This is a genomic window from Providencia sp. PROV201 (assembly GCF_028479545.1).
GTDB classification, from domain to species: Bacteria; Pseudomonadota; Gammaproteobacteria; order Enterobacterales; family Enterobacteriaceae; genus Providencia; species Providencia huaxiensis.
The window spans coordinates 57672-173014 of record NZ_JAMPNW010000009.1 but is presented as its reverse complement, the minus strand read 5'-3'; the positions used below and the strand labels follow the sequence as shown (position 1 = coordinate 173014).

Sequence of the window (115343 nt, the reverse complement as noted above, 5' to 3'; positions counted from 1 at the left end):
TCATTGGAAATGGCGCGTTTTGGTGCAAAACATTCGGCTTCAACTTTGGTTGTTGCTGGCGTGAAATTTATGGGGGAAACTGCAAAGATCCTCAGCCCAGAAAAGCAAGTTTTAATGCCAACATTAGAAGCCCAATGTTCTCTGGATATAGGCTGCCCTGAAGAGGCGTTTATCCGTTTTTGTGATGAGCACCCTGATAGGACTGTTGTGGTATATGCGAATACATCAGCAGCAGTAAAAGCGCGGGCTGATTGGGTGGTGACATCCAGTATTGCTGTCGAGTTAATCGAACACCTTGACAGCTTGGGTGAGAAAATTATTTGGGCTCCTGACCGCCATCTCGGACGCTATGTTCAACAGCAAACAGGCGCTGATATTCTTTGTTGGGAAGGGGCTTGTATTGTTCATGATGAATTTAAAACCCAATCATTAGAAAAAATGAAAGCGTTGTACCCCGAGGCAGCGGTATTGGTTCACCCCGAGTCACCACAAGCGATTGTCGACCTTGCAGATGCGGTGGGTTCTACAAGCCAGTTAATTAAAGCGGCACAAAATTTACCTAACCCATCGATGATAGTGGCGACGGATAAAGGTATTTTTTACAAAATGCAGCAAGCTTGCCCGGATAAGACGCTTTACATTGCTCCTACAGCGGGTGAGGGCGCTACATGCCGCACTTGTGCACATTGCCCTTGGATGGCAATGAATGGCTTAAAAGCGATTGCTGATGCTTTAGAAGGGAGTACCCAAGGCCATCAAATTCAAGTTAGTGAAATATTACGAGAAAAAGCATTACGACCATTAAATAAGATGCTAGATTTTGCAGAGAGTCTAAAATAATAAAATACAATTTGAATGAAGTACTGAGCAATACAACATTAACGATCACTTATAAAGGATTTTGGGATGGATTTCTTTAGTACAGCCAATACGTTAGTGCAGATCCCACTCTGGGGTTCAGTTTATGATTTATCTTACATTGAAGCTGTGGGGACGATTGCCGGCTTACTTTGCATTTTGCTTGCTAGCCTAGAAAAAACGATTAATTACCTGTTTGGGTTAATTAATGTTTCTCTATTCGCGGTTATTTTCTTTCAAATTCAGCTATATGCAAATTTATTGCTACAGATATTTTTCTTTGTTGCTAATATCTATGGCTGGTACGCATGGAGCCGAGTGACTAGTTCACAGCAAGCAGAACTAAAAATTCGTTGGTTGAGCTTACCAAAAGCCGCTATCACACTCGTTATTTCAATCATCGCTATTATTTATCTGACATTTAATATTGATGCGGTATTTGGTGTGCTTGCGAGATGGGCTGTCGAGTTATTAAACCTATTTGGTGCCAACCTTGCGATGCCTACGATAGAACCTGACGCATTCCCATTCTGGGATTCAGCAATGACCATTCTTTCTGTTGTCGCAATGATTTTAATGACGCGTAAGTATGTTGAAAACTGGTTATTGTGGGTTATTATTAACGTCATCAGTATTGTGATTTTCTTTATTCAAGGCGTTTATGCCATGTCATTAGAATACTTAATTTTATTAGGTATCGCCCTAAATGGCTCTAGACTTTGGATAAAATCAGCAAAAGAAAACGGCTCTTTGCCTATTTCCCGCACTTAGAGAGAAAAAATCGACTAAAACAGCGAAAGTGACATTATCGTCATTTAGCTGTTTTAGCTATTATTTGCTCTGTAAAATGCTATTTTCGCTGACTTATTGTGCTAAATTTCAACATTTCACCTCATTTTATAATTGGCGGCTAATAAAGTCCTAGTTTTATCGTGCGCTTGCCTGTTTACAGATGTCTGTTGAACGGTTAGATTAAAATTTAGATGCTAATTCTCTTTTATCCTTTGGGTACAGCGAGGAAATTCAGCTGTCTACTCTGCGCTTTGTTCGAGCGAAACTAACGTGGATAAATTTGGCATGTAAATCAACTACAGTAAAAAATAATAAACATTGGATATACGGGTATGAATTATCAGAACGATGACGTCAGAATAAAACAAATTAAAGAATTATTACCACCAATTGCTCTGCTCGAAAAATTTCCAGCAACCGACAAAGCTGCGTTTACCGTTCATGAAGCACGCCTGGCAATCCACAATATTTTAGCCGGTAAAGATGACCGTTTAGTGGTCGTCATTGGCCCTTGCTCAATTCATGATACTAAAGCGGCTTTAGAGTACGCTGAGCGCTTGGGTAAATTACGTGAGGAATTAAAAGGCTCATTGGAAATCGTGATGCGTGTGTATTTTGAAAAGCCGCGCACAACAGTAGGCTGGAAAGGGCTAATTAATGACCCTAAAATGGATTGTAGCTTTGATATTAATGAAGGTTTACGTATTGCACGTGAATTGCTGTTAACAATCAATAACCAAGGCTTACCGACTGCGGGTGAATTCTTAGATGTCATCAGCCCACAGTATGTGGCAGACTTGATGAGTTGGGGGGCAATCGGTGCTCGTACCACTGAATCACAAATTCACCGTGAGTTAGCGTCAGGCTTATCTTGCCCTGTCGGCTTTAAAAATGGTACTGATGGTACGATTAAAATTGCAATTGATGCAATTAATTCAGCACGTTCAGCTCATTGTTTCTTATCGGTAACTAAGTGGGGACATTCTGCTATTGTGAACACTAGCGGAAACCCAGATTGCCATATTATTTTACGTGGTGGTAAAGAGCCGAATTACAGTGCTAAGCATGTGCAAGAAGTACGTGAAGGGCTAGAGAAAGCAGGGCTTGTGCCGAGTATCATGATTGATTTTAGCCATGCAAACAGCTGTAAAAAATTCGAAAAACAGATGGAAGTGGCAACAGATGTTAGCGAGCAAATCAGCCAAGGTGACCGCTCAATTACAGGAATTATGATTGAAAGTAATCTTGTGGAAGGTAACCAAAATCTCGAATCTGATGAGCCACTAGTTTACGGTAAAAGTGTGACAGATGCGTGTATCGGTTGGAGTGATACTGAAAAAGTGTTACGTCAATTATCGGATGCAGTGATTGCCCGTCGCAATCGATAAAACTTAGTTATAAAAAGCCAGTGATAGCGATGAAAGAACATCGTTAACTGGCTTTTTTATGGTATTTTATTTTTGAATTCTATTTAATAATTCTTCCAGCTTAGCTTGCTCTTCCGGTGTTGCATTCGCTGGCGTTGCCGTTAATTGCAGTACTTCATTATCGACTTGAACATCAAAGTGTACTTTGCCTTTCTCGCCTTTAACATATTTCACCTCTTTTAATGGAATACGATAGCAGTAGGCGAAAATATTTGGGCGAATATAGAAATATGAATCTTTAATCGCTAAATAGATACTGTCACTCGCTTTTTTGCCAAAGTAACCAAGGAAAATTGTGAAAACAAATAGAAACATCCCCAAGCTTTGGCTCAATATAATAAAAGTGACACTAATTAAACCAAGTGCAACAACTAAAATACGGTTATTGCGTTTGTTGAACTCAACGCGCTGGTCAAATTGAACATTTAATGAGGTATCAAATTGGTTTAGTTGATGGTAACGCCAACGGATCGCAGAGAAAATCATTCCCATGGTAAACACAATGGTGATTGGCATTAATGCGAGGCTACTTAATACCGCAAGAACAATGGATAACCGAGGTTTATAAGTCATCACCATCATACTAATAATTTGTACTGGAAAGCTGACACAAGCAATGATCATTAAGGTTTTCATCAGTTCGGCATTAGCTGCACCATTTGAACCATCAACGACTAATTCACCGCCTTGGATCATATACAGCAGAGAACCTAAAATACTGGCGCTAAGTACAAGACCAACCCAAACATACATATTAAATTTGTTCATTTTATTGTTTTATCAACCTTTCAATCTGTTTTCCCTATGATAGTCGGTTATTGTGATTTCTTACACCTTGAGTTAATGAATTTTGCGGAAAAGAAAGATAATTATGACAAAAAAAGGGCTAAGCTTTCGCTTAACCCTCTATCGATAGCAATCGTAAATGCTTACTTCGCTTTACCTTGGTTTGCTACTGCAGCTTGTTTAGCTGCGATTTCATCTTGGTTACCTAAATAGTAACGTTTGATTGGCTTCATGTTTTCATCGAATTCATAAACCATTGGGACCGCAGTTGGGATATTCAGGTTCAGAATTTCATCTTCACCCATGTTATCCAAGTATTTAACTAAGGCACGTAAAGAGTTACCGTGAGCCGCAATGATGACTTTTTCACCGCTAGCAACGCGAGGCTTAATCACTTCTTCCCAATAAGGGACAACACGCTCGATAGTGGTTGCTAAGCTTTCAGTGACAGGCAGTTCTTTTTCTGACAGTTTCGCATAGCGAGGGTCATGGCCAGGGAAACGCTCATCATCTTTAGTCAGATCTGGAGGAGTGATGGCAAAACCACGACGCCATAATTTAACTTGTTCGTCACCGTATTTTGCAGCGGTTTCTGATTTGTCCAAACCTTGCAGTGCACCGTAATGGCGTTCGTTCAGTTTCCAGCTTTTTTCAACAGGTAACCATTGCTGTTCAACTTGATCAAGGATATTCCATAAAGTATGGATAGCGCGTTTCAGAACGGAAGTGTAAGCAAAATCAAAAACAAAACCTTCGTCTTTTAGCAGTTGGCCTGCAATTTTTGCTTCTTCGCGGCCTTTATCAGACAGTTCTACGTCAGTCCAACCTGTGAAGCGGTTCTCTTTGTTCCACTCACTTTCACCGTGTCTTACTAAAACCAGTTTAGTTACAGCCATAGCTAAAACTCCTATCAGTACACTCAAATTAAAAATGAATTATTGCTGACCTACATTATAGGGATAGTCAACTCGAACGCCAGTAGCAACTTACGTTTTATCTAAACCAAATCAAAAAAGTCACGATCAAAGAAATTTTCATGTGAAACTTAGTTTAAAATTCGTTGCCTTGCCTTTTTATTGACTCACCACCATTTTTACAGGATAAGTAAAAAATAACAGATGTCCCAAATTTAACCCGAAGTGAATCGATACAGCAAGCCATAATTTACCACTCCACATCCAAGCTAGGCCATAAATCAAACCCGCTAACGTAGCAAAGAGAATTAACAGTGGTCCACCAGCAAAATGTACAGCACCAAATAACAGCGAAGCAATCACTAATGCGAGGTATGGGGATTTTAACCAAAGGGTTAAACGTTGCTGTAAATATCCTCGAAATAGCGCTTCTTCCGCTAAGGAAACAAAAAATAGATTACAGAGCACAAAGGCCGGTAGCCAACTAGGGAAATGCGATTCAAAGGCTAATCCACCGGCGGCAGTAGCGATTAACAATAAAAGTGGGACAGAAATAACCAGCAGTGCCCATTGAACTTTAGTTGCATGTTTGGCTGGCCGGCAGACAAATAACGTTGGTAAGCAGGCAAATAAAATAAAAGGGACGAGTGCCTTATCAAAATTAAAATACATTGTGAAAGGGGCGCTATGCGCGCCTACGGAAACTTTATCGAGATATTTTAGGTTATTAAACCCAGGAAATAAGTGAATAAAGAGGCCAACTGCACAAACGAGTAAGGTGGTTTCACTGATAATTTTTATGGATAAATAGTGTTGGAAACGCAAACGAATAATGACAATTATTGTAATACCAACCAATAGCAGAACTGCTTGCCAATCAATAACCTGTGTAAGTGCTGCGGTAATAATTGTGCAAGCGAGTAAAAAAAGTGCAATTAAACGATGTGTTGCAAGCGCTGTAAGTGAAGAGGCTAACATTAACCAAGCCATAAAGAATATCCATTAAGATGTCTAAATTATTAGAAGGGGCGCAGTGTAATGGTTTTGTGTGAATTTTCTAATTTAAAATAATCAACAAAATAATAAGTTAAGTAAAATCAATAGATTGTGTTCGTGTGATTTCGTCACTATTTATTAAACAGTAGATTAAATTTGCCAATAGTTTTATCGCATCTATTGGCAAATAAGTTAAAAATTAAAGCTCTTCAATATCGTAACGGTATTTACCCTTGTCAGGGACAAAAGTGAGCCGATGTGTAATACAAGCAGGGGCATCTTCTTGATGATGGCTGACAAACAAGAGCTGTGTGTTACCTTGGCTTAGCATGACATCAATAAACCGCAGAACTAACAACCTATTAAGACCATCTAGACCTTGCAATGGCTCATCTAAGATCAGCATAGCAGGGTGTTTAACTAGCGCGCGAGCAATTAAAACTAAGCGTTGTTGCCCCCATGAAAGACTATGGAAAGGTTGTTGAGCTATTTGCGTTGAAAAACCTAACAAAGCTAACCATTCATACGCTAATTGTATTTGGCGGTCGGAAGGGGTTTGGTACAAGCCAATAGAATCATGAAAACCGGAAATGATGACATTGAGTACACTGGTGGCGACACGGTATTCTTGGTGAATGCTATTGCTGACGTAACCAATATGGCGCTTAATATCCCATATGGTTTCTCCTGTTCCACGACGGTGACCAAATAACGTTAGGTCATTACTGTATCCCTGAGGGTGATCCCCTGTGATCAGGCTCAGTAACGTTGATTTTCCAGCCCCATTTTCACCGATAATTTGCCAGTGTTCGTTTGGGTTTACCTGCCAATTTAACCCGTGCAATATCGGTTCGTCATTGTAGCTAACGATACCATTTCTCAAAATAATACGGGGTGTCGTGTCATCCAGTTTTTCGTCTGTGGTGGGGTCCTCTGTTTCAGGGATGGAAAGCTGCTTAATTTTCTCGCTGTGTTGTAATTGCGTTATTAGCGTGTTAGCGAGTACTGACTCTCTATCTCCTGCCATCGTTAACTTGCAGTCAGCGACGACACCGATGTTTTCAATAAAGTCTGGGAGCTCATCGAAGCGGTTTAGCACTAATACTAAAGTTAAGCCTTTTTCAGACAAACTTGATAGCAGCTCGCTAAGATGACTTCTGGAATAGACATCTAGGCCATCAAATGGCTCATCAAGGATTAGCAGGTCGGGATTACCCATTAATGTTTGGCATAACAGTACCTTGCGAGTTTCTCCTGTGGAAAGGTACTTAAACCGACGAGACAGCAGGTCACTGATACCGAAGCGAGCGGCAAGCTCAAGGCAATATTCATTGTCTTTATGGTTAAATTGGATGATTTCAGCGGCTGTATACCCTGTGTCATCTTCATCATCACTGAGCATATCTGTGTTATTGCGCTGCCATTCTTCATTGATAATTTTTTGTAATTGTTCAAATGATAGACGAACTGGAGAGGTGAATGTATTTTTTACAACGCCAGAAAGTGGGGGAAGTTCATTAGAAAGTACCCGAGCAAGTGAAGATTTACCGCTACCATTGGCACCAATAAAAGCCCAATTATCCCCTTTTTCGATATTAAGTTGTTGAATGTCTAAAGTTTGTATTTCGCTGAGCTTAAAGTTGCCATGTTGTATTGTTATTGTGCCCATCAAGCTTCCTTATCATGATTATTTACCTTGTCATCTATCACAAATAATCAGGATTGAAGATAAAGTCAACAGCTGAACAGCATGGTAAGAGAAAAAAGGTGAATGCTTACTCACTTATGATAGCAAGTAAGCTTAGTTAGCACACTAACAGAGGGTGGCGATAATCACTTGGTCCGCATTGAATAATGCGGTAACGCTATTATTCACTTTCAATGATTGACTATCAATTTCACTGTTTGGCATGGTTGAACATAACGTTTCACCGCCTGTAAGTGTCACAATGACTTCACTGTTCTCATTACCTCGCTCTAACGTGGTAATTTTCCCTTCAAGATGGTTATCAAAGCCAGTTGGGGCGGGTTGTTTAGTAATTTTTACCCAAGGTGCTTTAATCAATGCGAGTACTTCTTTACCTTCAGTTAACCCTAAACGGTTAGCACTTTGCTCTGTTAGTGCGGCATTAATCACAGTACTGTTATCTGATAAGCGAATTTGCACATGTTGCTGAACTTGCATGTGGTCACGGGAAATTAAAGTACCAAAAAATTGGTTACGAGCACTGGTTTGCAATGAAAACCGTGAAATAGCTGCTAATAAGCTGTCTAAAGGGAGATTGTCTTCTTTTAGAACATCAAAGGCTTTTTGTTGGATTTGTGCTAGTAAATCATACAGTTGAAGTAATCTTTCACCGTAATGTGTGAGTGTTGTACCGCCACCGCCTTTACCCCCTGTTGCTCTATCAACAAGGATATCATCAGTGAGTTGATTCATTTCATTGATGGCATCCCAAGCACTTTTATAGCTGATCCCAGCAAGTTTAGCCCCTTGGCTGATAGAGCCTGTCGCTTTAATTTGTTTGAGTAGCGCGATACGGCGAGGATCAGCAAATAAACTGCCCTGTAGTTTCAGTGTGAGTAAAATTTCGGCCTGCATAAATTCCTCCCTTCCGGTGTGGCTGGTGATGACAGACGTAAAAAGCACGTTTAGTATGTCGTTAGTATAATATTTTGTCTAAAATAGTCTCCATTATAACGTAATTGTGCGTTATTATTTTGATTTGATTTATACTCAATGTATTGAGAGTCAAGTTTTCCCTCGTCAGCGTATCTTGTAGGCTGGTGGGTACAGTATCACTGAAGAGGTTTTTTCCTATGTTAGAACTAATTAAAAGTCTGGGTTTTGCCCTGATGATGGTTCCAGTTGTTATGTTTTTGATCATGGGTTTGATCTATGGTTTGGGCGCGTTCTTTAACTTACTGTCTAAAGCACACGTACCTCATCATCATAATACTGAGAATAAGTAACGCTTAGCGAATACTATTCGAATTAATTATAGACCCCTTGATGGTAAATGCTGTCAGGGGGTTTTTCTTTTTGGTTTTAGGCTATCTAGGTAGCTAGAATATAATTGCCTGCGCTTTTGAATATTAAATTGTTGTTGTTCTTCACTGGTTTTCTCTGAAAAAGAGGATTGGAACTGCATTAGGGCTTCAATGGGGTCCGTTGGTGTCTGTTCTGTAAGTTCTTTGATTGCTTGATGAACAAAAAGCCCACATCCATTAGGGACATATTGTTGAATATTCTTTTCAATATAATGAATTTTTTTTGCTCCAGCTAATTCAGCTGCTTGCGCAATTTTCTGTTTAGCTTCCGAGTCGAGCTCGTAAAAAGAATTAAAAACCATCCCCTTTATCTCATTTTTTACCTCATCTTGGTAAAGCACAAATAAGACCCAATGGTTATTATTAATATTGACAGGAAATAGTTCCAGTTGGCTAAGAGGTTGTTGGCTTATAATTTTCTGAGAAACTATGTCATATAGTAGGTTCTCATTATTTTGCATGAGGCCAATAGGGCTATTAACCGTTAACATTGTCGAGGATCCCGTTTCTCTCTTATCGGTAGAGCCAATTTCATCGCTTGTTATCATCCGGTTATTACCCCAGAGATCTGATTCATGACCTAACACTGGTGGTAGGTTTTGCGCAAATAAATGGGTTAATTCGATTTTATCGTCGAGTTTTTCTAGGGTTGAGCCAATGATATACAACAGTTTAGAAGGGTGTTTAAAAGCCTCTCTATGGTGTTTGGATTGATACAGAACCTGACTGGTTTTTTGTATTTCTTTATCGATTCCTTTTACCGCGGAACGTTTTCCACTAAATAAATCAAATAGGATGTTTTCTGCATTTTTTCCTGCAGAGTCTTGCCTAAGAGCAATGTTATGCAATAAATCAATACTCTCTAAGTTTCCATCACTCGCCGATTTTGCTAAAGAATCTAAGGTTTCAGGTGCTATTTCTTTATCAAATAACCCATTAAATTGTTCAATTGTTAACTCAGCCATAAGGTGAGTCGTTAGTTTTGTCGAAAACGTCCCCATATAATTACCTTTGCTATGTCGTTTGTAAAAGTAGAATGAAATACTGAAATATGCACAATTTGTGCCGATAAAATTACAAAGGAAATAAATTGTTCTCTACATAAAAACGATTTTACAGTTGGGGGATTTTTCATCGCTCGTGGAGTTTTAGGGAAAACATGCAACAAAATTGCATCATTTCTTGAGCCAGCACACTTTTATACGTAGTTTGACTTTAAGTTATCGCTGTGTCCTGTTATATATAGCGTGTTGATTAATACTATGGTGAATTAAAATGAAAAAAGGTTTGGTATCACTTCTTGCTGGCGCAACATTGACATTAACTCTGGCTAGCAATAGCTTTGCAGCTGATAAAATTACGGTTTTTGCAGCGGCTTCTTTGACGAATGCATTGAATGAAATTTCAGAGCAGTATAAAAAAGACACGAAAGTTGAAGTTGTTGCTTCTTATGCGTCTTCTTCAACTTTGGCTCGTCAAATTGAGCAAGGCGCACCCGCTAACTTGTTCATTTCTGCTGATCAACAATGGATGGATTACGCCATCGATAAAAAGTTGATGGTGGAAGATACGCGCTATACATTATTAGGTAATGAATTGGTGTTAATCGCACCGAAAGATGCAAAAATCAATAAAGTTGAAATTAATAAACAAACTGATTGGAAAAAACTGTTAGACGGTGGCCGTTTAGCCGTTGGTGACCCTGATCATGTTCCTGTTGGTATCTATGCGAAAGAGGCATTAAGCAACTTAGGTGCATGGGAAACGGTTGACCCGCTGTTAGCACGTACGAATAACGTGCGTAGCGGTATGGCATTAGTTGAACGCCAAGAAGCCCCTTTAGGGATTGTTTATGGTTCTGATGCTGTCGCTAGCCAAAAAGTGAAAGTCGTTGGTGTTTTCCCAGCAGATACCCATAAACCTGTTGAATACCCAATGGCGATTGTTAAAGATCAAGATAACCAAACAACGCGTGATTATTATGAATACTTAAAAACCCCAGCGGCTTCAGAAGTATTCAAACGTTACGGTTTTGAACCTCGTACTCAATAAACGTTAAGAGAGCATTTTTTTGCAGATGTTAAGTCCTTATGAATGGGAAGCGATTTACCTAAGCCTAAAAGTATCCAGTGTGGCTGTCATTTTCAGTTTACCGTTAGGTATTTTAGTGGCATGGGTGCTAGTTCGCTGTAATTTTCCTGGAAAAACACTGCTCGATAGTATTATCCATCTCCCACTGGTGCTGCCGCCAGTGGTAGTGGGTTATTTACTGTTGATCAGTATGGGAAAACGCGGTTTTATTGGTGAATGGTTATATAACTGGTTTGGTTTTAGTTTTACCTTTAGTTGGCGAGGGGCTGCGCTTGCGTCTGCCGTGGTCGCATTTCCACTGATGGTGCGTGCAATTCGTTTAGCGCTTGAGGCGGTTGACCAAAAATTGGAATTAGCCGCGAGGACATTAGGTGCAACACCGTTGCGTGTTTTTTTCACGATAACCATTCCGCTTTCTCTTCCCGGCATTATTGTCGGAACAGTATTAGCATTTGCACGTTCGCTTGGTGAATTTGGCGCCACAATTACATTTGTTTCGAATATACCCGGTGAAACACAAACCATCCCATTAGCGATGTACACCTTAATTGAAACGCCGGGAGCGGAGGTAGACGCTGCGCGTTTATGTGTCATTGCGATTATTTTAGCCTTGATTTCATTATTGATCTCAGAGTGGCTCACCCGTTGGGGTAAAAAGCGTTTGGGGGTGGCTTAGCATGTTAGAACTCGATTTTTCTCAAAGACTAGGGGACTTACAGCTTGAAGTCACAACACAACTGCCAACGGAAAGCATTACTGCGGTTTTTGGGCTTTCAGGCGCAGGTAAAACCTCGCTTATCAATGTGATAGGTGGGTTAACGAAACCCAATACAGGGCGAGTTGTGCTAAATGGCCGTACATTGGTGGATATGGAAAAAGGTATTTGCTTACCACCGGAACAACGCCATATCGGTTATGTGTTTCAAGATGCACGGTTATTTCCTCATTATCGGGTGAAAAGCAATTTGCGTTATGGCATGTCACCTATAATGAAAGACCGCTTTGATGATATTGTCGGCTTGCTTGGTATAGAAAAACTGCTAAATCGTTATCCAATTACACTATCTGGCGGTGAAAAACAGCGTGTAGCTATTGGTAGAGCCTTGCTCACAGCACCTGAAATCTTACTGATGGATGAGCCGCTAGCCTCTTTGGATTTGCCCAGAAAGCGCGAACTCTTACCGTATTTAGAAAAACTGTCCCAAGACGTTAAAATTCCAATTTTATATGTCAGCCATAGTTTGGATGAAATTTTACGCCTTGCGGATAAAGTCATTGTGATGGCGCAAGGAAAAGTAAAAGCGTTTGGCCCTTTGGAAGACGTTTGGGCAAGTAGTGCTTTGCGCCCTTGGCTACAGCAAGAAACGTTAAGCAGTGTGGTAAGTGCAACGGTGCATAGCCAACACCCTGATTATGAAATGACAGCGGTGATTGTAGGTAGCCAAAAACTGTGGATCCCACGCGTTGAGGCACAGCAGGGGGCTGATGTACGGATACGTATTGACGCCGCTGATGTTTCTTTGGTACTCGAAAAGCCACAAGTGAGTAGTATTCGCAATATTTTAGCCGCAGAAGTCGTTGAATGGATTGAAGATGGCGAACAAGTGGATGTGAAGCTAGATTTAGGCGAAGAACATTATTTATGGGCGCGGATCACTCGCTGGGCAAGGGATGAGCTTTCTATTCGTAAGGGTCGCAAGGTGTATGCGCAAGTGAAGGCGGTATCATTATCACGTCATCTATAATTACTCGTCGTCCTTGTCGGTGTGGCGTTGTTGGCTACATTCAGCTACCCAAGTCACATACTTCTGTACGCTCCTTGGGATAGCTTCATTTGCCGCCTAGCCACAACACCAATGACTTAGAGTAAAAGGTATCGTTCTTGTCGGTGTGGCAATAGAAAATAGAAAAAGGAAAGCGGGGCTTTCCTTTGAATTGAGAATTCACGAGAAGATTACAGAACGTATTTACGGATTACTTCAGCAATACCGGGTTCGGTATTAATGCGAGTGACTAATTTGGCCTGCTGCTTAATTTCATCAACCGCATTGCCCATGGCAACACCTAAACCTGCGGTGGTCAGCATACTTAAGTCATTGAAGTTATCGCCGAAAGCCACAACATCATTCATCGTCATCCCTTGGGATTCGACCCACTCTTTTAAGCGTTGGCCTTTGCTATTGCCTTTGCGACCGACGTCCACTTGATCCATCCAAGACCATTCACAATCTAAACCAAAGTCATTTTCAATTTCACTAACGATTTGATGGAGTTGTTCCGTATTTGGCGAGCTAACAGCAAATTTCCAAATAGAATCATAGTGATGCATTACATCAGCATAGTCTTCAACAAATTCAATGGTTGGGCGCTGTGCAACAGGTAAGGATTCGGCCCAATTAAGTGTACGCTGGATGCCCTCTGTTTTTGCGTTGTATAACATAGCGTTATCAACATACATTAAATGCTGAATATCCGTTCCACGCAGCTTGTCTATCATTTGTGTAACGGAATCGAGGGTCATTGGATTAGATTTTAGGACTTTTTTGCCTAAATAATCGTATAGATAAGTTCCGTTGCAACAGATCGCTGGCGTATCAAGGTCTAAGGTTTGGTAAAACGGATGAATAGCGACATGATGACGACCTGTCACAATGATCACTTTAACGCCTTGGCGGCGAGCTTCTTGTAAAGCAGCTAACGATTCTGGCAGGATTTTTTTCTGGTGATCAAGCAGTGTTCCATCAAGATCGAGCGCAATAACGCGGTATGACATAAACGGCTCCACGTGATTTAGTTGTTACCTATCTTACTAAAGGGCTAGAGATAGGGAGATGATGAATTTAACGAATAACGAGAAATTATTGCTATAAAAACAGTCAACTTGGTATGTTTTATCATCATAACGTTAACTGAACCGTTTTAGTATCATTATTATTTGTTCTTTGTGCGATACATATAGTGGTTTTGGTGTCATTTTTTACAATTAAAGCGAAATTAAACTAATAGCTGCGATAAACAGAAACCTACAGAATCTTTGCTCACATTAATTCTAAAATTTACGCTCATATCAATAACTCCACTTGTGTATACTACGTTATCAGTTAATAACTAAGTGCTCGGATGCCATCCAGTATTAGAGAAAGTAAAATCAGGGGATAATATACAGCTCAATGTTAAATATTATGTAGTTCAACATCCTCACTGATTTAAGATCTTGGAGATAGCTAATCATCCAAAACCTCAAGATACAAGTAGCCAATAAAATTTTGATATGAAATTAAAAAATAAAATTGAAATAATATACTTCGCTATTTATTAAAAATGGATAAGCATAATATGAAAGCTTGATGAGTCTAAATTTTCAATTGGTCTGCATGAATTCGTAGAGAAACTAAACCAAGCTGGTGCACTTGAAGCTGATATACCTGGCTCAACGTGCCCTATGAATGAATATTTTCTCTTTCATTCACCAAATAAAATCTCTCGTGACTATGATGAGAAAATTCGAGTTAATAAAGCTCATTTCGAAAATGCTATAAAATTTCACAATAGCATGTTTAAGTTGGATATTTGGTATGGAGAAGAGCGTTTCAATTTTATTGATAATTATTTATCAATCATTTTATCTGTTGCAGAGAAGTATCGAAGATGATAGAGAAATATATTCCTCATTCAGTAATATCCAAACTTAAAAACTATGATCGTGTTGTTGTAGGCGGTTTAATCAAAGCTGGACATGATTCAAAAATTCTGTTTTTGAAGCGTTCAGAAGGCGAGTTCATGCCAAATGTATGGGAAATTCCTTCTGGTGGCATGGAGTATGATGAAGATATGCAGACAGCGCTTAGTCGTGAAATTGCAGAAGAAACCGGAATGATAGTTATTGAAATTTCTGGTTTTGGCGGTGCGGTTGAGTACCAAGCAATTGGCCAAAGTTGTATTCAATTAAACTTCAATGTTTTATGCTCTGGTCATGTTTGTTTAAGTTCTGAGCACTCAGATTTTGCATGGTCTACTATTGAGTCATTCAAGGGTAATCTTGATGGTTTTATGTTGAGAACGTTCGGATTGCAATGAGTGACAAAAAAACTAGTCAAGGAGTTCTACAGTGTTAAATATTGCTTTAGAAGCCGCTAATACTGCTAGTAAATATTCACTAAAAGGCTTTTACGAAGCTGGTACATTTACAAGAAAAATAGATAACACCATTGTTACCGCTACAGATCTTAAAGTAGAAAATGTGATAAGAGAAGTACTTCAGGTGAAAACCCCACATATTTCTATTTTAGGGGAGGAGCTCGGAACAAATATTGAAGGTGAATTTTCTACCGGATGGATAATAGATCCTATTGATGGAACACGCGCATTTTTGTATGGCGTTCCATTATTTAGTACTTTGATTGCTTATGTTGAACGTGGCATCCCCCTTGTCGGTGTTATATCATTTCCCGCCATTGATACTATGTATTATGCATCGTTAGGAAACGGGTGTTGGTCTAAAAAAGGTGATCTTGCACCAAAACGGATATGTACTCAGATAAAAAAAACGAAAAAATTAAGTGAAGCTGTTGTTTCGATATCAGGAATTCACAGTACTAATTTTGATAGTAGAGAAGGTAACAAAGCTTACAATCTATCAAATGTCGTTAATTCTGCTCAAGATATGGTTTTTATAAATGATTGTTATCAGCATTCAATGGTAGCAACAGGAAGGATCGATTGTGCTATTGATACGTTAATGAAACCATGGGATATCGCTGCTATTTTACCTTGCCTTACTGAAGCTGGAGTTTATTATGCAAATATTAATGGTAATAAAACAAACGTGATCAATGGGGGAAGTTTGGTGTCAGCATCCTCCTCTGAGTTATTGGATGAAGTGATTGTAGCTTTAAACTTATGATACTGAACCTTGGCGCTATTTACTCAGCGTAATTTGCATAATATAGGGTATAGTGAAGCCAATGTAGTAGGCTATAGATACGGTTTTGTATTTTTATCATGAATTAAGGAGTCAGGATGAATCAGGTTGTTTATATTGCGAGCCCCGAGAGTCAGCAAATTCACGTGTGGTCGATGAATGAGGTTGGTGAACTTACTCTTTTACAAACGGTAAAAACACCGGGCCAAGTGCAACCTATGGTACTAAGCCATGATAAAAAACACCTTTATATTGGCGTGCGCCCGAATTTTCGCGTCGTAACCTATGAAATTGAAGAGAAAGGGTTACTGCGTTTAAAAGCAGAAACATCCGTTCCGGGAACGCCAGTTCACTTATCATTGGATAACACGGGCAAATATCTATTTGTTCCTTCATACCATCAACACAACCTATCGGTGCTGGCCATCAATGGCGAGGGTGTGCCAAATCAAGTCGTCCAAGTTATTGAAGGCTTGCGTAATCCACACTCTTCTCATGTTGATGTTGATAACCAACAGCTTTGGGTTCCTTGCTTGGGCGAAGACCATATCCGTTTATTCGATTTACATGAAAATGGTTATTTAACCGAAGCAACTGCGGATCAAATTACTACAGCAGCGAAATCAGGCCCTCGTCATCTGGCCTTCCATCCAAGTGAAAAAGTCATTTATTGCGTGAATGAGTTAGACTCAACGGTAGGCGTGTATCGTAAATTTACTCGCTATCGTAATATGCAAACTTTGGCAAATTATCCATTAGGTAACGAAAGTCAGCGCTGGGCTGCCGATATCCATATTACGCCAGATGGTCGCCATTTGTATGTTAGTGAGCGCTCAGAAAGCTACCTCAGCCACTATCTGGTTTCTGATGACGGTTGCGAGCTAACATTAGAAGCACGTTACCCAACAGAGATGCACCCAAGGGGCTTTAATATTGATGCGACAGGCCGTTTTTTAATTTCGAGCGGGCAAAAGTCAGACCATATTTCAGTCTCTGAAATTGACCCAATTACGGGGAAATTGACGCAAATAGGAAGGTATAGGGTCGGGAAAGGCCCTATGTGGGTCATTTCAGTCATCCTTTGAGCCGTAACTGTGTTGGCTACGTTTACTAACCCTAGTCACATACTGGTGTATGCTCCTAGGGCTTAGTTTCACTTGCCGCCTTGTTACAGCTCAAATGATTTATGAAATACTCTAGATTAAAAATTCAGTTAGAATCACTTCGATTATCATTGAGTTTATCGTGCTATCCCAACACTTTTGCCATTGCATTTGTCACTTTACTGAGTTGCTCGGGGGTGATGATATACGGTGGCATCACATAAATCAGCTTGCCGAATGGGCGAACCCAAACGCCATTTTCTACAAATACTTTTTGTAAAGCGGCTGTGTTTACGGGCTGCTTCATTTCAATCACGCCAATTGCACCAAGAATGCGCACATCTGCAACACTAGGGTGGGATATTAAAGGCATCAATTCAGCCTTAAGTTGTTGTTCGATATCGGCAACTGTTTCCTGCCAAGGGCTATTGAGTAATAAGGTCAAACTGGCATCCGCTACAGCACAGGCGAGAGGGTTACCCATAAAGGTTGGCCCATGCATAAAACAACCTGCTTCACCATTGCTAATGGTTTCTGCCACATGGCGAGTTGTGAGGGTGGCTGAAAGTGTCATATAACCACCTGTTAGTGCCTTACCTAAACACATAATATCGGGTGATATATCAGCATGCTGGCAAGCAAACAATTTCCCTGTACGACCAAAACCAGTCGCAATTTCGTCAGCAATCAATAGCAAACCATACTGATCGCACAAATGGCGGACTCCCTTTAAATATTCAGGGTGATAGATGCGCATACCACCGGCACCTTGGACGATCGGCTCAAGGATGATCGCTGCAATTTCATCACTATTTTCGGCAAGTTGTACTTCAAGAGGATGCAAATCGGTGCTGTCCCATTCGTCGTAAAAACCGCATTGAGGCGCTTCCACAAAAATATGCGGAGGTAAATACCCCTTATACAGGCCATGCATTGAATTATCAGGGTCACAAACGGCCATCGCACCGAAGGTATCTCCATGATATCCATGACGTAATGTGAGGATCCGCTGGCGCTTTTCCCCTTTGGCTTGCCAATATTGCAATGCCATTTTTAGAGCAACTTCAACCGCCACGGAGCCGGAATCGGCAAGAAATACACATTCCAGCGGCTCTGGTGTGATGGCAACCAATTGCTTACATAGGTTCACTGCGGGTGGGTGGGTGATCCCGCCAAACATCACATGGGACATTTTCGCTAATTGCGTTGTTACCGCTTGGTTTAATACAGGATGATTGTAACCATGAATAGCAGCCCACCATGAAGACATACCATCAATTAATTTTTTTCCATCGGCCATGATTAGCTCAGCGCCATGGGCTTCAACTATCGGATAAGCCGGAATTGGTTGGCTCATCGAGGTATAAGGGTGCCAAATATGTTTGGCATCAAACTGAATATCTACATTATCCATTTGCTATCATCGTCAACTTTTTTAGATCATTTTAGTTGACATGATAGTCGCAATATTTAAACTGGCAACAACTTTTTCAACTGGAGAGTTTCCGTGAGCCAATTAAAACAATGGACAATAAAACAAGCTAATGAACTGTTTTCAATGCCTTTTTTTGAATTATTATTTCAGGCACAGCAAATTCATCGCCAACATTTCGACCCGCAGCAAGTGCAAGTGAGTACGTTGTTATCGATTAAAACCGGGGCTTGCCCTGAAGATTGCAAATATTGTGCGCAAAGTGCGCGCTATAAAACAGGGCTAGAAACTGAAAAGTTAATGGAAGTTCAGCAAGTGCTGGAATCCGCGAAAAAAGCGAAGCAAGCAGGCTCAACCCGCTTTTGTATGGGGGCTGCGTGGCGGAATCCGAAAGAACGCGATATGCCTTATCTTGAGATGATGGTAAAAGAAGTGAAGTCATTAGGGATGGAAACCTGTATGACATTAGGGATGATTGATAATTCCCAAGCTCAACGCTTAGCAGAAGCCGGGTTAGATTATTATAACCATAACCTTGATACCTCTCCTGAATACTACGGCAATATTATTACGACTCGCAGTTATCAAGACCGCTTGAATACACTCGAAAATGTCCGAGATGCAGGGATCAAAGTCTGCTCTGGTGGGATTTTAGGCTTAGGTGAGAAAGTCAGTGACCGAGCGGCATTATTAGTGCAATTGGCAAATTTACCGAAGCCACCAGAAAGTGTGCCGATCAACATGTTGATGAAAGTTGAAGGAACCCCAATGGCCGATAACGAAGATGTCGATGCATTTGATTTTATTCGCACTATTGCCGTTGCACGTATCATGATGCCAACGTCATACGTTAGGCTATCGGCAGGTCGTGAATATATGAATGAGCAAACTCAGGCATTATGTTTTATGGCCGGTGCGAACTCCGTATTCTATGGGTGTAAATTATTAACGACGCCAAACCCCGATGAAAACAAAGATTTAGCACTATTTAGAAAACTGAATATTAACCCTGAGCGAATTGAAACTGACGAAGGGGATAACCATCAAGCTGCTAAGTTAGCCGAAACGCTGTTAACCGCTGATAACCATCAATTTTATAACGCAGCAGTATAATGACTTGGCAATCATTTATACAAAACCAGATAGAGCAGCGTAAACAGGCTTCTATCTGGCGTCAACGGCGCTGTATTGATAGTGCTAATGGTCGTTCACTTTTTCTAGCTGGAAAAGAATTTCTTAATTTTTCATCCAATGATTATTTGGGGCTATCTCACCATCCTCAAGTAATTGCCGCGTGGCAACGCGGTGCTGATGAATATGGTGTGGGAAGTGGGGGATCGGGGCATATTACCGGGTTCACCAAAGCACATGATAAATTAGAGCAAGCGCTCGCTGATTGGCTAGGCTACCCGAAAGCCTTATTGTTTATTTCAGGTTTTGCTGCGAACCATGCGGTGATCACGGCATTAATGACGACAAATGATCGTATTTTAGCGGATAAACTTAGCCATGCATCGATTATGGAGGCCTCGATTCATTCAGGGGCTCAATTAAGGCGCTTTCAGCATAATAATCCTCTATCACTTAATAAGTTAATTCAAAAAACCGTTTCAGGAAAAACGCTTGTCGTTACGGAAGGGGTTTTTAGTATGGATGGTGATAGTGCTCCCCTTCAACAATTACAGGAAATAGCTAGAAATCAGCAAGCTTGGTTGATGGTTGATGATGCTCATGGGGTTGGCGTTATCGGAGAGCAAGGCCGTGGCAGCTGTTTTGCGAGTGGAATTAAACCTGAAATTTTAGTCGTGACATTTGGCAAAGCATTTGGTTTAAGTGGCGCAGCGGTGCTGTGTGATGAGCCAACGGCTGACTATTTTGTACAGTCCGCACGCCATTTAATTTATAGCACGTCAATGCCACCCGCTCAGGCTGTCGCACTGCTAGCAGCCGTTGAGCAAATTAAGCTCGCAGATCACGCAAGAGAAAAGCTTAACCAACATATTAAATATTTTAGACATAATGCTGACTTTGATGGTATGCAGCTAACTGATTCAACCACGGCCATTCAGCCACTAATTGTTGGTGAAAACCAAGCGAGCCAACAGTTAGCCAATTTTTTACGCAAAAAAAACATTTGGGTGCAAGCGATCCGACCGCCAACAGTTCCACCAGGGAGTGCTAGGTTACGGATCACGTTAAGTGCTGCACACCAACGTCAAGATATCGATCAATTATTGGAGGCTTTACATGACTTTATCGCTCAGTCGTGAAAAGCATAAAATTGCGGCGGCATTTGGCCGTGCGGCTAAAAGTTATGACGCAGTGGCAAGTTATCAACGATCAACAGGAACACAACTGCTTGGTCAACTGGCTTCAGCCTTAAATCACTCACAATCAGCGGTGCCATTGCATATCTTAGATGCAGGGTGCGGTACGGGGTATTTCAGCCATAAACTGAAAAATCAAGGGCATCGCGTCACCGCATTAGATCTTTCTGTGGGAATGCTCGAAATGGCGCAAACGAAAGCCGTTGCCGATCATTATTTATGTGCGGATATAGAATCCATTCCATTGGATCCACAACTCTTTGACGTGGTTTTTTCCAATTTGTCGGTCCAATGGTGCCAAGATCTGAGCAAAGCATTAAGCGAGTTATATCGAGTGACAAAACCGGGGGGAGTAGTGGTGTTCACCACACTTGCAGAGCATTCTCTGACAGAATTATCCTCAGCTTGGCATTCACTTGACGGCTATTCACATGTGAATGCCTTTCTCAGTGTTCAGCAGATACGAAATAGTTGTCAGTCATGGAGACATGAACTTATTTTTCAGAAGGATACACTCTATTTTCCTGAGTTAATAGCGCTGCTTCATTCACTGAAAGGGATTGGCGCGACACACTTGACCACGAAGCGTAAAGCGGGGCTAATGACCCGCCAGCATTTGCAGCAACTTGCTTTGCTCTATCCAATGACAGAACAAGGCTTACCTTTAACTTATCATACGGTGTTTGGAGTGCTTTACCGTGACTAAAACGTACTTTGTAACCGGAACGGATACTGAGGTCGGAAAAACTGTGGCGAGCTGTGCTTTGTTGCAAGCCGCGGGAAAACAAGGCTGGAAAACAGTGGGTTATAAACCAGTCGCTTCAGGAAGTGAGATGACTGAGCATGGCCTGCGAAATAGTGATGCATTATTATTACAAGCCAATAGCCAGGTTAAATTACCCTATGAGGCGATTAACCCGATTGTATTTGAGGCGCCAACTTCACCGCATATTATCAGTGAAGAACTAAATCAACCCATTGAATTTTCAGTGATAAATAAAGGCTTGGCTTATTTGAAGTCCCAAGCTGATTGGCTATTAGTGGAAGGTGCTGGTGGCTGGTATACCCCGCTATCCAGAGAAAAAACGTATGCAGATTGGGTGATTGAACAGCAGCTACCCGTTATTTTAGTCGTTGGGGTTAAGTTAGGTTGTATAAATCATGCACTGTTAACCATGGAGTCTATCAAAGCTTCAGGTTTATCTGTGGTAGGCTGGGTGGCCAATGAAATAGAACCCGCAGGTGTTTTCCAAGCGCAATATTTGTCGACACTTAATCGAATGATTAAAGCACCTTGTTTAGGCGTGATCCCGCACCAAAAAACACTTAGCGGCAAATTAGGACGCTATTTGGATCTTTCTTTATTAACTATTTGATTATATAAAAATAGACATGTTTTCCCCAAGCAGCGCTAATGGCTTGGGGTTGATCGATTGTTAAATAAGGATCCGATCTTTTTTAACGTTCTCAACTTAAATACTGTCAAGTTTTTCAGTAAAAATACCACTCAGATCTTAATAAAAAAGATAAAATCTGTTTTTCATCGCGGTTACTACGTAAAAATTTTTTCATTAAACTGCCATCTTTTTGTCATTTAGCCTTCATTGAACAAATTTTCAAGATCTCGTGAATCCATGAGCCGAAAGGGCTTCAAGAGTTATCCACCATTTCTGTGGATAACCTTGTGTATTAACGTTATAAAACAAGTTCTACGCTAGGTGGCAAGCGGCTTTGACTTTATTTGATGTGATTCTGGACTTTAAATTAATCTATAATAAATACAAATGGTTAAATAAAATCAAGACTTCAATTTGTATTTGAGATACGGCATAAAAATGCAATAGCATAAAATATAAAGTTTCAAAAAGGTCAAGTACTTTTTTGGGGATAACATTTTTATAAACATATTAGAACGGAGAATAACAGAAAATTTAGCTTCAATACTTGAAGCTGGTTTTTTATCCAGTATCATAATGGGAGAAACTAGTTAAGGGGCGTTAATATGAGTAAGGATTTTAAGCTGTATTCTGATTTTCAGCCGGGAGGGGACCAGCCCGAAGCTATCCATAAGTTAAGGGAAGGGCTACAAGATGGACTTGCTCATCAAACTCTATTAGGCGTAACGGGGTCCGGTAAGACGTTCACAATTGCCAATGTTATTGCGCAAGAGAACCGGCCTACCATGTTAATGGCACATAATAAAACCTTAGCTGCACAGCTTTATAGCGAAATGAAAGCCTTCTTTCCAGATAACGCGGTGGAATATTTCGTCTCTTACTATGACTATTATCAGCCAGAAGCATACGTTCCAAGCTCAGATACTTTTATTGAAAAAGACGCCTCTGTAAACGAACACATTGAGCAAATGCGTCTATCTGCAACCAAAGCCTTACTCGAACGCCGAGATGTGATTGTGGTGGCTTCTGTGTCCGCTATTTACGGTTTGGGTGACCCGGATAGCTACTTAAAAATGATGTTGCACCTCACCGATGGCATGATCATCGACCAGCGCTCAATTTTAAGGCGTTTAGCGGACTTGCAATATTCGCGTAATGACCAAGCTTTTACACGAGGGACTTTCCGAGTCCGTGGTGAGGTTATCGATATTTTTCCTGCGGAATCAGACGAATATGCCTTACGTGTAGAGCTATTTGATGACGAAGTTGAACGGTTGTCATTATTTGACCCATTGACAGGGCAAATACAGCATCGTGTTCCCCGTTTTACCGTTTATCCAAAAACGCACTATGTCACACCAAGAGAACGTATTCTTGAGGCCATGGAACAGATTAAGGTTGAATTGGCAGACAGGCGAAAAGTATTACTGGAAAACAATAAATTACTTGAAGAACAACGCATTGCTCAACGAACACAATTTGACTTAGAAATGATGAATGAGCTCGGTTATTGTTCAGGTATTGAAAACTATTCACGCTACTTATCGGGTCGTGCTCCTGGCGAGCCACCACCGACATTATTTGATTATTTACCTGCTGATGGCTTACTGGTGGTGGATGAGTCTCACGTTACTATTCCGCAAATAGGTGCGATGTACAAAGGGGACCGTTCAAGAAAAGAAACTTTAGTGGAATACGGTTTTCGTCTCCCTTCTGCATTAGATAACCGCCCTATGCGCTTTGAAGAATTCGAGGCTTTAGCGCCGCAAACTATTTATGTGTCGGCAACACCGGGTAACTATGAGCTCGATAAATCAGGCAATGAAGTGATTGAGCAGGTTGTTAGGCCAACAGGTCTACTTGATCCGATTATTGAAGTTCGCCCAGTTTCTACGCAAGTGGATGATTTACTATCTGAAATTCGTATTCGTGTGCAAAAAAGTGAACGTGTGTTAGTGACCACTTTAACAAAGCGCATGGCAGAGGATTTAACGGAATATCTTGAAGAGCACGGGGAGCGAGTGCGTTATCTTCACTCCGATATCGATACAGTGGAGCGCGTGGAAATTATTCGTGACCTGCGACTTGGCGAGTTTGATGTACTAGTTGGGATCAACTTATTAAGAGAAGGTTTAGACATGCCAGAGGTATCTCTGGTGGCTATTTTAGACGCGGACAAAGAAGGTTTCTTGCGTTCGGAACGTTCGCTGATTCAAACCATAGGGCGTGCGGCCCGTAACTTAAATGGTAAGGCAATCCTCTATGGAGACAGGATCACCAACTCCATGCAAAAAGCGATCACAGAAACAGAGCGTCGCCGTGCTAAACAAATGGCGTTCAATGAAGAACATGGCATTGTTCCGCAAGGTTTGAATAAGAAAATCGGTGATATCCTGCAAATTGGTCACAAAGTAGGCGGTAAAGGAAAAAGCCGTACGAAAGACAATGGTAAAAATAATAATTCGGTTGATATTCAATCACTGTCGACAAAAGAGTTGGAGCAACGGATTTCACAGCTTGAAGCGCAAATGTATAAGCATGCTCAAGACCTTGAATTTGAAGCGGCTGCGCGAGTCCGAGACGAATTGCAGGAGATACGCTCTCAGTTTATCGCTAATTCCTAATTTTCCTCATACTTCACGCTGTGGGGGTGTTGGCTACGTTTAGTCACTCGGGTCACTATGCTCCTCGAGCTGCCTTCACTTGCCGCCTACCCACAACGCAAAGTATTTTGAAAATAGATTTAGTGGAAATACGGGAAACATAGGGCTAATTTTAGGGAAAGTTTTCCGCTGCGAGTATTTAGCAGCGGAATGGCAGGTGGGGGGTTATAACAAGTTGATGGTTTCTTCGATGGCTTGTAGTAACAGCTTTCTATCATGACGATATGGGATATCGTCTGCTTCGAGTACTCGTTGGATTATTTTGCGTTCTGGGCTGATATTGCTTGTTTGTGTCCGTGGGCCAAGGATTAACGCATCAATTTTTTGGCAGCCAATATAATGTTCCATCATTTTTAGTTTGTCAGGCAAAGACAGGTTGGCTGCAGGGGAGCTAATTTCTTTCGCTAAATTGCCAATATAAATCATCGGAGCTTTACATTCGCGCAGTGCAGCCGCAATTTCATCCAAAAGCAGTAATGGCATTAAACTGGTAAAAAAACTGCCTGGGCCGATAATAATTAAATCTGCTTGGTGAATGGCTTGTAAGGCTTCTTTCGTCGCCTTGACGGTCGGGTACAAACGTAACTCTTGTGGGATTTCATGTAAGGCATCAACATTCACCTCACCGTATACTTCATTGCCCATTTCATCGATAGCCATTAAATCAACAGGGGATTCCGACATTGGGATCAACTGCGCATCAACTTTTAGCATATTACGGATAAGATTTATGGCCTCTAGCGGGCGCACACTTAGGTGGTCTAATGATTTTAACATTAAATTACCTAAATTATGGCCTGAAAGCTCGCCATTACCGCTGAAACGGTATTCAAACATCGCTGAAGCAATAGACGGCTCAGTAATTAGCTGATTTAAACAGTTACGCATGTCTCCCCAAGCGATCCCGCCTTCGGAACGACGAATACGACCTGTCGAGCCTCCATTATCGGTTGTGGTAACAATACCCGTTAAACGAGAACCTAAAGAAGAAAGTGAAGACATCACGCGACCAAGTCCATGCCCGCCACCTAGAGCGACAACATGTCTGAGATCCGCCAGACTGCAATTCGGCATAGTGTTCCTATATCAGTTAATTTCCAGTACTTATAAAAGCAAGTAAACCAGCGAGTTACGAATGCGGTTTTTTACGCTAAAGCCCGTTTTATGACGACTAAAATAAATTGGGCATTAATCTACCATAAAACATCATTCTTAGCTTAAGTACTGTGACAAAAAACAATAAAAGAGATGATTCTGTATTGATGTGGGCCTTAGACGGAAAAATGCGCGAGAGAGTTTTCATTTCAAATTATTATCTATATTATGTAAATAATTCTCATTTTCATTGTTTATTTTATGGATCAATATGTCTGATTCAGAATTACAGCGCCTGTTTGCTCGCCATTCGTCGTCGTTATGTCGTTATCTGAACATCTACCTTAAAGACCATAGTTTAAGTATGGATATTACGCAGGAAAGCTTTGCTCGGTTGGCCGAGTTGATGAAAAACCCTGCCATTCAAGATTTTGATGCTTATTTGTATCGAATTGCGAAAAACCTGATGGTCGACCATTTCCGCCTACAGAAAAAACAACGATTAATGGCTATCAGTGACCAACAGTGGGAAGAGATCCCATCGCGGGTGAAAGGCCTAGAAGCCACTGTCATTCATGATCAACAACTAGAACAAATTCAAAAAATTATCCAAACTTTGCCATTCAGGACTCAGGAGATATTTCGCTTGCATCGAGAAGAAGGACTAACCCAAACGGAAGTGGCGCAGCATTTAAATATTTCATTAAGTACAGTCGAAAAACATTTAGCCAGTGCATTGGCAATGCTAATTCATAAATGGAGAGACTAGTCATGAAGCCATCTGATAGTCCATCTGAAATTGAAAACAAAGCCGCAATGTGGGTTGTGAAAACAACGCATCGCGAGTTGACATCACAAGAGAATGCAGCGTTCCAGTCTTGGCTTAATGCGTCAGAACAACATGCATCAGCTTACTTCCGTGCTCGGCAATTATGGGCACTAACGGCGAATAAACCACGACAACAAACAGCAGAAAATCAACAGGGAATGAAAAAAAAGAGACGCCCTCGCTATGTTGGTTTATCGATCGCCGCGGCTGTGCTAGTGAGTGTGTTATCCATGTCAATTTGGTATTTTCAATATACACAGCAAGTGGATTACTATGCGAAAACCGGTGAAATACAGCATATCACCCTACCGGATGGTAGCCGTGTAGATCTCGACAGTGGCGCACAGTTGCAATTAGCGTTTAATTCGCAGTACCGGCAAGTCAATTTATTACGGGGACGCGCTTACTTCACCGTCGCACCAAAAACGGATACGGAACCAAGGCCTTTTCAGGTTATGGCGAAAAATGGCATAACTCAGGCGCTTGGTACTGAATTTTCAATTGATAATGAAAATAGCGAAGTGGTGGTCAGTGTTTATCAACACAGCGTAAAGGTGTCGCTATTATCAGGGCAGGAAATGCTTATTCCAGCAGGAAACTTCACACAATATCAATCAGAGATAACACCTATGGCTTCCATGGTTAATTCGCATTCTACAGTATGGCGCGAAGGGCAAATTATTTTTCAACAGCAAATATTTCCAGAAGTTATTGCTGAAATAAATCGTTACCGTGACAAGCAAATTATTTTATTGGCTGAGGAGCCAGTAGGGCACATTAGTGGTGTATTACAGATTAACGCACTCGATAGTGGGCTGACGCATCTGGTGTCATCGTACGGTTTATCCGTTTATGAAATCCCATTTTTTACTTTAATCTATTGATTATGAATAAGTAGTATAGATATTAAGTGATACCGAATTATTTTATAAAAATTTATTTACGGGTTTTCCTAATTTTCGCGTCTTAACCTAAGTGATTATGATTTTTATTACCATTATAATTTTAGGGATGGGAAATGACTCAAAAAAAGCACCACTATAAAAAAGCGACACTTTGTGTTCACCTTGCATTATTTACGTTACCTGCATTTTCATTTTTTAGTCTAGCACAGGCAAACTCAGCGGTAGCGCCTGCACAACAGGAAATCATATTTTCTGTTGCTGCGGGTTCGCTTGAAAACAGCTTGCTGCAATTCGCCCAGCAAGCAAAGGTAGAAATTATCATTCAGAGCCGAGAAGTGAATGGTTTACAAACTCAAGGCTTGAAGGGGAGTTTTACGCTACAGGAGGGGTTACGTCGATTAATTGCTTCAAACCCTGTGCAATATCAGTTGCAAAATAACCGGATAACCATTGAGCGTATCGCGCCTGCTACCAGTGATTCAGTGATCAAATTGGATAATATTACTGTCACAGCAAGCCAGCTCCAACAAGGGGATTGGGTATATAGCAGTCCATCATCCGTCAGTGTGATTAGTAAAAAACAAATTGATGACCGCCCACCAAAGCACATAGCCGATGTGTTAGAACTCACGACAGGCGTCTATTCGAGTGTTAGCCAGCAAGACCCTTCTTTGTCTGTGAATATCCGTGGGATACAGGATTATGGTCGCGTGAATATGAATATCGATGGCATGCGGCAAAACTTTCAAAAAAGCGGACACGGCCAGCGCAATGGTTCTATGTATATCGACTCAGAACTGCTTTCTGGAGTGGAAATACAGAAGGGCAATACGAGTGGGATGGGGAGTGGTGGAACCTTAGGTGGGGTGGCGACCTTCAATACTGTCAACGCGTCTGATTTTTTATCGAAAGATAAAACCTTTGGTGGGAAATTGCATGCGAGTACAGGGTCAAATAATACGCACTTTATTGGTAGTAGTGTGCTGGCATTAGGGAATGAAAAAGCGGATTTACTGTTTGCGGCAAGCGAACGGCGCCTTGGGGATTATAAACCGGGAACTCACGGTAATATTGGTAATATACGAGTCAACAATGGGGCCGGACATTACGATGAACTTGCACACCAATTAAAACACACTCGCATTAATGACAGTAATTACCGAATGACCTCTTATTTAGCAAAAGCTGGTTGGAATATAAGTGATGAGCAGCGTTTGCAATTTAATTACTTAGAAACCAAAGTGGCAACGCCAAATGCAGGAACATTAACGAACTTAGGTGGTACATGGCCCTACAAGTTAGGGTGGAAAAGTAGCGGTTTCAGTGATGTAACCGCCAAAAATTATTCTCTTGATTACACTCAATTTAGCGATAACCCATGGAGCACTGAGTTAAAGGGAAAAGTGTATTTTGTTGATACTAAAGACAATACAGACACCTATTCCACGAGCCAAATTTATAATAATGGCTACCAGATGGATACTCGAGTCAAAACGGTAGGGGTACAGCTTGAAAATCATTCAGAAATTGAATTTAACCATAACAATGTATTAAAAGCGCATTATGGTTTGGAAACCTTCCAAGACAAAGCGAGTAGTAGTTCAACACGTGAAGCAGCTAGTGGCGTGACACCGGACGGAAAACGTTCATTGAGCTCATTATTTACTAATTTGGCTTATGAATACGATGATTGGTTAACATTAGAAGGGGGAGTGCGTTATGACTACTATTCTCTCAAAGGCCAAACCAGTATGCGTTATGGCGTACTTCCTTATACCAAAGACAACCCATGTACAGGCAGAAGGTTACGTGATTGCAAAGTTGTTATGACGACTGAGAATTGGGATGTTGATAACTCAGAAGGGGCATTTTCACCCCACATTCGCTTAGCGGTACGTCCTAATCTTGAGTGGATGGAATTATTTACCAGCTATGGGCGGTCATGGCGCCCGCCAGCCATTACAGAAACGTTAACCACAGGTAGTGCTCACAGTAGTTCGACCCAATTCCCGAATCCGTATTTAAAACCTGAGCGTTCAAATGCTTGGGAAGTGGGAATGAACATCAATTATCCGCAATTATTTATCGAAGAGGACCGATTTGTGGCGAAAATCGCCTATTTTGATACTCGAGTAGATAACTACATTAATTTAGCGATTGACCGTAAAAAACCCGGAATGGTTAGCCCTAATATTGGTAATGCCGCATACAGCAATAACTTGGTTGCAACCCGTTTTAGAGGGTTTGAATACCAACTGAATTATGATGCAGGCTTTGTGTATGCAGACCTGACCTTTACCCACATGATCGGCAAAAATAAATTCTGTTCACGGCCCGCATGGTTAGGTGGCGTATTGAAGTATGGCGAAGATGTTGGTCCCGGTAACTGGTATGTTGAGCCAAATGAGGCATCAAATAACCATGTGGATTGTGATAGCAGCGCCATTTTTAGTAGTGCCGCAAACTTACCTGGAGATCGCGGTTCCTTTACATTAGGTGGGCGAGCGTTTGACAGAAAACTCGATGGGGGAATGGTCATTCGCTTTACACCTGGTTTTCAAGACTATTCAACGGGCTCTAATTCCCCTTACTTAGCCGATTGGCCTAAATATACACTGATTGATTTATATGCAAGTTATGCATTAACCGACAATTTAACTATTCGTGGAAATGTTGAGAACTTAGCCAATCGAGCGTATGTGGTTAGTTATGGGGAAAGTTTGGCTAATACATTAGGTCGAGGTCGAACAGTGTCGGGAGGGATAGAGTATCGTTTCTAAATATACGTCATACTTTACGTTGTGGCGTTTTGGTTAATAAATTTTGTGCCTTACTATTTATTTTTAATTGATATGCCAATTATTTAATTTGAAATACCGGTTTTGATAAGCGTTAAGTGCTGTTATTTACAACGTAAACAATTAGATGGGGAGCTTGCTCCCCGTTTTAGATCTATATCAATAAATGTTTAATTAAATAGTTAGAGATGTTAATCAATTAACATGAAATTATGCGGTTTAAAGCGTGTTAAAACAGAAAATTGTCAGTGATAATAATAGCTTCGGTGATCCAACTATGTTTTTCGTAAGTCGTTGTATATAATAGTATATATCGAATTGTAATTCGCTTTTTCAATTTCTATCGGCTAGAATCCTTACATAAATTAAGTGAACAGAGTGGCGTATTTTATAGTTTAAAATCAGTAACTCGGTTCCAAATAAAACTCCTAGCCTTTGCGTCTAAGTTTGAACGACTGAATATGATGCACTGGCCGTGGCCTAGAGCCACCAGGGTGCAAGATAGAAATGTCTGCATCTCCCGTACTTGGAAAGGTGTGATTATGCAGCAACTTGTCGATCAATTTGACCGGAAATTTTACTATCTTCGGCTTTCTATAACAGATGTTTGCAACTTTCGTTGCACATACTGCCTACCCGATGGCTACAAGCCAAGCGGTCGTCATGAATTCTTAACACTCGATGAAATTCGTCGTATTAGCACAGCATTCGCAGAATTAGGCACAGAAAAAGTGCGTATTACGGGCGGTGAGCCGACTATGCGCAAGGATTTCAGTGATATTATTGCTGCCATCAATGAAAATGAATCAATCAAAAAAATAGCCGTGACAACTAACGGCTATCGTATGGCGCGAGACGTGCAAGAATGGAAAGCCGCAGGGTTGAACGCGATTAATGTGAGCGTTGACAGCTTAGATCCACGCCAATTCGCGGCCATCACAGGGCAAGACAAATTCTTTCAGGTGATGAAAGGCATTGATGCTGCTTTTGAAGCAGGCTTCGAAAAAGTAAAAGTTAATGCCGTGCTCATGAAAAATGTCAATGACATTGCGTTGAAGTCATTCCTAAATTGGATCAAGCACCGTCCAATTCAATTACGTTTTATTGAACTCATGGAAACCGGTGATGGTAGTGATATCTTCCAACGTTTTCATATTTCAGGTGAAACTATTCGCGAACGTTTAATCGAAGAAGGCTGGTATATGCTTCCTCGTTCTCGTAGTGATGGGCCAGCGCAAGTCTTTAGTCATCCAGATTACCAAGGCGAAATCGGGCTTATCATGCCGTACGAAAAAGATTTTTGCCAAAGTTGTAACCGTTTACGCGTTTCCTCATTAGGAAATCTGCATTTATGTTTATTTGGTGAAAATGGCATTCCGCTTCGTGATTTATTGGGCGCAGATGACCAAAACGAAGCGTTGAAAGCCCGTATTCAGCGAGGCTTACACCATAAACGAGAAACCCATTTTCTGCATATGGGTGATAGCGGAATTACACCAAATTTATCCGTAATTGGCGGTTAATCCTTTTTTGATTTCAGGAGAAAATATGTCCCAACTGACTCACCTTAATGCGTCGGGCGAGGCGCATATGGTTGATGTTTCAGCCAAAGCTGAAACTGTCCGTGAAGCTCGCGCAGAAGCTTATGTCACTATGAACCCAGCAACCTTAATGATGATTGTTGATGGTAGCCATCATAAAGGGGATGTGTTCGCTACAGCGCGTATTGCGGGTATTCAAGCGGCAAAAAATACCTGGCAGCTTATCCCATTATGTCACCCACTATTGTTAACTAAAGTTGAGGTAACCCTGAAAGCGGAACCTGAACATAACCGTGTCCGTATTGAAACTTGTTGCCGGTTAACAGGGAAAACAGGGGTAGAAATGGAAGCGTTAACTGCTGCATCTGTTGCTGCTTTGACGATTTATGACATGTGCAAGGCAGTGCAAAAAGATATGGTGATTGGCCCTGTTCGTTTGTTAGAAAAGACAGGCGGTAAGTCTGGACATTTTAAGGTGGAATAATGATCACAGTATTATTTTTTGCTCAAGTTCGTGAGCTAGTTGGAACGGATCGCTTAGAACTTACAGAGACTTACCAAAAAGTGGAAGACTTACGCCAAGCCCTTTCACAAAAAGGCGATCGCTGGGCGTTGGCACTTGAAGATGGCAAATTACTTGCCGCTGTTAATCAATCATTTGTTTCACTAGACCACCCACTCTCAGAAGGGGATGAAGTGGCCTTTTTCCCACCAGTCACTGGGGGGTAATATGGAAAACACTCATATTGCAGTACAAACAGAAAATTTTAGTGTTGGTGAACAATATCAATGGCTTGCGCAGTGTGATAGTGATGGCGCTGTTGTGACTTTCACAGGGAAAGTGCGTAACCATAATTTAGGTGATAGTGTGGCGGCATTAACGCTCGAGCACTACCCAGGAATGACCGAAAAAGCGTTAGCAAATATAGTTGTAGAAGCAAAAGAACGTTGGCCATTGCAGCGAGTTAGTGTGATCCACCGCATTGGTACCTTACAACCAGGTGAAGAAATTGTTTTTGTTGGGGTCACGAGCGCCCACCGTAACGCTGCATTTCAAGCCGCTGAATTTATTATGGATTACTTAAAGACCAAAGCCCCATTTTGGAAAAAAGAAACCTTACCTGAAAATGAACGTTGGGTGGAAGCGAAAGAAACTGACGAAGCGTCTGCAAACCGCTGGTAATCGCATTTTTTCCGCTAAAAAATACGAATTTGCTGAATGGTATTGTCAAAAGAATGTGTTAGACTTTGGTTAATTTCTCCGATTGCAGTATTTTTACTGGGTCGATTTTTCTTTTAGCGAAAGGGTAACCATCATGGGTCAGTTTGATCAACGTAATGATTCTCTTGTCCAGGGTGCCAATACTGGCGTTCAGGCATTTATGTCGCAAGTATACGGCTGGATGACAGTCGGTCTACTGCTGACAGCTTTTGTGGCATGGTATTCAGTTAGCAGTGGTTTGTACTACACCATTGCAACCAATAAAATCCTCTTTTTCGGAATGATTATTGCTGAACTTGGTTTAGTGATGGGCATTTCATTTCTGCTACAAAAAATTAGTGGCATGGCAGCAACGGGCATGTTTATGCTCTATTCATTGCTCACAGGCTTAACAATTTCAGTTATTCTTGCCGCGTATACTGGTGAGTCCGTTGCGGGCACATTTGTTATTACCGCAGTGATGTTTGGTGCATTAAGCTTCTACGGCTATACCACTAAACGTAGCTTAACAGGTATGGGTAACTTCCTGTTTATGGCGCTGATCGGTATTGTTGTCGCTTCTTTGGTTAACATCTGGCTGCAAAGCACCATGATGTATTGGGTGATCACCTACGGTGGTGTTTTACTGTTTGCTGCTTTAACCGCTTATGACACTCAAAAACTGAAAGAAATGGGTTCACAAATTGATGAAGACGACAGGGAAACAATGCGTAAGTACTCTATTATGGGTGCACTGTCTCTGTATTTAGACTTCATTAACCTGTTCTTAATGTTACTGCGTATCTTCGGTGACCGCCGCTAAATTCAGTAGCTCTCCTCATAGTGCTATGAAATGAGGAGATAGAAGTCGTTAAAATTGAAAACCCTTGTTACTTCGGTAACAAGGGTTTTTTGATTTAAATACTATCGTAAAATATGATTTGGATATTATTAGCTTGCTTGTTATTCAAAGCGTTAATGGTAGTTCCAATGCTTTAAATTGTGCTTCCAAAGCGTAATGTGATTTCTTTATGATCACGCTATTTTCTTCCTAAATAAATAATAAGCCACTGAGCTGGTGATTATCGCAATGATAAATAGTGGCCATAAGCTGTGAAAGATAACTGAAAAATCAGCATTTTTTAGGTATATCTGTTTGGTGATTTCAGTGAAATGGCGAATAGGGTTAATCCACGTGATTTGTTGCAGCCAAATTGGCATGTTCTCGACTGGGGAAATGTACCCCGATAACAGCACTGCTGGCATCATAAATACAAATACCCCAATGAATGCTTGTTGCTGAGTTGAACACAGTGCTGAAATGAGTAAACCGAACCCTACCAATGACAACCCGTAAAATAACATGGTGGCATAAAAGAGGAGCAGGGAGCCAGCAAAAGGAATTTGATAGCAAAAGATCCCAATAACTAGGACCAAACTTGCTTGTGCTGTCGCTACTATCAATGCAGGCACCGCCTTACCAATAAATATTTGCCAAGTAGTCAGGGGGGATACTAGCAATTGGTCAAGGGTACCTTGCTCCCTTTCCCTCGCGATAGAAAGAGATGTCACAATCAACACCCCAATTGTGGTTATCAACGCTACCAATGAGGGCACAATAAACCACTTATAATCTAAATTTGGGTTGTACCAATTGCGAACAATTAATTCACTGTTGTTTGGCAGAGCCTGTGCTTGCGTTAGCTCATGTTGGTATTGAGTGACAATTTGTGCAACATAGTTTGCTGCAATTTGCGCGCTATTTGAATTACGCCCATCAAGGAGTAACAGCATGTTAGCGCTATGGCGACTTGCAACATCGGCACTAAAGTTTTGCCCAAAACGGACAACCAGCAGCGCTTTGCGGTTATCAAGCGTTTCACGAATTTCGTGTTCATTCTTCAATAATAAAACCTGAGAAAACGCACTGGCTTTGGCGAGACGTTGAGTCAGCTCGATAGAATGTTCACCATTGTCTTGGTCAAAAATAGCAATAGTTGTGTTAGTCACTTCAAGCGTGGCTGCTAGGGGAAATAAAATCATCTGAAATATCACGGGTAAAATCAAAATAACCCGTGTTTGTGGTTCTTGAAGTAATGATTGAAGCTCTTTCATAATTAAGGTGTATAGGCGATAAAACATAACTTCACCTCAATCCAAACGACGGCGAGTTTTTAGCGCCGTCAGTCCAATAAATAGTATTGCAGAAGCGATTAGTAGCAGGAAATCTATCAATAAAACAATATAGATATCACCGGCAAGAAAGAGTGTTTGTAAGCTACTGACAAAATACCGAGCAGGGATAAAATAAGTCACAGCCTGAATAATGGCTGGCATGCTATCAATTTCAAAAATAAACCCAGATAACATAATGGCAGGTAAGAAGGCGGCATTCAGAGCGACCATCGCTGCGTTAAATTGGTTACGAGTAATTGTTGAAATCAATAACCCCATTCCCAGTGCGGTTGCCAAATAAAGACTGGTAATGACAAATAAGACCAATAGAGAACCGCGATAGGGTACCCCTAAGATAAATGTGGTGACAAACATGCATAACACCATCACAAAAGTACCGAGAACTTGGTAAGGCAATAATTTTGAAAGCAATAATTCAGTTTTAGTAATTTGGGTTGAAAGCAATGCTTCCATCGTGCCACGTTCCCATTCTCTTGCGATAACTAAAGAGGTCAAAATGGCACCAACTACGGTAATAATGATACTAATTGCTCCTGGAATAATAAAATGCTGACTAATTGCAGCTTCATTAAACCAATAGCGCATATTGAGCTCTATTAATGGGTCTGTTGGGTAGCCTTGATTTTCCCCTTGCTGTGCCAACCATGTTTGCCAAACACCTTGGGTATAAGCTTGCACAAAGTTAGCTGTATTTGGTTCGCTACCATCAGTAATAACCTGAATAGCTGCATGGCCTTGTTTTTGCAACAATTGAGCTGAAAAATTGACAGGAATGACGATAATGCCGCGAATTTCACCCGCTTGCATTTTGTCGATTAATAAATGGCGGTTATGACTAATAGTCGCATCGATAAATGGCGAACCCGTGAAGGTATCAACCAATTCACGTGCTTGAGAGCTTTGTTGATCAAGTAAAATACCAACGCGTAATTTACTTGAGTCTAAATTGATGCCGTAACCAAAAATAAATAATAACATCAATGGAATAAGTACAGCGATAAGGGCACTGCTGGGGTCACGAGTAATTTGTTTACTTTCTTTCCAGCATAGTGCTTTAAGCCTACGCCACGAAAAATGAGAAGCGGAATGCGTCATTTTGCCTCCTGTTGCTTATCATAATCCATAATCAAGCCAATAAATGCATCTTCCATCGATGGGTCGGGATTATCGGTAGTCGTCACTTGCTGTTTGAGCTCGTCAGGCGTGCCAGCTGCAATAATTTTTCCATGGTAAACCAGCCCTATACGGTCACAATATTCTGCCTCATCCATAAAGTGAGTCGTGACCATTACGGTGACGCCTTTATCTACCATTCCATTGATATGTAGCCAAAATTCCCGACGTGTGAGTGGGTCAACGCCTGAGGTTGGCTCATCTAAAAATAAGATATCAGGCTCATGCATCAATGAGCAGGCGAGGGCTAAACGTTGTTTATAACCCAGAGGGAGGGATTCAGTAACCTGATTGATAATCGGTTTGAAATTAAAAGCCTCAACCATTTCGTGGATTTTTTTGGCTTGTTGCTGATGGTGTAACCCATAAACACCTGAAAAGAATTTCAGGTTTTGTCCCACTTTCAGGTTGCCGTACAGCGAGAACTTTTGTGCCATATAGCCAAGTTGTTGCCTGACTTTGTTTGAACTCGTTTTTAAATCCATTCCAAGAACGAGTGCTTGCCCACTTGTGGGTTTCATTAACGCACACATCATTTTAAAGGTCGTTGATTTCCCTGCACCATTTGGCCCCAATAAACCAAAAATTCCCCCGCGTTTCACTTGGAAATTTACGCGATCAGTTGCGGCAAATTGGCCAAATTTTTTGGTTAAATTACGCGCTTCTATGACGGTTTCTTCAGGAGCAGGTGGAATTTGCGGCACGATAGCGGCTAATTCCGAACGATGAGATGGGCCTCCACCTAATAAGTCAATAAATGCATCTTCGAAACGAGGCTGCGCTTCAATGAGTTTCCCATCTGCCATATTTAATGCGGTTAATAAATTCGTTTGGGATGCATTCGGCTTCAAAATTAAGCGAATATAGCGGCCTTGGATCACGCCATCGGTAGTTTCTGGTAATACGAGTGCATTTTGCAATACTGTGCGTTTTTGTGTGGCAGGTACATCGAGTAAAAAGGAACGTCCCGCCATTTTTTCAGTCAATAATTCAGGTTTACCTGCATAAAGCTGTTTGCCTTTATTTAATAGCAGTACATTTTTACACTGTTGTGCTTCATCTAAATAGGAAGTACTCCAAAGGATCAGCATTCCATCATCAGCAAGGGTATGAACCATTTGCCATAGTTCCCGCCGAGCGATGGGGTCAACACCAACACCGGGTTCGTCGAGTAAAAGAACCTTGGGTTTTCCTAGTAATGTACAGGCTAACCCGAGTTTTTGTTTCATCCCCCCTGATAATTTACCCGCCAGCCTACTGGTAAAAGGAGCTAAGCTAGTGAAAGAAAGCAGCTGCTGATAGGTTTTTTGCCGCTCTTCGCCGAGTACTCCACGCAAATCTGCGTACAAATTTAAATTTTCCTGTACAGTCAGGTCTTCATATAAACCAAATTTTTGGGGCATATAGCCTAGGTCTGCTCGCATAGCAATGCTGTCGTCGATGGGGTCGAGCCCCATCACGCTAATTTTCCCAGCATCTGGTTTTAATAGCCCTGCAATCATGCGCATTAAGGTTGTTTTTCCTGCACCATCAGGGCCGACAAGGCCAGTTACAGAGCCCCCATGAATATCGATTGTTAAGCTTTCAACGGCAGGTGCACCTAAGCCAGCAAAAGTTTTCTCGACGTTGGATAGGCGAATACTGTAATCATCACTCATAGCAAACTCTTACTGTTTATTATCAGCAAACTGAATAGTCACAGGCATTCCTTGGCGTAAAGCATCGTCAGCATCATTGACAACGATACGCAGTCGATAGACTAAATCGGTTCTTAAATCAGGGGTTTGTACGCTTTTAGGCGTAAACTCAGCGGTAGGGGAAACAAACCCGATGGAACCATGATAAGGCTGATTCGGGCGGCTATCGGTATACAGCAAGACCTCTCTACCAGGGATGGCATCTCCGAGGTGTGGTTCGCTAACATAGGCTCGAACCCAAACGGGGTTTGTTAATGTGACGCTAAATACGGTATTACCTGCACTGATGATTGTGCCCGGTTCTATTGCTCGGGTTAAAATAGTCCCAGATGAAGGTGCAGTTAAAATGGTGTCTTTCAAGTCGAGTTCAGCTTGGGCAACAGCCGCTTCAGCTTGTAACCATTCACCTCGTGCAGCGGCTATTTCTTCTTGGCGAAAGCCACTTTGGTATTGATTCAGCTTGTCTTGTGCTGCTTGAAGAGCGGCAAATGCTTGGTTTCGGTTGTTTTTCGCGTTGTCTAAATCATTAGCTGAAATAACGCGAGATGCTGCAAGCCCTTGCTGACGTTTATAAAAGTTATCGGCATATTGCCAAGCTGCTTGTTTTTGAGCCAACTCCGCTTCAACTTGTGCGATTTCTTGGGTGCGGTAACCACTTTCTTTCAAAGCGAGTTGGGCTTTGGCGCTGTCGCGCACCCCTTTGGCTTTATTTAACGCGTTAATGTAGGGAGCGTCATCCAGTTGACCAAGCTGCTGGCCTGCAATAATTTTTGCACCTTCATCAACGCTTAGGGATGCAAGCTTGCCCGGGACACGAAAACCGAGATTTACCGTGCGGACATCAACATTGCCGTAGAGTGTTAATATCTTGTCTTGCTGTGATTGATAGTAGTAATAACCGCCAATTGCAGCGCCGATTAATATGAGAATAATGAAAACAACAACAGAACGGTTTTTATTGCTCATAGCTAACCTTACTTAAAGAATCCACGATATGAAAACAAATTTGTTGTTAGAGGCCGCTGTTTTTAGTGGAAAAATGTGGCATAAATTACAATAAAATCATCAGCCTCTAGTTATTATCAATGTGAATAAATCACTTTAATATTTTTATCATATCACTTTTCATATTGTTTGCGATGGCGTAAGCCTGCTAATAATATATTTGTATGCTCAATAAGAACTTGATTAATAATTTTAAATTCATTTTCATTAATATGCTTCCAACCGGTTTGACGTAATAACGTCTCTCTAGCAATACGAAATGACAGCGTTTCGCCAAGGATAGCGTGAGTGTGAATTAGCGTTGTTAAATGATTGGGATCAGCACCAATGTAAATGGCAATCAAACGGTTTAGACGCGAATGTATTGGGCCTAAAGCCTGTTCGTGGATGATTGTATAGGCTTCGGTTGGGTTGAGTTGTTCACGTGCTAATATGCGAGAAAAACTTAAATTTTTCTTTTCCAACTGAAAGTGATTATAGGCAATGACTGTTTTTTGTAGTAAACCAAGCGCATCATCAGTGACTTGAACTGATAAAGGTTGATTTAGAAAGTTGTCAATTTCTTGAAAGACATCATGGAAATCGTCCCGGATTGTTTGTGTGATAAGCTGAGCAACAGCTAAGTAAAGTCCTTCTTTTGAGCCAAAATAATAAGAAATTGCGGCGATGTTTTGCCCTGATGCCTGTGCGATTTTGCGTGTGGTAGCGCCATCGAGCCCTTGTTCTCCATATACATCAGCAGCAGTGAGAAGCAATTGCATTTTCGCATTTTCTCCTCGCAATGTTGACGATGAATTTGTATTCATAACCATTCCTTTAAAAATTCAGAATTAAATAATATCTAATTAGCTCTTGGTGGCTTTTCATTTTTATAAAAATCAAAAAACGACATCTCATAGTACCATGTAAGTATATATACTATACGAATGAGATTTTATATTAATTTATTAACCAAACTAAATTAATATATTTATCATCAGCAAATGATGTTAGAATTTTACACAGTGTCGCACGGCAGTTTGCGCTTTTCTTCTGACTCACTTCCCCATAACTGCCACATTCAATTTGAAGCGGTGAAGCCCGGAGTAATTAATTTGACTACTTTTTCAGACCTCGCGTTAAACGAGGAAATTTTGCTTGCCATTAATGAATTAGGCTATGAAAGTCCTACGCCTATTCAACAACAAGCTATCCCAGCCGTGCTTGCAGGAAATGACCTTTTAGCTAGCGCCCAAACAGGTACAGGTAAAACGGCTGGTTTTACATTGCCAATTTTACAAAAGCTTATTACAACTCCTCGAGCAGGGAAGGATCGCAAGCCTATTCGTGCGTTAATTTTGACGCCAACAAGGGAGCTTGCAGCACAAGTAGCTGAAAATGTAAAAGAATATAGCCGTCATTTACGTATTCGTTCTTTTGTGGTCTTTGGTGGGGTAAGCATTAACCCACAAATGATGAAGTTACGTGGCGGGGTTGATGTCTTAATTGCAACTCCGGGGCGCTTATTAGATTTAGCGCACCAAAATGCGGTAGATCTTTCTCAAGTCGAAGTTTTCGTACTTGATGAAGCTGACCGTATGTTAGATATGGGGTTCATTCATGATATTCGTAGGGTGATTAATAAGTTACCTAAAAAGCGCCAAAACTTATTATTCTCAGCAACGTTTTCTGACGAAATCAAACAACTGGCGAATAAATTACTCAATAATCCAGTGACTATTGAAGTTGCTCCACGAAACTCAGCTTCGGAGCAAATTACCCAGTATGTGCATCTGGTTGATAAAAAAAGAAAAGCAGAGCTGCTTTCGTTTATGATTGGCCGTGAAAATTGGCAACAAGTCCTCGTCTTTACACGTACAAAACATGGCGCAAACCGTCTTGCTGAGCATTTAAATAAAGATGGCGTTAAAGCTGCGGCTATTCATGGCAACAAGAGCCAAGGAGCGCGTACACGTGCATTAGCTGACTTTAAATCTGGAGATATTCGTGTTTTAGTGGCAACGGATATCGCAGCTCGTGGTCTTGATATTGAACAGCTTCCTTATGTGGTGAATTTTGAGCTACCTAATGTTGCAGAAGATTATGTTCACCGTATTGGCCGTACAGGCCGTGCAGAATCAACTGGAATGGCTGTTTCCTTAGTCTGTATTGATGAGGCTAAGTTACTCAAGGATATCGAGAAATTATTGAAAAAATCGATTCCATTGATGGCGATTGAAGGCTATGAGCCCGACCCATCCATCAAAGCGGAGCCTATTCAAAAAACACCACAACGGAATGAACGTCGTTCAGGCGGTTCAGGTGATAGGAATCAGAGTAAAGCACCACGTCGTAGCAATGCACCATCGTCAAAGCCGAGTTCAGGAAAGGGGGCGGGTTCCCCATGGAAAAACGCACAGAAAAAAGTCAAACAAGGGCGTAGTGATAGTTAACCTCCCGTAATCTTGTAGCTCTTTTTAATGTTAATAGCATTGACTAGAGCTATTTGAAAAACCATTTCAAGCCAGTCTCTGGCCACTCCTGTCTTAGAATTTTTCCTGCTTATCAATTAAATAAACGGTATGATAAGCAGGAATTATTACGTTTTTTGTGAGTCACTTATGCGCGTTTTATTAGCTCCTATGGAAGGGGTTTTAGATCCTCTAGTTCGTTGTTTATTAAGTGAAGTTAATGACTATGACCTGTGCATAACAGAGTTTGTTCGTGTGGTTGATACCCTTTTACCCGCAAAAACATTTTACCGTTTATGCCCTGAGCTAAAGCATGAAAGTCGTACCCTTTCAGGGACACTTGTCCGTGTACAGCTGTTAGGGCAGCATCCTCAGTGGTTAGCAGAAAATGCAAACCGAGCGGTCGAGTTAGGATCTTGGGGGGTTGATTTAAATTGCGGGTGTCCATCAAAAACAGTCAATGGCCATGGCGGTGGTGCGACATTATTGAAACAACCTGATTTAATTTATCGAGCTGCTAAATCAATGCGAGAAGCGGTTCCAAAAGAATTACCTATTTCGGTTAAAGTCCGTTTAGGGTGGGATAGCTCTGAATTTGCTTATGAAATTGCAGATGCGGTTCAACAGGCAGGGGCCACAGAGCTCACTGTTCACGGTAGAACGAAAGAAGACGGTTATAAAGCAGAGAGTATTAATTGGTCTGCTATTGGAGAGATCCGCCGTAAATTATCGATCCCAGTGATTGCTAATGGTGAAATTTGGGATTATGCGAGCGCACAGCGCTGCCTTGAAATCACAGGTTGTGATGCCGTGATGATTGGTCGTGGAGCACTAAACACCCCAAACCTTAGCCGGGTGGTTAAATTTAATGAATCTAAAATGCCTTGGGAGCAGGTTGGCAGGTTGTTATTAAAGTATACGGAGCTTGAAAAACAAGGAGATACAGGCCATTACCATGCTGCTCGAATCAAGCAGTGGCTAGGTTATTTACGTAAAGAATACCATCAGGCAGATGAACTGTTTTCTCAGGTTAGATCGTTAAAAAATGCCCAACAGATTGCGCAAGTGATAACTGAAATTGTGAGTAATTAGTTATGAATAATGTTAATTAGCAAAATTTTATAGTTGCGAAATTAACTCATAGGGTCTTTACTTAATTGGTAGGAGAGCGATTTAATTTATTTAAAGCTCACACTGTTGCCTGAGAATATTTTGATGTATGTCGTGAAATTACCTAGTCTGGGAGGCGTAAGATGGGTGTAATAGCTTGGATTATTTTTGGTCTAATTGCTGGTGTTTTAGCTAAGTGGCTGATGCCGGGTACTTACCACATGGGGTTCATTATGACCACCGTGTTGGGGATTGTTGGTGCTGTTGTGGGTGGTTACATCAGCACTTTCTTTGGTAAAGGAAAAGTTGATGGCTTCAACTTTGGTAGCTTTGTTGTCGCGGTTATCGGAGCGATAGTCGTGCTGTTCTTAGCTGGGATATTTGCCAAATAGCTATTTTCTCTACTTGATAAATCTTTATTCTATAAGCCACTTGAATATTAAGTGGCTTATATTTTTATGGCGGTGGGGAGGCTACGACTCAATTGGCAGGCCGTTATCTTGCCCCCATTGGGCCCATGAACCATCATACAAACGTACGTTTTGGTTACCTAATAATGTTAATGCCATTAATATCACCGCAGCGGTCATTCCTGAACCACAGGTCGTCACAGAAGGTGCATGGATATCCACACCTTGTTTAGTAAAGATAGCTTTAAGTTGCTCTGGTGATTTGAATTCACCCTTTTCAACGAGAAGATCCCATGGGACGTTTTTGCTCCCAGGAATATGACCCATACGCAAGCCTGGACGAGGTTCCGGCGCTTGGGCAAGAAAGCGTGGCTCTGCACGAGCATCAATAATTTGAATTTTGCCTTGATTCACAATATCAAGCATTTGCTCTCGATTCAGTGCATTACTGTCTTTGCGTGTTGCATGGAACTGTTTCGCAGCTGGTGGAGTGACTTCCCCGGACTGAACATCAAACCCAGCAGTTTTCCAAGCATCGATACCACCAGCTAAAATTTTAACGTTTTTGCAGCCCATTGTAGTAAAAGTCCACCATGCTCTTGGGGATGAGAATAAATTATTCTGCGAATAAATAATAACTTGGGTGTCATTGCCAATGCCCATGGCACTAACGGCTTGGCTAAAAATATCGGCACTTGGCAGCATATGGGGTAAATCACAGCTTTTGTCTGCAATTTCGTCTTGATGAAAGAACTGAGCGTTAGGAATGTGTTCTTCTAAATATTGCTGGCGGCAATCATAAGGTGCAGTCGGTGGTGGAGAGGATGCATCGAGTACAACGATGTTGTCATCAAATAGATGTGAATTTAACCATTGTGGGGTGACGAAATAATCGTTGTACATAAGCTATCTCCATCCTGGGCTGATAAATTATTTTAAAATTATTGAATTTGATTGGGTGCTGGCAGTGCTGAAGGGGATTGCGGCTGCCCTTGTTCAAGGGGAGTTGTTGAACGTGTATAAATGTTCATACCCGCTAAAACAATACCGCCAACAGAACCAAAAGCACATAATGCGCAAAGTGCGATAACAACCTTTTTCATTTTTTATAGCCTGCCTAGTGATAAAAATTCAAAATAGTATAAGAACTCAAAGTATAACCGGATGAGTGTTGCAAACAAGTTAAAAGCTATTTTTTCTGTTGCATAATGGGCGTTTTGCAAAAAGCTTCCCAATTTTTATGTATAATGGGTATTAATACAGTAGTTTTGCGAAGCGGTTGGCAAAAAATTTTTTTTCCTATTTCGTATTGTTGTCGGTTTCGTTATCTTTCATCTTAACTTTGGTCACCTGCATAATTTATGTCCCTGTCAAATAAAACTAAAGAACAAATAACTCAGTGGTATAAAGGGTTGTCCGTACAAATTGACGGGTTTGTTTCCCGAGCCCCACAGCGGGAGATGATCGCGCAAGTCGCAAAAAACCTAGCGGATGATGATGGTCGCCATTTGGTCATAGAGGCACCTACAGGGGTGGGAAAAACGCTATCTTATTTAATACCGGGAATTGCAGTTGGCAGGGAAGAAGGAAAAACCTTAGTAGTCAGTACGGCAAATGTGGCGCTACAAGACCAAATTTATAGCAAAGATTTACCGTTATTAAGCAAAATTATTCCTGATCTAAAATATACGGGTGCATTCGGGCGTGCTCGTTATGTTTGTCCTCGTAATTTAGAAGCTATCTGCGCAGCAGAAGGCGAACAAATTGATTTAATGTTATTGGTGGAAGATAAAACAGAAATTGCGAATAGTGAAGAACGGGCAATTTGTCAGCAGCTGCGGCATGATTTTCAGAGCTTTGCATGGGATGGGTTAAGGGATCACCACAAACGTGCATTTAGTGATAGTTTATGGCGTAAAGTTAGCACTGATAAAATGAATTGTTTGGGTCGTAATTGCCAATTTTATCAGCGGTGTCCATTTTTTATTGCTAGGCGGGAAATTGAAGATGCCGATGTGGTGGTCGCTAATCATGCATTGGTTATGGCCGCAATGGAGAGTGAGTCGGTTTTGCCGGACCCGAAAAACTTATTATTAGTGCTTGATGAAGGCCACCATGTCCCAGACGTTGCGAGGGATGCCCTTGAAGTTGAAGGCGAAATTACGTTAGTTCAATTAACGGCACAGCTTGATAGCTTTATTCAGCATGTTGGGCAATATATGAGCCAATTTCGTCCAGTGAAGCCACCAAAGCTTGCTAATCCTGAACGGTTACAGCAGCATGCAGAAAAATTACGGGAAACATTTCGCGATTTCTCATTATTAGCGAATGCATTATTACCAGAAACATCAAAAGAAACTGAATATTTATTTCCACTAGGTGTGTTACCTGAAGCAATGCAATTAAGCTGTCAGGTGTTGTTCAAGCAGACTGATGCGTTACAAGGGCTGGCTGAAGCTATCTTAAATGATTTAACGGAACAAACTGCGAAACAAGATATCGTTCGCTTACATCGTTCCATTATTGTGACTAGCAGGGCTATGGGGTACTTTGAAAATATGTCGAAGCTATGGCGGCTGGCGGCATTAGAGCAAAGTTCAGGAGCTCCTGTGTCAAAATGGTTAAGTCGGCGTTATGAGAAAAACCAATCTCGTTTCTTTATGCATTGTGCGGGGATCCGAGTAAGTGAGCAGTTACAACATTTGTTATGGCGCAATGTGCCTCATATTGTCATTACCTCGGCAACACTGAGGTCGTTGAACAGTTATTCACGTTTTATGGAGCTCACAGGGCTATCCGAAAAAAGTGATGACCGCTTTGTGACATTGTCTTCCCCTTTTAACCATGTTGAGCAGGGTAAAATTATTATTCCTAAAATGGAATATGAGCCAACTATCAATAATGAAGCTGAACACTTAGCAGAAATGGCGGTATTTTTCCGTGAGCAATTTACTCAAAATACTCATCGTGGAGTATTGGTTTTATTTAGTAGCCAAAGAGCGATGGAAGGCTTTCTCGAACACGTAAAAGATTTGCGCTTGCAGCTTTTGGTCCAAGGAGATCAACCTCGCTACCGGTTAGTTGAAACACATTGCGAAAGAATTAACCAAGGGCAAGCTAGTGCCTTAATTGGCTTACAATCGTTTGCTGAGGGGTTAGACCTCAAAGGGGAATACTTAACTCAGGTCCATATTCATAAAATTGCGTTTCCACCAGTAACAAACCCAGTGATTATCACAGAAGGGGATTGGTTGAAATCATTGAAGAGATACCCATTTGAAGTACAAAGTTTACCGAGCGCTTCATTTAATTTGATACAGCAAGCGGGCAGGCTAATTCGTAGTCATGAATGTTATGGTGAAATTATTATTTATGATAAACGTTTACTGACTAAAAATTATGGTAAAAGGCTATTAAATGCATTACCAGTATTTCCGATAGAACAACCCGAAATACCTAAAAAACAGTAAATAATTAAATTAACTCATTTTATTTTTAGATATTTAAATAACAGTTTGATTTATAGTTATTTACTCGCAAATAAAATGGCCACTTTTCAGTGGCCATTGGTCAATTTTAATTGACTCTATTTACGACATTACTCAATATTTGCTTCTAAGAACCAGAGGAATTTATCCATATCGCGGGAAGCCGCAGTAAACATATCCGCAGTGTCTTCGTCTTCCACTTCATCAATGGCTTTGCGGATATCATTCGCGACAATAGCATAGCGGTCGGCTAACGCTTTCAAGTGGTCTTGTACGCTATGGATATTAATTGGGTAAGCTTCTAACGAGGTGAAGCGGTTAACTTCTTGGGTTGTACCAATAGCAACCCCACCCAATTGAACCGCGCGCTCTGCGAATTCATCTAAATGTTCAACTAACGTGGTTCTAAAGCCATCTAGCATTTCATGTACAGCGATAAAATTGCGACCACGCATATTCCAGTGGGCTTGTTTAGTCATTAGAGAGAGATCGGTAAAGTGGACAACCATAACATTAAGAATTCCAATGGTTTCCAATTTTACGCTGTCTTCCATATCATTACGTGTATATAAAAGTTCATTTGAAGATGCTTTAAATAATTTAGCTGTGCTCATGATTCATCCTCTCTTAAATATGAATTTGTTTAGTAACCTCATCTGTCAATAAATATAAAATAACCAAACTAATTTGTCATAATGTAATAAACGATTAATTTAATAGGTCTATTCGATATACTTTATTAACCGTTAATTAATTGTGGATCTTCGATACTAATCGTTTTTGACAATAAGTGCGATAGAGATAATTAATTTTTATTTAAAGCATAAACTAGAAATAAAAATAGATTATTTCAAATTGATGAATAAAACTTTACACGAAAAAAGGTTAATAAATATCAATATGTCGAATTTATTAACCTTGACTGTCTTTGTTTGCTTCTAGCTTTTAGTGGCTAGGACACTTTTTCAATTTTTGACTTTGGTACCGCTGTTGAGGTGGAGCCAATAGAAGCACAGACAATACATAATAAGGCTAACCACTGAGTCATCGTTAAGTGCTCATTTAGGAAAACAATTCCTAAAAATGCACCCATACAAGGTTCAAGGCTCATCAATGTACCAAAAGTTCGGGCAGGTAAACGCGTTAGCGCGATCATTTCTAAAGTATAAGGAAATGCGGTTGATAAAATCGCGACTGCTAGTGCAATAGGTAAAATTGAGGGGTCGAACATCACCTCGACACCTGTTTGCATTAAACCGATCGGGAAGAAAATCATCGCAGAAATAAATGAACCGATAGCCACGGTGGCAGCGCCATAGCCCGCTCCCGCTCGTTGGCCAAATATAATATACAACCCCCAACAGACACCGGCTCCGAGAGCATAGATAGCACCGAGTGTATCAATGGATTCAATATTATCGCCAATTGGGAGTAAAAATAATAACCCAACTATAACAAGGGCTATCCACAAAAAATCAATTGGGCGGCGAGAGGAGAACATTGCGACAGCTAAAGGACCAGTAAACTCTAGTGCAACGGCTATTCCTAATGGAATGCGCTCAAGGGAAAGGTAAAACAAATAATTCATCGTACCTAGGGACAAGCCGTAGGCTAGCAGTGGAACTAGCGAGCTTCTTCTGAATTTTAAACGCCAAGGTTTAAAAATAACAAATAATATAATTGTAGCAAGCAATAAACGTAAACCAGTAACACCGGGAGCGCCGATAACAGGAAATAAAGTTTTAGCTAAAGAAGCCCCGCTTTGAATAGAGGTCATAGCAAGCAGTAATAACCCGATAGGTAATAGCGGAAATGCGCTCTTTTTAGTGTCGGCAGACATAAATAAGTAAACCTCAGACAACGTAACTTAATTGGCAATAAATATTTAGAAAAATAAGTATTTAATGATGAAAAATAATTTCTGACAGATTATCTCATAAAACCCTGCTGCTTTATATTTCTTTATTTTACAGCTAACAATAACAAGGTGATAAATGTGCTCTATGGGTATTCAAGGTGTTGGTTTAACTGAATGGCGATGTTATAAACATGGATTAATTTTATGGTGGGAAGGATGATGCTTGAGCTTCTACACTAGGCTCGTATAATTCCATTCTCTAAAAAGCCACTATAAAAATGGAAATGAGGAACAAATGGGAAAAATTAAAAGCATTGCAGTGTATTGTGGTTCAAGCATGGGGAAAAACGAAATTTATCAGCAAAAAGCCATTGAATTTGCTAAAGAAATGGTTAGTCGCGATATCGCATTAGTCTATGGTGGGGCGAGTGTGGGGATTATGGGAACGGTTGCTGATACTGTTTTGTCATTAGGTGGTAAGGCGATTGGTGTGATCCCTTCATTGCTAGAAGAACGCGAAATTTCTCATAAGAATTTAACTGAGCTGTATAAAGTTGAAACGATGCATCAGCGTAAAAGTAAAATGATTGAACTTGCCGATGCTTTTGTCGCTTTACCAGGCGGTTATGGCACGCTTGAAGAGTACGCAGAAGTATTTACTTGGAGCCAAATTGGTTTACATACTAAACCATGTGCCTTGTTTAATATTAATAATTATTGGCAACCATTGATTGATATGACAAATAAAATGGCGGATGAAGGCTTCCTACATGAAAAATATCGTCATATGGCGATTGTGAATGATTCGCCAGCTGAATTACTAGAAAGCTTCGAAACGTATATTGCGCCACCAATTAAAACTTACGATTAGCATTAATATCGAAATCACAGAGAGGAATGCATGATAAGGGAAGCTATAAAAAGTGATATAGACTCTATTTTATCGCTTTATCAAATTTTGTTTTCGGAAATGGCATTACTAGACCCCGAGCGCTTACAACCTGCAGAGCAGGCTAGGGAATTTATTGAAAATACGATTATCGATGATAAATTTTATTTGTTAGTTGCTGAATTTAACGGTGAGATTAAAGGATTTTGCATCGCGCAACAACAAGTTGCTGATCCTTATAGCTGCATTGTTCCTCGAAATTTTGGTTATATTTTTGACTTAGTGGTTGACCCCAATTTCCGTGGTGAAAAAGCAGGGCAAAAATTACTCGATGGCATTAAAGTATGGGCGAAGAGTAGGCAGTTTAGCCATTTGGAGCTGTCGGTATTAGCGCAAAATCATAAAGCCATTAAGTTTTATGAGCGAGAAGGGCTAACAGAAATCAGCCGTACTATGGGGATCACGCTTTAGTTTGGCATTTAGTCAGCCTTTCCTTCCGTGCTAATCAATTTGCTGAAAACAGCACAAGATCTAAGCGGTGTAATATGGCATAATGCGCCGCTATTTATACCTGCCATACTCTAATGACCATGCATGGAATGTATTTTGCTGCTCAAATCACTATTTTGGGTTGTTTTGCACGCTGTAGTCATGGAACCCAAATCATCGCAGGCTATTTTACACCGTTTAATTTAAGGCATAGCAGTGTTAACAACGAACAATATCACTATGCAGTTTGGCAGTAAGCCACTGTTTGAAAACATTTCAGTTAAATTTGGCACAGGCAACCGTTATGGTTTGATCGGCGCAAATGGCGCAGGTAAATCCACATTTATGAAGATCTTAGGGGGAGACTTAACCCCAACAGCGGGTAATGTGAGCACGACTGATCCAAATGAGCGTATTGGTAAACTTCGCCAAGATCAGTTCGCATTTGAAGAATTTACCGTGCTTGATACCGTGATTATGGGGCATAGCGAACTGTGGGATGTAAAACAAGAGCGCGATAGGATCTACGCCTCACCTGAAATGAGCGAAGAAGACGGCTACCGAGTCGCTGACTTAGAGGTCGCTTATGGTGAAATGGACGGCTATAGCGCAGAAGCACGTGCAGGTGAATTATTACTGGGTGTAGGTATCCCTGTTGAACAGCATTATGGGCCGATGAGTGAAGTCGCACCTGGCTGGAAACTGCGTGTGCTGCTGGCACAGGCCCTATTTTCTGATCCAGATATTTTATTACTCGATGAGCCGACGAACAACTTGGATATCGATACGATTCGTTGGTTAGAGCAAGTGCTGAATGATCGTAACTGTACTATGATCATTATTTCCCATGATAGGCACTTTTTAAATACCGTATGTACGCACATGGCTGACCTAGATTACGGTGAATTACGTTTATTCACGGGTAACTATGATGAATATATGATCGCGGCAACCCAAGCTCGTGAACGTCTATTGTCGGATAACGCAAAGAAAAAAGCGCAAATTGCTGAGCTGCAATCTTTCGTTAGTCGTTTTAGTGCGAATGCTTCTAAGTCGAAACAAGCGACTTCCCGTGCACGTCAAATTGATAAAATTCAATTGGATGAGGTGAAAGCGTCTAGCCGTCAAAACCCATTCATTCGTTTTGAACAAGAGAAAAAATTGTTCCGCAATGCACTGGAATTAGAAGCGGTAACGAACGGTTATGACCAAGGGCCATTATTTAAAAACGTCAATTTATTACTGGAAGTTGGCGAAAAAATGGCGGTTATTGGTGCTAACGGTATCGGTAAAACGACATTCTTAAAAACGCTGGTGGGTGAACAACCTGCAACGAGCGGAATGGTTAAATGGTCAGAAAACAGTAGCATTGGTTACTATGCTCAAGACCACGCAGAAGATTTTGAAACAGATTTAACCGTGTTTGACTGGATGAGTCAGTGGAAAAGTGAAGGAGATGACGAGCAAGCGGTGCGCAGTATTTTAGGCCGTTTACTGTTTTCTCAAGATGACATTAAAAAGAAAGTTAAAGTGTTATCCGGTGGTGAACAAGGGCGCATGTTATTTGGTAAGTTAATGATGCAACAACCAAATATTTTGATTATGGATGAACCAACCAACCACTTGGATATGGAATCTATCGAGTCATTAAACTTAGCTCTCGAATTATACAAAGGAACGTTAATTTTCGTTTCCCATGACCGTGAGTTTGTTAGCTCGTTAGCGAGCCGTATTTTGGAGATTAAAGAAGATAAAGTCATTGATTTCAAAGGTACTTATGATGAATACCTGACAAGCCAAGGTGTCGTTCTTTAAATCTGGTTTTTGGATGAAAAACAAAAAGCCCTCAATTATGAGGGCTTTTTAATGGGCGAAGTAAACTTAGTTTTTCTTCACAAATTCAGATTTCAATTTCATTTGGCCGAAGCCATCAATTTTACAGTCGATATTGTGGTCGCCTTCGACCAAACGGATACCTTTAACGCGGGTACCAATTTTTAGCATAGAAGAGCTGCCTTTGACTTTAAGATCTTTAATAACCGTGATGGTATCACCATCAGCTAACAGGTTGCCATTGGCATCTTTTACAATCAATTCATCAATATCAGCTACAGGCTCGGCATCATTCCATTCATGCGCGCACTCAGGGCAGATATACATATCGTTATCAGTATAGGTGTATTCAGACTGGCATTTCGGGCAAGGAGGGAATTGCATATTCATACTCTCAGTAACTTTATCAAAAGAATAAACAGTGGTGATATTTAAACCATCAAGCACCACAAAAGAGAGATAGTATAAGGTGAAAGGAGAATTAAATTATTTTTTCGGATTATTCCTAATTTTGATGTGGTGAAAATGGGAAAAAGGCGAGAAAAGCCTCGCCTGAATGATGAGAAAAAACAACTTGCCCGAAAATTTAGTCGTTAGCCTTTAGCACAGACTTCACAATGGGGATCTTTGCTAAGTTTAAATTGGCGAAAATCCATAGTCATTGCATCAAATAACAATACTTTTCCTGAATTAACTTTCCCATAATTAGCTAATAATTTAATTGTTTCCATTGCTTCTAGCGTACCAATGGTACCAACTAAAGGGGACATAACTCCGGCTTCAACACAAGTTAAGTTATTTTCACCAAATAAACGGCTTAAACAGTGATAACAAGGGGTGCTTTCTTCATAAGTAAAAACAGATAATTGCCCTTCCATGCGGATGGCAGCACCTGAAACCAGTGGTTTTTTCTGTGGTAAACACAGGCGATTAAGCTGTTCACGAATGGCAACGTTATCGGTGCAGTCTAAGACCACATCATGGTGCATGATTAATTCATCAAGTTGAGCATCATCTAGTTGTGCATTGACGGTGTCAATTTGGATATGTGGGTTAATGGCAGCAAGTTGCACTTTAGCTGAATCAACTTTGGGTGTACCAATGGTGGCGTCACGGTGCAAAATTTGCCGTTGCAAGTTAGACAACGACACAGTATCGAAATCCACCAATGTCAGATGACCGACACCGGCAGCAGCAAGGTATTGTGTTGCAGCGCAGCCTAAACCGCCAAGGCCAATAACTAGCACTTTGCCAGCCTTAAGTTTTTCCTGCCCATCGAAATCAAACCCACGGAGGATAATTTGGCGGTTATACCGCAACATTTCCAGATCGCTAAGCTCTTGCACAGTTATTATTCACTTTTTAATAAATAGTTAAACATTTCGACTTCAACCATTTCACCTGCTTCAACACGCCCACGCTCTCGTTCAAGGACAATAAAGCAGTTAGCTAAACTAAATGAACTAAACACGTGTGAGCCTTGGTGACCCGTTGTGGCGACTTGTAACTGTCCTTGCTCATTGGTGCTTAGAATTCCTCGTTGAAAATCTAAACGGCCCGGGCTTTTCTTCAATGTGGTGGTAACTGGAACTTTAAAGCGTAGCGGGGCACGCCATTGGCTGTGCCCTGAAAGACGAGCAATCAGCGGTTGAACCAATTGGTAGAAGGTGAGTGCTGCGGAAACGGGGTTCCCCGGTAGCCCACAAAACCAAGCGTCACTCAGCTTGCCAAATGCAAAGGGTTTTCCTGGTTTTATAGCTAACTTCCAAAAACCAATCGTGCCTAATTCATCCAAAATTTGTTTGGTATAGTCGGCTTCACCCACGGAAACTCCACCACTACTGATCACTAAATCCGCGTGTTGGTTAGCTTCGATAAAGGTTTGTTTGAGTTTTTCTGGCGAGTCCGGTATCACACCTAAATCGAGCACTTCGCAGTTAAGTTTTTCAAGCATCAGACGGACGGTAAAGCGGTTAGTATCATAAATTTGCCCATCTGCTAAAGGAAGGCCGACCGCTTGCAGTTCATCACCCGTTGAAAAAACGGCAACTTTAAGGCGACGATATACGGCGACATCTGCAATACCCAGTGAAGCAATTAAAGGTAGCTGAGCAGTGGTAAGTAAGGTTCCTGCAGGGAACACCGCACTGCCTTGGGCAATATCTTCCCCAGCTTTACGAATATTACTGCCTTGTTTGATGGGGTGGGTGAATATAATCCCTTGCTCGGTTTGTTCTGTAGACTCTTGCATGACAACAGTGTCCACACCTTGTGGAATTGGAGCACCCGTCATAATACGCACGCAGCAACCCGCTTTGAGCTCACCTTCCATCGGGTTGCCAGCAAATGATTTACCTGCCACAGGCATTGGCGTTTTACCATCCCAATCGGCAAAACGTAAGCCATAACCATCCATCGCAGAATTATCAAATGGTGGAACATTGATAGGAGAAATTAGGTCTGTCGCAATGATGCGCTGTGCAGAGGAGGTCAGTGGAATGATTTCTGTATCTGTGACGGTTTTCGTTTGAGATAGTAATTTTTCCAATGCAACATCTAGAGAAATCAAATCGTTAGTATGACACTGATCCATAAATAATGACCCTCATTATTGTTATCTGCCTTGAGGCTTTAAAATGTGTTCGTAATGCATATTATGGCAGAAATCCATTAGTGGGTGAATGAATAGAAATTGATTACAGATAGCTTTTGGTCAGATTTAACCAGTAAGGTGGCATTATCACAAACAAAATTATGCACAGAATGGTTAATGCTTAGGTTATGTATTGTGTTACTTATTGGCGGGTTATTGGTTTTTCACCATTCAAGGTTAAAGGATTGAGAAAAAGTGTGATAAAAATCACGTTATATAAGGTGTTAAACCGTTTAAAGAAAGTAATCATTGGGTGAATGAATTACAGGGGTAAATGCAATTATTTCACGGCAATTATCTATGTTGTGCTGGATTATCTGTACCTGCTGTTTTAGAGTACCGCACACCTGCATTTTATAAAAATAGTAATACCATTTGTGGAGGCTCACATGTCATCTCTGAGTAAAGAGGCCGAATTAGTTCATGCCGCGCTGGAGGCTAGAGGCTTAGAAACGCCTTTACGTATCCAGCCAAAGTCAGGCGACGAACGTAAGAAACTGATTGAAGGGCACATGACAGAGATCATGACGCTGCTGAATTTGGATTTAACCGATGACAGTTTAGCTGATACCCCTCGTCGTATCGCAAAAATGTATGTTGATGAAATTTTTTCAGGGCTTGATTACGCAAACTTTCCAAAAATCACTTTGATTGAAAATAAAATGAAAGTGGATGAAATGGTCACGGTGCGTGATATCACGCTAACAAGTACCTGTGAACACCATTTTGTTACGATCGATGGAAAGGCTACGGTTGCTTATATTCCAAAAGACAAAGTGATTGGTTTATCGAAAATTAATCGCATTGTGCAATTTTTCTCACAACGCCCACAAGTGCAAGAGCGCTTAACTCAGCAAATTTTGGTTGCTTTGCAAACATTATTGGGAACAACAAATGTGGCAGTTTGCATAGATGCGGTGCATTATTGCGTGAAAGCTCGTGGTATTCGTGACGCGACAAGTGCAACAACAACAACGTCACTTGGTGGGTTATTTAAATCAAGCCAAAATACACGGCAAGAATTTTTACGTGCAGTTCGTCACTTATAATTTATGACAACAACGACACCGTCAAGCCGCATTGACCAACTTGACGCTGTTCGTGGTATAGCAATTTTAGGTATTCTGCTAATGAATATCTTTGCATTTGCTTTACCACAAGCAGCGTATTTAAACCCTTACTATACCAATACAACATCCGATTCAGAGGCTTACCTCTGGGGTGTTTTCAATGTCCTTTTTCAAGGTAAAGTTCTCGCGATTTTTTCAATCCTATTTGGGGCAACGCTTGCTTTATTACACTCTCGCTCTCTTCGTTGGAACCAGTGCCGTTTATCTGTTTTAGCCCTATTCGGGGTGATCCATGGGGTTGGTTTTTGGGATGGTGATATTCTGTTGGCTTATGCATTAACCGGCTTGTTAGTGACCTATTTGCTTAATCAATATGATGATAGTTTATTATTGAAAATAGCACTATCAATCTATTTGGTTGGGTTAGTTATTTTGCTCGTGTTGGGAAGTAGTATAGATCCCTCCGGTTTTTGGCAAACCACGGATGAGCAACTGGCATTTGAATATGTGATGCATACCTCGGGGGGAATGGATGGTGTGCTTTATCGGGCGTCAGAGATGCTCAAAATGGTTGAAATGTTGGTTATCCAATATGGCTGGCAATTAGCGGCATTGATGATTATTGGCGCACTGTTAATGAAAAATGGCTGGTTACAAGGGCAATTTAGCGCTCAACACTACCGTAAAATAGCCTACATATTTATCTTGCCATCGATATTGGTCCAAATAGTTTCGCTATACATGCAAAGCCAATTTAATTGGAGTTATTTTTCAACATCAATCATTGGTTACATTATTAATGAGCTAGTTATTCCATTCCAATCTTTAGGATATATCGCTTTGGTGTATGGTTTTTGGGAAAAAATCGCAAATAACAAGGTAATCCATGGGCTGCAATATGTGGGGCGGATGGCGCTGAGTAATTATATTTTGCAAACGCTAATTTGTACCACACTGTTTTACCAATTAGGCTATTTTGGTCAATTCACGCGGGTTGAATTAATTGTCTTGGTTCCCATTATTTGGGGAATAAATGTATTGTTTTCTTATTATTGGCTGATGTTTTTCAGACAAGGCCCACTTGAATGGTGTTGGCGCAAATTAACAGCAAAGTTAATAGGTAGATGAGTATTTATCTACCTATATATCTACTTCAATTTATTGACTTCATCCGGTGAAACCGCCGGATAGCCTTTAATTCCGGCTGGCATTTTAATCGGGGCTGGGATCGATTCTTGTTCACCTAAAAATTTAGGCTCCCGTTTTAAGATATATAAATCTGCCAGAGCGCCTAGCCGCGCAAACACTTCACGCACTCTCACTCTATACATCCCAGAAGGTGTCGGAACCGCTAAACATTGCGCATCAATACCTTTATGTTTGGCGATAAAGACCGCACGTTCACAATGAAAACGCTGGGTAATAATCGTAAAATTATCGGTATCAAACACTTTTTTAGTGCGTACTACGGAGTCTAATGTCCTAAAACCAGCAAAATCGAGCACAATTTTGGAGGCTGGAACCCCTTCTTTAATTAAATCTTTGCGCATGTTGATTGGCTCATTGTAATTATGAGCGCCATTATCACCACTGAGGAGCAAATATTTCACTTTTCCACTGTGGTATGCCTCCGCTGCGCCTTTAATGCGATAGGTATAATAGAGGTTATTAACACCAGAGGCATAATATTTGGATGTGCCGAGTACCATCCCGACATCGCGCGCAGGCAATTTTTCTACATCTTCATAGATATAGGGGGCGGTATCCCAGCTTATCCAGCGATCAAGCAACATTATGGTCGTAAATGCGATCCCTGCAAGAATAATAAGACCAAAAAACAGACGTTTCCTCATGTCCTAGCCTTGATAATAAAGAGTCATAATCCGAAATTGTCAGCCTCAGTAGGCCTGTGTCTCTAGGCTACTTGACTTAAATTAGTGACGCAAGTCGCGTAACGTAAAGTCATGTCAATGTCTGCACACTAATCGAAGTTGACTAATATTAAGCCTAATAATTGAATCAAAATTAATCAGAAATTGGATGAAAAAGGTAAATCACGTTCTCATCAAAGAGTGATTCGCTTCACATCATGGTAGTTTTTATGGAATGAAGCTATATATTATGAAATTTTAATTCTATATTTTTAATTTGAAGTGAAATATTGTTTCTTGACGGTTTCTGTGAATAGCAGATCTTTAATTAGATAGGTGAGGAAAGTATGAAACTAACGACATTATTAGCCGCGAGTGCTGTGTTTGTTACCGCGAGTGTGGCAGCGAAAGAGTACCAAATCAATCATACCGATCAGTTAAAATCACTCAATGATGCGACTAAAAGTACGGAAGTCTGGGAAAAAGCAGAAATATTAACCGATTTTACGTACCCATGGGAAAAGGAAGCGGCTCCCAAAACAGATTTTCGCGCTTTGTGGAGTGATGACGCATTATATTTCCGTTTTATTGCAGATGATAAAGATATTCAGTTAGGTGATAACCCAGATAAAGACCAAGCGGTGTTAGATTCTGACCGAGTCGAACTCTTTTTTGCGACTAGCCCTGAACTAAAACCTTATTACACGGCTGAAATGGACCCGAAAGGACGTACTTTCGATGCAAAAGCTAATTATTACCGTGAAGTTGACCCAAGTTGGAACTGGGAGACATTACAAACCGTGGGTGAAATAACGCCAAATGGTTATGTATTAACGGGAAAAATTGACTTGGATGAATTTACCAAACTTAATTTATGGCAAGACGCAGACAAGCAGACACTAATGTGTGCCATTTTACGTGGGGAGTTCAGCGCGGGTGAACCTAAGCAAGTGCGTAAATGGATTAGCTGGATCAAACCTGATTCTGTTAAACCTGATTTTCATATCCCATCTGCCTTCGGAACCTGTAAGTTCGTAAAATAGAGCTATCGCCGGTGGCTTTCGTCACCGGTATTTTTTCAATACAGACCTATTATTGTGAGAAAGATCATAACCCGCAATTAAGTTGTACAAAATTGCAGTGATTTAAATTGAAATAAAAATTCATTTAATGTATTTTTAAATGAAATTAAATTTCATGAGGGCGTTTTAATGTCTCTAGCCGAAAATACTCTGAGTGACTGCCTACACAATGAATTCAATCAGGAAACACAACAGTTTTCACGGTTGGATACACTCTCGATGGTGAAGGTTATTAACCAAGCAGATAGTACCGTTACAGGGGCCATTCAGGCCGTTCTACCCGCGATTGCCCAAGTGGTTGACGCGATTGCCGGATGCTTAAAACAAGGTGGGCGCTTGTTTTACATTGGGGCGGGAACCAGTGGCAGGCTAGCCGTGTTAGACAGTGCAGAATGCCCACCCACATTTGGCACTTCACCTGAAATGGTGCAGTCGATTATTGCAGGTGGCCAAAATGCCATGCTAAAAGCGGTTGAAAATATTGAGGATTCAGTAGAGTCAGCGATTGAAGAGCTAAAAAAACGCCAACTCTGTGCCAAAGATGTCGTGGTGGGTATTGCAGCCAGCGGACGCACACCATTTACCTTAGCGGGCATTGAATATGCTAATGAAATCGGTGCGTTAACGGTGGCAATTACTACGCGAGGCCGAGGGCTAGTCAGCGAAGTAGCAAAATTGGCGATTGCCCCCGATGTTGGCCCTGAAGTGTTATCAGGTTCGACTCGCATGAAAAGCGGTACTGCGCAAAAAATGATTTTAGGCATGCTAAGTACTTGTGTGATGGGGAAATTAGGCCGTATTCATACTAATTTAATGGTTGATGTTGTTGCGAGTAATATCAAATTACTGCGCCGCGCAGAACGAATTGTAAGTGAGGTCTGCGGTATTGATGAACACACCGCAGCAGAGCTATTGGCACAAGTGGATTATCATCCACGACGCGCAATTTTAATGCATGAGTTACAAATCAACGCACAGCAAGCGACGGACATCGTTCAACAGCATCCAAATACCACATTGGACAGCATGTTAGATACACACCGTTAATAAATGGGGATAGCGTGATGGAAAGCTAGCATATAGCTTAGCCAACACCGGGGGAATAATATGGCTAATAAGATAGAACATCTGGAAGTACTCGCCAGAGAAATAGAAAAATATGCGGGCGGCTTTGAGAACGTGGCAACATTAACTCATTGTATGACGCGTATCCGTTTAGTTTTAAAAGATAATAGCAAATTCGATGCTGAGGCCTTGAAGCAAATTGAAGGCGTAAAAGGCGTGATTTTCAATGGTGAACAGCAACAAGTGATTGTTGGGATGGGAACCGCAGCAAAAGTCTTTTCAGTGATGAACAAACGTATGCAAGGTAGTTCGTCCTCAACAACAGAAACGGCTAAGCCTACAGAAAAAAAAGTGTTCTCGATCCGTCGTACTTTAAATACGTTAGCCGCTATATTTGTCCCTACCATTCCAGCTCTGATTGGTTGCGGTCTTATTATGGGGCTAATCAATATCGTCCGCTTGGTTGCTCCGGGTGTTGTCGACCAATTCCCTGAGTTATTTAAGTTATTAAAATTGATTGGTAGCGCAGTATTTGTTTATCTTTCAATTATGATTGGGGTGAATACCGCGAAAGAGCTTGGTGCTTCCACCTCAATTGGTGCGGTCATGGCTGGGCTACTTTCGATGCCAGGTTTAGCGGATATCACCTTATTTGGCTCGAAATTAGTCCCAGGGAGTGGGGGGATTTTTGCGGTACTGATGGTGGTCGTTTTCTCTTCTAAATTTGAAGTGTGGTTTAGAAGTATCATTAAAGAAAGCTTAGATCTTATCGTGACGCCATTTGTGACCATTTTAGTCTCTGCGATGGTCGCAATTGTGGTGTTCCAACCCGCAGGACATTACTTAAACCAGATTTTGGCTCAAGGGGTTTCTGTCGCTTTATTAAATAGTGGCGGTGGCGCTGTGGCGACTGGCGGTATCTTAGGCGGCAGTTTCTTATTCTTATTACTAACGGGTTTACACCAAGGTTTGATCCCAATTCATGCTGAAATTTTGCAAACTTTTGGCCTGAATTACTTGTTCCCAATTTTAGCGATGGGCGGAATGGGGCAAGTGGGCTCGTGTTTCTGGGTTTATTTAAAAACCAAAAACCAACGTTTGAAAAAAACCTTAGTCGGTGCGTTGCCTGTGGGTATTTTTGGTGTCGGTGAACCGTTATTATTCGGTGTGTCATTGCCATTAGGTAAACCATTCATTGCGGGTTGTATTGGTGGCGCGGCTGGCGGGGCATTAATGGCATTCTTCCATGTCGGGATCATCATTCCTTTTGGAACAGCAGGGTTATCATTAATTCCATTAGTGGGTGATGGCCAAATCCTGGATTTCTTAATTGCTGTTGCAGGTGCATGGATTGTCGGGTTCATTGCCAGTATGATAATAGGCTTCACTGATCCAGAAAAATAATTAGAAGGAAAAGCCATGTCGACACTGACGGTAAAACTGGAAAGCATGCAGACACGCGGTAAAGGCACAGAACAACGTATTGCCACATTTTTGTTGGATAATCGCGAAAGCCTTATTGCGATGAATGCAGCGGAATTGGCACAAGCGGCTGGGGTCAGTAGTGCATCTGTTATCCGCTTTTCACGCCAAATGGGGTACCGTGGCTATCCTGAATTTAAAGTCGATTATTTGTCGGATGAGAAGCAACACAAAGCGGAAAGTTTATACGGTAATCTGAGTCGTCACGATGATACTTCTCAGATTATCGCCAAAACAGGGCAAATGTTTATTTCGGCTATTGAAAAATCACTGGATTTACTTGAGCCATCTGTCGTAGATACCATCGCGCAAAAAATGTTTCAGGCCAAACGTATCGTGCTGTTTGGTGTCGGGTCTTCAGCCATTGTTGCCAGTGATATTTTCCATAAATTAGTTCGCATTAATAAACACGCACTGTTTAGTTATGATTTGCATGTTCAGCTAAGTTATTCGGCAAATTTGGGGCCGGAAGACCTTGCAATTGCGGTAACAGCGCGTGGAAATACTCAAGAAATCAATAGCATGCTTCGAGCTGCAAAAGAAACAGGTTGCCCGACAGTCGCACTGACGCGGTTTGGTCAAGATGAAGCGATAAAGTTAGCGGACTTCGCCTTGCCTTATTTTTATGATGAGCAACATTCCCAATTAGGCATCATCACCCCCCAAGTGTTACAGATGATTACTTTCGATACATTATTTTTTAAATACCTCACGTTAGCAGATAGTGATGCAAATGAAGCATTACAAAAAGGGCGACGCGCACTGATACAAGGCAAGAGTTAATGATTGTAACGGAGTTAGCGATAGGTGCACTTATTGGGCTGATTATTAGCACAACGGGTGTCGGTGGTGGTGTGATTGTATTACCGATACTGACCTATTTTTTTGGGCTGAATGCATTAGCAGCCGTAGCCACGGCCAATTTCCTTTCGATGCTAATGAAGGTTTCTTCTTCTTATATGCATTTTCGCTTAGGTAATATCCCCTTTAAAGGAGCGCTCATTGTATTAGCGATTATGTTGCCGAGCACCTTTCTTTCTAGTTTGCTTGTGACATGGCTTGGGGGATTACCGGGGTATGAAAAACAAGTCGAGTGGGGTATTAACCTGTTAGTGGCTGCTGCCATTATCTTTTCGCTCTATTTATTTGTTCAGCGAATGTTTTTTGTTTCGATCATCAAACAAGAAGCGGCAAAAGGAGATCAGCTAAAATCCATGGCTGTGCCAGCTGTTCTAGCGGGTGTTGTACTTGGTGCAACTGGAGTTGGTGGTGGGGTGGTTGTTCTCCCAATGTTGTTGCGCTATATGCAACTGAATATTAAGCAAGCAATTGGCACATCGATTTTTGTAACAACTGTGTTGTCTGGCTCTTCTGCTTTGGCCTATGCGCAAGACGGTTATACCGATTTAAAATTGGCGCTGATACTGTGTGCGGGGGCATTGATTGTGATGCCACTGGCTAAATATTTACTGATCCGTTTATCCGAGCGCACTTTCCAATACATTACATTGTTATTAATTACTTGTAGCGCAGTTATGATGACAATGAATTTATTCACTTTCTAGATTTATGTCCTATTATTGGCGGCATCAATAATAGGACTGCTCTCTTACCAAAAACAGTATTTTTTATCGCTGATTAAGTTCTTTTGCCATTTCTTGGTAAATAAACTGGCGCTCATAGTTTAGGTCTTCGTCTTGTAAGGAAGAAAACTGGCTGAGTGTCATGGCCAGTAAGGTGGCAGCTATAAGTACAATTAAGCCACTAGAAAGCAGTTTTGCCCGAAATGTTGCTTGTGGCGCAAGCACAAAAGCACCGCTAATAACCGCACCAAGTACAGCACCACCAATATGAGCAGCGTTATCAATACCTGACTGCAAACCATTGATGAGAGTTAGCGCAATCATCCCAATAATATTATATAGCGGGCGTTTTAATTGGTTGCGTTCTTCAAGAGAGAGACTCGGGTTATTAATTCTTTTTAATAAATCAATTACAGAAGCGGCAGCTAACCCCATAATAGCGCCAGATGCGCCAATACCCACGGTAATATACACTGTGTTATCAGGTAAATATAAACTATTCCACGCATTCATCGATGCACGGTTCGCTACTGCATTAATGGCTTCACTGTATTGCCAATAAGCACTAAAAAATGCCGCGCCAATACCTGAAAATAGGTATATCGCGAGCATCCTAAATTTCCCATAGGTACGTTCGCATTCAATCCCAATAACAAACAAAGCCAACGTATTCAAAGCAAGGTGCATACCACCTGAGTGCAATACCATACTGACTGGATAGCGCCACCAATCCCCCGTTAATGAAAGTTGGTAAACATTGGCACCAAATAGCAATAAGTTATTTTCTTGGGAATCGAGTGGGGCGGCATAATTGAGCTGGTAAAAATAAACAACAATATTCAGCGCTGCAATAAAAAGTGTTAGAGCTATTGCCCATAGGGAAAACTTAGGTTTCTGTGGAATAGCAGCATTGAGGTCGCCAGTCATGTCAATATCCTATTAATCAGCCATGGCCGTTATCTTAAATAAGTGATTTGTTTAGCGCAATTTATCATTATCTGAGAAAACAGACATTCGTTTTTCGGGAGCTATAAAAAACAAAAAAGGAGCTCTAAAGAGCCCCTTTCAATCAATACCGTTATGACAAATTAAAACGAAGTACGTTTATAAGTACGGTACTCAGGCTTCCAGAAATTACGTTCAATGGCTTCATCAAGAGCGCTATCCGATGTGACGGTTGCCACACCTTGAACTTGTGCTTCTTTGGCAACTTGTTTAGCAATAATGCGAGAAACATCTTGGATATCAGATAGCAGAGGCAATAGCGCACCTTCACCATTTTTAGCAAGAGGTGAACAGCTGGCGAGAGCGCGGCTGGCGGCCATTAACATGCCATCAGTAACGCGTTTAGCACCAGAGGCGATCACACCAAGACCGATACCCGGGAAGATATAGGAGTTGTTACATTGTGCAATTGGGAACACTTGCTCTTTGTAAGATACTGGGCTAAATGGACTTCCTGTTGCGACCAATGCTTTTCCATCAGTCCAATTGATAATATCTTCTGGGCGAGCTTCAACACGTGACGTTGGGTTCGATAATGGCATCACGATAGGGCGTTCACAGTGCTTATGCATCTCTTTAATGATTTCTTCTGTGAATAACCCAGCTTGGCCAGACACACCAATCAATATGGTTGGTTTGGCATTGCGTACGACATCTAACAGTGAAATTGAGTCACTGTTAACATCCCAGCTGGCTAAATTCTCACTGTTTTGCGTTAACTTAGCTTGGAAATCGAGTAAATTAGGCAGTTTATCGGTTAATAAACCAAAGCGGTCAACCATATAAATGCGTGAACGCGCTTCTTCGTCGCTCAAGCCTTCGGATTTCATCTGGGCGATGATTTGCTCTGCAATACCGCAACCTGCGGAACCGGCACCCAAGAAAGTCACGCGTTGGTCGCTTAGCTTACTGCCTGCTGCATGGCTGGCGGCAATTAAGCTACCTAATGCAACGGATGCAGTGCCTTGAATATCATCATTAAAACAGCAAAGCTCATCACGGTAGCGGGTTAATAAAGGCATCGCATTTTTCTGGGCGAAGTCTTCAAATTGGAGCAATACGTTTGGCCAACGGCGTTTTACTGCTTGGACAAATTCATCAAGGAATTCGTTGTATTCATCACCAGTAATACGTGGGTGGCGCCATCCCATATATAGAGGGTCATTCAGGCGCTGTGGGTTGTTGGTTCCTACATCAATAACAATAGGCAAAGTATAAGCAGGGCTGATACCCCCACAAGCGGTATAGAGAGAGAGTTTCCCAATTGGGATACCCATACCGCCGATACCTTGGTCACCAAGGCCTAAAATACGTTCGCCATCGGTAACAACAATCACTTTCACATTTTGTTTGGTGGCGTTTTGTAGCATGTCGTCGATGTATTCACGGTTTGGATAAGAAATAAATAAACCACGTGCACGACGATAAATGTCAGAGAAATGCTCACAAGCTTCACCCACGGTTGGGGTATAGATAATTGGCATTACTTCTGTCAGGTGGGCATCTATAAGGCGATAAAATAAGGTTTCGTTGGTATCTTGAATATTTCGCAGATAAATATGTTTATCAATATCTGATTTAAAATCAATCAATTGACGGTAGGCACGTTCAACTTGTTCTTCGATGGTTTCAACTTGTTCAGGAAGTAAACCATGCAAGTTAAAATTTGCACGCTCTTCTTCGGTGAAGGCGCTTCCTTTATTCAGCAAAGGGAATTCAAGCAAAATTGGGCCAGCGTAGGGTATATAGAGAGGGCGTTTTGTTTCGTACTCATGTTCCATGAAATATCACTCTTCGGACGATTAATCAACAAAGTCAGGGTAGATCCTAAGCTAAACAGCAAATATGTACAGTAAATAATGATAAAAAAGCGTTAAAAAATTTACTGAAAAATATTGTGCATATGATAAGGAGTTTATGCGAGAAAGGGAATGAAAGCCGATAACAGCATACTCATTACGGTAGGTAGATCACGCTTAGTCAAATGACGAATGTCTCATCGCTATTTTTACGTTTTCAAACGTTAGTTTAGCTTTGTAGCGGGTTCAATTTTTTCATGTTTTTTTCTTATTTTTAACTAGTTACAAAGAGAAAAAACGGATTCACTGTAAGTTAAATTATATTTTCAAATATCATATATTGCTGCAACTTTTAAATTTATATAGGTTAAAAACTTATTTTTATATTTCAATGTTTATTAAGGAATATTATGTGGCTAATTAATATCGCGTTAAGAGATAAGCGTATTTATATATTAATTATTATGGCATTTCTAGGAGGAATGAATCACTCAAGAGCAGACTATAACCCAATAGAAACACTAAGGAATATTGACAACTATTTTTATGAAAACAAATATGGCACATCAATTTTTGGTCGAGTTATAACAGACTATTTTTATTTGGTGATGAAGGAAAATAAGAAAATAATCAATAACGCATTGATAGAGAAAATAAATTATGACCATGCATTAGAAATGCTTCAAGTATTAAAGCGAAAAGAGAGGAAACAACGTACAGGTGAAAAAGTCTCTCATGATATGACTTATAAAGAAGCCGATGAATTACATTATCTGGTTATGTTGCGTAATAAAATACCGGAAGAAGCTTGGGTTTTAGGTGTGGCATTTTCTGTATTAGATAAAAAAGAAAAAGAACATTATTGGCAAAAAATTATGGCGGCTTCTGGATACCGCGGTCATGAATTATCGGTAATATACAGTTTGATGAAAGTGATATTAGAAAAGGAAAAGAAGGCGACTAAGAAACAAAAAGTTATTATTAATAAATGGTATGAGCGAATGAGTAAAATATTGATTTCTGCTAAATCATAGTTTTAATTTAAATAATTTCTATAATTAAATATTATATAAGTATCAAGATGCCAATTATTATGAAATTATATTTTGGTTTGATTCTACCATTATTGTTATTCTCCTGCATTGTTAATGGCGAGAACCGCCTCGGTTTTGTTTGTGGGCAGTTTAATAGGAATATTATCGAAGTTCCTAGTAAGTATGTTTTTCCATTTGCTGAATATGAAGGATATAGCTATTTTGAACCAAGGTTTGTTGAAAACAAAAAAGGGTGTGAGGCTAATTTTAGAATTCTGCCAATGAGGATGTCATGGCCAGACTTAAAACCATTTAGTGAAGTCAGTCATGATGTTAAAATGATAGAAGTCTATGTTGAGCCATTAAATGGAGACCCTGAAAAATATTTTAGTCATAAGAAAAATATATATCTAAATATGGGGGTTATTAAAAGGAAAGGTGAACTATATTATGATGAAGAATTAGAGTTGTATTTTAATGAGGTTTTTATTGAGTCTAAACATATTAATGGTAATAAAGTTTATGTCAATATAATAAAGTATGGTTACTATTGGGATGAAGATAATGGTGAAGTTAATGTTTTAATGGAGTGTTCATGGAGACAGTTAGATGATAGTTATCGGCGTTGTAAATTATTATCATTAATGCCTGAATTTGGTCTTAAATATAGTGTTGCATTTGAATTTTCAAATCTTGTTAATTGGGACGCTATTCAAGACAAGGTCAGACTATTTTTATCTGAATATATTAAAAATTAGGAACTAAAAATATGAATGGTCGTGATCGTAGGCAGGGAGACTTAGAATTAATATCAATAGATTTATCTAATGTTGCCCGAATTTTAATAGTTAGTAAAAATCCAGAGCTTATGTATGGTTAGTTTATTTTAATAGGTGTAAGTATGAGATTTGAACTAATAATTAGTTATATAATTAAATTTACAGTTAATTGTCTTATGCTATTAAGCGCAATAAATAGTTACGCTGATAATCGTCCAGGTTTTGTCTGTGGTCAGTTTAACGGCACGGTTATAGAAGTTCCTGAAAAGTATGCTTTTTCATTTGCTGAATATGAAGGGTATAGCTATTTTGATCCAAGGTTTATTGAAAATAAAGAAGGATGTGATGCTAATTTTAGAGAATTAACATTAATAACGCATTGGCCTTATATGACAAGTGTTGATTTTAAAAAAAATCTCCATTTTGGAATGGAAGAAAAAACAATAAAAATTATATTGAGGCCAATTGGAAAGAAAGATTACTCATTAACACAAAAAATGAGTAATTATTTAAATGCATCATATTTAGGAAAGAGAAGTCATATATTATATGACGATGATTCTGACCTTCAATATGTTGAATATTTTGATGATTATAACGTATCTGAAAGGTTATATAGTGGAAAAAAAACTCAAAAGAAAAGATCTTTTTTTTGGTTCGAAAAAGAAAATGAAGTTATTGCTATCTTAGAATGCTTATGGCTACCATTGGAAAATAAATATTCAAGTTGTAATATGAGTTTTTCAATATTAGAAAAAGGTATACTTGCAGAGATTAAATTTGGTTTTGATAAGTATAACCAATGGAGGGATATAATGAATGAAGTTAAGGTTTTTGTCTTCGGTTTTATTAAGGATGAATATTATGAGTAAAGGTATGGCTAGTTTTTCAATTAATTATAATGATATCGCAAGTTTAAATGTTATTTTATTAGAAAGTAAATTTGCAAATTCTATGGGCGAAGAAAATTTTTCAAGTATACCTAGTGAGGATATTTTTATAATTTAAAATATATTTATTTATTTCAACAGGTGCAAGTATGAAATTTGAAATGATAATTAATTATCTAATTAAATTTACAGTTAATTGTCTTGTGTTATTGATTTCCATAAATAGTTTCGCTGGTAATCGCCCCGGTTTTGTCTGTGGGCAGTTTAATAAGAATATTATAGAAGTTCCTGGCGAGTATGTTTTTCCATTTGCTGAATATGAAGGGTATAGCTATTTTGACCCAAGGTTTATTGAAAATAAAAAAGGGTGTGAGGCTAATTTTAGAGTGCTGCCAATGAGGATGTCATGGTCTAATTTGAAACCATCTAATGAGGTAAGTAATGATGTTAAAATTATAGAAGTTTATGCTGAACCATTAAAAGGAAACCCTGAAAAATATTTGAGTTATAGAAAACACGTGTATTTAGATATGGGGTACCTCAAAAGAAAGGGGGAGTTATATTATGATGAAGAGTTGGATCTTTATTTTACTGAAGTGACTGTAACAATACGAAGAAGTATTGGTCATAAAGATGATATGTATTTTAATAAAAAAGGATATTATTGGAAGGAAATTAATAATGAAGTAATTTTTTTAATTGAGTGTGAATGGTTACCAATTGATGAGAAGTATCATAAGTGTTTTCAATATTTTTTGATTCCAGAAATAGGAACTAAGGTTAAATTTTATTTTGATGCTAAAGAATTATCTAATAGCAATATAATGAGGGAAAAAATACGCATTTTTTTACTCGACCATGTTAAAAATTAGGAGATAATATGAGAGCTCAAGAAATTAGAAAGGGTGATTTAAAGTTAACTCGTAGTGATGTTTCTAATGCAATTAAAATTTTATACGTAACCAAAGAACCAAAGTTGATGTATGAATATTTGGAAAGTAAAGGAGACCGATATGCTAAATTAGCTAATAGTGTGGTTAAAGGTGATTCTCTTTCAGGTGCTTTTGCGCTTAATTATTTAGATGAAGCTATTTTAGAGCATATTGGAGTGCAAGATGAGTTTATAATTGAGCGTATTCGCTATGATATGGCAATAGCTTATGTTCAAACCCTAAAAAATAGATTTGAAGATGGAAAGGATGTAATCTATGGTGATATAAATCACATAGAGGCTAAATTATTTCATAGTAGTGTATTTTCTTATTATAATCTTCCTTCTGATGCATGGACTTTAGAACCTGTATTTTTTGTGTTACCTAGAGAACAAAGAGAGAGTTATTGGCAGAGAGCTTTAAATTCTGTAGGTGATATAGAAAGTGAAATATTATTAAGTATAAATACTAAAGATATAATGTTTAGAGCATTATATGAAGCTCCAGCGCATATGCAGCCTAAAATACATAGTTGGACTAAACGAGTTCTGGATATTGATAATGTAGTAGATGGCGTGGTGGTTACAGCCAAGAAATCTTATCAAAATATTATATCTCATATAGAAGAAGATAATATGGATAGAATAAATACAATTATTTATAATACAGGAAACCCTTTAATTGATAGAGGAACAGAGCGTTTTTCATTTTGGGATTATCCTTCACAACATTTAGAATCATTTCAAGTACAAACAGATTGGCGTGGCCAAACGGAATTTACACATAAAAATCTATTGTCTGAATATTATTTAGAAAGACCTGACTATATATTACCAGAAACAGGCTTATTTGATTCACCATCAGTTAATTATCAACCAGATGTTGCTCATTATGATCGTATGATTGATGATTTAAGGGGAAATATGCCATCAATAAACAACAAGTCAACACCTCCAATTAAGTATCCACACAATATGGTAGATAAATCGATATTGGAAAGCACTTATCCAAAATCCGAACCGAATAGACAATTAGCACCTCGTACAACAAACCTACTTGATAGGTTTAAGGATAATGAAACACCAACAAATTATTATCTAGAACGCCCGAGTGTTGTTCTTCCGGGAACGCCAGGATTTAAAGACTTCCCTACAGATACCATAAGAAATAACCATCATTTTGAAAATATGATTGGCCAGTTAAGAGACAATATGTCATCAATGAACAATTCAATGGACTCATTTGAAGATAAATACTCAATACCCTCAATGCCAAGTATACCTGAATTTAGTTATAGTGGTTATTCTTCTGGAGGATCTTTTAGTTTTAATTAATATTTAAAAAGTCTACTTATAATAAAATAAATTATTTTAGTTATTAGTAAACGAATGGTGATTACTGATGTTTGTTTTTATGTGGGCAATGTGTTTTTTACATAATTGATTTTTAAGATTGTTGGTTTCTAACTTTATGAATAACAAGGATGTATATGAATTATAAATTAATATTTTTGCTTTCAGTTTTTCTTCTCAGTGCTTGCCAAAATCCTCAAGGAAATAATGTAAAATATAATAAAAAGAATATAATTAGTTTTTGTGAAACAAAAGGTGTTAAAACGCCACGTCTTTTCTTTATGCTACAGATGTTATACTTTTCTGAATCTAAGAATTTAATATTTGATAGAAAAAAATTAGTCATTTTTAAGGGTGAAAAAGATAATAACCCAATATTAGAATTCTTAAAGTATCCAAAGGAAGCATTTGTAAGAAAATTTGGCTATGAAGAAGCTATGGTTTTTTATCGTGAGAATTTGAATGAGATGGGAATGCCATACAATGCTTGGATTTTGGCAGATGTTCTGGATGTTGTTAATGAGAGAAACAAAGAGACACTATGGCAACAGTTCATTTTTGTGATGAATAACAACGATCCTGCGAAGGAAGCTAAATTATTCATGGTGCTTTGGTATGCAATGGTAAGGGAGGCTTCCAAACCACCATCAGACAAGCAAATTAAAAGCAAAAGATGGCTGGAGAAAATGAGGCGGATTGCTTTAGTTAATAAGCTAGAGAGAAAGTTAGATTTTATGTTTGAAGAAATGATTAATGATTCAAAGTTTTATAATAAAAGTCGAAAGGAATTATAATGATATCTTTTAAATCCAAATCTAAATCTATTATTACATTAATTTTTATTTTTATAATTTTATCATGTTTAAGCCTTTTAAATAAAGGTCATGCTTTTACTGATAAAGACAATATTCAAAAGGTTAATAATTCGGATGATAAATATCTCAGTATTTTTATTTATCTAGAAAAAGAGTTTTTAAATAATCATATGAAGGCACGGGGTGAGTCATTTACCAGTGAAAAACGGAGTCGGTATCAAAAAGAAGTGAAATTAGCATATGGACGAATTATGAAAAATCGCAAAGAAAGTGATAACATCCCAATTGGTGATATTACACATCAAGAATTTATTCAAATAAAAAAAGAAGCGATGTTAAATTCAGGAATTCCTTATGAAGGTTGGTTGTTCAAAGATGTATTTGAAGTATTATCTATAGATAAACAGAATAAAATCATAGGGAAACTATTAAATAGTTTTTCTAATAAATCACGTAATGGTGAATCAGCGTTATTTGCTAGCATTTGGTTAGACATGAAAGAAGAAGCCGCGCAATCTGCATCGATAAAACAGCAACAAAGCCAAGCTTGGCTAGAAAAAATGCGGAAGATCCCTTTAGTTATTACATTAGAAGAGACGATAAATGAAACAGAGAAATTGTTTAATGAATTCACTTACTAGGGCATATATTAATCAAAACTAGTGAGTCCTATTATGGATGGCCACTTTGCAGGTAAATGGTTTTGTGAACAAGATTAAAGTTCTAATAGCAACTATACGGTTATTACTGTTTATTCAAGCTCCCAGCAATAACCGTTATATTTAAATAAATATAAAATTAATCTAAATAAGCTAATTCAATATTTTGGCAACCCAGTGCCTGTAATGTATTTTCGGTAACATACCAATGTTTGATAATTGCATCTTGCTTTTCAACAAACTTAGCTTGGTCGATGGCGTGAATATCTTTACCTGCAAGGTTAATCATAATTAAAGCGGCTTGCAGTGGCGGTAAACTTGGGTTGAATGCGGCATTTTCTGCGTAGCGGCCTGTAAACAGTGAGCCATCTTTTAACTGTAACGCAATACCTGAATGAGATTGACTATAAGGTGCATGAGATTGGTTTGCAGCCTCAATTGCGGCACTTAATAACCGGTCACGGCTTTGGTTTTTATAGCCATGGTCAACAGGGTCGAGTAGTAAAGTAGTAATGTTTAAGTCAGACGGCCCAAATGAGTCGGGTAAATAGTGGTGTAGTACTGCGGGTGTGCGGCCTGGTAAATTCACCATAATTTTACCACCTTCACGTAATTCATTCATAAATTGGCGGCAGTGGCCACAAGGTGTGTAATTCACGGTAATTGAGGTAATCTGCGTTTCACCTTTCATCCAAGAGTGTGTCACTGCACACTGTTCTGCATGGATCACTTGGCCCATTGATACATGGCTAAATTCCATATTGGCACCAAAATACAAGTTACCACTTGCCCCACGAGCGATTGCACCCACGTTAAAATGGGAAATAGGCGTAACGGCATAGGCAGCAGCGAAAGGCAATAATGCAAAGGCTAACTCAGCGTCGTCTACACTTGTTTCAGCTTTAATCTGTTCAACTTGCTCAGCCGTTAACACGCCTTGGAAATCAGATTTATCAATGATAGGTCTAAGTACTGACTGTAACTTTTCTGGAAGCTCGGCCCAAGCGGCCTTAAATCTTGAATGCATGAGTTACTCTCCCTATTTAATTGTTTTTATTCTATTCAATAACACGTAGAACTATATGTGATCATTATCACTATTTTAAATGAAATGTATGAAACATATTCTTTTGTTGTGAGATATATCTCATGTTTTATCAGTGTGTGAATGAGTAAGAGGCTAATGGACTCCTCTTACTCATATGCTTGATTTTTGGCTCAGTGAATTAAGCTTAGCTAAAAAGGTGTAAAATGACAGGAAATACAAATGGGGCAATAAGTGAGGTGATAACCCCACAGGTCATTAATGCAAGGGAACTATAAGCACCTTCAATGTAATTCACTTCGGCACAGCGGGCAGTGCCTAGGGCGTGGGAAGCAGTTCCCATCGCGAGCCCTCTTGAGGCGTGGGTTCGTACACGCAGTACATCAAATAAGCTATGGCCAAACATGGCGCCTAAGATCCCAACAAACAACACGCAAGCGGCACTAATCGCAGGGATCCCACCAACAGAATCAGCGACAGCCATCGCAATAGGGGTAGTTACCGATTTAGGTAAAATAGAACCCGCTATATCCGGGGTTGCCCCCAACCATAATGCGATGGCAGCACCGCTGAACATGGCCACTAAACTACCTGCAAAACAAATGCTTAATAAAGATTTCCACTGGGCTCGAATTTGGTGCATTTGTTCGTAAAGTGGAAAAGCGAGCGCAACGACTGCGGGTTGTAGTAAATCATTGAGTATTTTGCTACCTGCAAAATAGTGCTCATAAGAAGTATTTGTGACGACCAATAGTGCAATCAATACCGCAATAGTAATTAATAGTGGGTTTAAAATCGGTAACTTAAATGTGGTCGACAACTTACGAGCCAAATAAAACACCACAATAGTCAGCGGCAATGACCACCAAATATGTTCTAACATTATTCATTCCCCTTAGTTTTATCATTATTAATGACCGAAGAAATTGGGTCTTCGGGGGGTAAAGGAACGTCATCAGGTTGAGCCCCAACGACAGGGCGTTCCTTATGAATATAGTTGGAACTGATGGCGACAACGACCATAACGATTAAGGTACTAACCACACAGGAAACGATAATAGGAACCATTTGTTGGCTAATTAATTCATAGTAATTCATTATGCCAACACCAATAGGAACAAACAGGATGGTCATGTTTTTCAACAAAATGCTGCAACCGGGTTGTGCCCACTTCGCGGGGATAATTTGTAACGCAAGCAATATGAATAAAATTAACATGCCGACAATGCTGCCGGGGATGGAGAATGGAAGTAGTGTTGAGATAAGGTTTCCAATAATCAGGCAAAGGTAGAGTATTGCGAAAGCTCGCAAATACTGCCATCCCGTTATCAGTACCTGTTTAAATGACATGAGATTGGTCCTGTAATGTAATATCTATTCATCATACAATTAACTTTATTATTGTGCTACCGATCACAATAAAAAGCCAATAAAAAATGGAGAGTCTTTAACCCTCCATTTTTGATGAATAGCAACTCAATTTAATGCGTTGTTATTTAACTTGCATACCGGGCTGTGCGCCACTGTCAGGGCTGAGTAAGAAGATATCTTTACCGCCAGGGCCAGCAGCCATTACCATGCCTTCAGAAACACCGAAACGCATTTTACGTGGTGCGAGGTTGGCAACCATCACCGTCAAACGACCTTCTAATGCTTTAGGGTCTGGATAAGCGGAGCTAATGCCAGAAAATACTTGGCGCGTTTCACCGCCAATATCCAATTGTAATTTCAGCAGCTTGTCTGAACCTTCAACAAAATCAGCTTGCTTGATTAATGCAATTCGCAGGTCAATTTTCGCAAAATCATCAAAAGTGATGGTTTCTTGAATTGGGTCGTCAGCGAGTGGCCCTGTAAGTTGTTGTACTGGTTTAATGCTCTCTTTTGAAGCTTCAACCATTGCATCCACTTTTGCCATTTCAATGCGGTTAAACAGCGCTTTGAACGGGGCGACGCTGTGGTTCAATAATGGGGTACTAATCGCATCCCATGACAGTTCACTATTTAAGAAGGCTTCAGCACGCTCAGTGAGGCCGGGTAAAACAGGTTTCAGGTAAGTCATTAGAACACGGAACAAATTAATGCCCATTGAGCAAATATCTTGCAGTTCTTGATCTTTACCTTCTTGTTTTGCCACAACCCAAGGGGCTTTTTCATCAACATAGCGGTTTGCGATATCGGCTAATGCCATAATTTCACGGATCGCTTTGTTATACTCACGATTGCTGAAATCTTCGCCAATAACGTTAGCAGCATCAATAAATTGTTGGTATAGCTCAGGCTCAGCCAGATTTGCCGATAATTTGCCATTGAAGCGTTTAGCAATAAAGCCCGCATTACGTGATGCCAAGTTAACCACTTTATTGACGATGTCGCTGTTGACGCGCTGTACGAAATCTTCCAAATTGAAATCGATATCATCAATACGAGAAGACAGTTTTGCGGCATAGTAATAGCGCAAGCAGTCAGCATCTAAATGATCTAAATACGAACGGGCGGTAATGAATGTTCCGCGAGATTTAGACATTTTTGCACCGTTGACGGTGACATAACCATGCACAAATAGATTTGTCGGTTTACGGTACTGGCTACCTTCTAACATAGCGGGCCAGAACAGGCTGTGGAAATAGACGATATCTTTACCAATGAAATGATAAAGGTCAGTTTTCGAATCTTTATTCCAAAACTCGTCAAAGTCGAGGTCGCCGCGTTTGTCACACAGGTTTTTAAAGGAGCCCATGTAACCGATAGGGGCATCTAACCAGACATAGAAATATTTACCTGGCGCATCTGGAATTTCAAAACCGAAATAAGGTGCATCACGGGTGATATCCCATTGTTGTAGGCCTGATTCGAACCATTCTTGCATTTTGTTGGCGACTTGTTCTTGTAATGCGCCTGAGCGAGTCCACGCTTGAAGCATGTCGCTAAATGCAGGAAGATCAAAGAAAAAGTGTTCTGAATCACGCATGACAGGTGTGGCGCCAGAAATCACTGAACGTGGGTTAATCAGCTCTGTTGGGCTATAGGTTGCGCTACACACTTCACAGTTATCACCGTATTGATCTTCGGCTTTACATTTTGGACAAGTGCCTTTAACGAAGCGATCCGGTAAAAACATGCCTTTTTCTGGGTCGAAAAGCTGTGAAATAGTGCGGTTTTTAATAAAACCGTTATTTTTTAGTTTCCCGTAAATCAGCTCTGATAAAACTTTGTTTTCTTCACTGTGTGTGGAGTGGTAGTTATCATAACTAATGGCGAAACCAGCAAAATCGTTCTGATGCTCTTGATTCACTGCCGCAATCATCTCTTCTGGCGTTACGCCAAGCTGTTGAGCTTTAAGCATGATTGGCGTTCCGTGCGCGTCATCGGCACAGATAAAGTGAACCTCTTTGCCGCGCATTCGCTGATAACGGACCCAAATATCAGCCTGAATGTGTTCCAGGATATGACCAAGATGGATTGAACCGTTAGCATAGGGTAACGCACAGGTTACCAGTAATTTATTCGCGACTTGAGACATAGTAACTTTCTTACTTCCATTATTTGAAAAGGGTCTTTGATGTTAACCGATCAAAACCATCGCTGCTAGGGGTATAAAATATTAATTGGAAATTTGTTTGAAAAAGAATTTTTACCTCTTCGTGGCTTTTCCTATCTCGATATAATAACTTTCTTCTTGTTCTCTGTTATGATTAATCTCAGTCAAAGTATATCCGCCCAATTTTCTGTAACTTATTCTAGGATATACATAGTTCAAAAATATAAATAAAGGAGCCGGGATGAACGATAAATCCCCCGAGCAGAACAAACCAGAACTGCTGACTGAACAAGTCTCCAAAGTTTTGGCTTCATTTACACACCCAACACTGCAACGTAATTTGGTTTCTATCAAAGCGTTACATCATTGTGCAATGTTGGACAACGTGCTGCATGTCGAATTAGTAATGCCATTCGTTTGGAAAGGGCCGTTTCAAACTTTAATTAGTGAAAAAACCGCTGAATTAAAGCAACAAACAGGGGCTCATGCTGTTGAATGGAAACTGCGCCATGATATCACCACATTAAAACGTGCGAATGATTTGCCGGGTATTAATGGTGTTCGTAATATCTTAGCCGTCAGTTCAGGTAAAGGTGGTGTTGGTAAATCCAGTACTTCTGTGAACTTAGCGCTCGCGCTGGCGCAAGAAGGGGCAAAAGTCGGTATCTTGGATGCGGATATTTACGGCCCATCAATTCCAAACATGTTAGGCACTACCTTAGAGCGCCCAACCTCTCCAGATGGTCAGCACATGGCGCCAATTATGGCGTATGGCTTGGCAACCAACTCCATCGGTTACTTAGTAACGGATGACAACGCCATGGTTTGGCGTGGCCCAATGGCAAGTAAAGCATTAATGCAAATGCTACAGGACACGTTATGGCCTGATTTGGATTACTTAGTTATCGATATGCCACCAGGAACAGGTGACATCCAATTAACACTTTCCCAAAACATCCCTGTAACAGGGGCGGTGGTGGTGACAACACCACAAGATATCGCCTTGGTTGATGCCATGAAAGGCATCGTGATGTTTAAGAAAGTCAATGTCCCAGTACTGGGTGTCGTTGAAAACATGAGCGCGCATATTTGCAGTAATTGTGGCCATGTTGAGCCAATTTTCGGTACCGGTGGTGCTGAGAAATTAGCCGAGAAATACCATACTAAATTATTGGGGCAGGTGCCTCTGCATATCTCTTTACGTGAAGACCTTGACCGTGGCCAGCCTACTGTCATGCGTGATCCAGAAGGTGAATTTGCAGATATCTACCGTGAAATTGCTTCAGGTATTTCAGCCTTGATGTATTGGGAAGGGGATAAGATCCCAACAGAAATTTCTTTCCGTGCCGTTTAACTGGTTGCAGCTTAATTAGTTATAGAGCAAAAAGGCTATTTAGTTTTACCACTAGATAGCCTTATTTATTGTTGATGCTTTTCTTTACTAAACACGTTTCTTTTAATCTTCTATTTTTCTGAATTGTTCGTGGAACATTTCTTTATTGAGTCATGTTCGCGTAGAATAGCCACATCTTTTATTTAATCAGTTTTCTTTCTACGGGTAACCCGAAAAGGTGACTATGAAATTTTTAATTTTTATTGTTGTCGTGGTGCTGATCGTTATTTATTTTTATAACCGTATCGTTGCATTGCGAGAAGCTGTTATTTCGAGTGAAACAGAGATTTCAGTTCAATTAGATCGTCGTGGAAAAGTATTTGATAGCTTATTAGCAACAGTTAAAAAATATTTAAGCCATGAAACCGAAGTGTTCAGTAAAATTACTGAGCTACGGACGCAAGCACAAAATGCGACAGGGGATAAAGCCCGTGAAGCCGAAGATGCGCTTTCAAAAATGGTGACAAGTGGGGCGATTAATGTCGCAGTTGAAGCTTATCCTGAGCTAAAATCTGATGCCATTATGGCAAATTTACAAGAAGAAATTGTTTCTTCAGAAAATAAATTGTCATTTGCTAAACGTGGTTATAACCGTTCATTAGAAACTTATAATGCGTATATTGCTTCTATGCCAGCAGCGCTAATTGTTGGCATTATTCCTAGCTTAAAAATTTCAAAGGAATATTGGCGTCTTGATGAAGAAACCATTAAGACTGAGGAATCTCGTCGTATTAATTTCGATTAAAAAGCGCTTAGCCTTTGAAGTGATAAATCATCGGAATGCCTTATGGTGTTCCGATATTTTATGAGCGGTAGATAACAGGTCACATTATGGATTTTAGAAACGTCATTCGTAAAAATAATATTCGTACACGTTTGGTGGTGATGAGCTATATTTTTTTAATGCTAATCATTGGCTTACTGGCTGATGTTGCAACGCATCCAAATGAGCAATTGGATTTAGTCGATAATGCAATGATGTTTGTGACATTCCATGAATTACCTATCGCTACTTTTATTGTTTTAGGCTTAACTTTCCTTGGGTTAGTTTATATTCATTTTAGAGGCCATAAAATGATGTTAGCAGGGATGAATGCCAGAGAAATCACCCAAGAAAATGCGAACAGTCCCCAAGAGAAGCAACTTTTCAATATTATTGAAGAATTAAGTTTAAGTGCCAGTTTAGGCTATATTCCCCGTTTATATATTTTAGAAACGGATGAACCGAATGCTTTTGCCGCAGGATGGAATAATCGAAATGCACTTGTGGGAGTGACAAGAGGCTTATTGCAAACGCTTAATCGACAAGAGGTTCAAGCGGTTCTTGCTCATGAAGTTGGCCATATTATTCATGGTGATTCGAAATTAACCTTGTATGTTGGCATTTTGGCCAACGTGATTTTAACCGTGACTAATTTATTTAGTCAGATTTTTATTCGTACGGCAGGGCGCAGCCGCAATAATGCCGCGAATAAAGCGCAAATGATCCTATTAGTTCTGAATTTTGTTTTACCGTGGATAACACAAATCCTCTATTTTTATTTATCTCGTACCCGTGAATATATGGCAGATGCCGCAGCGGTGGATTTGACCTCAGATAACCAAGCCATGATAAGCGCACTGAAAAAAATCTCAGGTAACCATGAAACCCATGAATATGATAACAGCACGACTGGGCAAGCTTACCGAAAAGCCGCTTATATTTTTAATAAAGGGGATTCTGTGTTTTCAACCCACCCCTCGATTGAAAATCGCATTGCAGTATTAGAAGGAAAAAAACAGTTTTAGTGTATAAATGACATTTTGTACGCTTTGATTTACGGCATTTCCTCTCAAATGGGTGTTTTTTTAGCGAACTTTGTTGAGGTATGCTGGAACAACACGCCATTACCCCCTATAATTCCGCCAACATGACATTTTACTGTTGTGTATTTTCATTTCTAATATTCAACCAGGTTATCATTTTATGACTGACATAGCGCATCACTGTACCATTGTAGGTATATCGGGAGCCTCTGCATCTGGCAAAAGCTTAATTGCAAGCACGTTATACCGTGAGTTAAGAGAACAGGTCGGTGATCATAATATCGGTGTTATTCCAGAAGATTGCTATTACAAAGACCAAACCGAGATCCCAATGGAAGAACGCCTTAAGGTAAATTATGACCATCCCAACTCGATGGACCACAGTTTGCTTTATGAACATCTTAAATCACTGAAAAGTGGTCAAGCAGTAGAAATTCCACAATACGACTATGTCGCTCATACACGAAAACAAAAAACCATCACGTTTAAACCTAAAAAAGTCATTATCATTGAAGGTATCTTGTTATTAACAGATAAACGTTTACGTGGTGAAATGGATTTTTCTATTTTCGTTGATACACCGCTCGATATTTGCTTGATGCGCCGTATTAAACGTGATGTAAATGAAAGGGGCAGAACGCTTGATTCCGTTATTGACCAATATAATAAAACGGTTCGCCCAATGTTTTTGCAATTTATTGAGCCATCAAAGCAATATGCCGATATCATTGTACCGCGCGGGGGGAAAAACCGTGTAGCGATTGATATCTTGAAAGCGAAAATTGGCGAATTCTGTCAAGATTAAACCGCGCAGAAATTAAAATAATGAAGGGGGAAACAACCATGCGTCTTTGTGACCGCGATATTATTCAATGGATGGATGATGGTAAATTAGTGATTAGCCCACGCCCACCAGTTGAACGAATCAATGGTGCAACTGCAGATGTTCGTTTAGGAAATCAATTCCGCGTTTTTCGAGGACACACGGCTGCATTTATTGACCTTAGTGGCCCTAAAGATGAGGTTAATGCGGCATTAGATCGCGTCATGAGCGATGAAATTGTTCTTGATGAAGATGAGCCATTTTTTCTGCACCCAGGAGAATTAGCACTTGCAGTGACGCTTGAGTCTGTTACGCTCCCTGATAACCTTGTAGGTTGGTTAGATGGGCGTTCTTCATTAGCGAGATTAGGTTTGATGGTGCACGTAACCGCACATCGAATTGACCCCGGCTGGCATGGTCAAATCGTGCTAGAATTCTACAATTCAGGTAAATTGCCGTTAGCGTTGCGTCCTGGTATGGTGATTGGTGCTTTAAGCTTTGAGCCGTTATCTGGTAGTGCTGATCGCCCCTATAATAGCCGGCAAGATGCTAAATATAAAAACCAACAAGGTGCTGTTGGTAGCCGTATCAGCGAAGACTGATAACCGGTGAACTTTGCGGAAATTGTTGCGTTTTAATGGATATTAAATAGGTAATTTCCGCCCATTTTCAGGGATAGGTGTGAGTTCATTTTTGTGGCGAGCGCAAGCGGAATTAAAGAGAGGGAAGGATGAAACGTTTTTTGACGACACTGATTATTTTACTTGTGGTGATTGTCGCTGGGCTAACAACACTTGTAATGCTAGTGAACCCGAACGATTTTCGTCATTATCTTGTTGAACAAGTAGAGAAAAAAAGTGGTTATCAACTCGAGTTCAACGGCGACATGCGTTGGCATGTATGGCCAACTTTAAGCATTATTACTGGGCCAGTTTCCCTTACCGCACCGAATGCCGCTAAGCCTATTCTAAGTGCCGATAATATGCGTTTAGATGTTGAATTATGGCCACTTATTTCCCATAAGCTTTCTGTTGAGCAAATTGTTATCGATGGCGCTGTTATCCGAAAAACGCCAGAGAGCGAAATCCAAACTCACCATAACGCTCCTGTAGCACCAGGTGGTGCGCCGACAGCAGCGGCTTCACAAGAGAAAAGTAGCTGGTTATTAGATATAGAAAAAATTAATATTTCTAATAGTTTAGTTATTTGGCAAACAGCTAAAGATGAATTTAACCTGCGTAATATTGATTTATCACTGAAGAAAAATGATAAAAATCAGGTAGCGGTTAAATTCAGTGGAAATCTGAATAAAAACCAACAAGAGTTTGTATTTAATTTACGTGCGGATGTTAACTTATCCGATATTAATCAAAAAATTAGTGGGGCGTTAACTCAATTCGACTATAAATTGAGTGGTGTCGATTTACCTGAAAGTGGGATTGAAGGGCAAATAACGGGTGATTTTCTATATACCAAAGGGAAGGTGGAAAGTGCGAGTTTAAGCAAGCTGGCAATAACGGCCAATGAAAGCGCCTTATCAGGGGATGCCAGTATCCAATTAACAGACACACCGCAAATTGTTATTAAACTAGCCGCAGATAAACTGGATTTAGATAACTTATTAGGCACCGCTTCGGCAAATATTAATTCAGAAATAGAAACGAATAATAACCGTGTTGGTGTTAAACCTGTGATTTCAGGCTCTAATCCTCAGCAGTATGACTTATCAGGGTTAAAGACTTTTACCGCGAATATTAGCCTAGGGATAAATCATTTGATTTATCGTGGAATGATAGTAAACGACGTCATTTTTGAGGCGCAGAACCAAACACCACGCCTGACCGTTTCAAAATTACAAGGCAAAGCCTTTGGTGGTGATTTTTCATTGCCTGTGACGTTTAATTACAGCTCAACGCCTGCTTATGTTTCAGCAAAACCAGATCTAAAAAATATCGACCTAACACCGTTATTAAATGCTTTCAATATGCCACAAAAACTAAGCGGGGTTATTTCACTCAATGCTGCGTTATCCGGTGTTGGTTATGACGATTATGCAGTGAAAAACCAGTGGCAAGGGCCGGTTAATTTTGAACTAAGAAACGCAAAATTACAGGGGCTGAATATTCCGCTATTAATTCAGCAATCCGTTTCCAGAGTAACCAATAAGATTAATGCACCCGTCAATTCGGGAAATTTCACTGAGGTTGATTCCTTCACTGTGACAGGAAAATTAAATAAAGGTAATTTGAATATTTCCTCTATGAATGCGGTCTCACCCTTAGTTAACATTAGCGGACAAGGTCGGATGAATATTCCTAATGAAACCATTGATGTCAATTTAGGGGTTAATATTTCTAATGGATGGGGCGGTGATTCACGTTTAGTTCAACAGTTGCAAGCTATGACTATTCCTCTGCGAATTTATGGCAGCTGGCACAATTTAAAATACCAATTAGATGTGGAAAAACTACTGCGTAATGAGTTACGGACGCAAGCTAAAGAAGCTATTGGTAACTTCCTAAAGAAAGAAGAAAATAAAGGGCTCAATGATTTATTGAATTCATTGTGAAGATAAATTTATGCTTCATATATGAATAGTATAAAAATGGAGCCGCTTAAAATAAGTGGCTCCATTTGATGGTAATAATTTATAATTCAAATTTGGATAGTGTTTTTTTGCCCATCAGAAGGTTATCATGTTTTTCACTATTATCTATGTAAGTTTGGTGAGTCTGATTCATTCTGACATTATCTTGTTTTTTTAACTTTGCTATCTGAGCCTCCACGTTTTTTACTTGACCTGGTGCACGATCGAGTGTTTTTTGCTTCGAACTATGATGCTTGTATGAAGAGCTATTTAACAGCTTTTGATATTTAAAGATGTCTTTTTGTATAGTATCTAATCTGTCCCCAAAATCTTTGATATTATCCTTAGAGAATGCCCCATTTTCTTTGTTGTTTTTAAAATCGTTAATTTTTGAAGTAATATCACTTAACAGCTTTGTAATGGCATTATTCAGTTGTTTAACATCTTTTTTATTAACGGTTTTTTCTGATGTAGTAACAGGACATTTTTGATTATTGTTACTAACGTTGTTAGTATGTCCACTTATACCTTTCGATGAATTACTTGTATTTCTATTTACATTCTGGATATTTGTATTTTGTTGAGGAGTTTTAATTTTCATAACATGGCCTTTATTAAAGTTAATTGTATTTTACTGGTCGAATTATTCAGTGTTTCAATGTTATTATCTTTAATAAAACGCTACTGTTTTTATTGTTAATGGTTAAAGGGATAATATCTGCGGTTTTTAGGCAAAAAAATACCAGCCATATAGGCTGGTACTTAGTCAAAAAGCACGTGCTAATTAGTCATCTTCAAACTCATAACCATCCCCTTCAGGGGCTGGTGGAGTGATTAACACTTTATTGACGCGGTGGCTGTTAACCTCAAGAGGTTGGAAGATACAACCATTGATGGTGACCTGTTCCCCCACTTCTGGAACGCGCTGTAAGTGCTCCATTAAAAGACCTGCAATAGTTTCATATTCACGCTTATCGTCTAATTCCATCGGGATAAACATGATCAAGTCTTCAAGTGGCATAAAACCATTGGCAATCCAGGTACCGTCATCCAGTTTTTGAATGTCGTGGCGAGAGTCATTTTCTTCATCACCCACTGGCAAGTTACCTGCGATGGTTTCCATTACGTCGGTCAATGTCACGATACCTTCGATAGAACCAAACTCATCGACAACGAAGGCAAAGTGAGTATGCGCCTTACGGAACTGCTCTAACGCTTTTAATAGTGATAACCCTTCAGGGAATATTAATGGTTGGGTAATTAGCGCACGTAAGTTTAATGGCTGGCCTTTTAATTGCTGCTTAACCAAATCCATCACATGCACAACACCGACAGGTTCATCGCTGATAGTTTCATCGATGACAACTAAACGTGAGTGTGGGTTCTTCTCCATTAATTGCAGTAAATCTTCAGAAGATTTATTAATGTCGAGATAGTCCACATCATGGCGCGAAGTCATGATGCTTTCAACGTTGCGCTGGGCCATGCCAAGTACGCGAGCAATCATCAAACGTTCTTGAGGGTCAAAAACCGATTGATTATCTGCGATAAGGTTTGAGGTGTGAGGGTCTAATTCCCCACGCTCATTATTACCGCTAAGAATACGTAATACTGCTTCTGCCGTACGTTCACGTAGTGGGCGAGAGCCTGTTAGGAACTTACGACGGTTAAATTGGGCAAATTGGTTTAAGACTTCAATCATGATAGAGAAGCCAATTGCAGCGTATAGATAACCTTTAGGAATGGCATAACCAAAACCTTCGGCAACTAAGCTGAAACCAATCATTAGTAAGAAGCTTAAACACAGTATGACAATGGTTGGGTGCTGGTTAACAAAGCTAGTTAACGGTTTACTTGCCCAAATCATTAATACCATTGCAATGGTTACAGCAGCAATCATTACACCGATATGGTCAACCATACCGACAGCGGTGATCACAGAGTCCAATGAGAATACGGCATCAAGAACAATAATTTGTGCAACAACAGCCCAGAAATTCGATGTCTTTCTTTGGGTATTGGTGTGTTCGTCTTTCCCCTCCAAGCGCTCGTTTAACTCCATTGTGGCTTTAAACAAGAGGAATAAACCACCCACTAACATGATCAAGTCTCGAGCACTAAAGGCGTGATCAAAGAGAGTTAATATTGGTTTCGTGAGGGTAATGAGCCATGACAGGCTAAATAGAAGAACTACACGCATAATCAGGGCTAATAAAAGTCCAGTTACACGGGCTCTATCACGCAGCTTTGGCGGGAGCTTATCGGCCAGAATGGCGATGAAGACGAGGTTATCAATACCAAGAACGATTTCTAGAACGATAAGGGTAGCGAGGCCCGCCCAAATCGAAGGATCTGCGATCCATTCCATACAGTTTGTTTTACCTTCTGATATGACGGCTTATACCGACGAATGAATAATGCGGTTTGTTGAATGAAATATCAATAAAAAATCACGTTAATTGGACAATTCTTGACAAAAATGGCCTTGTATACGTCATCGATTGCATCAATAACTACCATGCTGTCCAATCCTAGGTTAATATGTGATCCCGTTAACAGAATGTCAGCACGGTCGAGGCTGACTTAGTCCTAATCAGACAGGAGTTGTTCATGTCAAAGCAGCAGATTGGTGTTGTCGGAATGGCAGTCATGGGGCGTAACCTTGCGCTCAATATTGAAAGCCGTGGTTACTCAGTGTCTATCTTTAATCGTTCTAAAGATAAAACAGACGAAGTGATTGCCGAAAATCCAGGGAAAAAATTAGTTCCCAACTATACGATTGAAGAGTTTGTTGACTCTCTGGAAAAACCTCGCCGCATCTTGTTGATGGTAAAAGCGGGTGAAGCAACGGACAAAACAATTGCCTCGCTGACTCCTCATCTGGACAAAGGGGATATCTTAATTGACGGTGGTAATACCTTATTCACTGATACTATCCGTCGTAATCGTGAATTATCCGAGCAAGGTTTTAATTTCATCGGTACTGGTGTTTCTGGTGGTGAAGAAGGCGCACTGAAAGGCCCTTCAATTATGCCAGGTGGCCAAAAAGAAGCTTATGAATTAGTTGCGCCAATCTTAAGAGAAATTGCAGCGCAAGCGGAAGGCGAACCTTGTGTGACCTACATTGGTGCAGACGGTGCGGGCCACTATGTGAAAATGGTTCACAATGGTATCGAATATGGTGATATGCAGTTAATCGCAGAAGCCTATTCATTACTAAAAGGGTCATTGAACCTCAGTAACGAAGAATTAGCGGGCATCTTTGCTGAGTGGAACAAAGGTGAACTGAGCAGCTATTTAATTGAAATCACTGCAGATATCTTCAAGAAAAAAGATGAAGAGGGGAAATATCTGGTTGACGTGATCCTCGATGAAGCTGCTAATAAAGGTACTGGTAAATGGACTAGCCAGAGTGCGCTGGATTTAGGTATCCCTCTAACTTTAATTACTGAATCTGTCTTTGCGCGTTATATTTCTTTCTTAAAAGATCAGCGTGTTGCGGCATCCAAAGTATTAACGGGTCCAACCTTGAAAGCCGTTGAAGGCGATAAAAAAGACTTTATTGAAAAAGTTCGCCGTGCGCTGTATTTAGGTAAAATTGTGTCTTATGCACAAGGCTTCCAACAGCTGAAAGCGGCATCGGAAGAATATAACTGGGATTTAAACTACGGTGAAATTGCAAAAATCTTCCGTGCAGGTTGTATTATTCGTGCACAGTTCCTGCAAAAAATTACGGACGCGTATAACCAAGATGCGAAAATTGCCAATTTACTGTTAGCGCCATACTTCAAACAAATTGCTGATGAATATCAGCAAGCACTGCGTGATGTTGTTTGCTACGGCGTACAAAATGGTATCCCAACACCAACATTCTCCGCGGCTATTTCTTATTATGATAGCTACCGTTCAGCGGTATTGCCTGCAAACTTAATCCAAGCACAGCGTGACTACTTCGGTGCTCACACTTATAAGCGTACTGATAAAGACGGTGTTTTCCATACTGAGTGGATGGAATAAAATTCGTTATCATTAATCTTTGATAACCCAAAGGGCGCTAGGTTTAGCGCCTTTTTTCACTTTTGAAGAGCCGTAAAATGTTTAATTTATAATTATAAGTAACTCATTAATTATACGGTGATTTTTGTTTTTTTATTATTTATTACATCTAATATTTTCTAAACTACATTTATCGAGTCTAGGCATGGTTTATGCGTAATTTTCTTATCTTAGTACTTTTATTAGTATTACTTGGCCCATTAGGGATTGATTTATATTTGCCTACAATACCTGATATTGCGAAGGATTTAGGAAGCCGTGAGTCGGTGATCCAATCTACAATTGCCTTGTTTATTTTAGTTTTAGGCTTAGGGCAGTTAATTTCAGGCCCATTAGTGGATAGGTATGGCCGAAAACCTATCGCGATTTTGGGTATAGTGCTGTACATCATTGGGGCAGGTGTTGCTATTGCAGCAACAACCCCCGTGGTATTTATTGCCTCGCGTTTATTGCAAGGGGTTGCAGTCTGTTGTACTTCGGTAGTGGCATTTAGTTGTGTGCGTGACCGTATGAATGGCACGGAAGCGGCTCGTGCTTTTGGTTTTTTGAATGGAACATTGAATATTGTTCCTGCGTTAGCTCCGTTGCTCGGAGGCCTGTTAGCAGAAGCGTGGGGCTGGCGAGCACCGTTTTGGTTTCTTGCTTTGTATGCGTTAGTCATATTAGTGCTGATTGTTGCCTTTTTACCTGAAACTCGCCCGGCTAATTTGCCAAAAGCAAAAGTTATCCCGCTGAAAACCTATGGCCGAATTTTGGGGGATCGCCACTTTATGGTGTTTGCCTTAGTCAATGCGGGTACGATGGGAATGGCGTTGACTTATGTTTCTCTTGCACCTACTGTGCTGATGGGGGATGCCCAGTTAACTCCGCTCGCGTTTTCTATTGTATTTGGTATTAATGGTTTTTGGATCATGTTTGCCAGTTATATCGCTAATTATTTTATTCATAAAATAGGGCGACCAACTTGTTTGTTAGTTGGTAGTTCAATGATGGCATTTGGCTGCTTAGGGTTATTGCTAGGTTTTGTCGTATTACCGATAGAAATACAAAGCCATTGGTTAGTTTATATGTTACCTGTCGCTTGCGCTTGTACAGGGCTGGCCTTTATGATGGGAACGGCAACCAGTTATGCTTTAGAACCGTTTGGTAATGAAGCAGGCACCGCATCTGCCTTAGTGGGGTTTGTTCAAATGGCAGGGGGAGCGACACTGGGACTTTGCGCTATCGGTTTGCCTATCGCGCCAAAAATGTCATTGGCGTTAGTTATGTTAGTTGGATGTTTATTCGGTTTACTTGCAAGAAAAACGAGCTTATTGCTTGCTAAATCAGCCTCGACGAGAACAATTTAATATTGTTATTTCAATATGTTATATGTAGTTATCACTAATTGGCTTAGATAATTAGTGATAACTTGGATAATATTATGCAATCTCGCCATTAATCGTTGTCAGTAATCTGTTCTTTTTGATTTCAATTTCTCTAGAATGCACAATTTTATTATCAATATAAAGATTAGCTTTTATAGGGTTTAAACTTCGTTCAATATTAATATGGAATTTATTCATCATATCCTCATTTGAACGGAAGTTATGAAGTTGGTACTGGCTTGTTGTCCCATTTTCTAAAATAACCTCTAAATATGGAATGCGAGTATTTATTTCTTTATCGCAGTTATAAACCATGCCATATGATCCATATAATGAAGGATAGATATAGCTATCGATGACTTTTTTAGGGTCATAAAAGCCCATTAAGGTTACTACAGGTACTCCTTGTTTATAGGGAACTTTGTAGAGGATTGTTTTATTGTTATCGTTTCGATTCCAAGTGTAGCCATCTGAAATATAACATATTGAATCATTTTTTTTGATTGATTCAATTTGGTTGTTAATATGAATTTCACTATCCCAATCTGCAGATGATTGTATTCTTAAAATAGAATTCCTATTATTTTTATCTGCGAGTGGAATGTTAATTTTTGGGGCGTGATAACCATTTCCATTATAAATAATAACATTATTGTTTTTTCTTAATAGTGAGTTTAAGCCATTAATTGTAATATCTGAACCATTTACTGCAGTAAACTCGGTGGCGTTAAATTGTGAAAGTTCTAAATATGCATCTACCATCTCTTTTGTCTTTGGGTCCCATTTTTTATACCCTGTTTTTGATTCAGGACTAAATATATAGTTATTTTCCAATCTATTTTGAATTGCAATAAAGGAGTTAGGGGTGTAAGCAGTGTAAGCGTTGTAACGAGTATCATAAGCTTCACCTCCACTCATTGCATCATGGTTTAATGTTCCATCTTGATATGTATTTGGAATAAAATAGTTATTATCTGAATCCCACAGCCAAGTTGAATTTTTTTTATTTGCGGTTGTATGGGAGCCGCTTTCATCTCCCCCATAATAATCACTTAAGCCAAAATTGTGGCCGAATTCATGACTAAGCTCGTTATTATCTGTCCTATTTAACGTCGCTTTACCTCCACCACCAGACCAGCCGTGGACGACTCTACCATTTTTATACATTCCAACAGAGTTATAGGCAGTTATCTGGGATGTTGGAACAAAAGAATCAGCATCTGGAGCCGAGCTATTTACACCATAATTTGCCATATTAACGCCATTAGCATAAAAGTCTTTAGTGATCGACTCCCTCATGCTACCACTATGGCCTCCTCCTTCATCGGGGGCTTTATCTGTAAAAACTTGACCGTCAGGCATAACCACTTTTAATAAATGGATAGGTTCGTAACGAGAAACAATGAGTTTTTTGACTGGGATCGTTTGATAATATTGACGATTCAGTTCAAATTTATCTAGAAAAAGAAGTGTGTCTCTTGGTGGTGTAAGCAACCCAATATCAAAAGTATTAATGAGTAACTCATTTGGCGCACCTACATCAATGTGAGATAACATGCTTTTTTGACCTTGATAAATAAATTCAAGTTTTATCTCTGGATGGATATATTCCTTGGGGACTGTAGTAGACCATGTATTTTCGATATATTCTAAGTTATTAATAAAACTTTCTTTACTACTTTGATTAATAGGAACCCATTTTTTATCTAAGTCATAGACAAAAAGGATGCTTTCACCTGTTTGTAACTGTAAGGTGTTTTTTCCATAATGAATGTAGCTGCTATATGATGCATTCGAGCTAAACAGTATTTTTTTATTATGAAATGCATCATTTTTATTAAGAGTGAAGTCATGGCTCCAATTACCATCACTCGTTGATATTTTCATCGAATTATTGTTTTTTATTAATTGGTTGAAATGTTTTTGATTTTTAGAAATTTCAATAATCGCTTTATTTTCATCTAGAGTGATAGCGAATTTACTAGGGTGTGAGTTGTTAATTCTTGATTTGTTATCAGTAATTGAAATATTTTTCCATACTCCATTTAAATCACAATGGAATAGTAATAACCCGTCTTTTTTTAGCTCATAAACTTTATTTTTAGTTTGGATGAACGTGGATTCTTCAGCTTCTGATGTAAATATGATTTTTTTAGATGCAAAATTTTTATTCTGCGATAGTGTGAATTTTTTGATTCTATCATAATCCATTTTAGTTATTTTTATGGTGGAGTTTTTTTCTAAGATATCCTCAAAGAACTCTGCATCTATTTTTTCTCTATCTATGTCGGGTAGATTACCAATTTCAAAATCGATAACTGGAAGCGTATTTGGGTGTGCTTTTTTAGGAGGGCTGTAATATTTTATTTTTTTTACATCATTTTTTGTTAGCCAATATCCATTTTCATCGCAGATAAAACGAGTGGCTGATTTTGCCGGTAGTGTTAAGGTGTTATTACCATAGTTAACTTCAACTTCATTATTATTAGTATTGTGTAATGCTATAGTTTTACCTTTATAGCTGATATTGTTATGAAGAATAAATGGTTTTTCTATACTGTTATGGTTGAGCTTTAAATTTATTTTATTATTATTTAATATCGTTTCATGTAAGTGGTTTTGATTTTTCGATATTTCAATTAATTCACTATTAGACCTAATGATGAGGTCAAATTTTACCGATGATTTAAAATCATGAGATGATAAATTAGTTTCTCTTATGCTGTTATTGGCTACTTTGGGTAGTTTGGAAGGAGGGGATAATGGCTTGTTCATTATTAAATAATTATTTTTATCATAAATGTTTAATTGAATATCATTAGCCTCAGGGATGTATGCATGTGGCTTAAACATAATTAAAGTTTTTCGCTCTTTAACTAATTTAGGTTTACAGTCCCCTTCGATATGGATCTTGGCTGGAAGAATATTAGCTTGAGCGAAAAATACATTTCCTTTTAACTCCCCCTTTACATCACTAGTATGTCGGTTGTTATTGAAATAATGTTTTGTTTTTTCATTTTGTAAAAATGAGAGGTTATCGAAGGATTTATTTATCTCGGATATTAAATGAAAGTAATCGATAATAGAATTAAATTCATTTTTAGTATCTGTAAATGAATAATTGTCTTTAATTGATGGCGTGTAGTTATTTAAGCTATTAATAAATAATAAAGGAGAGGCGGGGCTTAAGTGTTTATTCAGCATGCAATATTATCTTCTCTATCTATTGTTTCGTGGAAGCAGCTAGAAGTTGTAATTGATGGTAAAATAAAATATCTTTAAAAAAAAGATTAATTGCTTAATAGTTACTCCTAAATGATACTCTAAGCATTGGAAGGCTAACCATTAGTTAAAAAACTAAATTTATTAAAATTAGTGAGGTTAAAATGAATAACTCATTACTAAAAAAACCAATGATTACTCAGTGTGATGTGTTTTGAACGCGGATACATCACCATAGAAAGCGTTCTATGGTAACGATAAACAAATTAAGGGTTTTATTACCATGAATCAAAAACATTGGTCAAAATATCAACTGCTACACGAAGTCGTACAAAATCCTAACATTCATGTTAAAGGCCAACATAGCTACTATAGTGACTGCTGGGATGGTGGGTTTGAAAATTCAGTTGTGCGCTATTTACAGGGGGACGAACAAAGTCGAGATTGGCAATTAGCGTGGGATATCGACCAACTCTATATTGGTGATTACGTTTGTATTGGTAGCGAAGCTGTTATTTTAATGGGGGGAAACCATACACATCGCATGGATTGGTTTTGTTTGTATCCATTTCTTGAATATATTGAGGAAGCTTATATAGGAAAAGGGGATACAATCATTGGTGATGGGGTATGGGTAGGCATGCGTGCCTTTATTATGCCTGGTGTTAAAATTGGTGAAGGCGCAGTTATCGCAACGAATAGCGTGGTAATTAAAGATGTTGAGCCTTATTGCATCGTCGGTGGAAACCCTGCAAAGGTAATAAAACATCGTTTTTCGCCAGATATTATTACTGAATTACTCGCATTGAAAATTTATGGTTGGCCAGAAGAGAAATTTATTGCACTAAAGCGGTTTATTTGTGGTTCCGATTTTGTGGCATTAAAAAATGCCAGTCAGGAATATGATCAGCGATTGATTAGTTAGTTTTTTTATTGAAGGGTATTCTGTGGAATACCCTTTTTTAATACAAAACTAATTTTCTTCTGTGCGAATAAACTCAACTAAAGTCGGTGTGGCTATTCTTTGATAATCTTCTGTATTTAAAATAATAGAGCGCTCTAATGTACCTGCATTAAAGGCGAGTTCTTCAAAACGTTCAAATAATAGCGGGTCAGCAATTAATTTTAAGTTGGGGTGAAAACTAAAAGGTGGAATAGCCCCGAACACACATTGAGTGAGCTCATCGACTTCCTTTGGGCTTGCTAAAGATGCGCGGGTTCCACCAATTGCTGTGGCAACCTTACTTAAATCAGCTTGTTTATCAGCAGGTAAAATTGCCAATACGTGTTGGCGGATCCCATTTCCTTTTACATGGCATACTAGCCCTTTTGCCCCTTGCCCAAGTTGCGTACCACGTATTTTTGCCACTTCTTCTGATTTACCTGCCGTAGGATGCTCCATCACCCGATATTTTGCATTATTTTTATCAAGTAATTGTGTGAGTTGCAAAAAAATAGAATTTTCAGACACCGTTTTTTCCCTTTAAAACCACATCAATAGAAGGGAATGATATCAAGTTCATTGAGAGATACAATCGTAAAAAGAAATGAACTAAAAATCATAGGGTTGGGAAATTTTTTAAATTGCATATCAGATGCTGTTTTAATCTGTATTGCTATCTGAATGGTGATTTTATCTATTGGATATTCTGTCTGCTATTTTATTTTTAATAAATTCAAATAATTATAAAACAATATTTCAATAGGATAATGAGAATACATATTGTTAAGAATTGAGTTTGATCATTTACGGTGCATTTTATTCTCGGTAATGTAAAGTTTTATATAACGAAAACAGATAACATGAAACGTAAAATAAATTTATATATTCTAATACCTCTTATTGCAGGGATCGCCCCATCAATTGTTGCTGCGCAAGTCTCTGAGCAACTTACAAGCTCCAAGCAAGACAAAATGTTGGTGACAGCGGCTTCAGGGGATGTCACAACAGAAGCTCAAGCCGGAGCGGGCTTCTTTACCTCTCAAATTGATTTAGGCCCGTTAGGGGATTTGGATTGGATTGATACTCCCTATTCCACAACAACAATCAGTCGTGAAATGATTGATAATCAGCAAGCGAAAAGTATCAGTGAATTACTTAAATATGCCCCGAGTACCCAAATGCAAGCACGTGGGGGTATGGATGTGGGACGTCCACAAAGCCGTGGGATGCAAGGAAGTGTCGTAGCTAATAGTCGGTTAGATGGCTTGTATGTCGTCTCAACGACGGCATTTCCGGTTGAAATGTTGGATAGGGTGGACATTATTAATAGCCTCACGGGGTCTTTGTACGGCCCTTCTAGCCCGGCTGGTCAGTTCAATTTCACGGCAAAACGCCCTGAAGATATTCAACGCTTATCTTTAGGTTATCAAAGCCGTAATGCCTATAGCGGCCATGTTGATCTTGGGGGGTATTTTGATACAGATAAGCGCTTTGGTTATCGTTTAAACTTAATGGATGAAGAAGGAACGGGAAATTTAAAGGATAGCACTCTACGTCGTAAGTTGGCTTCTGTTGCCTTTGATTGGAACATTCAATCGGGGACACAGTTACAGCTCAATGCTAGCCACTATAATTTTGTACAAAAAGGTTATGTGGGGAGCTTCAGCTATGGCCCTAAAATTAATTTACCAAAAGCACCTAATCCGCAAGATAAAAATTTAGCTATGCACACTGCGGGGAATGATTTAACTACAGATACAGTGAGCACTCGCTTACTTCATGATTTTAATGAAGATTGGACATTGAATGCCGCAGTCGGATATCAACAAGCAGATAGAGCGATGCGCACGGTGACCAGTATGTTGGTCAATGATAAAGGTGATATTAAGCGCTCACTCCGTGACTCTCCGGCTTCTGGACGTTTTCGTGTACTTAGTAATTCAGTGACACTTAATGGCCATGTAGACACGGGGTCTATTGGACACGATTTGTCATTCGCGACGAATGGTTATGTTTGGTCTATTTATAGTGCAAAGGGAGCTGCTACGGCTTATGACCTTGGCTCAACGAATATGTACCACCCATCTTCATTGATAGAACCTGCAAATGGTAAAATTTACACGGGTGGCTCACGCTATAAATCTGCGGAAAATAGTCAACAAAGTATCACTATCGGCGATACCGTTACATTTGACCCACAATGGTCAGCGATGTTTTATCTCAGCCAAAGTTGGATAGAAAGTCGTAGTTTTGACAAACAGAGCCATAAAACCAGCCAAACTAACTCCAAAGGGTTAAGCCCAAATGCTGCCGTGATGTACAAAATCACCCCACAATTGATGACTTATGTAAGTTATGCAGACTCATTGGAGGAAGGGGATACGGCTCCGATAGGACAAGGCGTTAAAAATGAAGGGCAGACTTTAGACCCATATCGTAGTAAGCAATATGAAGTTGGGGTTAAAGCTGATGTGGCTGATTTAAACCTTGGTGCGGCACTATTTCATTTAGAGCGGCCATTTGCTTATGTGGATAGTCATAGTGTGTTTCGTGAACAAGGTAAGCAAGTGAATAGGGGGCTTGAGTTAACCGCTACAGGTCATGTGTGGCAGGGGTTAAACGTTTATAGCGGCATAACATTTTTAGACCCTAAACTGAAAGACACAGGCACTCGAACCACTCGGGACAAACGAGTGGTTGGAGTTCCAAAAGTCCAAGCTAATATGCTAGTTGAATATGCGCTGCCAGCTATGCCTGAGTTGGTTTACAGTGCAAATGTACATTACACCGGTAAGCGAGCGGCAAATGATACTAACTCAAGTTGGATTGGTAGCTACACGACGTTAGATTTAGGAACTCGCTATAGTACAAAAATCAACCAGGTTCCTACCACTATTCGCCTATCTGTCGATAATGTCACTGACGAACGTTATTGGGCGTCTATTTTCCCATCAGGTAATAACGGCCAAGGTGGTGGAAATAGCGCATTCTTAGGCTCTGGCCGTGAAGTCCGCGCAACCATCACATTTGATTTTTAATGGTCGTAACAATAAACGTAAGGAGCACCCTTCTTTATTATGAAGTAAAGAAGGGGCATTAAGATGAGAAAAATAACTTTCTTACAGTCCATTATTTTGCTTGCCGGGCTACTAGTCAGTAGCTTGTTAAATGCAAAAACGGATAACCCCGAGTTGCGTATTGCAACACCGTGGCCAGCACAAAATACCATTATTATGATGCTGGGTTATGGCGAGCAAATCGTTGGTACATCGGTGATAGCGAAAAGAATTCCACTATTTCGTCAAATGTTACCCAATATTGATAATGTTCCAGTTATCAGTATTAGCAACCAATTAAATCCAGAGCAAATAATTTCTTTGCGTACACAATTATTGTTTGTGGCGAAAGGCATGGAAGTCCCTCAACGGGACATATTGGAAAGTGCAGGGGTAAAAGTTGTAGAGTACCCTGCAAATTCATTGCAAGCTTTACAAGCTAGAGTTCAAGCAACAGCAAAAGAACTAGGACCAGATGCACAAAATAAAGCGCTTGAATATCAACGCTATTTTGACCGTAATGTCAGGTTGGTAAATGAACGCTTAGTCGGGCTAACAGATGCAGAAAAACGTAGGGTTTATCATAGTATGGGAAATACGTTATTTACCTCGGGGCGCCCTTCGTTAAATCAAGATTGGATGGATTTGGCGGGAGCCAAAAATGTGGCTGAAACTTGGTTTTCGGATAAGAAAAATAACTCAGGTGAGGTATTATTGGAGACGATTATTGCGGCCAATCCTGATGTAATCGTTGCAATGAATAAAGATGATGCCAATATCATCCGAACGTCTTCCCAATGGAAAGCCATTAGCGCGGTAAAAAATCAACAGGTGTATGTCAACCCAAAAGGGATGTTTTGGTGGTGCCGTGAAACCTCAGAAGAAGCATTACAGTTTCTGTGGTTAGCGCAAACTCTTTACCCAGAGCGCTTTGCGGATATCGATATGAAACAAGAGACAGCAGGTTTCTACCTGAAGTTTTTTGGGATTTCGCTGAGTGATGCACAAATTGATAATATTTTGCACCCATAAAATAAAACTGCCAGCGAGGCTGGCAGTTTATCGATTACTGGTGACGCTCTTTTAATCGTTTGATTATCGTACTTAAATCAAGTTCTTGGTCTTGCAGTAATACCATTAAATGGTACATCAAATCAGCCGCTTCATTGGTTAATTCTGCGCGGTCATTAACGGTTGCCGCTAATGCGGTTTCAACACCTTCTTCACCCACTTTTTGCGCAATACGCTTAGTACCACTTGCATATAAACGCGCGGTATAAGAGCTTTCAGGAGAAGCGGTTTTGCGCTCTTTGAGCAAGGTTTCTAGTTCAAACAAAAAGCCCCAGTCACTTTGTGCGGGTGCGAAGCAGCTTTGTGTGCCGTTATGGCAAGTTGGGCCATCCGGTAACGCGAGAGCTAGCAGCGTATCGCTGTCACAGTCTGGGTAGATATCCACTAAATTTAAAAAATTATTGGAGGTTTCGCCTTTCGTCCACAAACGTTGCTTTGTGCGAGAGAAAAAGGTGACTTTACGGCTGTCTAAGGTGACATTTAATGCTTCAGGGTTCATATACCCAAGCATTAGCACATCACCTGAAACGGCGTGTTGTACGATAACAGGAATCAGGTTATCGACTTTTTGCCATGCAAGTTGGCTACATTGTTCTGTGGTTAACATACTCTAATTTGAACTCCGTTTTCGGCTAGGTATTGTTTTAAGTCACCGATATTAATAATTTGTTTATGAAATACAGAAGCGGCTAAAGCACCGTCAACACCTGCGTCAGTGAAGGCATCAAGAAAATGCACTTTTTCGCCTGCACCGCCAGAGGCAATCAAGGGCACTTGGCAGACTTCGCGGACTTTCTTGAGTTGTTGTAGATCATACCCTTGGCGTACACCATCTTGGTTCATCATATTTAACACAATTTCACCCGCGCCACGTTGTTGCACTTCTTTTACCCAATCAAGGGTTTTCCACGTGGTTTGTGTGGTACGTTTTTCATCACCGGTAAATTGGTAAACGAGATATTCACCTGTGCTTTCGTCAAACCAAGTGTCAATACCAACAACGATACATTGTACGCCAAAGCGTTCAGCTAAACGGCTGATTAATGTAGGGTCGGATAATGCCGGGGAGTTGATGGAAATTTTATCAGCACCAAAAGAGAGAATTTGTGCGGCATCATCGACACTTTTAATACCACCCGCGACGCAAAAAGGAATGTCAATCACTTCAGCGACTTTGGCAACCCAGCTTTTGTCTACCACTCGGCCATCAGAAGAGGCGGTAATATCATAAAACACCAGTTCGTCTGCGCCTTCTTGGGCGTAGCGCTGTGCTAATGGAACAATATCACCGATGATTTCGTGATTGCGAAATTGGACACCTTTAACCACTTGGCCGTCGCGAACGTCCAAACAAGGAATTATGCGTTTTGCCAACATTTGATTGCCTCCGCAACGGTGAATTTACCTTCTAATAATGCACGGCCAACAATTACGCCAGCTGCACCAGATGGCGGAATAGCCGCGATATCATCTAAATCCCCAATACCGCCCGATGCTTGAAAAGCAATATCAGGGAATTTTTGGCTAATTTCTTGGTATAAATTCACATTAGAACCCGCCAATGTTCCATCTTTGGAAATATCCGTACAAAGGACATGTTTTAAGCCATAAGGACGATATATTTCAATGGCTTGTTCTAACGTTAGATTTGAATTCTCCTGCCAACCGCTAATGGCGATTTCTTTTATGCCTTGGTCATTAATGCGTACGTCTAAGGCAAGGACAATGGCTTCGCCACCATAGGTTTCAAACCACGTTTTGACTAGCTCAGGCTTAGTGACAGCCGTTGAGCCAATGACAACACGGGTCGCTCCAGCTTCCAGTAAGGCTTTAACATCTTCTTCGGTACGAATACCACCACCAACTTGTACAGGAACACTGACGCCTGCTAATAATTTTTTGAGTAGTGAAATTTGGCGTTTTTGTGGGTCTTTAGCTCCCGTTAAATCCACGAGGTGCAATAATTTTGCCCCTTCTTTTTCATATTGCTGCAAACGTGGGAGCGGGTCATTGCCATAATCAGTTTGCTTGGCGTAATCCCCTTGGTGCAACCGCACCACCGTGCCATCAATTAAATCTAATGCAGGAATGATCATGGTAATTACATCTCCAAAAAGTTTTGAATCAAGCGTGAGCCTGCGGTGCCAGAACGTTCTGGGTGAAATTGGACACCATAGAAGTTATCGCAATTCACTGCGCTGCTAAACGGATTGCCATACTGAGTTTGCGCAATGGTATGACTGGAAATTGGCATCGAATAACTGTGTACAAAATAGAAATAGGCGTTATCTGGGATATCCCGAAACAGTGGGTTTCCTGCTAGCGCTTTGACTTGGTTCCAGCCGCTATGTGGAACAGGAAGCCCATTGGCATCCATTTTTTGTACAGGGCTATCAATTAACCCCAGTAGTGGCACCGTAGATTGGCCTTCTTCACTAAAAGAACCGAGTAATTGCATACCTAAACAGATACCTAATACTGGTTGGGTCAGTGCTTTGATTAACGGTACTAATTCGCGTTCAGTCAGCTTTTCCATGGCTGCGCTAGCCGTACCGACACCGGGCAAAAAGACTTTGTCGGCTTGTAAAATGGTGTTGGTATCGCGGCTCACCACAGGATCATAGCCTAGGCGTTTTACCGCATAGGCTACAGAGGCTAAATTTGCACAGCCGGTATCAAGGATGACAACGTTCATTACAGAACCCCTTTTGAGCTAGGTAACGTATCCCCTTCAACACGAATTGCTTGGCGCAGTGTGCGGCCGAAAACTTTAAACAAGCTCTCTGCTTTATGGTGATCGTTTTTCCCTTTGGTTTTCAGGTGTAACGTGCAACCCATCGCATAGGAAAGCGAGCTAAAGAAGTGCTCAATCATTTCTGTGCTTAAGTCACCAACGCGTTGGTATTTAAACTCGGCTTTGTATTCAAGGTGTGGGCGGCCAGAAATATCCAGCGCGCAGCGCGCTTGGCATTCATCCATTGGGAGAACGAAACCAAAACGTGCGATACCGCGTTTATCTCCAAGTGCCACTTTCAGCGCTTCACCTAGTGCAAGACCGGTATCTTCAACGGTGTGGTGGTCATCGATAAACAAGTCGCCATTGACCTCAATGTTTAACCGGAAACCACCGTGAGTCGCGATTTGGTCTAACATATGGTCAAAGAAGCCCACGCCAGTGCTAATCTTGCTGCCGCCTTCTTGGTCCAGCCAGACTTCGACTTGAATATTGGTTTCTTTTGTGACGCGTTTGACCAGTGCATGGCGGTCGCGTTTAGTTAATTGCTGGGTGATAGCTTCCCAGTCAAGTTCTGTTGGGCTATAACGTAACCCTTTGATACCCATGTTTTTAGCGAGTTGAATGTCTGTTTCACGGTCACCAATCACATAGCTATTTTCGCTATCTAACACGTTGCTATCTAAATAGCGTTCGACTAACTGGAGCTTAGGTTTACGACAAACGCAGTTATCTTCAGGCTTATGTGGGCAAATTAACACTTCATCAAATTTAACGCCTTGGGACTCAAATACCTGCATCATTAAATTATGCGGTGGCTCGAAATCTGCGGTTGGGAAGCTATCGGTGCCTAAGCCGTCTTGATTGGTTATCATCACTAAGCGGTAATTGGCTTTTTGCAGAGCAAGTAAGCTAGGAATAACCGCCTTTTCAAAGGCGAGTTTACTTAAGCTATCAACTTGGAAGTCGGTTGGCGGCTCGGTAATTAATGTTCCATCACGGTCGATAAATAAAATTTTCTGGCTCATGAGTCATTCCTAATTAGCAAAGTGCTGCAATAGCTTCAATAACACGGGTATTTTCTATTTCTGTCCCAACAGTAATACGCAGGCAATTAATGAGACCGGGTTGTTTGCTCTGGTCACGTAAAATAATGCCTTGGTCCCACAGGGCTTTAAACACGTTATTACCATCGGTAAAACGTACCAAAATATAGTTAGTTTCACTCGGATAAACGTGTTCAACCACCGATAAGTCGCGCAGCGCTTCACGAAGTGCAATACGGTTTTCTGTTATCGTTGTTACGCGGCTTTTCATTGTCTCAATGCCTTGTGGTTCAAGAGCTTGAGCTGCAATCATCGCAACAGGGGTTGATAAAGGATAAGGGGCGATAACCTTTAATAGCACTTCAATTACTTCAGGGGTGGCTAAGGTGAAACCACAACGTAAACCGGCCAATGCAAAGGCTTTGGATAAGGTTCTTAAAATGACCAAGTTTGGATATTGTGCTAACCAGCTTGCTACACTGTATTGTGGGCAGAACTCAATATAGGCTTCATCGACAACGACTAATGCACGGCCCGCAGCCATATCTAGCACTTCGCGTAAATCTTTATTGTCGATGATATTGCCTGTTGGGTTATTCGGGCTGCAAATATAAATCAGTTTGGTATTGGATAGATTTTCACGGATCGCATTAACGTTTAATGCCCAGTCTGGCAACGCCATGATTTTCTTTTGTTCAACACCAAAGGTTTCTGCACTGACGCTGTACATGCCATAGGTTGGTGGGCAGAACATTACCGCATCTTTGCCTGGTTCACAAAATGCGCGGATCAGCAACTCAATGGACTCATCGGCCCCACGGCAAACGAGCACTTGTTCTGGTTTAACTTTGGCATAAGCCGCATAATTATTGATCACCGCAACCGGTTGGCATTCAGGGTAACGGTTAAGGTTACGTTCACTGAATTGGTAATCAGGTGCAATCGGGTATTCATTGGCATTGAGCCAAACGTCTCCATTTCCCCCTAGACGTCGTGCAGACATATAAGGTGTCATGGTTTTAACATTTTCACGTGCAAGACTGGCGGCATTAAATGGTTGGCTCATGACTTACTCCTGATTTTGTTTTTTTAGTTCGTTAACGCGTAAGGTAACGGCATTTTTATGAGCCGTGAGTTGCTCTGCTTGAGCTAACGTTTCGATGGTGTCGGCTAAGCCTAATAAGCCTTGCTTTGACAGCTTTTGGACTGTCATTCGCTTCATAAAATCAGCGAGCCCAAGGCTTGAATAGGTTGAGGTATATCCATAAGTAGGCAATACGTGATTGGTGCCTGATGCATAGTCGCCAGCCGACTCTGGCGACCAGTCGCCAACAAACACAGAGCCGGCACTTGTGATAGCATCGACCAGGTCATCGGCATTGCGAGTTTGCAGTATTAAGTGCTCAGGGCCATAACGGTTGCTAATTTCAACGCATTGAGCGATGGAGTCAGTGATGATGACACGGCTGGCACTCAGGGCTTCTCTCGCTATCTCTGCACGTGAAAGTTGCGCTAATTGTTTTTCTGTTTCTTCAATCACGCGTTGGGCAAAGCTTTCATCGTCAGTTAATAAAATAACTTGTGAATCAGGGCCATGCTCTGCTTGAGATAGCAAATCAGATGCGGTAAATGCGGGGTTTGCACCGTTATCAGCAATGACCAACACTTCGGAAGGACCCGCAGGCATATCAATGGCTGCTCCATCATGGCTTTGGCTCACTTGGCGTTTTGCTTCAGTGACATAGGCATTACCGGGGCCAAAAATTTTATCAACCGCAGGAATGCTTTGGGTACCAAATGCCATTGCAGCAATCGCTTGCGCACCACCTACTTGGAAAATATCGCTGATGCCGCACAGTTTCGCTGCATACAAAATTTCATCGGCAATAGGTGGAGGTGAACATAAAATGATTTTGCGACAGCCAGCGATATTCGCAGGGGTTCCCAACATCATGACCGTTGATAACAGAGGGGCAGACCCCCCTGGAATATATAAACCGACTGCATCTATTGGGCGTGTGACTTGTTGGCACACGACGCCTGCCTGTGTTTCCACTGTAATCGGAGTGGTTTTTTGGGCTTCGTGAAAACGACGAATGTTACCAATCGCTGTTTTCATTGCTGTTTTGATTTCATCACCAAGACGAGCCTCTGCTGCGTCAACAGCATTTGCAGGAACACGCACCGTTTCGACTTCAGTTTTATCGAAACGACGGCTCAGTGCTTTGAGGGCGGTATCGCCCTCGTTACGGACTTGGTCAATAATTTGGCTAACCGCAGTACTAATGCTACCAGAAGCCGCTATTGCAGGGCGCAGCAGCAAAGCGCTTTGCTGCTCTTGGTTACAAGCCGACCAGCGAACAGGTTGGTTAAATCCCATTTTCATGACGGCTTACTCCATCATTTTTTCAATTGGCAGGACAAGAATAGAGCTTGCCCCTAACGCTTTGAGTTTTTCCATGGTTTCCCAGAACAGCGTTTCTGAGCTCACCATGTGCATCGCCACACGGCTTTGTTCGCCTGCTAACGGTAAAATAGTTGGGCGTTCAGCACCCGGCAGTAAGGCAATGATTTCTTCGAGTGTTTCACTTGGCGCGTGCAACATGATGTATTTGGACTCACGCGCTTGGATGACACCTTGGATACGGGTCATCATACGGTCAATAAGCTGTTGTTTTTCAGGCGACATTTCGCCATCGCGTTGAATTAAACAGGCTTTAGAACGGTAGATGACTTCCACTTCTTTTAGGCCGTTTGCTTCAAGTGTTGCACCTGTAGAGACGAGGTCACAGATGGCGTCGGAAAGGCCAGCGCGCGGAGCGACTTCGACTGAACCATTTAACAGACATGATTTAAATTGAATGCCTTTTTGGTCGAAATAGCGTTTTAACAAGTGTGGGTAGGAGGTTGCAACACGTGAGCCATTTAAGCACTCTGCACCGGTATAGTTGAAATCTAATGGGGCAGCGAGAGATAAGCGGCACCCACCAAAATCGAGGCGACGTAGTGTTTTGTATTGTGGGTTTTCACCTTGAGCACGACGATTCAATAACTCTTCTTCAAGAACGTTTTCACCGATGATCCCTAAGTCAACGACACCGTCCATGACCAGCCCTGGAATATCGTCATCACGAACGCGAAGTAAATCAATAGGCATATTTTCTGCATAAGCAATCAAACGTTGTTGTTGTAAATTGATTTTGATGCCACAGCGAGAAAGTAACTCTCTTGATTCTTCACTCAGACGACCTGATTTCTGTATTGCAATACGTAAACGTGATTTATCCAACATGACTTTACCCTTATCCCTTTAAAATTTTTTGTTTAGTAACTCTTTGTTCAAGAATAAAAAAACCCTCGGAAGATTATCTTCCGAGGGTTCTCTCAATTCGCATTTCAGCCACCGGAAGATTCGTTGAACGTCTTCCAGTACACATCGCCCGAAAGACTAGTCAGGATGATGGTGATGATGATGGTTGCGTGAAATACGATTCATAATGTCTTCCGTTCTGTTATTTAAGTGAATGACTAAACATTCATTGTGCTAACTAAATACTCATTGGTATTCAACCTATCCGATTTCCCCCTATGAATGCAACCTTTTTTTTAAAAATAACCAATAATAATTAGTTGTTCACTTTTTATAGTGATAAATCCCTCAGAAATTGTATTCGGAAGTTTTATGGTTTTCAGCTACTCTGTGATTAATTTCAGTCAGTTGAACGATTGGGGAGTTATCATATGAAGAAAGTCACTATCATCGGGTTAGGGTGGGTTGGGTTGCCCCTTGCTCAGGCCTTATTGTCTCAAGGCATTCATGTGGTTGGAACTAAAACAACACCAGATGGTATTGAAGCCGCTCAAGCGGTTGGAATAGAGTGCTATGCATTGAAATTAACCCCAGAACTTGAATGTGATGACGATGATTTAGCACAATTGATGGAACAAAGTGATGCTATCGTCATTTTGCTACCCCCATCTAAAATTAATACTGAATACTATGTGACCGCGGTTGAAACACTGGTGAATAGCGCGATAGCATTTCAGGTGCCTAAAGTTATTTTCACATCATCTACGGCAGTTTATGGGGAACAAAATGGCGAAATGGCTGAAAATAGCCCATTGGATGGAGTGACGGAATCAGCTAAAGCCTTGGTGGCGACAGAGCAGTGGTTGCATCAGTTACCGAACATATCGGTGGATATTCTGCGGTTAGCGGGATTAGTTGGTGAAAAACGACATGCAGGGCGTTTTTTAGCGGGGAAAACCGGGGTGAAAGGGGCAAGCCAGCCTGTCAATATGGTACATCAAGATGATGTGATTGCTGCCATTTTATTATTGCTCCAGCAACCGCAAGGGAGGCATATTTATAACCTCTGTGCGCCAGTCCACCCAACACGAGCCGAATTTTATACTCATGCAGCACAATCTATCGGGTTAGTTCCGCCTGAGTTTATTGAGGAAGAGAATGCGTTAGCGGGAAAAGTCATTAACGGTAATAAAATTTGCCAAGAACTCGGGTTTGAATACCAGTACCCAAACCCAAGTTTGATGAATATGACCCTGTGATTATTTAATTGGGATCATAACAATTTTTTGGAACGCAGGACGAGTGGTCAGTTGCTGGTACCAGCGCTCCAAATTTTTAAATTCAGGGCGCTGCGTGACAATTTCATGCCAAGGGTAAAATAGTGGTGCGATAGCAATGTCAGCGATACCAAATTTGTCACCACTGAAATAGGCTTGGTTAGCTAATGCATTATCAGCAATGGTTAGTAACCGGTTGATATTGCCATAAATAATTTTGGCTTGTTCTGGGTCTCTATCTGCTTCTGGGACACGAACAATTTTGTTCATCATCTGTTTAATGTGGTCGAATAAATTAGCACCACTCCAATCCATCCATTTATCAGCGGCCGCTCGTTCTTGTAGGTCTTGTGCGAGTAATAAGTGAGAATGATCAAATTTTTCCGTAAGGTAACGTAAAATCGCATTCGATTCCCACAGCGCAAAGTCATCATCCTGTAGAGTTGGAATTGTGCTGTTTGGATTCATTTTTATATATTCAGGTGTATCTAGCCCACCAAATGGGCCACCCACATCTTTTTGATTGTAAGCGATATTTAATTCTTCTAAGCACCAAAGTACTTTTTTGACATTGGAAGAGTTGACGCGTCCCCAAACAGTTAACATGGCAGTCTCCTAAATTGATTTTTTGGCATCGACCATGGTTAAGATAGATTAAATTTACTCGGAGGCAAATGTTTATTTGTTATGAGTGGCCTCAGTGATATTAAAGTCTTATATTAGGTCTCGTTATCAAATTTTGTCACAGCGATGGGTTCTCGTTTAGTGATGTTGAGTCAATGACAGTAATTTAAATGTACAGAATTAAGTGAAGGAATAACCGATGAGTAAGAAAATGTTGTCTTTAAAAACCCGCCGAGCTGGAATTGGGTTGAGTCTTTTGGTTGCCGTAAGTACCAGTGCTTATGCGGCGCAGACACCGGTTGCTCCTCAAGTCGATGCAAAAGCGTTTGTTTTGATGGATTATAATAGCGGTAAAATTTTAGCGTCTGGGAATCCAGATGAACGCTTAGATCCCGCAAGTTTAACAAAAATTATGACCAGCTATGTGATTGGCCAGGCCGTCAATGCAGGGAAAATCACGCCACAAGACATGGTTACAGTAGGGGAAGATGCGTGGGCGACGGGTAACCCTGTTCTTAAAGGCTCCTCTTTGATGTTTCTAAAGCCTAAAGACCGTGTTTCTGTGTTGGATCTAAATAAAGGGATTGTGATCCAGTCAGGGAATGATGCCAGTATCGCCCTTGCTGATTATGTTGCAGGGAGCCAAGACTCATTTGTGAGTCTAATGAATCAGTATGTGCAAAAGATTGGTTTGAAAAATACCCATTTTAAAACGGTTCATGGCCTAGATTCAGAAGGGCAATACAGTACAGCGCGGGATATGGCATTGTTAACCCAAGCAATGATCCGCGATGTGCCTGATGAATACGCACTACACAAGGAAAAAGAATTTACCTTTAATAAAATTCGTCAACCAAACCGTAACCGTCTGTTATGGAACCAAAATTTAAAAGTGGATGGCGTAAAAACTGGGCACACGAGTGGAGCAGGCCATAACTTAGTCGCCTCTGCAACAGAAGGTGATATGCGTTTGATTTCAGTCGTGTTGGGGGCGCCAAGTGACCGTGTGCGTTTTTCTGAAAGTGAAAAATTACTGACATGGGGCTTCCGCTTCTTTGAAACTGTCACGCCAATTAAGGCTGATGCTACACTGAAAAAACAACGCGTTTGGTTTGGTGATATTTCAGAAGTTGATTTAGGTGTTGCCGATGATGTTTCTGTTACTATTCCTAAAGGGCAGCTGCAAAACTTAAAAGTGGATATTCAACTGACTAATGATTCACTTGAGGCGCCACTGGCTAAGAACCAAGCGGTAGGTACGATTAACTTTATTCTTAATGATGAAGTCATCGAACAGCATCCTTTAGTCGCAAAAAGTGCTGTTGAGGAAGCCGGGTTTTTCGGCCGTATTTGGGATTATATTATGAAAACGATTAGCGGCTGGTGGAGTGCCATTTTCGGTTAATAATTGATTAAGTAGAAAATGATGTGAACACAAAAATGCCTGCATTAGCAGGCATTTTTATCGAGGTGACTAAGACACAATACTATTCGCAGTGAGCCAGTTTAATCGCTAAGCCGCCTTGGGAGGTTTCACGATACTTAGCGTTGATGTCTTTACCCGTTTCATACATGGTTTCAATGACTTTATCGAGGCAAACTCGTGGGTCACTGACGCGACGCAGTGCCATACGGGCTGCATTGACGGCTTTAACGGAAGCAATGGCATTACGTTCAATACAAGGTACTTGTACTTGTCCACCAACAGGGTCACAGGTTAAGCCTAAGTTATGCTCCATGGCAATCTCTGCCGCAATACACACTTGCTCAGGGCTACCGCCCATTAGCTCGGCTAATCCCGCAGCGGCCATCGAACAAGCAACACCCACTTCCCCTTGGCAACCAACTTCTGCACCAGAAATTGACGCATTCATTTTATATAACGCACCAATGACACCGGAAACTAAAAAATAACGGGTATAGGAATTTTCATTCACCGGGCGAATGAATTTATCATAGTAAGCTAAAACGGCAGGTATAATGCCACAAGCACCGTTAGTTGGCGCTGTTACAACACGACCACCCGCTGCATTTTCTTCGTTAACAGCAAGGGCATACATGTTGATCCAGTCTATTACCGCCATTGGGTCCATATTAGTGCTATCTGTTGTGACCAATTGGCGACGTAGAGCCGCTGCACGACGAGGAACACGCAATGGGCCGGGTAATAAGCCTTCAGTCGTGACACCGCGCTCAATACCCGCTTTCATCACATCCCATATGGATGAGAGATATTGCTGAATTTCTTCTTTACTACGCAATGCTAATTCATTCTGCATCACGAGTGCGGAAAGCGATAAACCAGTTTCTTTACAGTGTTTTTGCAGGTCAGCCGCATATTTAAATGGGTAAGGGACTTGAACGGCGTTTTCGTCTGACTGGCCAAAATGTTCTTCATCGACAATAAAACCGCCGCCGATAGAATAGTAATTTTTGCTGTAAATAACATCATCACCACTGAATGCTGTAATACTCATTCCATTTTCATGGAGCGGTAGGTTGGTAGTATGAAAATTCATGCCACCTTCAGTAGGGAAATCAACTTCATGTTGCCCATGAGCAAGGGAGAGCCTTTCAGTTTGCTCAACATTACGCATAAAAGCAGGAATAGCGTCAATATCAATGGTATCCGGTAAGTTACCCGCAAGGCCCATAATAATTGCCATATCCGTTGCATGGCCTTTACCTGTTAAAGAGAGCGAACCATAAACATCAACTGCAATTCGTGTTGTGCGAGTGAGTATTTCTTGCTGGATAAGGTCGTCAACAAATTGTTTGCCCGCTTTCATTGGGCCGACGGTATGGGAACTTGAAGGGCCGATGCCAATTTTGAAGATATCAAATACACTAATCATATTCAGTGCTTCCTTTTGTAGAAAGTCATTGAAATTAGGTAGCTTCCATTTAGGACGCTACCTAGTGGCTTCAATTAGAAGAATAACTTATATGTTGCCGCAGAGATAGCGACCAGACCCATAATTACAATAAATATATTACTGATTTTACCTGAGTATTTACGCATCGCAGGTACTTTGCTAATTGCATACATTGGCATTAAGAACAGTAAAATTGCGATTACTGGGCCACCGAGGCTCTCGATGATATCTAGCACACCTGGGTTTAATGTTGCTACTATCCATGTTGTGACTAACATGAAGATAGCAGTACCACGGTTTAACTTGCGAACATCAATTGTTTTACCTTTTGCACGGTAAGCACGCTCAACCAAGCCATTGAAACCTTCACGTGCGCCTAAGTAGTGACCTAGGAAAGATTTAATAATTGCGATAAAGGCAATGATTGCAGCTGCATATTTGATGAATGGCTGGTCAAAATAGCCAGACAGGTAGTCAAGAATACTGATATTTTGTGCTTTAGCTTGTGCGAGATCTGCTGAAGATAAGGTAAAGACACAGCTGATCACGAAGAACATAACGGTCAGCACCATCAGAATGTGTGCAGAAGCAAGAATTCGTGAACATTTTTGTTCAGCTGCATCACCGTATTCTTCACGTTTTGCAACGGAGAAAGCAGAAATAATCGGCGAGTGGTTAAATGCGAATACCATCACTGGGATTGTCAGCCAAATAGTGACCCAGATGCTTTGTCCGCCGGTATTTTTTGTTGCTTCAGTGATACCTTCCCAAGTTAATGTATTCAGTACATCACCAGACCAATGTGGGATCATATACAGTGAGAATGCAACCAGCACGGCGATAAATGGAAACACTAACATACTCATGACTTTTACGATGTATTTCTCACCGAATGCCACAATCGCCATCACTCCGCCTACAAGGATCAAGGCAAGTAGCCAGCGTGGTGGTGCGCCAACGCCTAATAATTCGGTTAAGAATTTATTGACGTTATTGGTAATGGAAACACCATAAACAAGAAGAATAGGATAAATAGCAAAGAAGTAGAGTAGGGTGATCCAGTTACCTGCTGTGCGACCAAAATGCTCCTCCACGACCTCAGTAATATCACCGTCCGGTTTTGAACCAGACAGAACGAAGCGTGTTAACCCACGGTGAGCAAAAAATGTCATTGGGAAGGCTAATACCAGCATCAGTAAAACAGGTAATAAACCACTCATACCTGCGTTGATGGGCAAAAACAGTACCCCAGCACCGATAGCTGTACCATATAAACCCAGCATCCATACTGTGTCAGTTTTGCGCCAAGCATTGCTAGTTACTGTTTGCGAGGCTGTTTTGTCGATGGAACCAACTTTTGTTGCATCCATAATAGTCTCCGAAAATATAAGTCAAAAAAAAAATCATTTAGCGTAACGGCAAATGCATTACGAACTTTTAATCTTTTGGTACGAACAATTACTCAATAACAATTGTTTTCTTTTGCGTAACAATCTGATTGGAAATAAAACTAATATTAGGTCTAAATTTATTTTCAATCAGTTTTGCATTTTTATCATAAATTTTTAAAAGTGGATTTTGAGGGTGTGAATTTATAGTTTACCAGAATAAAATGCCGTGATCATTATCTCAAAAGAGAAATATCTCCTTAGATTGCGATAGATAATCATATTTTATAAAAATGTTAAGAAAATTTGCGTTAGGCTTGCTTTTATTAGAGGCTAAATGCTAATTAAATAAGTTTAAATTTTCTTAATTTTTGACAGAATTAAATTCTGCTGAAAAAATATTATTATATTAATGATTAAAATTGAGCTGATTAAAATATCATCCATATCAATATAAATATTGAACTGTACTGTAATGGAAGTACGATTCAGTCGATTTTATTTCTCAGTAATATGTTGATAATTATGGTTATTGTTTTGGTTTTTAGAATGATTCTTTGCGTGATTAATTAGTTTGGGAGTTGGAAGAGATAGTGCTATATATTAATTAATTTGAATTTTTTTCATGCTTATATTTGCCACTTTTTTCGCAACGAAAAAAATAATTAAAATAGGTAACAAAATATTTGTTAACTGATTGTTTTAATAATTTTATTGATAACTTCAAAAAGATTTTAATGCTGAATATAAAAATAAACAGAAACTTTGATCTAGCTCAGTTTTTATCATGGGAAAGGAACTGGCATTAATTAATGCCAGTATTTGGATATAGGTTGTTATGGCTGAAACCAACCTTTACGAATAAGAGGGGCACAAATGAAACTATATAGCTGAGTAATAGGTGATTGAATTTTATTCGCACCAATAGACCAGAGAATTTGAGCTAAACCGCATGCGACAATCGCAAGTATAAAGGCGCCTGCCATATCTAAAGGCCAGTGAACACCGAGGTAAATACGCGACCAAGCAATGACAATAGCGGGGATCATCATGACAAGCCCTACCCAGGTCCTTAGCCAGAAAAGAAACGCGAAAGCGAATGTAAAGACAATCGTGCCATGGTTGCTCGGGAATGAAGGCGTGGCTTTATGTTCAGAGAAATTGGTGCCAATTCCCATGACAAATGGGCGGTCATGCGGCGCGAAATAGCCTACTAACCACGAAATTGCTAAACCAATGACAATAGCAATGGCCGCTTTGCAGGCAAAGGCACGTTGGCGAGTCATATTTGGCTGGGCGCCCCAAAACCAACAAGCAACAGTAAATAGTGGAAATAACAGAATTAAGCGTTTTGCAATCACGTTAGCTACAGCAATGGTTCCACTTGCAGTTTCTGGAGTAGCATTGATCAAATTGAATAGATCAAGGTTAAGTTGTTCCAGCACAGTTCAGTACCTCGGACAGATAGTTAGTAAGACAGAATAGGTATTAAAGGGAGATTAAAGTTTCTTAATGAGCAGGTAAAGTCCCTTTGTCTTATTATTGAAAGCTTTGTGCGACAAATTTACTTGCGGTTTAACTATTACTCAATAATTATTTAGTGCAGTAACAGACTTAGATAAGTAAAAGGGAGAAGAAGTGATGTGGTGGCAAAAAGAGATACAACTTAGCGCAAAAGTAAGAGGGTTTCATTTAGTGACAGAAGAAATTCTCAAGCAGCTTCCTGAACTTAGCTTAATTAAGGTTGGTTTAGCCAATATTTTTATTCAACATACATCGGCATCTTTAACGATCAATGAAAATGCGGATTACACTGTCAGAGAAGACTTCGAGAGTTTTTTTAATCAGGCCGTTCCTGAAAATGAGCCTTATTATAAGCATGATTATGAAGGAAGTGATGATATGCCTGCGCACCTAAAAAGCAGTTTATTGGGTGCAAGTTTAACGATTCCGATTACGAAAGGGCGTTTAAATTTGGGAACGTGGCAGGGGATTTATTTATGTGAACATAGAAATCATGGTGGAAAGCGTAGGTTAATCATTACATTGCAAGGCGAACCCAGCCGTTAGAAACAAAAAACCCGATAGCATGAAAACAAACAGTTGGCTATCGGGCTCCTCAATATGGGGACATCAAAGAAAAGCAGTGGCACTAATTAAGACCCCGTCTAAAAAAGAAAGTTCTCACTTAGATGAAAAAAAGTGCAATATTTTTATTAAATTTGGCTTAAATAGCACAAAAAGAACAAGCAAAGTGTTAACACCTATAAATAAGTGAACAACTTTGCTTGTTGGGATGAAAAACGGATGTGACTAATTACTTGTATAGATTCAAATTTTCTTTAGCGTAAGCTTCGAAATCTGTGCACCCACCGATGTGTTGCTCATCAATGAATATTTGTGGAACGGTTTCAACAGGTTTACCGACAGTTTTAGATAAATCTTCTTTAGAAATACCTTCAGCTTGAATATCAACATAGCGGTAGTCAAAATCTTCACGCTCATTTTTCAGTTTTTCAGCGAGTTCTTTTGCACGAACACAGTATGGGCAGCCAGGACGACCAAAAATAACAGTATACATAGTATCTCCTTTTTATCTTGAGCTCAGATTCTAATTGCAATGCTCAATACTATGCCTATATAACTTATGAAATAAAAGTCGAATTTTCCTGTTATACCTATAGGTATGGCATATAATTCACAGTTTGAGAAAGAGACACAATAATGAGAGGAGAAAAAGAATGAGTCATAAACCTCAATCTAAAGGGACAATGCGTTCATTGGCTGATATGCCAAAGCCCATTATCGTGTTAGAAGGTGTGGGGATCATTCTGCTTATTATTGTTTTGTTAGCACTAAATGACTACATCACACTGCCAGAGCCTTTAATGCAGTCAGGGGTGATCGTGAGCATGATTATGGTCGGTATTGGTTGTTTGGTGCCTGCAATGATCAACATTGTCTGGCGAGCAATTCATGGTCTGAGTTTTTTGGGTATTGATCATAAACAGCCAGAAAAGAGCGCATCTAAAAAGTCAGACTCTGCAGATAATAAACCTGATGAATAAGTAGATTAAGCGCAGTTTTACTGGTGTTTCGCCCTACAATATGTGAGAATTATTCGTTTTTTTCGTTAGGGGGAAATGTGCCAAAACCCTAACAAATCGATATTGCACGACTATTTTGAGTTGAAGAAGGTTATTGCCCATGGATTCTATTTGTTACCCTGACATCACTAAGCTACGTGAATGGCTAGACCAACTCAAAACCTCTTATTTCGAGTGTGATTCCTGCTCTGCATTACATTTACCTCATATGCAAAATATCGACGGTATTTTTGATGCGAAGCTCGATATTTTAAATAATGTTTTGGTGTTATCTGCATTAGCTGAGCTTAAACCGACAGCGATTGTGACGTTAGTGGCGAATATCAGCCAAATCAATGCCAGCTCATTAACAGCGAAAGTTTTCCTTGAAATAAACAATGAAAACTTGCCTAAATTGATTGTTAGCCAATCATTTTCATTAGAAGCAGGGATGACGTATCGTCAATTCGGCCATTTTTTACAGCAAGCAGAAGACCAAATTTCAGCCATTGTATTTGAAATCTTTAGCAATAATTTGCTGTATGCGAGTCAGGATGATTTCAGCGAAGATGATGACAATGTTGATGAAGACTCTGAGCATTCCCTTGACGACAAACCTTCGATAATTATCCACTAAGTCTCTGTTATGCACTGTGAAAAATATGCCGCAGGGCAGTGCCATTCATGCCAATGGTTGACATTAACGCCTGAACAGCAAGTTATTGAAAAACAGAGCCAACTACAGGCTCTTTTGCCAGCTATTGATATCTCTCTATTTCAGCCTCCAGCCACAGGGCCACTGATGGCTTTTCGCAATAAAGCCAAAATGGTCGTTAGTGGTAGTGTTGAGAAGCCAATTTTAGGTATTGTTGGGCGAGATGGGCAAGGTGTAGATTTAACGGACTGCCCGTTGTATCCAGATGCCTTTTCTGATGTGTTTAGTGCCATTATTCCTTTTATTGCAAGGGCAGGGCTGACGCCTTATAACATTGAGCGCAAACGCGGTGAATTAAAATACCTATTATTAACCCAAAGTCATTACTCTGGGAAATTCATGCTGCGGTTTGTGTTGCGCTCAGAGAAAAAAATTGAGCAGTTAAAAAAGGCACTGCCATGGCTACAAGAACAGTTGCCACTGCTTGCGGTGATCACCGCCAATATTCAACCCGTGCATATGGCAATACTTGAAGGTGAGGATGAGATTTTCTTAACGGAGCAGCGCACACTTCGTGAAGAGTTTAATCAAGTCCCTTTATTTATTCGGCCACAAGGTTTTTTCCAAACGAATCCTATAGTGGCTGCAAAATTATACCAAACCGCGAGGGAATGGGTTAAAGCGTTAGATATCGATAGCTTGTGGGATCTGTTTTGTGGCGTGGGCGGCTTTGGGCTGCACTGTGCTGAAAAAGACACTCACTTAACAGGGATAGAAATCAGTGCGCCAGCGATTGCCAGCGCACAGCAATCAGCGGATGAACTTGGATTAAAGCATGTTGAGTTTAAAGCACTTGATTCAACGCGTTTTGCCACGGCGAATCAGGATATCCCTCAGCTTATTTTAGTCAATCCGCCACGTCGAGGGATTGGTAAAGAATTATGCGATTACCTTACTCATATGCAGCCTGAATATATCCTGTATTCTAGCTGTAACGCGCAAACCATGGCGCAAGATTTACAGTTGTTAACGGGGTATCACGTATGTAAGGTGCAGTTGTTTGATTTGTTCCCTCATACGTCTCATTATGAGGTATTGACCTTATTACAACGGGTAACTAATTAGTCAATTATATAAAAAAGCTTGGTATTAATACCAAGCTTTTTATTTTTTAAACCATCTAAGTTGAGATAAAGTTAGCCTCTGTGCTCAAATTCCAATGCTTTGCGTTCAATTAAACGCATTAAAATAGTTAAGATTGCATTGACCACTAGATAAATAATACCCGCAGCAACAAATGCCATGACATCCCATGTTTGACCAAAGATAAGCTGGCTGTATCCCATGACATCTAGCATGGTAATGGTACTGGCCAGTGAGGTACTTTTGAAAATTAATACCACTTCGTTGGAATAGGACGATAACGAGCGTTTGAAGGCATAAGGCAAAATAATTCGCATGGTTTGCATTTTACTCATCCCAAGGGCTTGGCAAGACTGCCATTGACCTGATGGAATGGCTTTAACTGCGCCGTGGAATAATAAAGTGGAATAAGCTGCACTATTTAAAGCTAAGGCTACCATTGCACAGACCCAGGGTGTGGAAATAACCTCCCACAGCATAGGATAATCTTGCAAAGATTTA

Annotated in this window: 108 protein-coding genes, 1 riboswitch and 1 other annotated feature (2 of these 110 cut by a window edge); of the genes, 62 read left to right on the top strand and 46 right to left on the bottom strand. The window is 40.3% G+C overall.

The window, feature by feature from the left end; translation table 11 throughout:
- From nadA to aroG, 3 genes are all read left to right on the top strand, one after another.
- Positions 1-840: the 3' portion of a quinolinate synthase NadA gene (nadA, locus tag PR809_RS09965; RefSeq protein WP_102138340.1), read on the top strand. It extends 201 nt beyond the left edge of the window; the window shows 840 of its 1041 coding nt (coding positions 202-1041); the start codon falls outside the window, past its left edge; the stop codon is at positions 838-840.
- Between the two features lie 66 nt (positions 841-906).
- On the top strand, positions 907-1629 hold the full coding sequence (gene pnuC, locus PR809_RS09960) for a nicotinamide riboside transporter PnuC (protein WP_102138341.1): 723 nt from the start codon (positions 907-909) through the stop codon (positions 1627-1629).
- Positions 1630-1982: 353 nt separating this feature from the next.
- Complete coding sequence (gene aroG / locus PR809_RS09955) at positions 1983-3038, top strand: 3-deoxy-7-phosphoheptulonate synthase AroG (RefSeq protein WP_102138342.1); 1056 nt, start codon at positions 1983-1985, stop codon at positions 3036-3038.
- Between the two features lie 66 nt (positions 3039-3104).
- On the opposite strand, the gene PR809_RS09950 is transcribed toward aroG, so the two are convergent.
- From PR809_RS09950 to modE, 5 genes are all read right to left on the bottom strand, one after another.
- Positions 3105-3845, bottom strand: coding sequence for a hypothetical protein (locus PR809_RS09950; RefSeq protein WP_102138343.1), 741 nt, complete (start codon positions 3843-3845; stop codon positions 3105-3107).
- A gap of 161 nt (positions 3846-4006) precedes the next feature.
- On the bottom strand, positions 4007-4759 hold the full coding sequence (gene gpmA / locus PR809_RS09945; protein WP_102138344.1) for a 2,3-diphosphoglycerate-dependent phosphoglycerate mutase: 753 nt from the start codon (positions 4757-4759) through the stop codon (positions 4007-4009).
- Positions 4760-4936: 177 nt separating this feature from the next.
- Positions 4937-5767: a CPBP family intramembrane glutamic endopeptidase gene (locus tag PR809_RS09940; protein WP_102138345.1), complete on the bottom strand. Its 831-nt coding sequence runs from the start codon at positions 5765-5767 to the stop codon at positions 4937-4939.
- A gap of 205 nt (positions 5768-5972) precedes the next feature.
- A complete protein-coding gene (gene modF, locus PR809_RS09935; RefSeq protein WP_102138346.1) occupies positions 5973-7442 on the bottom strand; it encodes a molybdate ABC transporter ATP-binding protein ModF in 1470 nt (489 codons plus the stop codon).
- Positions 7443-7586: 144 nt separating this feature from the next.
- Positions 7587-8375: a molybdenum-dependent transcriptional regulator gene (modE, locus tag PR809_RS09930; protein WP_166266349.1), complete on the bottom strand. Its 789-nt coding sequence runs from the start codon at positions 8373-8375 to the stop codon at positions 7587-7589.
- Positions 8376-8593: 218 nt separating this feature from the next.
- Between modE and PR809_RS09925 the strand changes: the two genes are divergently transcribed.
- Entirely contained in the window at positions 8594-8746 is a 153-nt protein-coding gene (locus PR809_RS09925; RefSeq protein WP_004256731.1) for an AcrZ family multidrug efflux pump-associated protein, read from the top strand.
- 53 nt (positions 8747-8799) lie between these two features.
- On the opposite strand, the gene PR809_RS09920 is transcribed toward PR809_RS09925, so the two are convergent.
- On the bottom strand, positions 8800-9789 hold the full coding sequence (locus PR809_RS09920) for an ElaD/SseL family deubiquitinase (RefSeq protein ID WP_206275909.1): 990 nt from the start codon (positions 9787-9789) through the stop codon (positions 8800-8802).
- Positions 9790-10099: 310 nt separating this feature from the next.
- Between PR809_RS09920 and modA the strand changes: the two genes are divergently transcribed.
- Genes modA through modC form a run of 3 tightly spaced genes read left to right on the top strand, consistent with a single transcriptional unit; the run spans position 10100 to position 12660 of the window.
- A complete protein-coding gene (gene modA, locus PR809_RS09915; RefSeq protein ID WP_241098602.1) occupies positions 10100-10876 on the top strand; it encodes a molybdate ABC transporter substrate-binding protein in 777 nt (258 codons plus the stop codon).
- Between the two features lie 25 nt (positions 10877-10901).
- On the top strand, positions 10902-11591 hold the full coding sequence (gene modB / locus PR809_RS09910) for a molybdate ABC transporter permease subunit (RefSeq protein ID WP_004256724.1): 690 nt from the start codon (positions 10902-10904) through the stop codon (positions 11589-11591).
- Between the two features lies 1 nt (position 11592).
- Entirely contained in the window at positions 11593-12660 is a 1068-nt protein-coding gene (gene modC / locus PR809_RS09905) for a molybdenum ABC transporter ATP-binding protein ModC (protein ID WP_206275908.1), read from the top strand.
- Positions 12661-12869: 209 nt separating this feature from the next.
- Here the strand turns inward: modC and PR809_RS09900 are convergent, their stop codons facing one another.
- Complete coding sequence (locus PR809_RS09900) at positions 12870-13688, bottom strand: pyridoxal phosphatase (protein WP_206275907.1); 819 nt, start codon at positions 13686-13688, stop codon at positions 12870-12872.
- An 875-nt stretch (positions 13689-14563) separates the two neighbouring features.
- Here PR809_RS09900 and PR809_RS09895 point away from each other — a divergent pair.
- The 3 genes from PR809_RS09895 (at position 14564) to pgl (ending at position 16921) form a co-directional block, all read left to right on the top strand.
- Complete coding sequence (locus tag PR809_RS09895; RefSeq protein WP_272524519.1) at positions 14564-14992, top strand: NUDIX domain-containing protein; 429 nt, start codon at positions 14564-14566, stop codon at positions 14990-14992.
- A gap of 31 nt (positions 14993-15023) precedes the next feature.
- On the top strand, positions 15024-15818 hold the full coding sequence (locus tag PR809_RS09890) for an inositol monophosphatase family protein (protein WP_102138354.1): 795 nt from the start codon (positions 15024-15026) through the stop codon (positions 15816-15818).
- A gap of 116 nt (positions 15819-15934) precedes the next feature.
- Positions 15935-16921, top strand: coding sequence for a 6-phosphogluconolactonase (gene pgl, locus PR809_RS09885; protein WP_206275906.1), 987 nt, complete (start codon positions 15935-15937; stop codon positions 16919-16921).
- A gap of 163 nt (positions 16922-17084) precedes the next feature.
- Here pgl and bioA read toward each other — a convergent pair whose 3' ends face one another.
- Positions 17085-18353: an adenosylmethionine--8-amino-7-oxononanoate transaminase gene (gene bioA / locus PR809_RS09880; RefSeq protein WP_102138356.1), complete on the bottom strand. Its 1269-nt coding sequence runs from the start codon at positions 18351-18353 to the stop codon at positions 17085-17087.
- Between the two features lie 93 nt (positions 18354-18446).
- Here bioA and bioB point away from each other — a divergent pair, with 93 nt between their 5' ends.
- The 5 genes from bioB to uvrB all read left to right on the top strand — a co-directional run bounded on the left by bioB (position 18447) and on the right by uvrB (position 24719).
- The gene (bioB, locus tag PR809_RS09875; protein ID WP_102138357.1) at positions 18447-19484 is read left to right on the top strand and encodes a biotin synthase BioB; all 1038 of its coding nucleotides are present in this window, start codon (positions 18447-18449) and stop codon (positions 19482-19484) included.
- Positions 19484-20641 carry an 8-amino-7-oxononanoate synthase gene (bioF, locus tag PR809_RS09870; protein ID WP_206275905.1) on the top strand — a complete coding sequence of 386 codons (1158 nt, stop codon included), beginning with the start codon at positions 19484-19486 and terminating at the stop codon, positions 20639-20641. The genes bioB and bioF overlap by 1 nt, the downstream gene beginning before the upstream one ends.
- Positions 20619-21404: a malonyl-ACP O-methyltransferase BioC gene (gene bioC / locus PR809_RS09865; protein WP_166266370.1), complete on the top strand. Its 786-nt coding sequence runs from the start codon at positions 20619-20621 to the stop codon at positions 21402-21404. The genes bioF and bioC overlap by 23 nt, the downstream gene beginning before the upstream one ends.
- Entirely contained in the window at positions 21397-22074 is a 678-nt protein-coding gene (bioD, locus tag PR809_RS09860; RefSeq protein WP_166266373.1) for a dethiobiotin synthase, read from the top strand. Before bioC ends, bioD begins: the two co-directional genes overlap by 8 nt.
- 626 nt (positions 22075-22700) lie before the next feature.
- Positions 22701-24719, top strand: coding sequence for an excinuclease ABC subunit UvrB (uvrB, locus tag PR809_RS09855; protein ID WP_102138361.1), 2019 nt, complete (start codon positions 22701-22703; stop codon positions 24717-24719).
- A gap of 204 nt (positions 24720-24923) precedes the next feature.
- Here uvrB and PR809_RS09850 read toward each other — a convergent pair whose 3' ends face one another.
- Positions 24924-25832, bottom strand: coding sequence for a gluconeogenesis factor YvcK family protein (locus tag PR809_RS09850; protein ID WP_004909155.1), 909 nt, complete (start codon positions 25830-25832; stop codon positions 24924-24926).
- A gap of 292 nt (positions 25833-26124) precedes the next feature.
- On the opposite strand from PR809_RS09850, the gene PR809_RS09845 reads away from it, so the two are divergent.
- The 8 genes from PR809_RS09845 to PR809_RS09810 all read left to right on the top strand — a co-directional run bounded on the left by PR809_RS09845 (position 26125) and on the right by PR809_RS09810 (position 33950).
- Positions 26125-26622, top strand: coding sequence for an RNA polymerase sigma factor (locus PR809_RS09845; RefSeq protein ID WP_102138362.1), 498 nt, complete (start codon positions 26125-26127; stop codon positions 26620-26622).
- A 2-nt stretch (positions 26623-26624) separates the two neighbouring features.
- On the top strand, positions 26625-27566 hold the full coding sequence (locus PR809_RS09840; protein WP_206275904.1) for a FecR family protein: 942 nt from the start codon (positions 26625-26627) through the stop codon (positions 27564-27566).
- A gap of 134 nt (positions 27567-27700) precedes the next feature.
- Positions 27701-30367, top strand: a complete 2667-nt coding sequence (locus PR809_RS09835) for a TonB-dependent hemoglobin/transferrin/lactoferrin family receptor (RefSeq protein ID WP_102138364.1) — start codon at positions 27701-27703, stop codon at positions 30365-30367.
- 431 nt (positions 30368-30798) lie between these two features.
- A riboswitch (molybdenum cofactor riboswitch) is annotated at positions 30799-30938 on the top strand.
- Positions 30928-31908 carry a GTP 3',8-cyclase MoaA gene (moaA, locus tag PR809_RS09830; protein ID WP_102138365.1) on the top strand — a complete coding sequence of 327 codons (981 nt, stop codon included), beginning with the start codon at positions 30928-30930 and terminating at the stop codon, positions 31906-31908. It overlaps the preceding riboswitch by 11 nt.
- 25 nt (positions 31909-31933) lie before the next feature.
- The gene (gene moaC, locus PR809_RS09825) at positions 31934-32410 is read left to right on the top strand and encodes a cyclic pyranopterin monophosphate synthase MoaC (protein WP_195698354.1); all 477 of its coding nucleotides are present in this window, start codon (positions 31934-31936) and stop codon (positions 32408-32410) included.
- Complete coding sequence (gene moaD, locus PR809_RS09820) at positions 32410-32655, top strand: molybdopterin synthase sulfur carrier subunit (protein WP_102138367.1); 246 nt, start codon at positions 32410-32412, stop codon at positions 32653-32655. The genes moaC and moaD overlap by 1 nt, the downstream gene beginning before the upstream one ends.
- A gap of 1 nt (position 32656) precedes the next feature.
- Entirely contained in the window at positions 32657-33109 is a 453-nt protein-coding gene (gene moaE / locus PR809_RS09815) for a molybdopterin synthase catalytic subunit MoaE (RefSeq protein WP_102138368.1), read from the top strand.
- A 133-nt stretch (positions 33110-33242) separates the two neighbouring features.
- Positions 33243-33950, top strand: a complete 708-nt coding sequence (locus PR809_RS09810) for a Bax inhibitor-1/YccA family protein (protein WP_004256664.1) — start codon at positions 33243-33245, stop codon at positions 33948-33950.
- 212 nt (positions 33951-34162) lie between these two features.
- Here PR809_RS09810 and PR809_RS09805 read toward each other — a convergent pair whose 3' ends face one another.
- The 5 genes from PR809_RS09805 to cecR all read right to left on the bottom strand — a co-directional run bounded on the left by PR809_RS09805 (position 34163) and on the right by cecR (position 40010).
- Complete coding sequence (locus PR809_RS09805; protein ID WP_195698355.1) at positions 34163-35269, bottom strand: ABC transporter permease; 1107 nt, start codon at positions 35267-35269, stop codon at positions 34163-34165.
- 9 nt (positions 35270-35278) lie between these two features.
- Positions 35279-36418, bottom strand: a complete 1140-nt coding sequence (locus PR809_RS09800; RefSeq protein WP_206275903.1) for an ABC transporter permease — start codon at positions 36416-36418, stop codon at positions 35279-35281.
- Positions 36415-38154 carry an ATP-binding cassette domain-containing protein gene (locus PR809_RS09795; protein WP_206275902.1) on the bottom strand — a complete coding sequence of 580 codons (1740 nt, stop codon included), beginning with the start codon at positions 38152-38154 and terminating at the stop codon, positions 36415-36417. The genes PR809_RS09800 and PR809_RS09795 overlap by 4 nt, the downstream gene beginning before the upstream one ends.
- 9 nt (positions 38155-38163) lie before the next feature.
- Positions 38164-39159, bottom strand: coding sequence for a secretion protein HlyD (hlyD, locus tag PR809_RS09790; RefSeq protein ID WP_166266390.1), 996 nt, complete (start codon positions 39157-39159; stop codon positions 38164-38166).
- A gap of 152 nt (positions 39160-39311) precedes the next feature.
- A complete protein-coding gene (gene cecR / locus PR809_RS09785) occupies positions 39312-40010 on the bottom strand; it encodes a transcriptional regulator CecR (protein WP_195698358.1) in 699 nt (232 codons plus the stop codon).
- A 282-nt stretch (positions 40011-40292) separates the two neighbouring features.
- Here cecR and rhlE point away from each other — a divergent pair, with 282 nt between their 5' ends.
- The 3 genes from rhlE (at position 40293) to PR809_RS09770 (ending at position 43150) form a co-directional block, all read left to right on the top strand.
- Positions 40293-41630, top strand: coding sequence for an ATP-dependent RNA helicase RhlE (gene rhlE, locus PR809_RS09780; protein ID WP_195698359.1), 1338 nt, complete (start codon positions 40293-40295; stop codon positions 41628-41630).
- A 168-nt stretch (positions 41631-41798) separates the two neighbouring features.
- Positions 41799-42740 (top strand): tRNA dihydrouridine(16) synthase DusC, encoded by a 942-nt coding sequence (gene dusC / locus PR809_RS09775; protein WP_102138375.1) that lies wholly within the window; start codon positions 41799-41801, stop codon positions 42738-42740.
- A 161-nt stretch (positions 42741-42901) separates the two neighbouring features.
- Positions 42902-43150 carry a GlsB/YeaQ/YmgE family stress response membrane protein gene (locus tag PR809_RS09770; RefSeq protein ID WP_004256598.1) on the top strand — a complete coding sequence of 83 codons (249 nt, stop codon included), beginning with the start codon at positions 42902-42904 and terminating at the stop codon, positions 43148-43150.
- Positions 43151-43231: 81 nt separating this feature from the next.
- Here the strand turns inward: PR809_RS09770 and sseA are convergent, their stop codons facing one another.
- Together sseA and PR809_RS09760 are read right to left on the bottom strand one after the other, a co-directional pair.
- Positions 43232-44071, bottom strand: a complete 840-nt coding sequence (gene sseA, locus PR809_RS09765) for a 3-mercaptopyruvate sulfurtransferase (RefSeq protein ID WP_206275901.1) — start codon at positions 44069-44071, stop codon at positions 43232-43234.
- Positions 44072-44109: 38 nt separating this feature from the next.
- Positions 44110-44271: a hypothetical protein gene (locus tag PR809_RS09760; RefSeq protein ID WP_004256593.1), complete on the bottom strand. Its 162-nt coding sequence runs from the start codon at positions 44269-44271 to the stop codon at positions 44110-44112.
- Between the two features lie 258 nt (positions 44272-44529).
- Here PR809_RS09760 and dinG point away from each other — a divergent pair, with 258 nt between their 5' ends.
- Positions 44530-46638, top strand: coding sequence for an ATP-dependent DNA helicase DinG (dinG, locus tag PR809_RS09755; protein ID WP_102138377.1), 2109 nt, complete (start codon positions 44530-44532; stop codon positions 46636-46638).
- Positions 46639-46766: 128 nt separating this feature from the next.
- Here the strand turns inward: dinG and dps are convergent, their stop codons facing one another.
- Both dps and rhtA read right to left on the bottom strand, forming a co-directional pair.
- On the bottom strand, positions 46767-47270 hold the full coding sequence (gene dps, locus PR809_RS09750; RefSeq protein ID WP_102138378.1) for a DNA starvation/stationary phase protection protein Dps: 504 nt from the start codon (positions 47268-47270) through the stop codon (positions 46767-46769).
- Positions 47271-47608: 338 nt separating this feature from the next.
- On the bottom strand, positions 47609-48496 hold the full coding sequence (gene rhtA, locus PR809_RS09745) for a threonine/homoserine exporter RhtA (RefSeq protein WP_102138379.1): 888 nt from the start codon (positions 48494-48496) through the stop codon (positions 47609-47611).
- A gap of 313 nt (positions 48497-48809) precedes the next feature.
- Here rhtA and PR809_RS09740 point away from each other — a divergent pair, with 313 nt between their 5' ends.
- The 3 genes from PR809_RS09740 to PR809_RS09730 all read left to right on the top strand — a co-directional run bounded on the left by PR809_RS09740 (position 48810) and on the right by PR809_RS09730 (position 51707).
- Positions 48810-49385, top strand: a complete 576-nt coding sequence (locus tag PR809_RS09740; RefSeq protein ID WP_166266405.1) for a TIGR00730 family Rossman fold protein — start codon at positions 48810-48812, stop codon at positions 49383-49385.
- Positions 49386-49415: 30 nt separating this feature from the next.
- On the top strand, positions 49416-49874 hold the full coding sequence (locus tag PR809_RS09735) for a GNAT family N-acetyltransferase (RefSeq protein WP_206275900.1): 459 nt from the start codon (positions 49416-49418) through the stop codon (positions 49872-49874).
- A 234-nt stretch (positions 49875-50108) separates the two neighbouring features.
- Positions 50109-51707, top strand: a complete 1599-nt coding sequence (locus PR809_RS09730; RefSeq protein ID WP_102138382.1) for an ABC-F family ATPase — start codon at positions 50109-50111, stop codon at positions 51705-51707.
- 66 nt (positions 51708-51773) lie between these two features.
- Here PR809_RS09730 and PR809_RS09725 read toward each other — a convergent pair whose 3' ends face one another.
- The 3 genes from PR809_RS09725 to moeA form a co-directional block, all read right to left on the bottom strand.
- The gene (locus PR809_RS09725; RefSeq protein WP_004909208.1) at positions 51774-52109 is read right to left on the bottom strand and encodes a zinc ribbon domain-containing protein YjdM; all 336 of its coding nucleotides are present in this window, start codon (positions 52107-52109) and stop codon (positions 51774-51776) included.
- A gap of 209 nt (positions 52110-52318) precedes the next feature.
- Entirely contained in the window at positions 52319-53071 is a 753-nt protein-coding gene (gene moeB, locus PR809_RS09720) for a molybdopterin-synthase adenylyltransferase MoeB (RefSeq protein WP_195698362.1), read from the bottom strand.
- 5 nt (positions 53072-53076) lie between these two features.
- A complete protein-coding gene (gene moeA, locus PR809_RS09715) occupies positions 53077-54318 on the bottom strand; it encodes a molybdopterin molybdotransferase MoeA (protein WP_166266411.1) in 1242 nt (413 codons plus the stop codon).
- Between the two features lie 449 nt (positions 54319-54767).
- Between moeA and folE the strand changes: the two genes are divergently transcribed.
- A complete protein-coding gene (folE, locus tag PR809_RS09710) occupies positions 54768-55427 on the top strand; it encodes a GTP cyclohydrolase I FolE (protein ID WP_004256561.1) in 660 nt (219 codons plus the stop codon).
- A gap of 3 nt (positions 55428-55430) precedes the next feature.
- A complete protein-coding gene (yeiB, locus tag PR809_RS09705; RefSeq protein ID WP_206275899.1) occupies positions 55431-56576 on the top strand; it encodes a DUF418 domain-containing protein YeiB in 1146 nt (381 codons plus the stop codon).
- A 20-nt stretch (positions 56577-56596) separates the two neighbouring features.
- On the opposite strand, the gene sanA is transcribed toward yeiB, so the two are convergent.
- Entirely contained in the window at positions 56597-57301 is a 705-nt protein-coding gene (gene sanA / locus PR809_RS09700) for an outer membrane permeability protein SanA (RefSeq protein ID WP_004256559.1), read from the bottom strand.
- 365 nt (positions 57302-57666) lie between these two features.
- Between sanA and PR809_RS09695 the strand changes: the two genes are divergently transcribed.
- The 5 genes from PR809_RS09695 to PR809_RS09675 all read left to right on the top strand — a co-directional run bounded on the left by PR809_RS09695 (position 57667) and on the right by PR809_RS09675 (position 62513).
- Positions 57667-58362, top strand: coding sequence for a carbohydrate-binding family 9-like protein (locus tag PR809_RS09695; RefSeq protein ID WP_206275898.1), 696 nt, complete (start codon positions 57667-57669; stop codon positions 58360-58362).
- Positions 58363-58530: 168 nt separating this feature from the next.
- Positions 58531-59448 carry an N-acetylmuramic acid 6-phosphate etherase gene (gene murQ, locus PR809_RS09690; protein ID WP_206275897.1) on the top strand — a complete coding sequence of 306 codons (918 nt, stop codon included), beginning with the start codon at positions 58531-58533 and terminating at the stop codon, positions 59446-59448.
- A gap of 60 nt (positions 59449-59508) precedes the next feature.
- Positions 59509-60870, top strand: a complete 1362-nt coding sequence (locus PR809_RS09685) for a PTS transporter subunit EIIC (protein WP_206275896.1) — start codon at positions 59509-59511, stop codon at positions 60868-60870.
- A 15-nt stretch (positions 60871-60885) separates the two neighbouring features.
- Entirely contained in the window at positions 60886-61731 is an 846-nt protein-coding gene (locus tag PR809_RS09680; RefSeq protein WP_102138389.1) for a MurR/RpiR family transcriptional regulator, read from the top strand.
- A complete protein-coding gene (locus tag PR809_RS09675) occupies positions 61731-62513 on the top strand; it encodes a sulfite exporter TauE/SafE family protein (RefSeq protein ID WP_102138390.1) in 783 nt (260 codons plus the stop codon). Before PR809_RS09680 ends, PR809_RS09675 begins: the two co-directional genes overlap by 1 nt.
- A 63-nt stretch (positions 62514-62576) precedes the next feature.
- Here the strand turns inward: PR809_RS09675 and PR809_RS09670 are convergent, their stop codons facing one another.
- Together PR809_RS09670 and PR809_RS09665 are read right to left on the bottom strand one after the other, a co-directional pair.
- The gene (locus PR809_RS09670) at positions 62577-63458 is read right to left on the bottom strand and encodes a rhomboid family intramembrane serine protease (protein WP_102138391.1); all 882 of its coding nucleotides are present in this window, start codon (positions 63456-63458) and stop codon (positions 62577-62579) included.
- Positions 63459-63619: 161 nt separating this feature from the next.
- Positions 63620-65317: an NAD-dependent malic enzyme gene (locus PR809_RS09665; RefSeq protein WP_102138392.1), complete on the bottom strand. Its 1698-nt coding sequence runs from the start codon at positions 65315-65317 to the stop codon at positions 63620-63622.
- 428 nt (positions 65318-65745) lie between these two features.
- Between PR809_RS09665 and PR809_RS09660 the strand changes: the two genes are divergently transcribed.
- The 8 genes from PR809_RS09660 to PR809_RS09625 all read left to right on the top strand — a co-directional run bounded on the left by PR809_RS09660 (position 65746) and on the right by PR809_RS09625 (position 71778).
- Complete coding sequence (locus PR809_RS09660; protein ID WP_206275895.1) at positions 65746-66369, top strand: hypothetical protein; 624 nt, start codon at positions 65746-65748, stop codon at positions 66367-66369.
- 59 nt (positions 66370-66428) lie between these two features.
- Positions 66429-67127 carry a hypothetical protein gene (locus PR809_RS09655; protein WP_206275894.1) on the top strand — a complete coding sequence of 233 codons (699 nt, stop codon included), beginning with the start codon at positions 66429-66431 and terminating at the stop codon, positions 67125-67127.
- Between the two features lie 143 nt (positions 67128-67270).
- On the top strand, positions 67271-68020 hold the full coding sequence (locus tag PR809_RS09650) for a hypothetical protein (RefSeq protein WP_195698369.1): 750 nt from the start codon (positions 67271-67273) through the stop codon (positions 68018-68020).
- A complete protein-coding gene (locus tag PR809_RS09645; protein WP_206275893.1) occupies positions 68013-68156 on the top strand; it encodes a hypothetical protein in 144 nt (47 codons plus the stop codon). Before PR809_RS09650 ends, PR809_RS09645 begins: the two co-directional genes overlap by 8 nt.
- 31 nt (positions 68157-68187) lie before the next feature.
- Positions 68188-68910 (top strand): hypothetical protein, encoded by a 723-nt coding sequence (locus tag PR809_RS09640; protein ID WP_272524518.1) that lies wholly within the window; start codon positions 68188-68190, stop codon positions 68908-68910.
- A gap of 8 nt (positions 68911-68918) precedes the next feature.
- Positions 68919-70304 (top strand): serine protease, encoded by a 1386-nt coding sequence (locus PR809_RS09635; protein WP_206277138.1) that lies wholly within the window; start codon positions 68919-68921, stop codon positions 70302-70304.
- A gap of 155 nt (positions 70305-70459) precedes the next feature.
- Positions 70460-71116 (top strand): hypothetical protein, encoded by a 657-nt coding sequence (locus tag PR809_RS09630; protein WP_272524517.1) that lies wholly within the window; start codon positions 70460-70462, stop codon positions 71114-71116.
- Entirely contained in the window at positions 71116-71778 is a 663-nt protein-coding gene (locus tag PR809_RS09625; protein ID WP_272524516.1) for a hypothetical protein, read from the top strand. Before PR809_RS09630 ends, PR809_RS09625 begins: the two co-directional genes overlap by 1 nt.
- 157 nt (positions 71779-71935) lie before the next feature.
- Here the strand turns inward: PR809_RS09625 and cdd are convergent, their stop codons facing one another.
- The 4 genes from cdd to metG all read right to left on the bottom strand — a co-directional run bounded on the left by cdd (position 71936) and on the right by metG (position 76361).
- The gene (gene cdd, locus PR809_RS09620; RefSeq protein ID WP_102138397.1) at positions 71936-72823 is read right to left on the bottom strand and encodes a cytidine deaminase; all 888 of its coding nucleotides are present in this window, start codon (positions 72821-72823) and stop codon (positions 71936-71938) included.
- Positions 72824-73028: 205 nt separating this feature from the next.
- Positions 73029-73724, bottom strand: coding sequence for a CidB/LrgB family autolysis modulator (locus tag PR809_RS09615; RefSeq protein WP_195698373.1), 696 nt, complete (start codon positions 73722-73724; stop codon positions 73029-73031).
- Positions 73724-74191 (bottom strand): CidA/LrgA family protein, encoded by a 468-nt coding sequence (locus tag PR809_RS09610; protein ID WP_166266438.1) that lies wholly within the window; start codon positions 74189-74191, stop codon positions 73724-73726. The genes PR809_RS09615 and PR809_RS09610 overlap by 1 nt, the downstream gene beginning before the upstream one ends.
- A gap of 142 nt (positions 74192-74333) precedes the next feature.
- Entirely contained in the window at positions 74334-76361 is a 2028-nt protein-coding gene (metG, locus tag PR809_RS09605) for a methionine--tRNA ligase (protein WP_206276551.1), read from the bottom strand.
- 259 nt (positions 76362-76620) lie between these two features.
- Here metG and apbC point away from each other — a divergent pair, with 259 nt between their 5' ends.
- The 6 genes from apbC (at position 76621) to asmA (ending at position 82970) form a co-directional block, all read left to right on the top strand.
- Entirely contained in the window at positions 76621-77733 is a 1113-nt protein-coding gene (gene apbC / locus PR809_RS09600) for an iron-sulfur cluster carrier protein ApbC (protein ID WP_102138401.1), read from the top strand.
- 223 nt (positions 77734-77956) lie between these two features.
- On the top strand, positions 77957-78517 hold the full coding sequence (locus tag PR809_RS09595; protein WP_004909264.1) for a LemA family protein: 561 nt from the start codon (positions 77957-77959) through the stop codon (positions 78515-78517).
- Between the two features lie 86 nt (positions 78518-78603).
- Positions 78604-79560: a zinc metalloprotease HtpX gene (gene htpX / locus PR809_RS09590; protein WP_102138402.1), complete on the top strand. Its 957-nt coding sequence runs from the start codon at positions 78604-78606 to the stop codon at positions 79558-79560.
- A gap of 178 nt (positions 79561-79738) precedes the next feature.
- A complete protein-coding gene (udk, locus tag PR809_RS09585; RefSeq protein WP_102138403.1) occupies positions 79739-80383 on the top strand; it encodes a uridine kinase in 645 nt (214 codons plus the stop codon).
- A 38-nt stretch (positions 80384-80421) separates the two neighbouring features.
- A complete protein-coding gene (gene dcd / locus PR809_RS09580) occupies positions 80422-81003 on the top strand; it encodes a dCTP deaminase (protein WP_004909269.1) in 582 nt (193 codons plus the stop codon).
- A 128-nt stretch (positions 81004-81131) separates the two neighbouring features.
- Positions 81132-82970, top strand: a complete 1839-nt coding sequence (asmA, locus tag PR809_RS09575) for an outer membrane assembly protein AsmA (RefSeq protein ID WP_166266444.1) — start codon at positions 81132-81134, stop codon at positions 82968-82970.
- A 79-nt stretch (positions 82971-83049) separates the two neighbouring features.
- Here asmA and PR809_RS09570 read toward each other — a convergent pair whose 3' ends face one another.
- The gene (locus tag PR809_RS09570; protein WP_102138405.1) at positions 83050-83589 is read right to left on the bottom strand and encodes a hypothetical protein; all 540 of its coding nucleotides are present in this window, start codon (positions 83587-83589) and stop codon (positions 83050-83052) included.
- Between the two features lie 183 nt (positions 83590-83772).
- Positions 83773-85356 carry a TerC family protein gene (locus PR809_RS09565; RefSeq protein ID WP_166266450.1) on the bottom strand — a complete coding sequence of 528 codons (1584 nt, stop codon included), beginning with the start codon at positions 85354-85356 and terminating at the stop codon, positions 83773-83775.
- Positions 85357-85598: 242 nt separating this feature from the next.
- Between PR809_RS09565 and gndA the strand changes: the two genes are divergently transcribed.
- Both gndA and PR809_RS09555 read left to right on the top strand, forming a co-directional pair.
- Positions 85599-87005, top strand: a complete 1407-nt coding sequence (gene gndA / locus PR809_RS09560) for an NADP-dependent phosphogluconate dehydrogenase (RefSeq protein ID WP_166266453.1) — start codon at positions 85599-85601, stop codon at positions 87003-87005.
- Positions 87006-87196: 191 nt separating this feature from the next.
- Positions 87197-88393, top strand: a complete 1197-nt coding sequence (locus tag PR809_RS09555) for a multidrug effflux MFS transporter (protein ID WP_166266456.1) — start codon at positions 87197-87199, stop codon at positions 88391-88393.
- A gap of 72 nt (positions 88394-88465) precedes the next feature.
- Here the strand turns inward: PR809_RS09555 and PR809_RS09550 are convergent, their stop codons facing one another.
- On the bottom strand, positions 88466-91615 hold the full coding sequence (locus tag PR809_RS09550) for a M66 family metalloprotease (RefSeq protein WP_206276552.1): 3150 nt from the start codon (positions 91613-91615) through the stop codon (positions 88466-88468).
- Positions 91616-91916: 301 nt separating this feature from the next.
- On the opposite strand from PR809_RS09550, the gene PR809_RS09545 reads away from it, so the two are divergent.
- Positions 91917-92558 carry a CatB-related O-acetyltransferase gene (locus PR809_RS09545; protein WP_206276553.1) on the top strand — a complete coding sequence of 214 codons (642 nt, stop codon included), beginning with the start codon at positions 91917-91919 and terminating at the stop codon, positions 92556-92558.
- A 48-nt stretch (positions 92559-92606) separates the two neighbouring features.
- On the opposite strand, the gene PR809_RS09540 is transcribed toward PR809_RS09545, so the two are convergent.
- Positions 92607-93104 carry a YbaK/prolyl-tRNA synthetase associated domain-containing protein gene (locus PR809_RS09540; protein WP_166266462.1) on the bottom strand — a complete coding sequence of 166 codons (498 nt, stop codon included), beginning with the start codon at positions 93102-93104 and terminating at the stop codon, positions 92607-92609.
- 332 nt (positions 93105-93436) lie between these two features.
- On the opposite strand from PR809_RS09540, the gene PR809_RS09535 reads away from it, so the two are divergent.
- Together PR809_RS09535 and PR809_RS09530 are read left to right on the top strand one after the other, a co-directional pair.
- Entirely contained in the window at positions 93437-95614 is a 2178-nt protein-coding gene (locus PR809_RS09535; protein WP_206276554.1) for a TonB-dependent receptor, read from the top strand.
- A 63-nt stretch (positions 95615-95677) separates the two neighbouring features.
- The gene (locus PR809_RS09530; RefSeq protein WP_206276555.1) at positions 95678-96664 is read left to right on the top strand and encodes an ABC transporter substrate-binding protein; all 987 of its coding nucleotides are present in this window, start codon (positions 95678-95680) and stop codon (positions 96662-96664) included.
- A gap of 34 nt (positions 96665-96698) precedes the next feature.
- Here PR809_RS09530 and hisIE read toward each other — a convergent pair whose 3' ends face one another.
- Genes hisIE through hisG form a run of 8 tightly spaced genes read right to left on the bottom strand, consistent with a single transcriptional unit; the run spans position 96699 to position 103775 of the window.
- Positions 96699-97310: a bifunctional phosphoribosyl-AMP cyclohydrolase/phosphoribosyl-ATP diphosphatase HisIE gene (gene hisIE / locus PR809_RS09525; protein WP_206276556.1), complete on the bottom strand. Its 612-nt coding sequence runs from the start codon at positions 97308-97310 to the stop codon at positions 96699-96701.
- Positions 97304-98080, bottom strand: coding sequence for an imidazole glycerol phosphate synthase subunit HisF (hisF, locus tag PR809_RS09520; RefSeq protein ID WP_004909328.1), 777 nt, complete (start codon positions 98078-98080; stop codon positions 97304-97306). The genes hisIE and hisF overlap by 7 nt, the downstream gene beginning before the upstream one ends.
- Positions 98062-98799 (bottom strand): 1-(5-phosphoribosyl)-5-[(5-phosphoribosylamino)methylideneamino]imidazole-4-carboxamide isomerase, encoded by a 738-nt coding sequence (gene hisA, locus PR809_RS09515; protein ID WP_102138415.1) that lies wholly within the window; start codon positions 98797-98799, stop codon positions 98062-98064. Before hisA ends, hisF begins: the two co-directional genes overlap by 19 nt.
- 5 nt (positions 98800-98804) lie before the next feature.
- Complete coding sequence (hisH, locus tag PR809_RS09510; RefSeq protein WP_102138416.1) at positions 98805-99398, bottom strand: imidazole glycerol phosphate synthase subunit HisH; 594 nt, start codon at positions 99396-99398, stop codon at positions 98805-98807.
- The gene (hisB, locus tag PR809_RS09505) at positions 99398-100465 is read right to left on the bottom strand and encodes a bifunctional histidinol-phosphatase/imidazoleglycerol-phosphate dehydratase HisB (RefSeq protein WP_166266474.1); all 1068 of its coding nucleotides are present in this window, start codon (positions 100463-100465) and stop codon (positions 99398-99400) included. The genes hisH and hisB overlap by 1 nt, the downstream gene beginning before the upstream one ends.
- 13 nt (positions 100466-100478) lie before the next feature.
- Positions 100479-101549 carry a histidinol-phosphate transaminase gene (hisC, locus tag PR809_RS09500; protein ID WP_206276557.1) on the bottom strand — a complete coding sequence of 357 codons (1071 nt, stop codon included), beginning with the start codon at positions 101547-101549 and terminating at the stop codon, positions 100479-100481.
- Between the two features lie 3 nt (positions 101550-101552).
- On the bottom strand, positions 101553-102869 hold the full coding sequence (gene hisD / locus PR809_RS09495) for a histidinol dehydrogenase (RefSeq protein ID WP_206276558.1): 1317 nt from the start codon (positions 102867-102869) through the stop codon (positions 101553-101555).
- A 6-nt stretch (positions 102870-102875) separates the two neighbouring features.
- Positions 102876-103775: an ATP phosphoribosyltransferase gene (hisG, locus tag PR809_RS09490; protein WP_004256451.1), complete on the bottom strand. Its 900-nt coding sequence runs from the start codon at positions 103773-103775 to the stop codon at positions 102876-102878.
- A 53-nt stretch (positions 103776-103828) separates the two neighbouring features.
- Positions 103829-103956, bottom strand: a sequence feature (His leader region).
- A gap of 268 nt (positions 103957-104224) precedes the next feature.
- Between hisG and PR809_RS09485 the strand changes: the two genes are divergently transcribed.
- Positions 104225-105052 (top strand): SDR family oxidoreductase, encoded by an 828-nt coding sequence (locus PR809_RS09485; RefSeq protein WP_206277073.1) that lies wholly within the window; start codon positions 104225-104227, stop codon positions 105050-105052.
- Here PR809_RS09485 and PR809_RS09480 read toward each other — a convergent pair whose 3' ends face one another.
- Entirely contained in the window at positions 105053-105676 is a 624-nt protein-coding gene (locus tag PR809_RS09480; protein WP_195698386.1) for a glutathione S-transferase family protein, read from the bottom strand. It lies immediately after the preceding gene.
- Positions 105677-105893: 217 nt separating this feature from the next.
- Between PR809_RS09480 and PR809_RS09475 the strand changes: the two genes are divergently transcribed.
- Positions 105894-107099 (top strand): serine hydrolase, encoded by a 1206-nt coding sequence (locus PR809_RS09475; RefSeq protein ID WP_166266484.1) that lies wholly within the window; start codon positions 105894-105896, stop codon positions 107097-107099.
- 82 nt (positions 107100-107181) lie between these two features.
- Here the strand turns inward: PR809_RS09475 and PR809_RS09470 are convergent, their stop codons facing one another.
- From PR809_RS09470 to ybjG, 3 genes are all read right to left on the bottom strand, one after another.
- Positions 107182-108549, bottom strand: coding sequence for an L-serine ammonia-lyase (locus PR809_RS09470; RefSeq protein ID WP_102138424.1), 1368 nt, complete (start codon positions 108547-108549; stop codon positions 107182-107184).
- Between the two features lie 74 nt (positions 108550-108623).
- The gene (locus PR809_RS09465; RefSeq protein ID WP_102138425.1) at positions 108624-109940 is read right to left on the bottom strand and encodes a serine/threonine transporter; all 1317 of its coding nucleotides are present in this window, start codon (positions 109938-109940) and stop codon (positions 108624-108626) included.
- 854 nt (positions 109941-110794) lie between these two features.
- Positions 110795-111403, bottom strand: a complete 609-nt coding sequence (gene ybjG / locus PR809_RS09460; protein WP_102138426.1) for an undecaprenyl-diphosphate phosphatase — start codon at positions 111401-111403, stop codon at positions 110795-110797.
- Between the two features lie 196 nt (positions 111404-111599).
- Between ybjG and PR809_RS09455 the strand changes: the two genes are divergently transcribed.
- The gene (locus tag PR809_RS09455; RefSeq protein ID WP_102138427.1) at positions 111600-112028 is read left to right on the top strand and encodes a secondary thiamine-phosphate synthase enzyme YjbQ; all 429 of its coding nucleotides are present in this window, start codon (positions 111600-111602) and stop codon (positions 112026-112028) included.
- 247 nt (positions 112029-112275) lie between these two features.
- Here the strand turns inward: PR809_RS09455 and PR809_RS09450 are convergent, their stop codons facing one another.
- Positions 112276-112539 (bottom strand): GrxA family glutaredoxin, encoded by a 264-nt coding sequence (locus PR809_RS09450; protein WP_004256424.1) that lies wholly within the window; start codon positions 112537-112539, stop codon positions 112276-112278.
- A gap of 160 nt (positions 112540-112699) precedes the next feature.
- Here PR809_RS09450 and PR809_RS09445 point away from each other — a divergent pair, with 160 nt between their 5' ends.
- From PR809_RS09445 to rlmC, 3 genes are all read left to right on the top strand, one after another.
- Complete coding sequence (locus tag PR809_RS09445; RefSeq protein ID WP_102138429.1) at positions 112700-113026, top strand: YbjC family protein; 327 nt, start codon at positions 112700-112702, stop codon at positions 113024-113026.
- 139 nt (positions 113027-113165) lie between these two features.
- Positions 113166-113681: a YbjN domain-containing protein gene (locus PR809_RS09440; protein WP_102138430.1), complete on the top strand. Its 516-nt coding sequence runs from the start codon at positions 113166-113168 to the stop codon at positions 113679-113681.
- A gap of 9 nt (positions 113682-113690) precedes the next feature.
- A complete protein-coding gene (gene rlmC, locus PR809_RS09435; RefSeq protein ID WP_206276143.1) occupies positions 113691-114824 on the top strand; it encodes a 23S rRNA (uracil(747)-C(5))-methyltransferase RlmC in 1134 nt (377 codons plus the stop codon).
- A gap of 71 nt (positions 114825-114895) precedes the next feature.
- Here rlmC and artM read toward each other — a convergent pair whose 3' ends face one another.
- Positions 114896-115343, bottom strand: partial view of an arginine ABC transporter permease ArtM gene (gene artM / locus PR809_RS09430; protein WP_102138433.1) — the 3' portion only. It continues 221 nt past the right edge of the window; the window shows 448 of its 669 coding nt (coding positions 222-669); its start codon lies off the right edge, out of view; the stop codon is at positions 114896-114898.

What these genes read in the sequence shown, in the direction of transcription:
- pnuC (WP_102138341.1), top strand. Translation starts at nt 907, where the DNA reads ATGGATTTCTTTAGTACAGCCAATACGTTAGTGCAGATCCCACTCTGG.
- aroG (WP_102138342.1), top strand. Translation starts at nt 1,983, where the DNA reads ATGAATTATCAGAACGATGACGTCAGAATAAAACAAATTAAAGAATTA.
- PR809_RS09950 (WP_102138343.1), bottom strand. Translation starts at nt 3,845, where the DNA reads ATGAACAAATTTAATATGTATGTTTGGGTTGGTCTTGTACTTAGCGCC.
- gpmA (WP_102138344.1), bottom strand. Translation starts at nt 4,759, where the DNA reads ATGGCTGTAACTAAACTGGTTTTAGTAAGACACGGTGAAAGTGAGTGG.
- PR809_RS09940 (WP_102138345.1), bottom strand. Translation starts at nt 5,767, where the DNA reads ATGGCTTGGTTAATGTTAGCCTCTTCACTTACAGCGCTTGCAACACAT.
- modF (WP_102138346.1), bottom strand. Translation starts at nt 7,442, where the DNA reads ATGGGCACAATAACAATACAACATGGCAACTTTAAGCTCAGCGAAATA.
- modE (WP_166266349.1), bottom strand. Translation starts at nt 8,375, where the DNA reads ATGCAGGCCGAAATTTTACTCACACTGAAACTACAGGGCAGTTTATTT.
- PR809_RS09925 (WP_004256731.1), top strand. Translation starts at nt 8,594, where the DNA reads ATGTTAGAACTAATTAAAAGTCTGGGTTTTGCCCTGATGATGGTTCCA.
- PR809_RS09920 (WP_206275909.1), bottom strand. Translation starts at nt 9,789, where the DNA reads ATGGCTGAGTTAACAATTGAACAATTTAATGGGTTATTTGATAAAGAA.
- modA (WP_241098602.1), top strand. Translation starts at nt 10,100, where the DNA reads ATGAAAAAAGGTTTGGTATCACTTCTTGCTGGCGCAACATTGACATTA.
- modB (WP_004256724.1), top strand. Translation starts at nt 10,902, where the DNA reads ATGTTAAGTCCTTATGAATGGGAAGCGATTTACCTAAGCCTAAAAGTA.
- modC (WP_206275908.1), top strand. Translation starts at nt 11,593, where the DNA reads ATGTTAGAACTCGATTTTTCTCAAAGACTAGGGGACTTACAGCTTGAA.
- PR809_RS09900 (WP_206275907.1), bottom strand. Translation starts at nt 13,688, where the DNA reads ATGTCATACCGCGTTATTGCGCTCGATCTTGATGGAACACTGCTTGAT.
- PR809_RS09895 (WP_272524519.1), top strand. Translation starts at nt 14,564, where the DNA reads ATGATAGAGAAATATATTCCTCATTCAGTAATATCCAAACTTAAAAAC.
- pgl (WP_206275906.1), top strand. Translation starts at nt 15,935, where the DNA reads ATGAATCAGGTTGTTTATATTGCGAGCCCCGAGAGTCAGCAAATTCAC.
- bioA (WP_102138356.1), bottom strand. Translation starts at nt 18,353, where the DNA reads ATGGATAATGTAGATATTCAGTTTGATGCCAAACATATTTGGCACCCT.
- bioF (WP_206275905.1), top strand. Translation starts at nt 19,484, where the DNA reads ATGACTTGGCAATCATTTATACAAAACCAGATAGAGCAGCGTAAACAG.
- bioC (WP_166266370.1), top strand. Translation starts at nt 20,619, where the DNA reads ATGACTTTATCGCTCAGTCGTGAAAAGCATAAAATTGCGGCGGCATTT.
- uvrB (WP_102138361.1), top strand. Translation starts at nt 22,701, where the DNA reads ATGAGTAAGGATTTTAAGCTGTATTCTGATTTTCAGCCGGGAGGGGAC.
- PR809_RS09850 (WP_004909155.1), bottom strand. Translation starts at nt 25,832, where the DNA reads ATGCCGAATTGCAGTCTGGCGGATCTCAGACATGTTGTCGCTCTAGGT.
- PR809_RS09845 (WP_102138362.1), top strand. Translation starts at nt 26,125, where the DNA reads ATGTCTGATTCAGAATTACAGCGCCTGTTTGCTCGCCATTCGTCGTCG.
- PR809_RS09840 (WP_206275904.1), top strand. Translation starts at nt 26,625, where the DNA reads ATGAAGCCATCTGATAGTCCATCTGAAATTGAAAACAAAGCCGCAATG.
- PR809_RS09835 (WP_102138364.1), top strand. Translation starts at nt 27,701, where the DNA reads ATGACTCAAAAAAAGCACCACTATAAAAAAGCGACACTTTGTGTTCAC.
- moaA (WP_102138365.1), top strand. Translation starts at nt 30,928, where the DNA reads ATGCAGCAACTTGTCGATCAATTTGACCGGAAATTTTACTATCTTCGG.
- moaC (WP_195698354.1), top strand. Translation starts at nt 31,934, where the DNA reads ATGTCCCAACTGACTCACCTTAATGCGTCGGGCGAGGCGCATATGGTT.
- moaD (WP_102138367.1), top strand. Translation starts at nt 32,410, where the DNA reads ATGATCACAGTATTATTTTTTGCTCAAGTTCGTGAGCTAGTTGGAACG.
- moaE (WP_102138368.1), top strand. Translation starts at nt 32,657, where the DNA reads ATGGAAAACACTCATATTGCAGTACAAACAGAAAATTTTAGTGTTGGT.
- PR809_RS09810 (WP_004256664.1), top strand. Translation starts at nt 33,243, where the DNA reads ATGGGTCAGTTTGATCAACGTAATGATTCTCTTGTCCAGGGTGCCAAT.
- PR809_RS09805 (WP_195698355.1), bottom strand. Translation starts at nt 35,269, where the DNA reads ATGTTTTATCGCCTATACACCTTAATTATGAAAGAGCTTCAATCATTA.
- PR809_RS09800 (WP_206275903.1), bottom strand. Translation starts at nt 36,418, where the DNA reads ATGACGCATTCCGCTTCTCATTTTTCGTGGCGTAGGCTTAAAGCACTA.
- PR809_RS09795 (WP_206275902.1), bottom strand. Translation starts at nt 38,154, where the DNA reads ATGAGTGATGATTACAGTATTCGCCTATCCAACGTCGAGAAAACTTTT.
- hlyD (WP_166266390.1), bottom strand. Translation starts at nt 39,159, where the DNA reads ATGAGCAATAAAAACCGTTCTGTTGTTGTTTTCATTATTCTCATATTA.
- cecR (WP_195698358.1), bottom strand. Translation starts at nt 40,010, where the DNA reads ATGGTTATGAATACAAATTCATCGTCAACATTGCGAGGAGAAAATGCG.
- dusC (WP_102138375.1), top strand. Translation starts at nt 41,799, where the DNA reads ATGCGCGTTTTATTAGCTCCTATGGAAGGGGTTTTAGATCCTCTAGTT.
- PR809_RS09770 (WP_004256598.1), top strand. Translation starts at nt 42,902, where the DNA reads ATGGGTGTAATAGCTTGGATTATTTTTGGTCTAATTGCTGGTGTTTTA.
- sseA (WP_206275901.1), bottom strand. Translation starts at nt 44,071, where the DNA reads ATGTACAACGATTATTTCGTCACCCCACAATGGTTAAATTCACATCTA.
- PR809_RS09760 (WP_004256593.1), bottom strand. Translation starts at nt 44,271, where the DNA reads ATGAAAAAGGTTGTTATCGCACTTTGCGCATTATGTGCTTTTGGTTCT.
- dinG (WP_102138377.1), top strand. Translation starts at nt 44,530, where the DNA reads ATGTCCCTGTCAAATAAAACTAAAGAACAAATAACTCAGTGGTATAAA.
- dps (WP_102138378.1), bottom strand. Translation starts at nt 47,270, where the DNA reads ATGAGCACAGCTAAATTATTTAAAGCATCTTCAAATGAACTTTTATAT.
- rhtA (WP_102138379.1), bottom strand. Translation starts at nt 48,496, where the DNA reads ATGTCTGCCGACACTAAAAAGAGCGCATTTCCGCTATTACCTATCGGG.
- PR809_RS09740 (WP_166266405.1), top strand. Translation starts at nt 48,810, where the DNA reads ATGGGAAAAATTAAAAGCATTGCAGTGTATTGTGGTTCAAGCATGGGG.
- PR809_RS09735 (WP_206275900.1), top strand. Translation starts at nt 49,416, where the DNA reads ATGATAAGGGAAGCTATAAAAAGTGATATAGACTCTATTTTATCGCTT.
- PR809_RS09725 (WP_004909208.1), bottom strand. Translation starts at nt 52,109, where the DNA reads ATGCAATTCCCTCCTTGCCCGAAATGCCAGTCTGAATACACCTATACT.
- moeA (WP_166266411.1), bottom strand. Translation starts at nt 54,318, where the DNA reads ATGGATCAGTGTCATACTAACGATTTGATTTCTCTAGATGTTGCATTG.
- folE (WP_004256561.1), top strand. Translation starts at nt 54,768, where the DNA reads ATGTCATCTCTGAGTAAAGAGGCCGAATTAGTTCATGCCGCGCTGGAG.
- yeiB (WP_206275899.1), top strand. Translation starts at nt 55,431, where the DNA reads ATGACAACAACGACACCGTCAAGCCGCATTGACCAACTTGACGCTGTT.
- sanA (WP_004256559.1), bottom strand. Translation starts at nt 57,301, where the DNA reads ATGAGGAAACGTCTGTTTTTTGGTCTTATTATTCTTGCAGGGATCGCA.
- PR809_RS09695 (WP_206275898.1), top strand. Translation starts at nt 57,667, where the DNA reads ATGAAACTAACGACATTATTAGCCGCGAGTGCTGTGTTTGTTACCGCG.
- murQ (WP_206275897.1), top strand. Translation starts at nt 58,531, where the DNA reads ATGTCTCTAGCCGAAAATACTCTGAGTGACTGCCTACACAATGAATTC.
- PR809_RS09685 (WP_206275896.1), top strand. Translation starts at nt 59,509, where the DNA reads ATGGCTAATAAGATAGAACATCTGGAAGTACTCGCCAGAGAAATAGAA.
- PR809_RS09680 (WP_102138389.1), top strand. Translation starts at nt 60,886, where the DNA reads ATGTCGACACTGACGGTAAAACTGGAAAGCATGCAGACACGCGGTAAA.
- PR809_RS09675 (WP_102138390.1), top strand. Translation starts at nt 61,731, where the DNA reads ATGATTGTAACGGAGTTAGCGATAGGTGCACTTATTGGGCTGATTATT.
- PR809_RS09670 (WP_102138391.1), bottom strand. Translation starts at nt 63,458, where the DNA reads ATGACTGGCGACCTCAATGCTGCTATTCCACAGAAACCTAAGTTTTCC.
- PR809_RS09665 (WP_102138392.1), bottom strand. Translation starts at nt 65,317, where the DNA reads ATGGAACATGAGTACGAAACAAAACGCCCTCTCTATATACCCTACGCT.
- PR809_RS09660 (WP_206275895.1), top strand. Translation starts at nt 65,746, where the DNA reads ATGTGGCTAATTAATATCGCGTTAAGAGATAAGCGTATTTATATATTA.
- PR809_RS09655 (WP_206275894.1), top strand. Translation starts at nt 66,429, where the DNA reads ATGAAATTATATTTTGGTTTGATTCTACCATTATTGTTATTCTCCTGC.
- PR809_RS09650 (WP_195698369.1), top strand. Translation starts at nt 67,271, where the DNA reads ATGAGATTTGAACTAATAATTAGTTATATAATTAAATTTACAGTTAAT.
- PR809_RS09645 (WP_206275893.1), top strand. Translation starts at nt 68,013, where the DNA reads ATGAGTAAAGGTATGGCTAGTTTTTCAATTAATTATAATGATATCGCA.
- PR809_RS09640 (WP_272524518.1), top strand. Translation starts at nt 68,188, where the DNA reads ATGAAATTTGAAATGATAATTAATTATCTAATTAAATTTACAGTTAAT.
- PR809_RS09635 (WP_206277138.1), top strand. Translation starts at nt 68,919, where the DNA reads ATGAGAGCTCAAGAAATTAGAAAGGGTGATTTAAAGTTAACTCGTAGT.
- PR809_RS09630 (WP_272524517.1), top strand. Translation starts at nt 70,460, where the DNA reads ATGAATTATAAATTAATATTTTTGCTTTCAGTTTTTCTTCTCAGTGCT.
- PR809_RS09625 (WP_272524516.1), top strand. Translation starts at nt 71,116, where the DNA reads ATGATATCTTTTAAATCCAAATCTAAATCTATTATTACATTAATTTTT.
- cdd (WP_102138397.1), bottom strand. Translation starts at nt 72,823, where the DNA reads ATGCATTCAAGATTTAAGGCCGCTTGGGCCGAGCTTCCAGAAAAGTTA.
- PR809_RS09615 (WP_195698373.1), bottom strand. Translation starts at nt 73,724, where the DNA reads ATGTTAGAACATATTTGGTGGTCATTGCCGCTGACTATTGTGGTGTTT.
- PR809_RS09610 (WP_166266438.1), bottom strand. Translation starts at nt 74,191, where the DNA reads ATGTCATTTAAACAGGTACTGATAACGGGATGGCAGTATTTGCGAGCT.
- metG (WP_206276551.1), bottom strand. Translation starts at nt 76,361, where the DNA reads ATGTCTCAAGTCGCGAATAAATTACTGGTAACCTGTGCGTTACCCTAT.
- apbC (WP_102138401.1), top strand. Translation starts at nt 76,621, where the DNA reads ATGAACGATAAATCCCCCGAGCAGAACAAACCAGAACTGCTGACTGAA.
- PR809_RS09595 (WP_004909264.1), top strand. Translation starts at nt 77,957, where the DNA reads ATGAAATTTTTAATTTTTATTGTTGTCGTGGTGCTGATCGTTATTTAT.
- htpX (WP_102138402.1), top strand. Translation starts at nt 78,604, where the DNA reads ATGGATTTTAGAAACGTCATTCGTAAAAATAATATTCGTACACGTTTG.
- udk (WP_102138403.1), top strand. Translation starts at nt 79,739, where the DNA reads ATGACTGACATAGCGCATCACTGTACCATTGTAGGTATATCGGGAGCC.
- dcd (WP_004909269.1), top strand. Translation starts at nt 80,422, where the DNA reads ATGCGTCTTTGTGACCGCGATATTATTCAATGGATGGATGATGGTAAA.
- asmA (WP_166266444.1), top strand. Translation starts at nt 81,132, where the DNA reads ATGAAACGTTTTTTGACGACACTGATTATTTTACTTGTGGTGATTGTC.
- PR809_RS09570 (WP_102138405.1), bottom strand. Translation starts at nt 83,589, where the DNA reads ATGAAAATTAAAACTCCTCAACAAAATACAAATATCCAGAATGTAAAT.
- PR809_RS09565 (WP_166266450.1), bottom strand. Translation starts at nt 85,356, where the DNA reads ATGGAATGGATCGCAGATCCTTCGATTTGGGCGGGCCTCGCTACCCTT.
- gndA (WP_166266453.1), top strand. Translation starts at nt 85,599, where the DNA reads ATGTCAAAGCAGCAGATTGGTGTTGTCGGAATGGCAGTCATGGGGCGT.
- PR809_RS09555 (WP_166266456.1), top strand. Translation starts at nt 87,197, where the DNA reads ATGCGTAATTTTCTTATCTTAGTACTTTTATTAGTATTACTTGGCCCA.
- PR809_RS09550 (WP_206276552.1), bottom strand. Translation starts at nt 91,615, where the DNA reads ATGCTGAATAAACACTTAAGCCCCGCCTCTCCTTTATTATTTATTAAT.
- PR809_RS09545 (WP_206276553.1), top strand. Translation starts at nt 91,917, where the DNA reads ATGAATCAAAAACATTGGTCAAAATATCAACTGCTACACGAAGTCGTA.
- PR809_RS09535 (WP_206276554.1), top strand. Translation starts at nt 93,437, where the DNA reads ATGAAACGTAAAATAAATTTATATATTCTAATACCTCTTATTGCAGGG.
- PR809_RS09530 (WP_206276555.1), top strand. Translation starts at nt 95,678, where the DNA reads ATGAGAAAAATAACTTTCTTACAGTCCATTATTTTGCTTGCCGGGCTA.
- hisIE (WP_206276556.1), bottom strand. Translation starts at nt 97,310, where the DNA reads ATGTTAACCACAGAACAATGTAGCCAACTTGCATGGCAAAAAGTCGAT.
- hisF (WP_004909328.1), bottom strand. Translation starts at nt 98,080, where the DNA reads ATGTTGGCAAAACGCATAATTCCTTGTTTGGACGTTCGCGACGGCCAA.
- hisA (WP_102138415.1), bottom strand. Translation starts at nt 98,799, where the DNA reads ATGATCATTCCTGCATTAGATTTAATTGATGGCACGGTGGTGCGGTTG.
- hisH (WP_102138416.1), bottom strand. Translation starts at nt 99,398, where the DNA reads ATGAACGTTGTCATCCTTGATACCGGCTGTGCAAATTTAGCCTCTGTA.
- hisB (WP_166266474.1), bottom strand. Translation starts at nt 100,465, where the DNA reads ATGAGCCAGAAAATTTTATTTATCGACCGTGATGGAACATTAATTACC.
- hisC (WP_206276557.1), bottom strand. Translation starts at nt 101,549, where the DNA reads ATGAGCCAACCATTTAATGCCGCCAGTCTTGCACGTGAAAATGTTAAA.
- hisD (WP_206276558.1), bottom strand. Translation starts at nt 102,869, where the DNA reads ATGAAAATGGGATTTAACCAACCTGTTCGCTGGTCGGCTTGTAACCAA.
- hisG (WP_004256451.1), bottom strand. Translation starts at nt 103,775, where the DNA reads ATGTTGGATAAATCACGTTTACGTATTGCAATACAGAAATCAGGTCGT.
- PR809_RS09485 (WP_206277073.1), top strand. Translation starts at nt 104,225, where the DNA reads ATGAAGAAAGTCACTATCATCGGGTTAGGGTGGGTTGGGTTGCCCCTT.
- PR809_RS09480 (WP_195698386.1), bottom strand. Translation starts at nt 105,676, where the DNA reads ATGTTAACTGTTTGGGGACGCGTCAACTCTTCCAATGTCAAAAAAGTA.
- PR809_RS09475 (WP_166266484.1), top strand. Translation starts at nt 105,894, where the DNA reads ATGAGTAAGAAAATGTTGTCTTTAAAAACCCGCCGAGCTGGAATTGGG.
- PR809_RS09470 (WP_102138424.1), bottom strand. Translation starts at nt 108,549, where the DNA reads ATGATTAGTGTATTTGATATCTTCAAAATTGGCATCGGCCCTTCAAGT.
- PR809_RS09465 (WP_102138425.1), bottom strand. Translation starts at nt 109,940, where the DNA reads ATGGATGCAACAAAAGTTGGTTCCATCGACAAAACAGCCTCGCAAACA.
- PR809_RS09455 (WP_102138427.1), top strand. Translation starts at nt 111,600, where the DNA reads ATGTGGTGGCAAAAAGAGATACAACTTAGCGCAAAAGTAAGAGGGTTT.
- PR809_RS09450 (WP_004256424.1), bottom strand. Translation starts at nt 112,539, where the DNA reads ATGTATACTGTTATTTTTGGTCGTCCTGGCTGCCCATACTGTGTTCGT.
- PR809_RS09445 (WP_102138429.1), top strand. Translation starts at nt 112,700, where the DNA reads ATGAGTCATAAACCTCAATCTAAAGGGACAATGCGTTCATTGGCTGAT.
- PR809_RS09440 (WP_102138430.1), top strand. Translation starts at nt 113,166, where the DNA reads ATGGATTCTATTTGTTACCCTGACATCACTAAGCTACGTGAATGGCTA.
- rlmC (WP_206276143.1), top strand. Translation starts at nt 113,691, where the DNA reads ATGCACTGTGAAAAATATGCCGCAGGGCAGTGCCATTCATGCCAATGG.